The organism is Nocardia sp. NPDC051900, from assembly GCF_044452545.1.
In the GTDB taxonomy this organism is placed as follows: Bacteria; Actinomycetota; Actinomycetes; order Mycobacteriales; family Mycobacteriaceae; genus Nocardia; species Nocardia sichangensis.
In genome coordinates, this window is record NZ_JBITBU010000011.1 from 1 (window position 1) to 109782 (window position 109782).

115 protein-coding genes and 1 pseudogene (1 of these 116 only partly in view) are annotated in these 109782 nt (G+C 69.4%); 65 read left to right on the forward strand and 51 right to left on the reverse strand.

All coding sequences use genetic code 11. The features are described from left to right. Nucleotides 1–249: 249 nt before the first annotated feature. From ACIA5H_RS19925 to ACIA5H_RS19935, 3 genes are read left to right on the forward strand one after another with little or no spacing between them, the layout of a single operon-like run. Nucleotides 250–981 (forward strand): rhomboid-like protein, encoded by a 732-nt coding sequence (locus tag ACIA5H_RS19925; protein WP_379254096.1) that lies wholly within the window; start codon nucleotides 250–252, stop codon nucleotides 979–981. Between the two features lie 37 nt (nucleotides 982–1018). After that, entirely contained in the window at nucleotides 1019–1708 is a 690-nt protein-coding gene (gene nucS, locus ACIA5H_RS19930) for an endonuclease NucS (RefSeq protein ID WP_355081528.1), read from the forward strand. Nucleotides 1709–1755: 47 nt separating this feature from the next. Next, a complete protein-coding gene (locus ACIA5H_RS19935) occupies nucleotides 1756–2064 on the forward strand; it encodes an ATP/GTP-binding protein (protein ID WP_379254097.1) in 309 nt (102 codons plus the stop codon). Between the two features lie 99 nt (nucleotides 2065–2163). On the opposite strand, the gene ACIA5H_RS19940 is transcribed toward ACIA5H_RS19935, so the two are convergent. Then, on the reverse strand, nucleotides 2164–3165 hold the full coding sequence (locus tag ACIA5H_RS19940) for a hypothetical protein (RefSeq protein ID WP_355081524.1): 1002 nt from the start codon (nucleotides 3163–3165) through the stop codon (nucleotides 2164–2166). Nucleotides 3166–3251: 86 nt separating this feature from the next. Next, nucleotides 3252–3725, reverse strand: coding sequence for a methylmalonyl-CoA epimerase (gene mce / locus ACIA5H_RS19945; RefSeq protein WP_379254098.1), 474 nt, complete (start codon nucleotides 3723–3725; stop codon nucleotides 3252–3254). Between the two features lie 127 nt (nucleotides 3726–3852). On the opposite strand from mce, the gene ACIA5H_RS19950 reads away from it, so the two are divergent. The 3 genes from ACIA5H_RS19950 to ACIA5H_RS19960 all read left to right on the forward strand — a co-directional run bounded on the left by ACIA5H_RS19950 (nucleotide 3853) and on the right by ACIA5H_RS19960 (nucleotide 7011). Continuing rightward, nucleotides 3853–5031, forward strand: coding sequence for an acetyl-CoA C-acetyltransferase (locus tag ACIA5H_RS19950; RefSeq protein WP_355081520.1), 1179 nt, complete (start codon nucleotides 3853–3855; stop codon nucleotides 5029–5031). A 701-nt stretch (nucleotides 5032–5732) separates the two neighbouring features. Beyond that, the gene (locus tag ACIA5H_RS19955) at nucleotides 5733–6101 is read left to right on the forward strand and encodes a DUF3817 domain-containing protein (protein WP_355075568.1); all 369 of its coding nucleotides are present in this window, start codon (nucleotides 5733–5735) and stop codon (nucleotides 6099–6101) included. Nucleotides 6102–6162: 61 nt separating this feature from the next. After that, complete coding sequence (locus ACIA5H_RS19960) at nucleotides 6163–7011, forward strand: tetratricopeptide repeat protein (protein WP_355075969.1); 849 nt, start codon at nucleotides 6163–6165, stop codon at nucleotides 7009–7011. 282 nt (nucleotides 7012–7293) lie between these two features. Here ACIA5H_RS19960 and glgB read toward each other — a convergent pair whose 3' ends face one another. From glgB to ACIA5H_RS19980, 4 genes are all read right to left on the reverse strand, one after another. Further along, nucleotides 7294–9447: a 1,4-alpha-glucan branching protein GlgB gene (gene glgB, locus ACIA5H_RS19965; protein ID WP_397077033.1), complete on the reverse strand. Its 2154-nt coding sequence runs from the start codon at nucleotides 9445–9447 to the stop codon at nucleotides 7294–7296. After that, nucleotides 9444–11447 (reverse strand): alpha-1,4-glucan--maltose-1-phosphate maltosyltransferase, encoded by a 2004-nt coding sequence (locus tag ACIA5H_RS19970; protein ID WP_355075571.1) that lies wholly within the window; start codon nucleotides 11445–11447, stop codon nucleotides 9444–9446. Before ACIA5H_RS19970 ends, glgB begins: the two co-directional genes overlap by 4 nt. A gap of 101 nt (nucleotides 11448–11548) precedes the next feature. Next, nucleotides 11549–12190: a LysE family translocator gene (locus ACIA5H_RS19975; RefSeq protein ID WP_379254101.1), complete on the reverse strand. Its 642-nt coding sequence runs from the start codon at nucleotides 12188–12190 to the stop codon at nucleotides 11549–11551. A 139-nt stretch (nucleotides 12191–12329) separates the two neighbouring features. Continuing rightward, a complete protein-coding gene (locus ACIA5H_RS19980) occupies nucleotides 12330–12773 on the reverse strand; it encodes a hypothetical protein (RefSeq protein WP_355075574.1) in 444 nt (147 codons plus the stop codon). A gap of 262 nt (nucleotides 12774–13035) precedes the next feature. On the opposite strand from ACIA5H_RS19980, the gene glgP reads away from it, so the two are divergent. The 3 genes from glgP (at nucleotide 13036) to ACIA5H_RS19995 (ending at nucleotide 17776) form a co-directional block, all read left to right on the forward strand. Then, nucleotides 13036–15609 carry an alpha-glucan family phosphorylase gene (gene glgP, locus ACIA5H_RS19985; protein WP_397077034.1) on the forward strand — a complete coding sequence of 858 codons (2574 nt, stop codon included), beginning with the start codon at nucleotides 13036–13038 and terminating at the stop codon, nucleotides 15607–15609. A gap of 107 nt (nucleotides 15610–15716) precedes the next feature. Next, the gene (locus tag ACIA5H_RS19990; RefSeq protein WP_397077035.1) at nucleotides 15717–17078 is read left to right on the forward strand and encodes an NCS2 family permease; all 1362 of its coding nucleotides are present in this window, start codon (nucleotides 15717–15719) and stop codon (nucleotides 17076–17078) included. A 164-nt stretch (nucleotides 17079–17242) separates the two neighbouring features. After that, entirely contained in the window at nucleotides 17243–17776 is a 534-nt protein-coding gene (locus tag ACIA5H_RS19995) for a DoxX family protein (RefSeq protein ID WP_379254104.1), read from the forward strand. Between the two features lie 78 nt (nucleotides 17777–17854). Here the strand turns inward: ACIA5H_RS19995 and ACIA5H_RS20000 are convergent, their stop codons facing one another. Next, nucleotides 17855–19903 (reverse strand): ATP-dependent DNA helicase, encoded by a 2049-nt coding sequence (locus ACIA5H_RS20000; protein ID WP_397077036.1) that lies wholly within the window; start codon nucleotides 19901–19903, stop codon nucleotides 17855–17857. 57 nt (nucleotides 19904–19960) lie between these two features. After that, complete coding sequence (locus ACIA5H_RS20005) at nucleotides 19961–20527, reverse strand: isochorismatase family protein (protein ID WP_355075583.1); 567 nt, start codon at nucleotides 20525–20527, stop codon at nucleotides 19961–19963. Nucleotides 20528–20710: 183 nt separating this feature from the next. Between ACIA5H_RS20005 and ACIA5H_RS20010 the strand changes: the two genes are divergently transcribed. After that, nucleotides 20711–20902 carry a hypothetical protein gene (locus tag ACIA5H_RS20010; protein WP_356966884.1) on the forward strand — a complete coding sequence of 64 codons (192 nt, stop codon included), beginning with the start codon at nucleotides 20711–20713 and terminating at the stop codon, nucleotides 20900–20902. 2 nt (nucleotides 20903–20904) lie between these two features. On the opposite strand, the gene ACIA5H_RS20015 is transcribed toward ACIA5H_RS20010, so the two are convergent. Further along, entirely contained in the window at nucleotides 20905–22215 is a 1311-nt protein-coding gene (locus tag ACIA5H_RS20015; RefSeq protein WP_397077037.1) for a nicotinate phosphoribosyltransferase, read from the reverse strand. 123 nt (nucleotides 22216–22338) lie between these two features. Between ACIA5H_RS20015 and clpS the strand changes: the two genes are divergently transcribed. The 10 genes from clpS to rdgB all read left to right on the forward strand — a co-directional run bounded on the left by clpS (nucleotide 22339) and on the right by rdgB (nucleotide 29729). Next, nucleotides 22339–22689: an ATP-dependent Clp protease adapter ClpS gene (gene clpS / locus ACIA5H_RS20020; RefSeq protein ID WP_039796380.1), complete on the forward strand. Its 351-nt coding sequence runs from the start codon at nucleotides 22339–22341 to the stop codon at nucleotides 22687–22689. Nucleotides 22690–22711: 22 nt separating this feature from the next. After that, a complete protein-coding gene (locus ACIA5H_RS20025) occupies nucleotides 22712–23281 on the forward strand; it encodes a DUF2017 domain-containing protein (protein WP_355075589.1) in 570 nt (189 codons plus the stop codon). 61 nt (nucleotides 23282–23342) lie between these two features. Then, on the forward strand, nucleotides 23343–24407 hold the full coding sequence (locus ACIA5H_RS20030) for a P1 family peptidase (protein WP_379254107.1): 1065 nt from the start codon (nucleotides 23343–23345) through the stop codon (nucleotides 24405–24407). A gap of 111 nt (nucleotides 24408–24518) precedes the next feature. Beyond that, nucleotides 24519–24938 (forward strand): M67 family metallopeptidase, encoded by a 420-nt coding sequence (locus tag ACIA5H_RS20035; RefSeq protein ID WP_355075591.1) that lies wholly within the window; start codon nucleotides 24519–24521, stop codon nucleotides 24936–24938. Nucleotides 24939–24971: 33 nt separating this feature from the next. Continuing rightward, nucleotides 24972–25244, forward strand: coding sequence for a MoaD/ThiS family protein (locus ACIA5H_RS20040; RefSeq protein WP_379254108.1), 273 nt, complete (start codon nucleotides 24972–24974; stop codon nucleotides 25242–25244). A gap of 8 nt (nucleotides 25245–25252) precedes the next feature. Then, nucleotides 25253–26215 carry a cysteine synthase gene (locus tag ACIA5H_RS20045; RefSeq protein ID WP_355075595.1) on the forward strand — a complete coding sequence of 321 codons (963 nt, stop codon included), beginning with the start codon at nucleotides 25253–25255 and terminating at the stop codon, nucleotides 26213–26215. A gap of 65 nt (nucleotides 26216–26280) precedes the next feature. Beyond that, nucleotides 26281–26997, forward strand: a complete 717-nt coding sequence (locus ACIA5H_RS20050) for a rhomboid family intramembrane serine protease (RefSeq protein WP_379254109.1) — start codon at nucleotides 26281–26283, stop codon at nucleotides 26995–26997. A gap of 69 nt (nucleotides 26998–27066) precedes the next feature. After that, complete coding sequence (locus tag ACIA5H_RS20055) at nucleotides 27067–27831, forward strand: cyclic nucleotide-degrading phosphodiesterase (protein WP_379254110.1); 765 nt, start codon at nucleotides 27067–27069, stop codon at nucleotides 27829–27831. A gap of 516 nt (nucleotides 27832–28347) precedes the next feature. Then, nucleotides 28348–29118, forward strand: coding sequence for a ribonuclease PH (gene rph, locus ACIA5H_RS20060; RefSeq protein WP_355075601.1), 771 nt, complete (start codon nucleotides 28348–28350; stop codon nucleotides 29116–29118). Then, nucleotides 29118–29729, forward strand: coding sequence for an RdgB/HAM1 family non-canonical purine NTP pyrophosphatase (gene rdgB / locus ACIA5H_RS20065; protein WP_397077038.1), 612 nt, complete (start codon nucleotides 29118–29120; stop codon nucleotides 29727–29729). Before rph ends, rdgB begins: the two co-directional genes overlap by 1 nt. A gap of 4 nt (nucleotides 29730–29733) precedes the next feature. On the opposite strand, the gene ACIA5H_RS20070 is transcribed toward rdgB, so the two are convergent. The 4 genes from ACIA5H_RS20070 to ACIA5H_RS20085 form a co-directional block, all read right to left on the reverse strand. Further along, entirely contained in the window at nucleotides 29734–30099 is a 366-nt protein-coding gene (locus ACIA5H_RS20070) for a DUF3817 domain-containing protein (RefSeq protein ID WP_397077039.1), read from the reverse strand. After that, entirely contained in the window at nucleotides 30096–30569 is a 474-nt protein-coding gene (locus ACIA5H_RS20075; protein ID WP_379254113.1) for a transcriptional regulator, read from the reverse strand. Before ACIA5H_RS20075 ends, ACIA5H_RS20070 begins: the two co-directional genes overlap by 4 nt. 423 nt (nucleotides 30570–30992) lie before the next feature. Next, complete coding sequence (locus ACIA5H_RS20080) at nucleotides 30993–31868, reverse strand: oxidoreductase (RefSeq protein ID WP_356966897.1); 876 nt, start codon at nucleotides 31866–31868, stop codon at nucleotides 30993–30995. A gap of 114 nt (nucleotides 31869–31982) precedes the next feature. Then, the gene (locus ACIA5H_RS20085; RefSeq protein ID WP_397077040.1) at nucleotides 31983–33392 is read right to left on the reverse strand and encodes a lipase family protein; all 1410 of its coding nucleotides are present in this window, start codon (nucleotides 33390–33392) and stop codon (nucleotides 31983–31985) included. 162 nt (nucleotides 33393–33554) lie between these two features. On the opposite strand from ACIA5H_RS20085, the gene ACIA5H_RS20090 reads away from it, so the two are divergent. From ACIA5H_RS20090 to ACIA5H_RS20110, 5 genes are all read left to right on the forward strand, one after another. Then, on the forward strand, nucleotides 33555–34214 hold the full coding sequence (locus ACIA5H_RS20090) for a TetR/AcrR family transcriptional regulator (RefSeq protein WP_379254115.1): 660 nt from the start codon (nucleotides 33555–33557) through the stop codon (nucleotides 34212–34214). Between the two features lie 55 nt (nucleotides 34215–34269). Next, complete coding sequence (locus ACIA5H_RS20095) at nucleotides 34270–36303, forward strand: DHA2 family efflux MFS transporter permease subunit (protein ID WP_379254116.1); 2034 nt, start codon at nucleotides 34270–34272, stop codon at nucleotides 36301–36303. 63 nt (nucleotides 36304–36366) lie between these two features. Further along, complete coding sequence (locus ACIA5H_RS20100) at nucleotides 36367–37011, forward strand: PadR family transcriptional regulator (protein WP_397077041.1); 645 nt, start codon at nucleotides 36367–36369, stop codon at nucleotides 37009–37011. 182 nt (nucleotides 37012–37193) lie between these two features. Next, a complete protein-coding gene (locus ACIA5H_RS20105) occupies nucleotides 37194–38396 on the forward strand; it encodes an FAD-dependent oxidoreductase (protein WP_397077042.1) in 1203 nt (400 codons plus the stop codon). Between the two features lie 78 nt (nucleotides 38397–38474). Then, complete coding sequence (locus ACIA5H_RS20110; protein ID WP_355075618.1) at nucleotides 38475–39398, forward strand: LysR family transcriptional regulator; 924 nt, start codon at nucleotides 38475–38477, stop codon at nucleotides 39396–39398. A gap of 12 nt (nucleotides 39399–39410) precedes the next feature. Here ACIA5H_RS20110 and ACIA5H_RS20115 read toward each other — a convergent pair whose 3' ends face one another. Continuing rightward, nucleotides 39411–40202 carry a helix-turn-helix domain-containing protein gene (locus ACIA5H_RS20115; RefSeq protein ID WP_397077043.1) on the reverse strand — a complete coding sequence of 264 codons (792 nt, stop codon included), beginning with the start codon at nucleotides 40200–40202 and terminating at the stop codon, nucleotides 39411–39413. 86 nt (nucleotides 40203–40288) lie between these two features. Here ACIA5H_RS20115 and ACIA5H_RS20120 point away from each other — a divergent pair, with 86 nt between their 5' ends. Further along, nucleotides 40289–40732: a hypothetical protein gene (locus ACIA5H_RS20120; protein WP_356966910.1), complete on the forward strand. Its 444-nt coding sequence runs from the start codon at nucleotides 40289–40291 to the stop codon at nucleotides 40730–40732. Next, nucleotides 40732–41748 (forward strand): NAD(P)-dependent alcohol dehydrogenase, encoded by a 1017-nt coding sequence (locus ACIA5H_RS20125; RefSeq protein ID WP_397077044.1) that lies wholly within the window; start codon nucleotides 40732–40734, stop codon nucleotides 41746–41748. Before ACIA5H_RS20120 ends, ACIA5H_RS20125 begins: the two co-directional genes overlap by 1 nt. 3 nt (nucleotides 41749–41751) lie before the next feature. On the opposite strand, the gene ACIA5H_RS20130 is transcribed toward ACIA5H_RS20125, so the two are convergent. Next, the gene (locus ACIA5H_RS20130; protein WP_355075622.1) at nucleotides 41752–42474 is read right to left on the reverse strand and encodes an HNH endonuclease family protein; all 723 of its coding nucleotides are present in this window, start codon (nucleotides 42472–42474) and stop codon (nucleotides 41752–41754) included. Between the two features lie 593 nt (nucleotides 42475–43067). Here ACIA5H_RS20130 and ACIA5H_RS20135 point away from each other — a divergent pair. Together ACIA5H_RS20135 and ACIA5H_RS20140 are read left to right on the forward strand one after the other, a co-directional pair. Next, nucleotides 43068–44027 carry a haloalkane dehalogenase gene (locus tag ACIA5H_RS20135; RefSeq protein ID WP_379254120.1) on the forward strand — a complete coding sequence of 320 codons (960 nt, stop codon included), beginning with the start codon at nucleotides 43068–43070 and terminating at the stop codon, nucleotides 44025–44027. Between the two features lie 64 nt (nucleotides 44028–44091). Further along, entirely contained in the window at nucleotides 44092–44952 is an 861-nt protein-coding gene (locus tag ACIA5H_RS20140) for an RNA polymerase sigma factor (protein ID WP_397077045.1), read from the forward strand. A 17-nt stretch (nucleotides 44953–44969) separates the two neighbouring features. On the opposite strand, the gene mmuM is transcribed toward ACIA5H_RS20140, so the two are convergent. Together mmuM and ACIA5H_RS20150 are read right to left on the reverse strand one after the other, a co-directional pair. After that, the gene (gene mmuM, locus ACIA5H_RS20145; RefSeq protein WP_397077129.1) at nucleotides 44970–45896 is read right to left on the reverse strand and encodes a homocysteine S-methyltransferase; all 927 of its coding nucleotides are present in this window, start codon (nucleotides 45894–45896) and stop codon (nucleotides 44970–44972) included. A gap of 25 nt (nucleotides 45897–45921) precedes the next feature. Then, on the reverse strand, nucleotides 45922–46584 hold the full coding sequence (locus ACIA5H_RS20150; RefSeq protein ID WP_355075627.1) for a PhoU domain-containing protein: 663 nt from the start codon (nucleotides 46582–46584) through the stop codon (nucleotides 45922–45924). A 523-nt stretch (nucleotides 46585–47107) separates the two neighbouring features. Between ACIA5H_RS20150 and ACIA5H_RS20155 the strand changes: the two genes are divergently transcribed. Then, the gene (locus ACIA5H_RS20155) at nucleotides 47108–47503 is read left to right on the forward strand and encodes a nitroreductase/quinone reductase family protein (RefSeq protein WP_355075629.1); all 396 of its coding nucleotides are present in this window, start codon (nucleotides 47108–47110) and stop codon (nucleotides 47501–47503) included. A gap of 69 nt (nucleotides 47504–47572) precedes the next feature. Then, complete coding sequence (locus tag ACIA5H_RS20160) at nucleotides 47573–48664, forward strand: calcium:proton antiporter (protein ID WP_397077046.1); 1092 nt, start codon at nucleotides 47573–47575, stop codon at nucleotides 48662–48664. 121 nt (nucleotides 48665–48785) lie between these two features. Here ACIA5H_RS20160 and ACIA5H_RS20165 read toward each other — a convergent pair whose 3' ends face one another. Continuing rightward, nucleotides 48786–49166, reverse strand: coding sequence for a DUF5313 family protein (locus ACIA5H_RS20165; RefSeq protein WP_355075633.1), 381 nt, complete (start codon nucleotides 49164–49166; stop codon nucleotides 48786–48788). Beyond that, nucleotides 49163–49654: a MarR family winged helix-turn-helix transcriptional regulator gene (locus ACIA5H_RS20170; RefSeq protein ID WP_397077047.1), complete on the reverse strand. Its 492-nt coding sequence runs from the start codon at nucleotides 49652–49654 to the stop codon at nucleotides 49163–49165. Before ACIA5H_RS20170 ends, ACIA5H_RS20165 begins: the two co-directional genes overlap by 4 nt. 115 nt (nucleotides 49655–49769) lie before the next feature. Between ACIA5H_RS20170 and ACIA5H_RS20175 the strand changes: the two genes are divergently transcribed. Continuing rightward, nucleotides 49770–50771 (forward strand): DUF418 domain-containing protein, encoded by a 1002-nt coding sequence (locus ACIA5H_RS20175; RefSeq protein WP_379254124.1) that lies wholly within the window; start codon nucleotides 49770–49772, stop codon nucleotides 50769–50771. A gap of 2 nt (nucleotides 50772–50773) precedes the next feature. On the opposite strand, the gene ACIA5H_RS20180 is transcribed toward ACIA5H_RS20175, so the two are convergent. The 5 genes from ACIA5H_RS20180 to ACIA5H_RS20200 all read right to left on the reverse strand — a co-directional run bounded on the left by ACIA5H_RS20180 (nucleotide 50774) and on the right by ACIA5H_RS20200 (nucleotide 54580). Next, nucleotides 50774–51976, reverse strand: a complete 1203-nt coding sequence (locus ACIA5H_RS20180; RefSeq protein ID WP_397077048.1) for an MAB_1171c family putative transporter — start codon at nucleotides 51974–51976, stop codon at nucleotides 50774–50776. A 2-nt stretch (nucleotides 51977–51978) separates the two neighbouring features. After that, nucleotides 51979–52536 carry a hypothetical protein gene (locus ACIA5H_RS20185; RefSeq protein WP_397077049.1) on the reverse strand — a complete coding sequence of 186 codons (558 nt, stop codon included), beginning with the start codon at nucleotides 52534–52536 and terminating at the stop codon, nucleotides 51979–51981. A 3-nt stretch (nucleotides 52537–52539) separates the two neighbouring features. Next, nucleotides 52540–52929 (reverse strand): hypothetical protein, encoded by a 390-nt coding sequence (locus tag ACIA5H_RS20190; RefSeq protein ID WP_379254127.1) that lies wholly within the window; start codon nucleotides 52927–52929, stop codon nucleotides 52540–52542. A gap of 218 nt (nucleotides 52930–53147) precedes the next feature. Continuing rightward, entirely contained in the window at nucleotides 53148–54314 is a 1167-nt protein-coding gene (locus tag ACIA5H_RS20195) for a cytochrome P450 (RefSeq protein ID WP_397077050.1), read from the reverse strand. A gap of 71 nt (nucleotides 54315–54385) precedes the next feature. Next, nucleotides 54386–54580, reverse strand: a complete 195-nt coding sequence (locus tag ACIA5H_RS20200; RefSeq protein WP_067802986.1) for a heavy-metal-associated domain-containing protein — start codon at nucleotides 54578–54580, stop codon at nucleotides 54386–54388. A gap of 113 nt (nucleotides 54581–54693) precedes the next feature. On the opposite strand from ACIA5H_RS20200, the gene ACIA5H_RS20205 reads away from it, so the two are divergent. From ACIA5H_RS20205 to ACIA5H_RS20215, 3 genes are read left to right on the forward strand one after another with little or no spacing between them, the layout of a single operon-like run. Further along, the gene (locus tag ACIA5H_RS20205) at nucleotides 54694–55131 is read left to right on the forward strand and encodes a hypothetical protein (RefSeq protein ID WP_356966932.1); all 438 of its coding nucleotides are present in this window, start codon (nucleotides 54694–54696) and stop codon (nucleotides 55129–55131) included. A gap of 23 nt (nucleotides 55132–55154) precedes the next feature. Further along, nucleotides 55155–55310: a DUF6131 family protein gene (locus tag ACIA5H_RS20210; RefSeq protein WP_086006372.1), complete on the forward strand. Its 156-nt coding sequence runs from the start codon at nucleotides 55155–55157 to the stop codon at nucleotides 55308–55310. A 9-nt stretch (nucleotides 55311–55319) separates the two neighbouring features. Beyond that, the gene (locus ACIA5H_RS20215) at nucleotides 55320–55493 is read left to right on the forward strand and encodes a CsbD family protein (protein WP_355075646.1); all 174 of its coding nucleotides are present in this window, start codon (nucleotides 55320–55322) and stop codon (nucleotides 55491–55493) included. A 97-nt stretch (nucleotides 55494–55590) separates the two neighbouring features. On the opposite strand, the gene ACIA5H_RS20220 is transcribed toward ACIA5H_RS20215, so the two are convergent. The 3 genes from ACIA5H_RS20220 to ACIA5H_RS20230 form a co-directional block, all read right to left on the reverse strand. Continuing rightward, nucleotides 55591–56319 carry a VIT family protein gene (locus ACIA5H_RS20220; protein WP_355075648.1) on the reverse strand — a complete coding sequence of 243 codons (729 nt, stop codon included), beginning with the start codon at nucleotides 56317–56319 and terminating at the stop codon, nucleotides 55591–55593. A gap of 58 nt (nucleotides 56320–56377) precedes the next feature. After that, nucleotides 56378–56752, reverse strand: coding sequence for a hypothetical protein (locus ACIA5H_RS20225; protein WP_379254129.1), 375 nt, complete (start codon nucleotides 56750–56752; stop codon nucleotides 56378–56380). A gap of 62 nt (nucleotides 56753–56814) precedes the next feature. Next, nucleotides 56815–57204: a PPOX class F420-dependent oxidoreductase gene (locus tag ACIA5H_RS20230; protein WP_356966937.1), complete on the reverse strand. Its 390-nt coding sequence runs from the start codon at nucleotides 57202–57204 to the stop codon at nucleotides 56815–56817. Nucleotides 57205–57360: 156 nt separating this feature from the next. Between ACIA5H_RS20230 and ACIA5H_RS20235 the strand changes: the two genes are divergently transcribed. Further along, nucleotides 57361–58344 (forward strand): sigma-70 family RNA polymerase sigma factor, encoded by a 984-nt coding sequence (locus ACIA5H_RS20235; protein ID WP_397077051.1) that lies wholly within the window; start codon nucleotides 57361–57363, stop codon nucleotides 58342–58344. Nucleotides 58345–58409: 65 nt separating this feature from the next. Here the strand turns inward: ACIA5H_RS20235 and ACIA5H_RS20240 are convergent, their stop codons facing one another. Next, entirely contained in the window at nucleotides 58410–60356 is a 1947-nt protein-coding gene (locus tag ACIA5H_RS20240) for a UvrD-helicase domain-containing protein (protein WP_379254131.1), read from the reverse strand. Between the two features lie 136 nt (nucleotides 60357–60492). Continuing rightward, the gene (locus tag ACIA5H_RS20245) at nucleotides 60493–61566 is read right to left on the reverse strand and encodes an AraC family transcriptional regulator (protein WP_356966943.1); all 1074 of its coding nucleotides are present in this window, start codon (nucleotides 61564–61566) and stop codon (nucleotides 60493–60495) included. Nucleotides 61567–61600: 34 nt separating this feature from the next. Here ACIA5H_RS20245 and ACIA5H_RS20250 point away from each other — a divergent pair, with 34 nt between their 5' ends. Beyond that, a complete protein-coding gene (locus ACIA5H_RS20250) occupies nucleotides 61601–63106 on the forward strand; it encodes a flavin-containing monooxygenase (protein WP_379254132.1) in 1506 nt (501 codons plus the stop codon). Nucleotides 63107–63126: 20 nt separating this feature from the next. Here ACIA5H_RS20250 and ACIA5H_RS20255 read toward each other — a convergent pair whose 3' ends face one another. Continuing rightward, nucleotides 63127–63939, reverse strand: coding sequence for a DUF1460 domain-containing protein (locus tag ACIA5H_RS20255; RefSeq protein ID WP_379254133.1), 813 nt, complete (start codon nucleotides 63937–63939; stop codon nucleotides 63127–63129). Nucleotides 63940–64104: 165 nt separating this feature from the next. Here ACIA5H_RS20255 and ACIA5H_RS20260 point away from each other — a divergent pair, with 165 nt between their 5' ends. Further along, entirely contained in the window at nucleotides 64105–64482 is a 378-nt protein-coding gene (locus ACIA5H_RS20260) for a hemophore-related protein (protein ID WP_364430061.1), read from the forward strand. A 39-nt stretch (nucleotides 64483–64521) separates the two neighbouring features. Here the strand turns inward: ACIA5H_RS20260 and ACIA5H_RS20265 are convergent, their stop codons facing one another. Continuing rightward, the gene (locus tag ACIA5H_RS20265; RefSeq protein WP_397077052.1) at nucleotides 64522–65685 is read right to left on the reverse strand and encodes a sensor histidine kinase; all 1164 of its coding nucleotides are present in this window, start codon (nucleotides 65683–65685) and stop codon (nucleotides 64522–64524) included. Then, nucleotides 65682–66338, reverse strand: coding sequence for a response regulator transcription factor (locus ACIA5H_RS20270; RefSeq protein WP_379254135.1), 657 nt, complete (start codon nucleotides 66336–66338; stop codon nucleotides 65682–65684). Before ACIA5H_RS20270 ends, ACIA5H_RS20265 begins: the two co-directional genes overlap by 4 nt. Nucleotides 66339–66451: 113 nt before the next feature. On the opposite strand from ACIA5H_RS20270, the gene ACIA5H_RS20275 reads away from it, so the two are divergent. Next, nucleotides 66452–66862, forward strand: a complete 411-nt coding sequence (locus tag ACIA5H_RS20275) for a nitroreductase family deazaflavin-dependent oxidoreductase (RefSeq protein WP_397077053.1) — start codon at nucleotides 66452–66454, stop codon at nucleotides 66860–66862. Nucleotides 66863–66908: 46 nt separating this feature from the next. Here the strand turns inward: ACIA5H_RS20275 and ACIA5H_RS20280 are convergent, their stop codons facing one another. Genes ACIA5H_RS20280 through ACIA5H_RS20290 form a run of 3 tightly spaced genes read right to left on the reverse strand, consistent with a single transcriptional unit; the run spans nucleotide 66909 to nucleotide 69512 of the window. Then, entirely contained in the window at nucleotides 66909–67901 is a 993-nt protein-coding gene (locus tag ACIA5H_RS20280) for a hypothetical protein (RefSeq protein WP_397077054.1), read from the reverse strand. Beyond that, nucleotides 67888–69192 carry a hypothetical protein gene (locus ACIA5H_RS20285; RefSeq protein ID WP_397077055.1) on the reverse strand — a complete coding sequence of 435 codons (1305 nt, stop codon included), beginning with the start codon at nucleotides 69190–69192 and terminating at the stop codon, nucleotides 67888–67890. Before ACIA5H_RS20285 ends, ACIA5H_RS20280 begins: the two co-directional genes overlap by 14 nt. Further along, the gene (locus ACIA5H_RS20290) at nucleotides 69189–69512 is read right to left on the reverse strand and encodes a hypothetical protein (protein ID WP_397077056.1); all 324 of its coding nucleotides are present in this window, start codon (nucleotides 69510–69512) and stop codon (nucleotides 69189–69191) included. The genes ACIA5H_RS20285 and ACIA5H_RS20290 overlap by 4 nt, the downstream gene beginning before the upstream one ends. Nucleotides 69513–69917: 405 nt before the next feature. Between ACIA5H_RS20290 and ACIA5H_RS20295 the strand changes: the two genes are divergently transcribed. From ACIA5H_RS20295 to ACIA5H_RS20310, 4 genes are all read left to right on the forward strand, one after another. Further along, nucleotides 69918–70994: a sugar ABC transporter substrate-binding protein gene (locus tag ACIA5H_RS20295; RefSeq protein ID WP_397077057.1), complete on the forward strand. Its 1077-nt coding sequence runs from the start codon at nucleotides 69918–69920 to the stop codon at nucleotides 70992–70994. A gap of 71 nt (nucleotides 70995–71065) precedes the next feature. After that, nucleotides 71066–71839, forward strand: coding sequence for an ATP-binding cassette domain-containing protein (locus tag ACIA5H_RS20300; protein WP_356966957.1), 774 nt, complete (start codon nucleotides 71066–71068; stop codon nucleotides 71837–71839). Then, on the forward strand, nucleotides 71836–73074 hold the full coding sequence (locus ACIA5H_RS20305; protein ID WP_364430040.1) for an ABC transporter permease: 1239 nt from the start codon (nucleotides 71836–71838) through the stop codon (nucleotides 73072–73074). The genes ACIA5H_RS20300 and ACIA5H_RS20305 overlap by 4 nt, the downstream gene beginning before the upstream one ends. A 29-nt stretch (nucleotides 73075–73103) precedes the next feature. Beyond that, a complete protein-coding gene (locus ACIA5H_RS20310) occupies nucleotides 73104–74312 on the forward strand; it encodes an ROK family transcriptional regulator (RefSeq protein WP_356966961.1) in 1209 nt (402 codons plus the stop codon). A 5-nt stretch (nucleotides 74313–74317) separates the two neighbouring features. Here ACIA5H_RS20310 and ACIA5H_RS20315 read toward each other — a convergent pair whose 3' ends face one another. Beyond that, nucleotides 74318–75565, reverse strand: coding sequence for a hypothetical protein (locus tag ACIA5H_RS20315; RefSeq protein WP_379254140.1), 1248 nt, complete (start codon nucleotides 75563–75565; stop codon nucleotides 74318–74320). Between the two features lie 226 nt (nucleotides 75566–75791). Between ACIA5H_RS20315 and ACIA5H_RS20320 the strand changes: the two genes are divergently transcribed. The 7 genes from ACIA5H_RS20320 to ACIA5H_RS20350 all read left to right on the forward strand — a co-directional run bounded on the left by ACIA5H_RS20320 (nucleotide 75792) and on the right by ACIA5H_RS20350 (nucleotide 81279). After that, on the forward strand, nucleotides 75792–76478 hold the full coding sequence (locus ACIA5H_RS20320) for a crotonase/enoyl-CoA hydratase family protein (protein ID WP_397077058.1): 687 nt from the start codon (nucleotides 75792–75794) through the stop codon (nucleotides 76476–76478). 6 nt (nucleotides 76479–76484) lie between these two features. Then, nucleotides 76485–77075, forward strand: a complete 591-nt coding sequence (locus tag ACIA5H_RS20325; protein WP_397077059.1) for a TetR/AcrR family transcriptional regulator — start codon at nucleotides 76485–76487, stop codon at nucleotides 77073–77075. 287 nt (nucleotides 77076–77362) lie between these two features. Beyond that, the gene (locus tag ACIA5H_RS20330) at nucleotides 77363–78715 is read left to right on the forward strand and encodes a flavin monoamine oxidase family protein (RefSeq protein ID WP_397077060.1); all 1353 of its coding nucleotides are present in this window, start codon (nucleotides 77363–77365) and stop codon (nucleotides 78713–78715) included. Between the two features lie 59 nt (nucleotides 78716–78774). Next, a complete protein-coding gene (locus ACIA5H_RS20335) occupies nucleotides 78775–79224 on the forward strand; it encodes a universal stress protein (RefSeq protein WP_355075693.1) in 450 nt (149 codons plus the stop codon). A gap of 60 nt (nucleotides 79225–79284) precedes the next feature. Continuing rightward, complete coding sequence (locus ACIA5H_RS20340) at nucleotides 79285–79779, forward strand: CrcB family protein (RefSeq protein ID WP_355075695.1); 495 nt, start codon at nucleotides 79285–79287, stop codon at nucleotides 79777–79779. After that, nucleotides 79776–80144 (forward strand): fluoride efflux transporter CrcB, encoded by a 369-nt coding sequence (gene crcB, locus ACIA5H_RS20345; protein WP_379254143.1) that lies wholly within the window; start codon nucleotides 79776–79778, stop codon nucleotides 80142–80144. Before ACIA5H_RS20340 ends, crcB begins: the two co-directional genes overlap by 4 nt. Nucleotides 80145–80277: 133 nt before the next feature. After that, nucleotides 80278–81279, forward strand: a complete 1002-nt coding sequence (locus ACIA5H_RS20350; protein ID WP_397077061.1) for a cation diffusion facilitator family transporter — start codon at nucleotides 80278–80280, stop codon at nucleotides 81277–81279. A gap of 44 nt (nucleotides 81280–81323) precedes the next feature. On the opposite strand, the gene ACIA5H_RS20355 is transcribed toward ACIA5H_RS20350, so the two are convergent. Continuing rightward, nucleotides 81324–82742 carry an amidase gene (locus ACIA5H_RS20355; RefSeq protein ID WP_356966977.1) on the reverse strand — a complete coding sequence of 473 codons (1419 nt, stop codon included), beginning with the start codon at nucleotides 82740–82742 and terminating at the stop codon, nucleotides 81324–81326. Nucleotides 82743–83685: 943 nt separating this feature from the next. Here ACIA5H_RS20355 and ACIA5H_RS20360 point away from each other — a divergent pair. From ACIA5H_RS20360 to ACIA5H_RS20370, 3 genes and pseudogenes are all read left to right on the forward strand, one after another. Beyond that, nucleotides 83686–84081: pseudogene (locus ACIA5H_RS20360) on the forward strand (FUSC family protein); the annotation flags it as partial. A gap of 399 nt (nucleotides 84082–84480) precedes the next feature. Beyond that, nucleotides 84481–84933 carry an SRPBCC family protein gene (locus tag ACIA5H_RS20365; protein ID WP_355075977.1) on the forward strand — a complete coding sequence of 151 codons (453 nt, stop codon included), beginning with the start codon at nucleotides 84481–84483 and terminating at the stop codon, nucleotides 84931–84933. A gap of 31 nt (nucleotides 84934–84964) precedes the next feature. Beyond that, entirely contained in the window at nucleotides 84965–85618 is a 654-nt protein-coding gene (locus tag ACIA5H_RS20370; protein WP_397077062.1) for an SDR family oxidoreductase, read from the forward strand. A gap of 1 nt (nucleotide 85619) precedes the next feature. On the opposite strand, the gene ACIA5H_RS20375 is transcribed toward ACIA5H_RS20370, so the two are convergent. Continuing rightward, nucleotides 85620–86873 carry a cytochrome P450 gene (locus ACIA5H_RS20375; protein WP_397077063.1) on the reverse strand — a complete coding sequence of 418 codons (1254 nt, stop codon included), beginning with the start codon at nucleotides 86871–86873 and terminating at the stop codon, nucleotides 85620–85622. 106 nt (nucleotides 86874–86979) lie between these two features. Here ACIA5H_RS20375 and ACIA5H_RS20380 point away from each other — a divergent pair, with 106 nt between their 5' ends. Next, nucleotides 86980–87450 (forward strand): helix-turn-helix domain-containing protein, encoded by a 471-nt coding sequence (locus ACIA5H_RS20380; protein WP_356966983.1) that lies wholly within the window; start codon nucleotides 86980–86982, stop codon nucleotides 87448–87450. 244 nt (nucleotides 87451–87694) lie between these two features. On the opposite strand, the gene ACIA5H_RS20385 is transcribed toward ACIA5H_RS20380, so the two are convergent. Continuing rightward, on the reverse strand, nucleotides 87695–88918 hold the full coding sequence (locus ACIA5H_RS20385; protein WP_397077064.1) for an Ig-like domain-containing protein: 1224 nt from the start codon (nucleotides 88916–88918) through the stop codon (nucleotides 87695–87697). A 194-nt stretch (nucleotides 88919–89112) separates the two neighbouring features. Between ACIA5H_RS20385 and ACIA5H_RS20390 the strand changes: the two genes are divergently transcribed. The 4 genes from ACIA5H_RS20390 to ACIA5H_RS20405 all read left to right on the forward strand — a co-directional run bounded on the left by ACIA5H_RS20390 (nucleotide 89113) and on the right by ACIA5H_RS20405 (nucleotide 92148). Continuing rightward, the gene (locus ACIA5H_RS20390; RefSeq protein ID WP_379254147.1) at nucleotides 89113–89517 is read left to right on the forward strand and encodes a GNAT family N-acetyltransferase; all 405 of its coding nucleotides are present in this window, start codon (nucleotides 89113–89115) and stop codon (nucleotides 89515–89517) included. Between the two features lie 72 nt (nucleotides 89518–89589). Next, nucleotides 89590–89886 (forward strand): DUF6285 domain-containing protein, encoded by a 297-nt coding sequence (locus ACIA5H_RS20395; RefSeq protein WP_379254148.1) that lies wholly within the window; start codon nucleotides 89590–89592, stop codon nucleotides 89884–89886. Next, nucleotides 89883–90878: a phosphotransferase family protein gene (locus tag ACIA5H_RS20400; RefSeq protein WP_397077065.1), complete on the forward strand. Its 996-nt coding sequence runs from the start codon at nucleotides 89883–89885 to the stop codon at nucleotides 90876–90878. Before ACIA5H_RS20395 ends, ACIA5H_RS20400 begins: the two co-directional genes overlap by 4 nt. Nucleotides 90879–90885: 7 nt before the next feature. Next, the gene (locus tag ACIA5H_RS20405) at nucleotides 90886–92148 is read left to right on the forward strand and encodes an acyl-CoA dehydrogenase family protein (RefSeq protein WP_397077066.1); all 1263 of its coding nucleotides are present in this window, start codon (nucleotides 90886–90888) and stop codon (nucleotides 92146–92148) included. Between the two features lie 6 nt (nucleotides 92149–92154). On the opposite strand, the gene ACIA5H_RS20410 is transcribed toward ACIA5H_RS20405, so the two are convergent. Next, nucleotides 92155–92829 carry a class I SAM-dependent methyltransferase gene (locus tag ACIA5H_RS20410; RefSeq protein ID WP_379254151.1) on the reverse strand — a complete coding sequence of 225 codons (675 nt, stop codon included), beginning with the start codon at nucleotides 92827–92829 and terminating at the stop codon, nucleotides 92155–92157. A 114-nt stretch (nucleotides 92830–92943) separates the two neighbouring features. Here ACIA5H_RS20410 and ACIA5H_RS20415 point away from each other — a divergent pair, with 114 nt between their 5' ends. Further along, nucleotides 92944–93108, forward strand: a complete 165-nt coding sequence (locus tag ACIA5H_RS20415) for a hypothetical protein (protein WP_355075720.1) — start codon at nucleotides 92944–92946, stop codon at nucleotides 93106–93108. 48 nt (nucleotides 93109–93156) lie between these two features. Here the strand turns inward: ACIA5H_RS20415 and glpD are convergent, their stop codons facing one another. Genes glpD through ACIA5H_RS20430 form a run of 3 tightly spaced genes read right to left on the reverse strand, consistent with a single transcriptional unit; the run spans nucleotide 93157 to nucleotide 97256 of the window. Next, a complete protein-coding gene (gene glpD / locus ACIA5H_RS20420; RefSeq protein ID WP_379254152.1) occupies nucleotides 93157–94836 on the reverse strand; it encodes a glycerol-3-phosphate dehydrogenase in 1680 nt (559 codons plus the stop codon). Between the two features lie 51 nt (nucleotides 94837–94887). Then, complete coding sequence (glpK, locus tag ACIA5H_RS20425; RefSeq protein WP_397077067.1) at nucleotides 94888–96408, reverse strand: glycerol kinase GlpK; 1521 nt, start codon at nucleotides 96406–96408, stop codon at nucleotides 94888–94890. Between the two features lie 38 nt (nucleotides 96409–96446). Next, on the reverse strand, nucleotides 96447–97256 hold the full coding sequence (locus ACIA5H_RS20430; RefSeq protein ID WP_356966999.1) for an MIP/aquaporin family protein: 810 nt from the start codon (nucleotides 97254–97256) through the stop codon (nucleotides 96447–96449). Between the two features lie 257 nt (nucleotides 97257–97513). Here ACIA5H_RS20430 and ACIA5H_RS20435 point away from each other — a divergent pair, with 257 nt between their 5' ends. The 3 genes from ACIA5H_RS20435 to ACIA5H_RS20445 are packed head-to-tail and all read left to right on the forward strand — an operon-like array spanning nucleotide 97514 to nucleotide 100732. Beyond that, entirely contained in the window at nucleotides 97514–98278 is a 765-nt protein-coding gene (locus tag ACIA5H_RS20435; protein ID WP_379254154.1) for an IclR family transcriptional regulator, read from the forward strand. Nucleotides 98279–98326: 48 nt separating this feature from the next. Next, nucleotides 98327–99844, forward strand: a complete 1518-nt coding sequence (glpK, locus tag ACIA5H_RS20440) for a glycerol kinase GlpK (protein ID WP_356967001.1) — start codon at nucleotides 98327–98329, stop codon at nucleotides 99842–99844. 48 nt (nucleotides 99845–99892) lie between these two features. Continuing rightward, the gene (locus ACIA5H_RS20445) at nucleotides 99893–100732 is read left to right on the forward strand and encodes a DUF72 domain-containing protein (protein ID WP_397077068.1); all 840 of its coding nucleotides are present in this window, start codon (nucleotides 99893–99895) and stop codon (nucleotides 100730–100732) included. A 43-nt stretch (nucleotides 100733–100775) separates the two neighbouring features. Here the strand turns inward: ACIA5H_RS20445 and ACIA5H_RS20450 are convergent, their stop codons facing one another. From ACIA5H_RS20450 to ACIA5H_RS20465, 4 genes are all read right to left on the reverse strand, one after another. After that, nucleotides 100776–101324 (reverse strand): YceI family protein, encoded by a 549-nt coding sequence (locus ACIA5H_RS20450; RefSeq protein ID WP_397077069.1) that lies wholly within the window; start codon nucleotides 101322–101324, stop codon nucleotides 100776–100778. Nucleotides 101325–101394: 70 nt separating this feature from the next. Then, the gene (locus tag ACIA5H_RS20455) at nucleotides 101395–102000 is read right to left on the reverse strand and encodes an FMN reductase (protein ID WP_379254158.1); all 606 of its coding nucleotides are present in this window, start codon (nucleotides 101998–102000) and stop codon (nucleotides 101395–101397) included. Next, complete coding sequence (locus tag ACIA5H_RS20460) at nucleotides 101997–103091, reverse strand: LLM class flavin-dependent oxidoreductase (RefSeq protein ID WP_379254159.1); 1095 nt, start codon at nucleotides 103089–103091, stop codon at nucleotides 101997–101999. Before ACIA5H_RS20460 ends, ACIA5H_RS20455 begins: the two co-directional genes overlap by 4 nt. A 102-nt stretch (nucleotides 103092–103193) precedes the next feature. Beyond that, nucleotides 103194–104441 (reverse strand): alpha/beta hydrolase fold domain-containing protein, encoded by a 1248-nt coding sequence (locus tag ACIA5H_RS20465; RefSeq protein ID WP_397077070.1) that lies wholly within the window; start codon nucleotides 104439–104441, stop codon nucleotides 103194–103196. Between the two features lie 346 nt (nucleotides 104442–104787). Here ACIA5H_RS20465 and ACIA5H_RS20470 point away from each other — a divergent pair, with 346 nt between their 5' ends. Continuing rightward, nucleotides 104788–105156 carry an Rv3235 family protein gene (locus ACIA5H_RS20470; RefSeq protein WP_379254161.1) on the forward strand — a complete coding sequence of 123 codons (369 nt, stop codon included), beginning with the start codon at nucleotides 104788–104790 and terminating at the stop codon, nucleotides 105154–105156. A 9-nt stretch (nucleotides 105157–105165) separates the two neighbouring features. Here the strand turns inward: ACIA5H_RS20470 and ACIA5H_RS20475 are convergent, their stop codons facing one another. Beyond that, on the reverse strand, nucleotides 105166–105951 hold the full coding sequence (locus ACIA5H_RS20475; protein WP_356967015.1) for a class III extradiol ring-cleavage dioxygenase: 786 nt from the start codon (nucleotides 105949–105951) through the stop codon (nucleotides 105166–105168). 92 nt (nucleotides 105952–106043) lie between these two features. On the opposite strand from ACIA5H_RS20475, the gene ACIA5H_RS20480 reads away from it, so the two are divergent. Then, a complete protein-coding gene (locus tag ACIA5H_RS20480; protein ID WP_355075745.1) occupies nucleotides 106044–106493 on the forward strand; it encodes a MarR family transcriptional regulator in 450 nt (149 codons plus the stop codon). Nucleotide 106494: 1 nt separating this feature from the next. Here ACIA5H_RS20480 and ACIA5H_RS20485 read toward each other — a convergent pair whose 3' ends face one another. Together ACIA5H_RS20485 and ACIA5H_RS20490 are read right to left on the reverse strand one after the other, a co-directional pair. Next, on the reverse strand, nucleotides 106495–107397 hold the full coding sequence (locus ACIA5H_RS20485; RefSeq protein ID WP_397077071.1) for a cutinase family protein: 903 nt from the start codon (nucleotides 107395–107397) through the stop codon (nucleotides 106495–106497). Nucleotides 107398–107618: 221 nt separating this feature from the next. Beyond that, entirely contained in the window at nucleotides 107619–108218 is a 600-nt protein-coding gene (locus ACIA5H_RS20490) for a TetR/AcrR family transcriptional regulator (RefSeq protein ID WP_397077072.1), read from the reverse strand. Nucleotides 108219–108326: 108 nt separating this feature from the next. Here ACIA5H_RS20490 and ACIA5H_RS20495 point away from each other — a divergent pair, with 108 nt between their 5' ends. Further along, nucleotides 108327–109346 (forward strand): crotonase/enoyl-CoA hydratase family protein, encoded by a 1020-nt coding sequence (locus ACIA5H_RS20495; protein WP_397077073.1) that lies wholly within the window; start codon nucleotides 108327–108329, stop codon nucleotides 109344–109346. A gap of 103 nt (nucleotides 109347–109449) precedes the next feature. Here the strand turns inward: ACIA5H_RS20495 and ACIA5H_RS20500 are convergent, their stop codons facing one another. Then, a protein-coding gene (locus ACIA5H_RS20500) for an MFS transporter (protein WP_397077074.1) crosses the window boundary here: on the reverse strand, nucleotides 109450–109782 show its 3' end. It continues 2235 nt past the right edge of the window; the window shows 333 of its 2568 coding nt (coding positions 2236–2568); its start codon lies off the right edge, out of view — the gene reads right to left on this strand; it ends in the stop codon at nucleotides 109450–109452.

Consider the following 109782-nt stretch of genomic DNA (forward strand, 5'->3'; position numbering starts at 1 on the left):
CATTCCGAACCCGGAAGCTAAGCCTGCCAGCGCCGATGGTACTGCACTCGACAGGGTGTGGGAGAGTAGGACACCGCCGGAACATCCTTTCACGAAAGGCCCTCGACACCGTCGAGGGCCTTTCGTCGTTCATACGGCGAGAACGTTTCGCAGCAATTTCAGAGGGAACTACAAGCACACACAGCGCGCGGACGACGATGATGGATGGTGGAGACGGATCGCTGTCCCGCGCGAACAACGGAGGTATGTATGGTCGTCGCGACGACGCCGGGTCACCCGGCGCCGCCAGCCCCCGCCACCTCGACGCGACCGCGTTGGTGGCGGCCGAGGCTGCCCGCGACGGCTGTGTACTTGGCGGGGTTGGTCGTCGTCTCTGCGATCTTCTCCGTCCTGAGCGACTCCGCGCAGACGAGGGTGGTTCTGCACGCGAGCACGAACCTGCACAACCTGCTGGACGGCCGGATCGGGACGTTGCTGGCAAGCGCGTTCGTGATCGGCGACGTCGTCGGGTCGTGGGTGATCATCCCGCTGCTGGCCTGTCTGCTCGCTCTCGTCGAACTGCGCTTCGGCGCGTTGCGGTTGGTTCGGGTTTTCCTGGCCGGCCACATCGGCGCCACGTTGTTCGTCGCGGCGGGGCTGTGGGTGGGCGTTGAGGCCGGATGGGTGCCCACGAGCATCCGGTGGGCCGAAGACGTCGGTGTCAGCTACGGCGCCATGGCTTTGGTCGGCGCGCTGGTGGCCGCCCTGCCCTACCGGTGGCGCGCCGCCTGGTCGACGCTCTGGTTCATCGTCGCGGTCGAGGGTGTGCTCATCGAGCACACCTTCACCCAGGTCGGCCACATGGTGGCGTTGATGATCGGCACCGTGGTCGGGTTCTGCATGGTCTGGGCCAGGACGACCACCCGTCGGCGGCTGACCCGGATCGAGAGCGCCCTGCTCGCCGTCAGCGGGGTTCTCGCGGCGATTCTGCTCATGGGCTGACGACGGGGGCGTGCGGGCGTTCGCCTACAGTGCTTGGGTGCGCCTAGTGATTGCTCGCTGTCAGGTCGACTACGTAGGGCGACTCACCGCCCATCTTCCGATGGCCCGCAGGCTACTGCTGGTGAAAGCGGACGGCTCGGTACTCGTGCACTCCGACGGCGGCTCGTACAAGCCGCTGAACTGGATGAGCCCGCCCTGCTGGCTGGAGGAACGCAACGGCGACGCGCAGCTCCCGGAGGGAGCGAAGGCGCTGTGGGTCGTCGCCAACAAGGCCGGCGAGGAACTTCGCATCACCATCGAGGACATCGAGCACGACTCCTCCCACGAACTCGGCGTTGACCCGGGCTTGGTGAAAGACGGTGTGGAGGCTCATCTCCAAGAGCTGCTGGCCGAACACGTGCATACGCTCGGCACCGGCTACACGCTCATCCGCCGCGAGTACATGACCGCGATCGGCCCGGTGGACCTGCTGTGCCGGGACGCCGACGGCGGCACCGTGGCGGTGGAGATCAAACGGCGCGGTGAGATCGACGGCGTCGAACAGCTCACCCGCTACCTCGAGTTGCTGAACCGGGATCCGCTGCTGGCTCCGGTGGCGGGCGTTTTCGCCGCCCAGCAGATCAAGCCGCAGGCGCGCACGCTTGCCGAGGATCGCGGCATCCGCTGCCTCACACTCGATTACGACGCCCTGCGTGGCACGGAGAGCAACGAATTCCGCTTGTTCTGAACTCGGGGGCGTGCGGGGCGCACGCGGCCGAGTAATAGGCTTGTCGCATGCCTCGCCGGAAACCGCGTTCGGATCGCTCCGCTGATCACTCGCGGTCGGGAGGCGCGCCGATCGGCGATGTCTTCGGACGGACCGAATCAGGCCCGGACGGTGACGAGACTTATGTGGTCCGCACCATTCCGGGCACCCGCGCTGTGAAGACCTACCGCTGCCCGGGCTGTGACCACGAGATCCCGCCCGGCGTCGCGCACCTCGTCGCGTGGCCCGCTCATGGCGGAGAAGACGACCGCAGGCATTGGCATCGCGGGTGCTGGAACGGTCGCCGTACTCGGAAGATCACCCGACGCTGGTCCTGATGCCCAGCAAACCGGGTGCGGAATTAAGGAAGGCCGCCCCGGTTGGGACGGCCTTCGGTGAATTCGGTTCAGTTTTGCTGTAGTCGCCTCAGTCCGACGTCAGTTGCTGACGTCGGCGCTCTCGCGCTCTTCCGAGTCGATATCGTCGTCCTCGGTGGCGACCTCGGGGATCGCCTTCTGACGGGAACCGGTGACCGACTTGGTGTTGCCGCCGATCGACTTGCGCTGATCCGGAACGCCGTCCAGCAATTCGCTTTCCCGGTTGACCGCGGCGAGCATCGCGGGCACCGAGTCGAGCTGACCGCGGATACCGAGCAGCTGGGCGAGCACGCGGCCGCGCAGCACGCGCATCTCCTCGGCCAGCTCCTTCGCGTGCGCGATCTTGCGCTCGGAGGTCTGGGTGGCGGAGGTGATGAGGCGGTTGGCCTCGTCGGTCGCGTCCTTGATCCGCTGGGCGGCCTCGGCGCGGCTGGTGGCTTCCAGCTCTTCCATGGCGCGGGTGAGCTTGGTGCGACGCTCGGCCATGGTGGCCTCGAAGTCCTGCTGGGTGGCCTTGCGCTTCGCGTCGGCTTCCTTCGCGATGCGGTCGGCCTCGGCCTGAGCGGCCTCGATGATCTTGGCGGACTCGGTGCGTGCGTTCGCGAGGGTCTGCTCGAATTCGATTTCGAGCGCCTCGCGCTTCTCCTTGGTCTCCGCGAGCAGCGACTCGTACTTGCCACGCATCTCGGTGGCCTGCTGCTCGGCGATCGACACCATCTCGGCGGCCTCGGCCTGCGCCAGGGCACGGACCTCGGACGCCTCGTCGGAGGCGAGACGGAGCATGCGGGAGATGCGGTCGGACATGCCTTCCGCGGTGGTCGGCGGCACCGAGAGTCGGTCGACCTCCTTGCGGAGTTCGTCGATCTCGTCGCGCGCGTCTTCCAGCTGGCTCGCGAGGTTACGTGCTTGTGCCGCAGCCGCATCGCGGTCGGTGGCGGTGACTCTCAGTTCCGCGTCGAAGCGGTCGAAGTAATTACGCACCTCGTCTTGCGCATAACCCTTGCGCACAACGGTGAAGGGCAGTGCAACGAAGCGATTGCGATCGGACTCGGGTGACGACATGGCACACAAACTACAGCCTGAAGACAGCCGATGGTGACTCGACTGCGAATGTCATTCCAACGAGTTTTCCCGACCTGACGCCGATACTAGTGCGTAACATTAGCGTTCGGTTCGACCAACTCGATCAGCACACCTCCAGCATCCTTCGGGTGGATGAAATTGATGCGAGAATCGGCCGTTCCGTGCCGCGGGGCCTCGTACAGCAAACGCAGACCCTTGGCGCGCAGGTACGCGGAGACGGCCTCGATGTCGGTCACCCGGTAGGCCAGTTGCTGCAAGCCGGGCCCACTGCGGTCGATGAACTTCGCGATCGTCGACTCCGCGTTGAGCGGTGCCAGCAACTGCAGGGCAGTGGCGCGGTCGGGTGCGCCGGGCAGCGACAGCATCGCCTCGTGCACGCCCTGAGCCTCGTTGACCTCGCGATGGGTCTCGATCATGCCGAGGTTCTCCGCGTACCAGGCGACGGCGGTGTCGAGATCCGGCACCGCGATGCCGACGTGGTCCACCGCGGTCACGTAGTCCGCGGGGATGAAAGATGACTGTTCGATAACGTTGCTCACCATTCGAAAGTAGCGCGACCTGGCACGGGGCGCGTGCGACGCACCCGCTACCGTTGAGTAGAACACCTGCTCTCGCATTGCCCGGTGTGGGCGCGAGCAGGTCCGATCTACGAATGCGAGGCTCGTCGTGACCACTTCCGTGATCGTCTCCGGTGCGCGTACCCCGGTCGGCAGGCTGCTCGGAGGTCTGAAGGACTTCAGCGGTTCCGATCTGGGCGGGTTCGCGATCAAGGCGGCGCTGGAGAAGGGCGGTGTCGCGCCCGACCAGGTCGACTACGTGATCATGGGTCAGGTGCTCACCGCGGGCGCGGGCCAGATCCCGGCCCGGCAGGCGGCGGTGGCGGCGGGCATCCCGATGGACGTGCCCGCGCTGACGCTGAACAAAGTCTGCCTGTCGGGCATCAACGCGATCGCGCTGGCCGACCAGCTGATCCGGGCGGGCGAGTACGAGATCGTCGTCGCGGGTGGCCAGGAGTCGATGAGCCGGGCGCCGCACATGCTGGAGAAGAGCCGGGAGGGCTTCAAGTACGGCGACGTGACGCTGCGTGACCACATGGCCTACGACGGCCTGCACGACATCTTCACCGATCAGGCCATGGGCGCGCTGACCGAAGCGCGCAACGAGGCCGATCGGATCAGCCGGGAGGATCAGGACGCGTTCGCGGCGGCTTCGCACCAGCGTGCGGCGGCGGCGTGGAAGAACGGCGTGTTCGACGACGAGGTGGTCCCGGTCGCGGTGCCGCAGCGCAAGGGTGATCCGGTGCTGGTGACCACGGACGAGGGCATTCGCGCCGACACCACGGTGGAGTCGCTGGGTAAGTTGCGTCCGGCGTTCCGCAAGGACGGCACCATCACCGCGGGCACCGCGTCGCAGATCTCCGACGGAGCCGCGGCGGTCGTGGTGATGAGCAAGGAGAAGGCGCAGTCGCTGGGGTTGAGCTGGATCGCCGAGATCGGTGCGGCGGGTGTGGTCGCGGGTCCGGATTCGACGCTGCAGGACCAGCCCGCCAACGCGATCGCCAAAGCCTGCGCACGCGAGGGCATCTCGCCCGCCGACCTGGACCTGGTGGAGATCAACGAGGCGTTCGCCGCCGTCGGCATCGCGTCCACCCGCAAGCTGGGCATCGACCCGGAGAAGGTGAACGTCAACGGCGGCGCCATCGCCATCGGCCACCCGCTGGGCATGTCCGGTGCCCGCATCCTGCTGCACCTGGTGCTGGAGCTGAAGCGCCGCGGCGGCGGCGTCGGCGCGGCCGCGCTCTGCGGCGGCGGCGGACAGGGTGACGCGCTGATCGTTCGCGTCTGAGTCCGGCGGGGCGATGCCCCGTGCCGAATCGTGCCGATGGCCGCCCCGATGTGGGCGGCCATCGGTCGTTCTGCTGAGGGCCACCAGCCATCGCAAGGTGACAGATCGGGGCGACGAGCGGCCGCTCGGCTCGTGGCGAGCCGTAGGCAGCGGTCGCCTTGCCATCGGCGAGCAATGCGGCTACGAGCGGCAGGTCTTCGTGCAACCTGGTCACGTCGTCCGATCGCTGCCCAGGCAGCGGGGCTCCGGATCGCCGGGTCGGAACTCGGCTGGCGTAGGAGTGGTCGCGTCATCCGTGGCGCACTTCACCCGAAGCAGTCGTTTCGCTACTGGTGCCATGCGCAACTGCGATCGGAAGGTGACCGATGTTGCGATCGCACCGGCCGATCAGCGCGTTCAAGAAAGCGAGGGGCATTCGCGGCGTTCGCGCGTTCGCGCGGTCCTGGCCCTGGTCCTGGTCTCGAGTTCGCATGCCGACGCGCCCAGCGCACCGCAACCACGTCTTTCGAGCGGAGCGAGACCGAGCCTGTTCCGTTCGCGGCCCGGCTCGCGTTTGCGCGGCCGCCGCGTACGCGACGAAGGAGCAAGCGGCGGTCGCGCAAACGCGAGCCATAAGGGGCCGCGAACACGCGGCGCCGCAGGCGCCGCAATTAGACACAGCTCACTACGACAGCCTGTAGTGCATCCGGCAGAATGGGCGCATGGGCAATGTCTTCGACCTGAGCACGGTGGCCAAGCGGTTTCGTTTCATCGCGGTGCTCGAGGCGATCTCCTGGCTGCTGCTGATCATCGGCATGGTGTTCAAGCGGATTCCGGAGCCGGTGCTGTGGCCGGTCAAGGTGTTCGGCATGACGCACGGCATCGTGTTCGTGCTGTTCGTCATCACCGCGATCGTGGCGGCGCGCGAGCTGGGCTGGAACGTCAAGACCACAGTCCTCGCGCTGCTGTCGAGCATTCCGCCGTTCTGCACGGTGCTGTTCGAGGTCTGGGCGGTGCGCACGGGGCGGTTGGGTGAGCTGAGCAACGCCGGTTCGGTCGAGTCCGGGGCGCCCGCATCCGCCACGTCGTGACAAACTGGAGGTCGTGAATCGACCAGCCGCACGCCGTCCTTCGCCCGCTGTCGCCGCCGCCATGTCCGGCGCGGTCGATCTGTCCAGCCTGAAGCAGCCCGCCGGTGGCGGGGGCGCTCCGGCCGGTGGCGACTACGCGGTATCCGAGGCCGATTTCGAGACCAAGGTGCTGCGTCGTTCGATGCAGGTGCCGGTGGTGGTCGTGCTGTATTCGCAGCGCAGTCCGGGCAGCGTCGAACTGGTGCGGACGCTGGAGCGACTGGTGGCCGCCGACGGCGGCAGCTGGGACCTGGCGATCGTCGAGGCCGAGGCCAACATGCGCATCGCGCAGGCGCTGCGGGTGCAGGGCATCCCGACGGTCATCGCGATCGCGGCAGGGCAGCCGCTGGCCGATTTCGAGGGCGCCCAGCCGGAGCCGCAGGTGCGGCAGTGGCTGAACGCCGTGGTCGACGCGGTGGCGGGCAAGCTGGAGGGTGGCGGGGAGCCGCAGCCGCAGGCCGAGGACCCGCGTTTCGCGGCGGCCGAGGCGGCGCTCGAGCACGGTGACCTGGCCGGCGCCGAGGCGGCTTACCAGGCGATTCTCGACGCCGAGCCGACGAACGACGAAGCCAAGGGCGCGCTGCGTCAGCTGCGCTTCCTCGCGCGGGCCCAGGAGCTGCCGGAGTCGGCGATCGAGGATGCCGATGCCGACCCGTCGAACGTCGATGCCGCGATTCGCGCCGCCGATCTCGAATTGTTCCAGCAGCGGCCCGAAGCGGCCTTCGATCGGCTGATCGGCGTCGTCAAGCGCACTTCCGGCGACGAGCGCACCAAGGCGCGCACCCGCCTGCTCGAGCTGTTCGAGCTGTTCGATCAGGCCGAGCCGTTCGTCGTGGCCGCGCGCCGCAAGCTGGCCGCGGCGCTGTACTGAGCCGCCGCGCGGGGCGGTCCGCGAACCAGTCGGCCGCGTCACCGCCCCCGGTTGCGCCCAGGCGTCGGGTATCCGATCCGGCGCGGTGTTGTGACGGACCTCCGCTACAACCGGTCGCGATGATCATCGATCGCCGCTCATAGTGGGCGTCCGCCGAGTCTGCTCTGGATTCGCGCATCGGACTCGGGTCTCGCACCGAGGCGTCAGCTGCTCACCTGAGTCCGTGCTTCGAGGACCGGCGCACGTCGGCGTCGGGCAGGGCTCGGTTCGCCGGGCGACTCGTCAGGCGGGGCGCAGCCAGACCGCGCCGTGGGGTGCGAGCGTCACGGTGGCCGAGGCGGGCCGATCGTGCCACGGCTCGGCGCTCGCCGTCACCTCGCCCAGGTTGCCGAGGCCGGAGCCGCCGTAGTCCGCGGCGTCGCTGTTGAGGATCTCCAGCCACGAGCCCGCGTGCGGCAGGCCGATCCGGTACGCGTCGTGCGCCGACCCGGAGAAGTTGTAGACGCAGGCGACAACGGAGCCGTCGGAGCCGTAGCGCAGGAACGCCAGCACGTTGTTCGCGCGGTCGTCCGCCTCGATCCAGGCGTAGCCACCGGGTGTGGTGTCCTGGCTCCACAGGGCGGGGTGGGCGCGGTAGACGGCGTTCAGGTCACGCACCAGCGTGGTGATGCCTTGGTGCAGCGGGTTGTCCCGTTCGTGCCAGTCCAGACCGCGATCGTGTGACCACTCCCGGAACTGGCCGAAATCCTGGCCCATGAACAGCAGTTGTTTACCCGGGTGGGCCCACATGTAGGCCAGCAGCGCCCGCACGCCCGCGGCTTTGGCGAAATCGTCGCCCGGCATTCTGGTCCACAGCGTGCCTTTGCCGTGCACGACCTCGTCGTGGCTGATCGGCAGCACGTAGTTCTCGCTCCAGGCGTAGACCAGTGAGAAGGTGATCTCGTTGTGGTGCCAGGAGCGGTGCACCGGGTCGCGGCCGAGGAACCCGAGGGTGTCGTGCATCCAGCCCATGTTCCATTTCATGGTGAAGCCGAGACCGCCGACGTCGATGCCGCGGGTGACGCCGGGCCAGGTGGTGGACTCCTCGGCGATCGTCACGACCCCGGGGTGATGCCGATGCAGCGTCTCGTTGAGGTCCTGCAGGAAGTCGACGGCCTCCAGGTTCTCCCGGCCGCCGTGCACGTTGGGCTCCCACTGGCCTTCGGCGCGGGAGTAGTCCAGGTAGAGCATGGAGGCGACCGCGTCGACGCGCAGACCGTCGATGTGGAATTCCTCGACCCAGTAGCGAGCGTTGGCGATGAGGAAGTTGCGTACCTCGTGCCTGCCGAAGTCGAACACGTAAGTGCCCCAGTCGAGTTGCTCGCCCCGGCGCGGGTCGGCGTGCTCGTAGAGCGGAGTGCCGTCGAATCGGGCCAGCGCCCACTCGTCGCGCGGGAAGTGGGCGGGGACCCAGTCCAGCAGGACGCCGATGCCCGCCGCGTGCATGCGGTCGACGAACGCTCGGAAGTCGTCCGGGGAACCGAATCGCGCCGTCGGCGCGTAGTAGGAGGTGACCTGGTAGCCCCACGAGCCGCCGAACGGATGCTCGGCGATGGGGAGCAGCTCGATGTGGGTGTATCCGGTCGCCCGCACGTACTCGGCGAGCTGGTCGGCCAGTTCGCGGTAGCCGAGGCCGGGCCGCCAGGAACCGAGATGCACCTCGTAGACGCTCATCGGGGCGCGGGTGGGATCGGTGGCCGCGCGCTGCTCGAGCCAGGCGCTGTCCTGCCACACGTAATGGCTTTCGGTGACCACCGACGCCGTGGCCGGTGGTAGTTCGGTGGCGAATGCCAGCGGGTCGGCGTGATCGACGGTCCGCCCGTCGGCGCCGTGCACGCGGTATTTGTACTTGGCGCCCGGCTCGACACCCGGGATGAAGACTTCCCAGATCCCGGACGACCCCAGCGTGCGCATGGGCGCGGTGGTGCCGCTCCAGCCGTCGAAGTCCCCGATCACGGTGACGCCGCGCGCGTTCGGCGCCCATACCGCGAACGACGTGCCCGCGACGTCACCGTCGAGGGTGCTGTAGCGGCGCGGGTGCGCCCCGAGCACGTCCCACAGGCGTTCGTGGCGGCCTTCACCGATCAGGTGCAGGTCGAGTTCGCCGAGCGTGGGCAGGAATCGGTAGCCGTCGGCGCCGATGACGGTCTGGCCGCCGGGGTAGGTCGTCACGACGCGATAGTCATCGATCTCCGGGTACGGCAGCACCGCGGCGAATACGCCGTGGCCCACGGACTTCAGCACGTGGTCGTCGCCGCCGACCCGCACCGACACGGTTTCGGCGTGCGGGCGCAGCACCCGCACGGCGGTGCCGTCCGGATGGGGGTGTGCGCCGAGCACGGTGTGCGGGTCGGTATGGGTGCCCGCCGCGAGCAGCATGAGGTCGCGACGTTTCATCGCAGCGTCCTGCGGTAGGACAGCTCGGTGCGAGCCTGCTGGGACACCGGGGGCAGGGCGATGATGTGCGCCACGGCCCGCGCGGGGTCCAATCGCACGTAATTGGTTTGGGCCCAGTGGTATTCCTCGCCGCTGACCTCGTCGTACACCACCGGGTGGTCGTGCCACTCGCGGCCGATCGCGGGCAGGTCGAGCGAGAGCATGCCCCATTCGGCGCCGAAAGGATTGAGATTCACCACGACCAGCACCGCGTCGCCACTGGCGGGATCGAGCTTGGAATAGGCGATCAGCGCGTCGTTGTCCACGTGGTGGAAATGCAGGCAGCGCAGCTGTTGCAAGGCGGGGTGGGCCCGGCGGATCTCGTTGAGCCGAGTGAGCCAGGGTTCCAGCGATTCTCCGCGCGCCAGCGCCTCGGCGAACGGGCGCGGGCGCAGCTCGTATTTCTCCGAATCGAGGTACTCCTCGCTGTCCGGGCGCACCGCCTGATGCTCGAACAGCTCGAAGCCGGAGTAGACGCCCCAGGTGGGCGCGAGGGTGGCGGCCAGGACGGCGCGGATGGCGAACATGCCCGGCCCGCCGTGCTGGAGGCTCTCGTGCAGGATGTCCGGGGTGTTCACGAAGAGGTTCGGGCGGGCCTCGTCGGCCTTCGCGGCCAATTCGTTGCCGAACTCGGTCAACTCCCATTTGGCCACGCGCCAGGTGAAATACGTGTAGGACTGGCTGAATCCGCGCCGGGCGAGCCCGTAGAGCCGGGCGGGGCGGGTGAACGCCTCGGACAGGAAGATGACGTCCGGGTCGGTGCGCCACACGTTCGCGATCAGCCACTCCCAGAAGTCGGCGGGCTTGGTGTGCGGATTGTCGACGCGGAATATGTTGACGCCCAAGCCGATCCAGTGTTTGACGACGCGCAGCACTTCGGCGTAGAGCCCGTCGGGGTCGTTGTCGAAGTTGACCGGATAGATGTCCTGGTACTTCTTCGGCGGGTTCTCCGCGTAGGCGATGGTGTTGTCGGGCAAGGTGGTGAACCACTCGGGGTGCGCCTCGACCCACGGATGATCCGGCGCGCATTGCAAGGCGAGGTCGAGCGCGACCTCGAGGCCCAGTTCCCGCGCCGCCCTGACGAACTCGGCGAAATCGGCTTCGGTGCCCAATTCCGGATGCACGGCGTCGTGACCGCCGTGCCGCGAGCCGATGGCCCACGGCGAGCCGACGTCGCCGGACTCCGCCGTGAGCGCGTTGTTGCGGCCCTTGCGGTTGACCTCGCCGATCGGGTGGATCGGCGGCAGGTACACCACGTCGAAGCCCATGGCGGCGATGCGCGGAAGGTCCTTGGCCGCGGTGACGAAGGTGCCGTGAACCGGCTCGCCGGTGGCGTCGCGGCCGCCGGTCGAGCGCGGAAAGAACTCGTACCAGGAGCCGTAGAGCGCGCGGTGCCGCTCGACCAGGACGGTGTGCTGCGGCCCGCGGGTGACCAGGTCGCGCAGCGGCGTGGCGCGCAGGATCCCGGCGACCTCCTCGGTGAAGGCCGGGGCCACCCGTGCGGGGAGTTGCTCGTCACCGCGCAGCGCAGCGGCGACCGCGCGCAAGCGCTCGAACTGTTTCTTCGGGACGGCCTGCGCCGCGCGGTCGAACAGGCGAGCGCCCAGCTCGAGATCGTTGGCCAGATCGACGGCGCTCTGCCCGACGGCAAGCTTCGCCTCGATCGCCGATCGCCAGGTCGCGATCGGATCGCTCCAGCCTTCGATCCGGTAGGTCCAGGCTCCCGGCGTGTTCGGTGTGAAGGTCGCGTTGAAGACGTCGGGCTCGTAGTCCGGCGTCATGCGGACGCGGGTGGGTCGCGACGCGCCGGGGGCGCGCACGACGAGTGTGGCGGCGACGGCGTCGTGCCCCTCGCGCCAAACCACGGTGCGCACCGGGAATACCTCGCCGACCACCGCCTTGGCGGGCCGGCCGCCTGGGATGGACGGGGCAGTGTCATCGATAGCGATGCGGCCGGTCACGGACCCCAACCTACCGGCAACCGGCCTTTCGGACCGGACCAGCCGATTTTTCGTGCCCGGTTCCTGGCCTCTCACGGTGGCGGGCCAGCTGGGCATTCGCCTCAGCGTGCGTCGGCGGCGAGGCCCAGGCCGAGCGCGACCAGCACCGCGCCGAGCGCACGCTCTACCCGCTGCCGGATACCGGTGCGGCGCAGCCAGGCGCCCGCGCGGTCGGCGGCCATGACCACGCCGACGCACCACGCGGTGTCGATCACCAACTGGATCAGCGCCAGGATCACTACCGTGGGCAGCACCGGCCCCTCGGACGGAAGGAATTGGGGAAGGATTGTCAATCCGAAAATCGCCGCCTTGGGGTTGGCCGCGATCGAGATCAGCGAGGCGCGGAACGCGGCGGCGGGCGTGTGACCCGCCGGTAGCATCCTCGTCATCGCGCTGCCGAACTCCTCGCCACCACGGGCATTCCGCCACGCCTGCACGCCGAGCCAGATCAGGACCAGCGCGCCGATGACGTGCACGGCCGTGTTCATGGCGCGATTCGCGACGAGCAGGACGGACAGTCCCGCCCCACCCGCCAGCGTCCAGCCGAGTACGCCGATCTCGTTCCCGGCCACCGCCGCCAGGCCCGCGGTGCGGCCGTCCCGCACCGCGCGCTGCAAGAACAGTGCGGTCGCAGGCCCGGGCAGCGCGGCGATGAGCAGGCAGGCCGGCAGGAATTGCGGAAGAACATCGACCCAGTGCGGCATCAGCCGATGCTGTCATCCCGGTCCTGCTCGGGCTACCGATTTTCCCGCTTTGAAGAGTGAGGTGCCCGGGTGGCCATGGACGGAGCTCGTCCACTGGGTGGCCACCCGGGCGCTCAACTCGACATGCCCGAAACGTCGATCACGGCATGACCATGCACGCGAAGCCCAGGTTCATCCCGTTGCCCACCGTCATCACCGGTGAAGTCCAAGCGGGCGTGGCGCCTTGCGTCGCGGAAATGGTGTGCTGCCCGGTCGCCTCGGGGATCCAGACCGTGGTGGCCTGGCTGCCGACCACCGGTGCGGGGTTCGGTGAGAAGGTGCCCCCGGCGCTGTCGGCGAACTGAACCGATTCGGTCGAGGGATTGTTGTCCACCGTCGCCGTCACCCGGTACTGGCAGTTGGTTCCGTAGTTTCCGAAGCCGAAACTGGTGCCTTGGGCCGGGCTGGCGGTCGCCGTCGTGACCGCCGCGCCGGCGGCGGGTGCGACGAGAACGAATGCCGCCGCGAGCGCTCCGAACCCTGTGATCGCTGCTCCAGCGCGCGACCAGCGCCGATCGCGGGCGCGATTTGGGTGTGCTGTCATCCACATCTCGATCACTCCCGTACTGATTCGGTTGGTGCGGCCGGTTGGTCCGCACAGCTTGTGGGTTTGCCCCGGGTTCCGGAGTTCACAAGCGAGCGCGGGTCTCGATCGGGTAGCGGGCACGGGGGTGCCGGTGTGCGGCGCGTGGCCGTTCCGTGACGATGAAGAGCGTTATGCTGCCGGGAAACGCGCTGGTCGGAAGGTTGTTCCGGGCCGTGGTCGGGCAGGGCGCGTCCCGCGGTCGGCGTGTAGGTTCTACCCAATGAAGGCATTGCGTCGTTTCACCGTCCGTGCCCATCTGCCCGAGCGCCTGGCCGCCCTGGGGGAGCTCGCCACGAATCTGCGCTGGTCGTGGCATCCGCCGACGCAGGACCTGTTCGCCGCGCTCGATCCCCGGCGGTGGCAGGAGATGGGGCACGACCCGGTCCGGATGCTGGGCGAGGTGCCCGCGGCGCGGCTCGACGAGCTTGCCGCCGACCCCGGCTACGTCGCGCGTGTGGACTCCGCGGCGGCGGACCTGCGCGAGTACTTGGCCGCGCCGGGCTGGTTCCAGCGCCGGGCGGGCGAGGAAGGGGTGCGGGGTATCGCCTACTTCTCGATGGAGTTCGGCGTCACCGAGGTGTTGCCGAATTATTCGGGCGGCCTTGGCATTTTGGCCGGAGACCACCTGAAGGCCGCCTCCGACCTCGGCCTGCCGCTGATCGGCGTGGGATTGCTGTACCGCTCGGGCTACTTCCGGCAGTCGCTGACGACGGACGGCTGGCAAGCCGAGCACTATCCGGCGCTGGATCCGCAGGGCTTGCCGCTGCGGGCGCTCACCTCCGGCGGTTCGCCCGTGCTCATCCACGTCGCGATGCCCGACCGCAGGGTGCTGCGTGCTCGGGTGTGGATCGCGCAAGTCGGCCGGGTTCCGCTGCTGCTGCTCGACTCCGACATCGCCGAGAACGACCCGGAGTTGCGTGCGGTGACCGACCGGCTCTATGGAGGTGACCAGGAGCATCGCATCCGTCAGGAGATTCTCGCTGGCATCGGCGGTGTGCGGGCGGTGCGCGCGTACACCGCGTCCGCCGGACTGCCCGATCCCGATGTGTTCCACATGAACGAGGGCCACGCGGGTTTCCTCGGCGTGGAGCGGATCCGCGAATTCGTCGCGGCCGGGCAGGATTTCGATTCCGCGCTCGCCGCCGTTCGGGCGGGCACGGTGTTCACCACGCATACGCCGGTCCCGGCGGGCATCGACCGGTTCCCCATGCCGATGGTGCGGCGTTATTTCGGCGGTGCGCACGGGGAATCCGAATCCGCTCTGCTGCCGGGGCTTTCGGTGGACCGGATCGTGGCTCTCGGCCGGGAGGCCGATCCGTCGGTCTTCAACATGGCGCACATGGGCTTGCGCCTGGCGCAGCGCGCCAACGGCGTATCGAAGCTGCACGGCGAGGTGAGCCGGTCCATGTTCGCTTCGCTGTGGCCGGGCTTCGACCCGGCCGAGGTGCCGATCGGTTCGGTCACCAACGGTGTGCACGCCGCCACCTGGGCCGCGCGCGAGTGGGTGGACAAGGCACGCGAACACATCGGCGCGGAGCTGGTCGAGGAGGGGCGCGGCTGGGAACGGCTGCGCGACGTCGATCTCGCCGAGTTGTGGTCGACCCGCAACACCCTGCGCGGCATCCTCGTCGAGGAGGTGCGCCGCAGGCTGCGCGCGTCCTGGTTGCAGCGTGGCGCCGCGGAAGCCGAACTCGGCTGGGTGAACGGCGTTTTCGACCCCGATGTGCTGACCGTCGGGTTCGCCCGGCGAGTGCCGACCTACAAGCGCCTCACCCTGATGCTGCGCGATCCGCAGCGACTGCGCGCCCTGCTGCTGGATCCGCGGCGGCCGATGCAGCTGGTCGTCGCGGGTAAGAGTCATCCGGCCGACGACGGCGGCAAGGCGCTGATCCAGCAGGTGGTCCGCTTCGCCGACGATCCCGAGGTGCGGCACCGGATCGTCTTCCTGCCCGACTACGACATATCAATGGCTCGCTACCTGTACTGGGGCTGCGACGTCTGGCTGAACAATCCGCTGCGCCCGCTCGAGGCCTGCGGCACCTCCGGCATGAAATCCGCGCTGAACGGCGGGCTCAACCTCTCTATCCGCGACGGCTGGTGGGACGAGATGTACGACGGCGAGAACGGGTGGGCCATTCCGACCGCGGAAGGCGTCCGGGACGAGCACCGCCGCGACGATCTGGAGGCCGCCGCGCTCTACGACTTGTTCGAGCGTGCGGTGGCGCCGCGTTTCTACGAGCGCGACGCGTCCGGGATGCCGGTGCGCTGGGTCGAGATGGTTCGCCACACGTTGCAGACCTTGGGGCCGAAGGTGCTGGCTTCCCGGATGGTCCGCGACTACGCGGTGGAGTACTACGCTCCCGCCGCCGCGGCGTCGCAGCGGGCGACGGCCGACGATTTCGCGGTGGCGCGCGCCATCGCCGAGTACCGCCACCGGGTCGAGTCGGCGTGGCCCTCGGTCAAGGTGATCCAGGTGGACAGTGCGGGGCTGCCGGACACGCCGGTGATCGGGGCGCGGCTGTCGCTCACCGCGCGGGTCGAGCTCGGTGGCTTGAGCGTGCCGGACGTGGTGGTGCAGGCGGTGCTCGGCCGGGTCTCGTCGACCGACGATCTCTCCGACACCACGACGATCCCGATGAATCACGTCGGGTCCGACGCGGGCGCCGAGCTGTTCACCGTGGACACGCCGCTGCCGCTGTCCGGCGCGGTCGGGTACACCGTGCGGGTGCTGCCGCACAACGATCTGCTGGCCTCCGACGCCGAGTTCGGACTGGTCTCCGCTCCGAGCGCTTGACCCGGTGGCGCCGGTCACGGTGGCGCCGCCGTGGGTGTCGCGGGCAGTGAACCGTCGGCTACCGTGCCCTTGGCCCGCCCCGAATCGTTCCTGTACTGGAGTCACCCATGGTCACCGACGTTCTGCACCGGACCCGAGGACGCCTCGACGGATACTTCGGGGTTCGCTCGACCGGCTCGACCGTGAGGCGCGAACTCATGGCGGGGACGGTCACGTTCCTCGCCATGTCGTACGTCCTCGCGGTCAACCCCGCCGTGCTGGGCGATCAGGGCGCGCTGGGTGACAAGGGCATCCCGATGCAGGCGGTGTTCACCGCGACCGCTGTCGCCGCGGTATTCGGCACGCTGGTCATGGGGCTGTGGGCGCGATATCCGATCGCGCTCGCGCCGGGCATGGGACTCAACGCCTTCTTCGCCTACACGGTGGTGCTCGGCATGGGGATTCCCTGGCAGGTCGCGCTGTCGGGCACGTTCCTGTCCGGCGCCATCTTCTTCGTCCTGGCGGTGACGCGGATTCGCGAACGCATCCTCAACGCGATCCCGATGCAATTGAAACTCGCCGTTGGCGCCGGCATCGGACTGTTCGTCGCCTTCCTCGGCTTGAAGAACGCCGGGATCGTGGTGAACAGCGAGGCGACGCTGGTCACCCTGGGCGACTTCACCAAGGGCACCACCTTGCTCGCGCTGTTCGGGTTGCTGGTGACCGTGGTGTTCCTCGTGCGCGGCTGGCACGGCGCCGTGCTCTACGGCATCGTCCTGACCACCCTCGTCGGCATCGTCAGCGGCTTGGTCGCGCTCCCCAAGGGCTTGTTCGCCGCGCCGCATGGGCTCGAGCAGACCTTCGGTCAGGCGATCGTCCATCTGCCTGACGCGTTCACCGGCCAGATGGTCGTGGTGGTGCTGACCATGCTGTTCGTCGACTTCTTCGACGCATCCGGCACGCTGATCGGCGTCGCGCACCAGGCCGGGCTGCTGGACGCGAACGGTAAGTTGCCGCGCGCGGCGAGCGCGCTGGCGGCGGACTCGGTGGGCACCATGGCGGGTGCGGTCATCGGCACCTCGACCACCACCGCCTACGTGGAATCGACCGCGGGCGTCTCGGCGGGCGGACGGACCGGGCTGACCGCCGTCACCACGGCGGGCTGGTTCTTCGTGGCCATGTTCTGTTTTCCGATCTTCGCGGTCGTCGCGGGCTCCAGCGAGGTGACCGCGCCCGCGCTCATCGTGGTCGGCATCCTGATGGCCCGATCGCTGGGGCAGATCGACTGGAACCGCCTGGAGTACTCGGTGCCCGCGTTCATCACCATTGTGATGATGCCGCTGACGTACTCGATCGCCAACGGCCTGGCCATGGGGATGCTGCTGTACCCGGTGGTCATGGCGGCCAAGGGCCGCGTCAAGGATGTGCATCCGGCGATGTGGGCACTGATGCTGGTGTTCCTCGGCTACTTCTTCTTCCTCGCGGAATGAATTTCCGCTCGCCCGAGCGCTGAACCATCCTTCCCGCCCGACCGTGGAATAGACCGAGAGGTTGGGTAGTTGCCCCCGTTCGTGCGATAATCGGACCGCAGTCCGCTTTCTTCGCCGAAGTAACGATCATGTCCGGGAACGACAGCGCAGGGATGAGGACCACCATGACGATCAAATCCGTACTCGACAGAACCGGAACCGATTCCGAGCTGGACCGAATCGCCCCCGACATCGGCCTGCTGGTCGTGCGAGTCGTCTTCGGCGGCCTGCTCGCGGCGCACGGCGCGCAGAAGCTGTTCGGCTGGTGGGGCGGGCCCGGTCTGCAAGCCAACGCCGACGGCTTCGAGAAGATGGGCTACAACCCGGGCAAGGTATTCGGGACGCTGGCGGGGCTGAGCGAATTCACCGGCGGCCTCCTCCTGCTGCTCGGTTTGCTGACGCCGCTTGCCGGAGCGATCGTGCTGGGCACGATGATCAACGCGATCAACGCCACCTGGGCCGGTGGCCTGCTGGGCGGTTACGAAATGGGTCTGCTGTTCGCGGTGGTCGGCGCGGCGCTGCCCTTCACCGGGCCGGGTAAGTTCTCGTTGGACGCCGGGCGTCCGTGGGAGCGCCACGGATTCGTGTGGGGTGTGGGGGCGCTGATCCTCGCCGTCGTCGCGGGCGTGCTCACGTTGATCCTGAAGTGGGTCCTCTGAGCCTGCGGCGCAACGGATTCGCGGCGCTCGCGTTGCCGGCCACGCTGTTCGAGGTGGCGTGGTGGCCGTGCGCCGTTGTCACACCTTCGCCGCGGCGGCCAGCCTGCTCAGTGCTTTGACCACGACCTCAGGGTCGGCAGTCTCCCAGTACGGCGGCAGCGACGCGCGCAGGTATCCGCCATAGCGAGCGGTCGCGAGGCGGGAATCCAGGATGGCCACCACACCGCGATCGTCGACGCTGCGCAGCAGGCGGCCGGTGCCCTGCGCGAGCAGCAGAGCCGCGTGGTTGGCGGCCACGGTCATGAAGCCGTTGCCGCCGCGCATCTCCACGGCGCGTTGCCTGGCCGCCAGCAGCGGATCGTCCGGGCGGGGGAAAGGGATGCGGTCGAGGATCACCAGACTCAGCGACGGTCCAGGCACGTCGACGCCCTGCCACAGCGACAGCGTGCCGAACAGGGAGGTCTCCGGGTCGTCGGCGAACTTGCGGACCAACGCGCCCGTCGCGTCCTCGCCCTGGCACAGCACCGGTGTGCGCAACCGTTCGCGGAGTGCGTCGGTGGCCGCGCGGGCGGCGCGCATCGAGGAGAACAAGCCGAGGGTGCGTCCGCCCGCGGCCGTGATCAGTCGCTCGATTTCGTCCAGGTAGGCCGGTGCGAGCCCGTCGCGGCCCGGCGCGGGCAGGTGTTCGGCGACGTAGAGGATGCCGGACTTGGCATGGTCGAACGGTGAGCCGACATCGAGCGAACTCCAGCGCACGCTGTCGGCGTCCGACGGCGCCTGCGCGCCGTTCGCGGTGGCCGGGTCGGTGCGATTGCCCGACTGCGCGGGCAGGCCCCAGGTGACCGCGAGGCCGTCGAACGAGCCGCCGATCTGCAACGTGGCGGAGGTGAGCACGACGGTCGCGGCGCCGAAGAGCCTGCTGCGCAGCAGCCCGCCCACCGACAGCGGCGCCATCCGCAGCGACCGGCGCACGACGCCCCGGATCTCGTCGGCGGCCAGCCAGATGACGTCGCGGCGGGCGGCGGGATCGGGCTCGTCGAACGCCGTCAGCGCGCGGACCGCGCTGTCGTGCACCTCGTCGAGCGCGGCCAAGGCCATGGTGCGGGCGGCGGAACTCTCCGGGTCGCCCTGCGCGGTGGCGCTGCCAGAGGGCGCGAGCGCGGTGCGCGCGTTCCACGCGCCGTCGCGGACCAGGGCCAGTACCGGGGCCACGCCGTCGGGCAGGGTGTCCCACCGGGCGGCGGGCAGCTCGTCCAGCACGGTGTGCCAGGCCTCTGCGGCGCCCTCCAGGCGGTCGACCTCCTGCTCGTCGATGAGCTTGGCGCAACGCCGGGCCGCCGCGCTGATCGCGGCGGAGGTCAGTTCGGCGGTGGCCACGCCGGTGACCCGGTCGACCAGCTCGTGCGCCTCATCGATGACCACGACGTCGTGTTCGGGGAGCACCTGGATGCCGCTGATCGCGTCGATGGCCAGCAGCGCGTGGTTGGTCACCACCACGTCGGCCTGCGCCGACTCGGTTCTGGCGCGCTCGGCGAAGCAATCCTGGCCGAAGGAGCAACGCGACTTGCCCAGGCATTCCCGCGACGACACGCTCACCTGCCGCCAGGCCCGATCGCTCACGCCGGGAGCGAGTTCGTCGCGGTCGCCGGTGTCGGTGTCGGAGGCCCATTCGTTGAGCCGTTGCACTTCGCGACCGAGGCGCGAGATCGCGAACGCGTCGAACAACTCCGCTTCGGCGGGCTCGTCCGGTACGGCGCTGTTGATCTTGTTCAAGCACAAATAGTTGTTGCGGCCCTTCAGGATCGCGAACTTCGGCGTGCGTCCCAACGGGCCGCTGAGCGCCTCTGCCAAGCGCGGAAGGTCACGGTCGACCAGCTGACGTTGCAGCGCGATCGTGGCCGTGGAGACCACCACCGTGCGGCCGGTGCGCACGGCGTGGCGCAGGCTCGGCACCAGATACGCCAGCGACTTGCCGGTGCCCGTGCCTGCCTGCACGGCGAGGTGCTCCTTGGTATCGATCGCGTGGTCCACCGCCGCGGCCATCGTCACCTGCCCGGCGCGCTCCTTGCCGCCCAGCGCGTGTACGGCGGTAGCCAGAAGGTCGGATACGGGGGGCAGTTCGGGCACGCGAGCAGCCTACTCGGCGCCTCCGACAGGGCAGGGCGGTCGCGGAGACCGGACGGTCTATCGGGTGATGCCGCCTTCCAGGTCGACGCCGGCCCCGCGCATGCGGTCCAGTGCGAGGGCGACCGTTTCGGGTGCGACTCCCGCGGTGAGATCGAGCAGGACGCGGGTGTCGAAACCCTCGATGCGCGCGTCCAGCGCGGTGGCGCGCACGCAGTGATCGGTCGCGATGCCCACCACGTCGACGGCGTCGACGCCGCGGTCGTGCAGCCAGTCGGCCAGCCCGGTGCCGTCCTCGGTCGTGCCCTCGAACCCGGAGTAGGCCGCCGAGTACGCGCCCTTGGAGAAGACCGCATCGATGGGTTCGGTGGTCAGGGCGGGGTGGAAGTCGGCGCCCTGCGTGCCGACCCGGCAGTGCGGCGGCCAGCTGTCGATGTAGTCGGGCGCGTCGGAGAAATGCGCACCGGGATCGATGTGATGATCGCGGGTGGCCACGATCGCGCCGTAGTTCGCCGCCGCGAGGTGCTCACTGATCCGGGCCGCCACGGCGGCGCCGCCCGCCACCGCGAGCGAACCGCCCTCGCAGAAATCGTTCTGGACGTCGACGATGATCAGTGCCCGGGTCATGGCGACCTCCCGCGATGTGGCTGAACAACTGTTTCAGATTCTGCCGCTCGGTCGGACGCTCGTTCGGCCGACTCGCGGGAAATTCACATGCGCGCGATGTAAACGCGGCCTGCGCCCACGGTGATTACCGGGTGCCCCTTTCGTCGGCGGCCGGATGCGCCGCCTTCCAGCACGGAGACCCTCATGAGCCCTGCCAAACTGTTCCGCAGCGTAATCGTCGCCACCACCGTGTTCCTGGCGGTCTTCTTCCTGCTCGGCTCCCGCCCCGCGGAGCCGTCGGCATGGGTGTGGTTCGGGATCACCGGATTGGTGTTCGCGCTGCTCTTCGCCGCCGGGCTGCGGCTGGTGACCCGCGTCGACGAGCGCAGGCGCTGACCTCAGACGAAGGTGGTCACCACGGCGGGTTCACCCGCCGACAGCTTGAGGCCCTCCCACGGCAGGCTGATCAGTCCGCGCGCGACCAGGTCGCGGCTCTCGGCGAGGGTGGGCAGGTCATCGACCTGCTTGCCCTCCCGGATCAAGGGGACCAGCAGCTCACGGGATCGGAAGCCGTTGCGGGGCGGTATCGGCCCCGCCGCCGGATAGACGATCTCCTCGACGATCGTGCCGGTGTCGCGGGCCAAGCGGAGCGCCTTCTTCGTACCGCCACGAGACTGCTTGTGACTGCTGCGTTTGGCGACCGGCACCCCTTCGACTTCGACCAGCTTGTAGACCATCCCGGCCGTCGGCGCGCCGGAGCCGGTGACCAGGGCCGTTCCGACACCGTAGACGTCGACCGGCTCGGCGCGCAGCGCGGCGATGGCGTACTCGTCGAGATCGCCGGAGACCACGATGCGGGTCTTGGTGGCCCCGAGCGCGTCGAGCTGGTCGCGCACCTGCCTGGCCAGGACACCGAGATCGCCGGAGTCGATCCGCACGCCGCCCAGCTCTGTTCCCGCGACCTCGATGGCCGTCGCGACGCCCCTGGTGATGTCGAAGGTGTCCACCAGCAGCGTCGTCCCGACTCCCAGCGTCTGCACCTGGCTGCGGAACGCTTCGGCCTCGTGCGCCCCGTCGGGGCCGCTGTGCAGCAGGACGAACGCGTGCGCGCTGGTGCCCGCCCCCGGGATCCCGTAGCGGCGCACCGCCTCCAAGTTCGAGGTTGCGTCGAAACCGGCGAGATACGCGGCGCGCGCGCAGTCCGCCGCCGCCAGCTCGTGGGTGCGCCGCGAGCCCATCTCGATCATCCGGCGGCCGCCCGCGGCGCTGACCATCCGCGCCGCGGCGGCCGCGATCGCGCTGTCGTGATTGAGAATCGAGAGGACCAGCGTCTCCAGCACGACGCATTCGGCGAAACTGCCGCGCACCGAGAGGATCGGGGAGCCCGGGAAGTACAGCTCGCCCTCTGGGTAGCCGTCGATGTCGCCGGTGAACCGGTAGTCACGCAGCCAGTCCAACGTCCGCCGATCCGAGAACGAGGCGGCGACGGACAGTTCCGCATCGCCGAACCGGAACTGCCGCAGCGCGTCGAGCACCCGGCCGGTACCCCCGACGACGCCATAGCGGCGACCGTTTGGCAAACGTCTAGCGAACACCTCGAAGGTGCACTGCCGATGCGCCGAACCATCGGCGAGCGCCGCGGCGAGCATGGTCAGTTCGTACTGGTCGGTCAGCAGTGCCGTGCTGGTCACGCCGTCACGCAGGTCCACGCTGTCACTGTAGACAGAACGGTCGGCTCACGCCGTCCGGCATCGGCCCGGTGAACCGGCGAAAACCCGAATCGGGGCTGCGTGGGTGTTGTTTATCCGGTGTCGAGTCGTACCCTTGACCCTATGGCCTTGTGCAACACAGTCCGGGGTGACGTCGTTGTGGACGCCGCGAACGCGACATTGTCGGCGGCACAGGCGACACCCGAAGCGGTGGAGTACACCGAGATCCTGGAGGCGGAGGACCGCCCGTGGGTGACCGTGGTCTGGGACGATCCGGTCAATCTCATGCACTACGTCACGTATATCTTCCAGAAGCTTTTCGGCTACAGCAAAGCGAAGGCGACCGAGCTGATGCTCAAGGTCCACAACGAGGGCAAGGCGGTGGTCTCGTCCGGTTCCCGCGACAAGATGGAACACGATGTTCAGCGGCTGCACGCCGCCGGACTTTGGGCCACCATGCAGCGGGACGACTGACCAGCGCGACTACCCTGACGCCGTGCGCAAGTGGAGCAGGAAGAACTCGCTGAGCGGTCTCAAACTGCGATCCGAAATGGACGCACGTGAGGCCAACGTGCTTCGGTCCCTGGTCGGTGCGGTCTCCGGGCTGCTCACCGAGCGCGCCGGGTCGGCGCCCGACGACGACCTGGCCGCCCTCACCGGACTGCGATCCGGCAACACCGTCCCGCCGGAGGATCCGCGGCTGCGCAGACTGCTGCCGGACTTCCACCGCAACGAGCCCGGCTCGCCGGACGCCGAACGCGCCGACCTCAACAGCGCGCTGCGCGGTCTGCACGAGCCCGACATCATCGACGCCAAGCTGGCGGCGGGCTCGGTCGTGCTGGACACCGTGCCGAGCGCGGGCGGCAAGATCGTCATCACCCCTGAGCAGGCCGACGCGTGGTTGACCGCGCTCACCGACGTGCGGCTGGCGCTGGGCACGGTGCTGAACATCGATGCCGACACGCCCGACCATCTCGATCCCGACGATCCGCGCGCCCCGCACCTGGACGTGTACCACTGGCTGACCTGGATGCAGGACTCGCTGCTCCAGGCGCTGGCTCCCTGACCGGCCGCGCTGCGATGATCGGCGCGAACCGACCAGCAGTCCCGCGCCTCGAGGAGTACCGATGGTGAATGCCGAACCGGGTGAACGCAACTCGCTCACCGATGTGCCCGGAGTGCTGGTCGGTCATCATCACGTCCTCGATCCGGACGCCACGCTCGGTTCCGGATCGGCGACGGGATGCACGGTGGTGCGCGTGCCGGGCGGCGCGGTGGCGGCGGTCGACGTGCGCGGCGGCGGGCCTGGTACCCGTGAGACCGATCTGCTGGATCCGATGAACACCGTCCGGCAGATCGACGCGATCCTGCTCACCGGCGGCAGCGCCTTCGGGCTCGCCGCGGCCGACGGCGTGATGCGGTGGCTGGAGGAGAACGGCGCGGGCATCGTGATGGACCCGGCGGACCCGAGCCGGGTGGTGCCCATCGTCCCCGGCGCGGTGATCTTCGATCTTCCGGTCGGCGCGTGGGACATCCGTCCGACCGCCGAGTTCGGCTACCGGGCCGCCGCGGCGGCGGACGTCGACTTCGCTCGCGGTTCGGTCGGTGCGGGCGTCGGCGCGCGCGCCGGTTCGATCAAAGGCGGGATCGGCACGGCGAGCATCGTGCTGGGTGATGGCGTGGCCGCGGGAATCACCGTCGCGGCGCTGGTCGTGGCGAATCCGGTCGGCTCGGTGTTCGATCCCCGCACGGGGTTGCCGTGGGGGTGCGGCACCGATGGGCCCGGCTTCTTCGGTCTGCGGCAGGCGACCCCGGAGCAACTGGCGGCGGCGAACGCGCTGCCGGTGAAGGGCACCGTGCTCAACACCACGATCGGCGTCGTGGCCACGGACGCTCCGCTCGATCCGGCCGGATGCAAGCGCGTCGCGGCCACCGCGCACGACGGGCTGGCCAGGGCGATCCGTCCCGCGCACTCGCCCCTGGACGGGGACACCCTCTTCGCGCTCGCCACCGGAACGGCGGAGGAGGGCGGCGACTTGCCGTTGCCGCCCGCCTTCCCCGCCGATCTGCTTGTCCTGGACCAGATCTGCACCGCCGCCGCCGTCTGCGTCGAACGCGCCATCGTCGACGCGATCCGCTCGGCGCACCCAGTGGCGGGCATCCCGGCCTACAACGACCTGTTCGGTGTTTGAACAGGCGCTGCCGGGAACCGGGGGACCGGGCGACGTCGCCGGGGGAATAGCCGAATATCCTGGCTCGTTGTCGACTGCGATGGGTCGGCGTTGTGGAAAGGTGTGCGACTCGTGCTGGTGATCAGGGCCGACCTCGTGGAGGCGATGGTGGCGCACGCGCGCGCCGATCACCCCGATGAGGCCTGCGGTGTCATCGCGGGGCCGGAGGGCTCGGATCGTCCGGAGCGCTTCATCGCCATGGTCAACGCCGAGCGTTCGCCCACGTTCTACCGCTTCGACTCCGGCGAGCAGTTGAAGGTGTGGCGCGCGATGGACGACGCCGACGAGGCGCCGGTCGTCATCTACCACTCGCATACCGCCACCGAGGCCTATCCGAGCCGGACCGACGTGTCGTACGCCTCCGAGCCGTTCGCGCACTACGTGCTGATCTCCACCCGCGATCCCGAGCGGCACGAGCTGCGCAGCTACCGGATCGTCGACGGCGAGGTCACCGAGGAGCCGGTGCGGATCGTCGACGCGTACGAGAACTAGACCGATGCCTGTTCGCGAAACCGAGGAGTACCCATGCCGGTAACCGTCTCCATTCCGACCATCATGCGCGGCCTCACCGGAGGTGAGAAGCGCGTGCGGGCCGAGGGCGCCACGCTGTCGGCGCTGATCGACGACCTGGAGGCCAACCACCCCGGGCTCGCCGAGCGCCTGCTGAAGGACGGCAAGCTGAACCGCTACGTCAACATCTACGTCGACGACGAAGACGTGCGCTTCGCGGGCGGGCTGGCCGCCGAAGTGCCCGAGGACGCCAGCGTCACGATCCTGCCCGCCGTGGCCGGAGGCTGACCCGTCCCGTGGCGCGTTACGAATCGCTGATCGCGACTCTCGGCAATACCCCGCTGGTCGGGCTGCGCACCCTGTCCCCGCGATGGGACGGTGACGATCACGTGCGGCTGTGGGCCAAGCTGGAAGATCGCAACCCCACCGGCTCGATCAAGGACCGGCCCGCCCTGCGGATGATCGAGCAGGCCGAGGCCGACGGGCTGCTGCGGCCCGGTTGCACGATTCTCGAACCCACCAGCGGCAACACGGGCATCTCGCTGGCCATGGCGGCGAAGCTCAAGGGATACCAGCTGGTCTGCGTGATGCCCGAGAACACCTCGGTGGAGCGGCGGCAGTTGCTCACCATGTTCGGGGCCAGGATCATCGATTCCCCGGCCGCGGGCGGCTCCAATCAGGCCGTCGCGCTGGCGAAGAAGATCGCCGCGGAGAACCCCGATTGGGTGATGCTCTACCAGTACGGCAATCCGGCGAATACGGCGGCGCACTACGAGACGACCGGCCCGGAGATCTTGGCCGACCTGCCCGAGATCACCCATTTCGTAGCTGGTCTCGGCACCACGGGCACGCTGATGGGGACCGGCCGCTTCCTGCGGGAGAAGGTGCCCGGCATCGAGATCGTGGCCGCCGAACCGCGTTACGGCGAACTGGTCTACGGCCTGCGCAACATCGACGAGGGATTCATCCCCGAGTTGTACGACGAGAGCGTGCTGACCACACGTTTCTCGGTCGGCCCGTACGACGCGGTGAAACGCACCCGCGAACTGGTGCTCGAAGAGGGCATCTTCGCCGGGATCTCCACCGGCGCCATCCTGCACGCCGCGCTCGGCGTCGCCCGCAAGGCGGTCAAGGCGGGCACGCGCGCCGACATCGCGTTCGTGGTCGCCGACGGCGGATGGAAATACCTGTCGACCGGGGCCTACGACGGCACGCTCGAAGAGGCGGAAGAGCGGCTCGACGGCCAGCTCTGGGCCTGATTCCCGGCCGCGCCGGTACCCTCGGTGAGGCGGGGCCACGTCCCCGCCACGGCGAGGAGGTGGCCATGACCGGCGCGGGACTCGGGCCGTCGTTCGACCCTGATCGGCTGGCTGCGCTTCGTGGGCAGCTGGGCAAGCCCGCCGGTGTGCCCACACCGCCCGCCACCGCGGGCTTCGCCGCGATCAAGCAACTGTGGCTGCGGGCCGGCGTGCTGATCGCCGGGTTCGTGGCGGTGCTGTACGGCGTCGAAGGGGTCGACACCGCCGTCGGTGGCCGGCTCGACCACGCGGGCATCGAGCCGCGCCGCGCCGACGGGCTGACCGGCATCCTGTTCGCCCCGTTGTTGCACGGCGGCTGGCCACATCTGATCGGCAACACGCTCCCGGTGCTGGTGCTCGGCTTCCTGGTCCTGGTGACGGGCATCGGCCGCGGGCTGGCCGCGACCGCGATCATCTGGCTGGGGGCCGGGCTCGGCGTCTGGCTCACCGGGGCGACGGGGAGTACGCATATCGGCGCGTCGTCGCTGGTGTTCGGCTGGCTGACCTTCCTCATCTCCCGTGGCTGGTTCGCGCGCAACGTCGGGCAGATCGTGCTCGGTCTCGTGGTGCTGGCCCTCTACGGGTCGCTGCTGTGGGGCGTTCTGCCGGGACAGCCCGGAATCTCTTGGCAGGGGCATCTATTCGGCGCGTTGAGTGGATTGCTGGCCGGCTGGGTACTCTCTGGAGATGCACGACGAAACCGCCGCGGCGACCGAGCCGGAATCGGCGCGTCGCCGCGGTGACCGGGCGGCCCGCCGGAGATGTGGGGGGATCCTTTCTTGAGTGAGAATTCCGCGTGGCAGCATGGGGGAATGCGCCTTACCGTCCTCGGGTGCTCGGGCAGTGTGTCCGGCCCGGACTCTCCCGCGTCGGGTTACCTGCTGACCGGCCCGGACATGCGGCCGACGGTGATCGATTTCGGTCCGGGAGTGCTCGGCGCGTTGCAGCGCCATGCCGATCCCGGTGAGGTCGACATCTTCCTGACCCATCTGCACGCCGACCACTGCCTGGACCTGCCCGGTTTGCTGGTATGGCGCCGGTACCACCCGACGCCCCCGGAGGGCAAGGCGATCGTGCGCGGCCCGTCGGACACCTCGTTGCGCATCGGCAACGCCTCCGCCGAGGTCGGCGGCGAATGCGACGACTGGTCCGATGTGATCGACATGCGGCGCTGGGTCGAAGGCGAGCCCATCTCCTTCGGGCCGGGTCACACCGTCACCGCGCGCCGGATGTACCACCCCCCGGAGTCCTACGGTCTGCGGATCGTCACCGCCGCCGGACGCACTTTCGTCTACACCGGCGACACGGCACTGTGCCCCCAGGTCCACGAACTCGCGCAGGGCGCCGACATCCTGATGGCGGAAGCCTCCTGGACCCACGACCCGGCGAATCGCCCTCCCGGCATTCACCTTTCGGGCACCGAGGCCGGCCAGATCGCCGCCCGGGCAGGCGTGAAGGAACTGCTGCTCACCCACATCCCCCCGTGGACCTCCCGCGAGGACGTGATCGCCGAGGCGAAAGCAGAGTTCACCGGCCCCGTGCACGCGGTGGCTCCGGGCGAAACCTTCGATCTCTGACCGGATCCCGGGTAACGCCGGGCATGACGTGAACTTCACGAGCGGAACCGCGTCACCGGCCTTGTACACCCCGCGCGGCAGCACGCCGGTCTGCCGAATGACGCGCCGATCCCCGAGTCCGTACGTCCCCTTCGACGACCGATTCGCGGCCTGACTCGACCCGGGTGCCGACCATCCCACGCAACCGTGACAGCCTCGCCGATCCGCGTTCCCGCTCGCGGTGCGACAACGGCGGTATCCGCGTGCGGAACCACGGCGGGCACACGGACCGAATTTGCGCCGCATCCGCTCCGCCATGGGTAGCGACCGTCGTCCCCAACGCGCCCAGCTCGCCTCAACCACGGGTTTCGAGCGAAGCGAGACCGAGCATGCGCCGTTCGCGGCCCGGCTCGCGTTCGCGCGACCGTCGCGTACGCGACGAAGGAGCAAGCGGCGGTCGCGCAAACGCGAGCCATGAAGGGGCCGCGAACACGCCGCGACGAAGTCGCGGCAAATTGAACACAGTAGGCTGTGGCCGTGTCGAGACGAGCCGATGGCAGGGCGGACGATGAGCTCCGCGAGGTCCGGATCACCCGTGGTTTCACCACGCATCCAGCTGGTTCGGTGCTGGTGGAGTTCGGGCAGACGCGGGTGATGTGCACCGCGAGCGTCACCGAGGGGGTGCCGCCGTGGCGGCGTGATTCCGGGTTGGGCTGGCTCACCGCCGAGTACGCGATGTTGCCCGCCGCGACGCACACTCGCAGCGGGCGGGAATCGGTGAAGGGCCGGATCGGCGGACGGACCCAGGAGATCAGCCGTCTGATCGGCCGCTCGCTGCGCGCCTGCATCGACCTCGCCGCGATCGGGGAGAACACCATCGCCATCGACTGTGATGTGCTCCAGGCCGACGGCGGTACCAGGACGGCCGCCATCACCGGCGCCTACGTGGCGTTGGCGGATGCCGTGACCTATCTCGGCGCGGCGGGCGCGCTGGCCGACCCGCAGCCGATCTCCTGTGCGATCGCCGCGGTGAGCGTCGGCGTGGTCGACGGCCGGGTGCGGGTGGATCTGCCCTACGAGGAGGACTCGCGCGCCGAGGTCGACATGAACGTGGTCGCGACCGATACCGGAACGCTGGTGGAGATCCAGGGCACCGGCGAGGGCGCCACCTTCCCGCGCTCCACGCTGGACAAGTTGCTCGATGCCGCGCTCGCGTCCTGCGAGCAGCTGTTCGTCGTGCAGAAAGAGGCGCTGGCGCTGCCATATCCCGGTGTGCTTCCCGAGCCCGCCGAGTCGAAGAGGAAGTGATGACCCGCCGTTTGCTGGTGGCCAGCCGCAACACCAAGAAACTGAACGAACTGCGCCGCATCCTCGACGAGGCAGGCATCGCCGGGATCGAGATCGTCGGATTGAACGATGTTCCCCCGTACGACGAGGCGCCCGAGACCGGCGCGACGTTCGAGGAGAACGCGCTGGCCAAGGCGCGCGACGGCGCCGCGGCCACCGGATTGGCTTGCGTCGCCGACGATTCCGGTATCGAGGTGGACGCGTTGAACGGCATGCCGGGTGTGCTGTCGGCGCGCTGGTCGGGCAAGCACGGCGACGACGCGGCGAACAACGCGCTGCTGCTGGCACAGCTGTCGGACGTGCCGGACGAGCGGCGCGGCGGGCGGTTCGTGTCCACCTGCGCGCTGGTGGTGCCCGGCGGCGCGGAGACCGTGGTGCGCGGCGAATGGCCCGGCTCGATCGGGCGGAAGCCGGTGGGCGACGGCGGTTTCGGCTACGACCCGCTGTTCGTCCCGGAAGGCGGCGATGTCACCGCGGCCCAGTTGACGCCCGCCCAGAAGGACGCGGTGTCGCATCGCGGGCGGGCGCTGGTCCAGTTGACGCCCGCGCTGGCTGCGCTCGCCGAAGGCTGACGCCTCAGACGCCGAAGGTTTGCTTGACCTGCTTGGCGTTGACGTGTTCGACGAAGAACGACAGCAACGGGATGGTGCCCGCGAGTAGGGTGCCGACGGTGCGCAGGACCGGCCAGCGGACCTTGACCGCGAGGTCGGCGGTGACCAGCAGGTAGACGAAGTACACCCAGCCGTGCACGACCGCGATCCAGCTGGGGGTGGCCACGTCGAAGCCGTACTTGGCGATCATCTCACCGGTGAGCAGCAGCAACCAGAGGCCGGTGATCCAGGCCAGCGCCCGATAGCGCAGCAGCGCCGGACCGATCTTGGCGGCGTTCCCGGCCCGGGCCGGGGCAGCGGTGGTCTCGGTGGAATTCTCGCTGGTGGTCAACCGGCGCTCCTCTCGCGGGTGTGCAGGCCTGCCGTGCGGACCTGTTCTTCGATGTCGTCGGCGTGCAGCGCGGCGAGGTATCGGTTGTACTCGGCGAGCACGGGGTCCTCATCCCGGACGGCCTTCGGGCGCTCGGGCAGCAGTCCCGCCGGGAGTTCGGTCGGCGCGATCGGCTTCGCGGCGCGCCTGGCTGTGGGTGCATCGCGCCGCGAAGCCACGGCGGACTCGTTCTTTTCCTCTGGTGCGCCTGCCTCGCGTTCCAGCCGCACGAACCGGAAGTAGGCGAAGACGGCGAAACCCGCGAACAGGGGCCACTGCAGCGCGTAGCCGAGATTCTGTGCGGTGCCGGTCGCGGACTCGTACCGTTCCCACTGCCACCAGGCCAGTCCCAGGCAGCCCAGCGCGGCGACGATCACCAGCGCGATGAGGGCCGGGCGGTTGTGTGCCGAGCGGCGGGGTGAGGCGGACACGGCTTCTACGGTACCCGTTCTACTACGCGGGCCGTAGAACAAGGTACGCCGTCCGGCGCCTGCTGTGACCACGGTCATCGAGGCGACGACCGGTGCGGAGCGGACCGGCGCTCGGGGCGGTGTCGGATGCCGAGACGACGGCCGCATGCCGCTGCCAGATGTGGCTTCCGATGTGGCAGCGGGCAGCTACAAATCACGCAGTCGTCACGAGTGGTGCCGCTCGCCGCCATGTGGCAACGCGCATCGGGCGTCCGCTCCGGCGCGTGCCACCGAGCACGCGGCCGGACTCCGCCTGCGGTGGACTCGACGAGTCAGCCCGGGTCGACCGCAGGGGCCGCGCGCACGACGCGGACCCTTCCGGGCGCATCGACAGCCGGGCCCCCGGCGAACAGTTGCCCGCTGACTGCTCCGGTGTTGCTCCGCTCAGAACGAGTAGGTGACGCCGGTCTTGCGCTCCGACTCTGCCCACAGCCGCTGCCACAGGTCCTTGTTCTGCGACAGGCGGGTGGACGACGAGGGTTTCACCGGCCCCTGGCTGCCGAAGAGCCGGGTCGGGCCCCAGTAGGTCTCGGGATCGGCGTCCGGCATGGTGGCGGCGAACAACGTCGAGTGCGCGGCCTTGGCGGGCGAGTGCCCGATCAGGCGGATGAACGGCTTGGAGATGTGGTCGAGCGGGGTCTCGGTGTGCGCGAAGAGGTCGGTGGCCGAGACACCGGGGTGCACCGCGTAGGAGCGCTTGCGGGAGCCGGATTCACGCAGCCTGCGCTGCAGTTCACGGGCGAACATCAGATTGCACAGCTTGGCCTGCGCATAGGCGAGATTTCGCTGGTAGCGGCGCTTTTCGTAGTCGAGGTCGTCGATCCAGAGCTTCGGCGTCTGCTTGTGCGCGATGCTGGAGAGGGTGACCACCCGATCGGTGATCCGGTCCAGCAGCAGGCCGGTGAGCGCGAAGTGCCCGAGGTGATTGACGCCCCACTGGGTCTCGAAGCCGTCTTTGGTTCGCGAGAACGGGATGTTCATCAGGCCGGCGTTGTTGACCAGGACGTCGAATTCGCCGCTGTCGTCGGCGAACTTGCGCACCGAGGACAGATCGGCCAGGTCCAGTTCCGCCACGCGGACATCGCCGTCGATGCCCGCGGCGACCTCTTTCGCCTTGACCGCGTTGCGGCAGGCCATGATCACGGTCGCGCCCTTGGACGCCAGGACTTTCGTGGTGACGGCGCCCAAGCCGCCGTTCGCGCCGGTGATGACAAAGGTGCGTCCCGTCTGGTCCGGGATCTCAGCTGGTTTCCACGCCATGCGCCAACCTTACTCTGGAGTAAGTTTCCGGGGAAGATATCGGCATTGATCGTCTCAGACGCAAGAGCTCGTGTCGCGGAACGCGCCCGCGACACGAGCTGTCGGCCGGGTCGTTCAGCGGCCGCTGCCGATGGGTTGCCCGAAGGCGGCCGCGAGTACGGTGCCCACCGTGTCGCTCCACACCTGCCAGGTGGCGGGGTCCAACGTCATCGAGCCGACATCGGTGATGGTGACGCCGCCGGCCACCGGCGCGCCCGCGAAGCGGTCCTTCAGCCACAGCAGCGCGCGCGGTGCCGCGATCGGGTCCAGGGTCAGGTGCTCGCTGAAGTGGTCGCGGATGTACTCGACCCGCGCGCCCGGGTCCTGGGCATAGGTTCCGACGAGCTCGTTGACGGGTCCGACCGGGATCAACCAGTCGGCATTGGCCTGGTACATCAGCATCGGCATGTCCGGCACGGCCTTGCCGAGCTTCGTCTTGTGCAGCACGTCGGCGACAGCGGGGTCGGTGAAGGGGTTCTTCGTCAGCATCCCGAGGTTGTCGGCGAACGGGAACAGCGCGGCCTGGTAGCTCGCGCAGAGTTGTTCCTTGCCCGCGATCATGAGCTTGCCCAGGCCGTTCGCGTTTTCGTCGAGGAATTTCCGCAGCTCGGGATATTCGCGCGAGACGCCGAGCGCGCCTGCGAAGATCAGCCCGGCGGAGAGATTGCCGTTGGCCATCCGCAATGCGGCCGACAGGTCGGCGGGGATGCCGCCCTCCGCGGTGCCGACCACGTTGAGTTCGGGTGCGTAGTCGCGCTTCAGTTCGGCGGCCCAGCCGGTGGCGATCGCGCCGCCGGAGTAGCCCATCATGCCGACCCTGGTCCCGGTCCCGGACAATTGCATCGGTGCGAAGTTCTCCGCGGCGCGAATGCCGTCGAGCGTGATCCGGCCCGCCAAAGGACCTGCGGCGTAAGCCGAGTCGGGCCCCTGGTGGTCGGGGATCACCGCGGCCCAGCCTTGGGCCAGTGCGGCCTGCACCTCGAGGAACTGGGCCGCCACCAGGGCGGAGCCGGTCAAGATCGCGGGGATGGAACCCATCTGGAGTTGATACGACGGCATGCAGTAGTTGCCGGTCGAGTCTTCGGCGATCTGGTAGGAGAACAGCGGCCGGTCGGCGACGTAGCCGCGCGGCTTGATCACCGTGGCCACGGCGGGGATGGCCTCGCCGCGGGAGTTGGTGGAGCGGTAGGACAACTGCCAGGCGTCCACGTTCACCGGGAGCAGCGACAGGTTCGCCAGATTCACCTGGCGTGCGGCGATGATCTGGCCGGGGGACAAGTCGGTGTAGGTCTGCGCGGGCGGGCGATAGAACGCCGGGTCGAAGCCCGGCGGCAGCGGCGGAAGGGGGAACGGCAGTGCGGGCTGGACCATCGGATCGTCCGGCGCGGGCTCGGCGGCTGCCGAGGCGGGGAGGAAGGGCAGTCCCACCGCCACCACGGCGAGCGCCGCGAGCAGCTTCGGTGCGTGCTTGCGGGAAATGACCACGCGAGAACCTCTTCGTTCTATGAGCAACATTTGTGAGCCCCATCGGTTTCAGACTGGACCCGAGTATGCGGCGTCATGACCCGGATCACAAGTACGAATCGGGCGGCGGCCCAGGCATGCGAGGTAGTTCGTGGTCGCCGGGATTTCGCTACGGTGAGAGATATGACGGCGACAGTGGGCAGGCAATACGGCGGGCGTGCCGTCGTGGAGCGGAAAGCCGAGCGGCGTCAGCGGTTCCTCGACGCGGCCACCCGGATCTTCGCCGAGCGCGGTTACGCCGATTGCTCGCTGGCCGACGTGTGCGCCGCCGCGGGTCTGTCCAAGCGTCAGTTCTACGAGGAGTTCCAGACAAGGGAGGACGTTCTGGTCGCCGCGTACGACCGGATCCAGGACGAGGCGGCCGCGGCCGTGGTCGCGCGGATGGACGCGCTCGACCCGCGGTTCGACCTGCGCGCCGCGATGACCGCCGTGGTGACCGCTTATCTCGAGTCGATCGGCGCCGATCCCTACCGCGCCAAGGTCGCCTTCATCGAAGTGGTGGGCGTGAGCGAACGGATGGAGCGGCACCGCCGCGAACGCAGGCACGCGTGGGCTTCCGTGCTGGAAACCCACGTGGTTCCGGTGGTTGCTCCCGGTTCGCGGGTGCGCGGCACGCCGGGGTGGGGGGCGAGCGCCTTGATCGGCGCGATCAACGGGCTGGCGCACGAGTGGGTGCTCGCCGACCCGCGTCCGTCGGTGGCCGAACTCGTCGATCTGCTCGTGCCCATCGCGATGTCGCTCATCGAGCGGCCGGAGGAAGCGCCGGAGCGCGAACCCGGCTGATTCGCTGCCGTGTCGCTGGATATCCATCGACGCGGCAAAAGCCCATACTGGGCTGATGGCCGGTTCGGTTGCTGTCGCCGCGGACCCTGTTGCCCCGATGGGCAGGGCCAAGACGAACATCGTATTCGGCACCATCGTGCTCGGCATGCTCATGGCGGCGCTGGACCAGACCATCGTGTCCACCGCGCTGCCCACCATCGTCGCCGACCTCGGCGGGGCGGGGCACATGGCGTGGGTGGTCACCTCGTACCTGCTCGCCGAGGCGGTGGCGACCGCCCTCGCCGGAAAGCTCGGCGATCTGTTCGGCCGCAAGCTGGTGTTCCAGATCAGTGCGGTGATCTTCATCGTCGGCTCGATGGTCGCAGGCCTGGCGAACGGCATGCTGGTGCTGGTCCTCGCCCGCGGGATCCAGGGCTTCGGCGCGGGCGGACTGATGGTCACGTCGATGGCGCTGATCGCCGACATCATCCCGTTGCGGCAGCGGGGTAAGTACCAGGGCGCGCTGGGTGCGGTATTCGGCGTGACCACGGTGATCGGTCCGACGCTGGGCGGCCTGTTCACCGACCACGCCAGCTGGCGCTGGTGCTTCTACGTCAACGTGCCGGTCGCGGTGGTGATGATCGCGTTGGCGGCCCGCACCATCCCACGGGTGCGCGCGGCGGCCAGGCCGATCATCGATTACCTCGGCATCGGCTTGGTGGCGCTGGGCGTCTCCTGCCTGATCCTCGGCCTGGAATGGGGCGGGCAGCAGTACGCGTGGGGCTCGCCGACGATCATCGGCCTGTTCGCCGCGGCGGCTTTCCTGCTCGTCACGTTCGTCGGGGTCGAGTTGCGCGCAGCGGAACCGATGCTGCCGATGGGGTTGTTCCGCAGCCGGGTGTTCACGGTGTGCTCGATCCTCAGTTTCATCGTCGGCTTCGCCATGCTCGGCTCGATGACCTACCTGCCCGCGTATCTGCAATACGTCGACGGTGTTTCGGCCACCATGTCGGGTGTTCGCACGCTGCCGCTGGTGGTGGGCCTGTTCACCACCTCGATCCTTTCCGGGCAGGTGGTCGGCAAGACCGGCCGCTACCGGTACTTCCCGATCGCGGGCACGTTGGTCATGGCGCTCGGCCTGTACTTGATGTCGACGATGGGCCGGACCACCGGCACATTGCTGGAGTCGCTGTACATGCTGATCCTCGGCCTGGGTATCGGACTGGCGATGCAGGTGCTCACCATCGTCGTGCAGAACACCGTGCCCTACGCCCAGCTGGGTACCGCGACCTCCGGTGTCACGTTCTTCCGCACGCTCGGCAGCGCCTTCGGGACGGCCATCTTCGGCACGCTCTACAGCAACCAGATCGGCCCCAACCTCGCCGCCGCGCTGGCTCAGGTGCGCGTGGTGCCACCCGGGGTCGCGGCGGACCCGCAGGCGTTGCGCGCGTTGCCCGCCGAACAGTCGGCGCCGATCATCGATGCGTACGCGGACTCGATCGATTACGTGTTCTTCTGGGTCGTTCCGATCGTGCTGGCCGGATTCGTGGTCGCGTGGTTCCTGCCCGAGGTGCCGCTGCGTGACAGCGCGCGGGCGGGGGCGGGCGATGTGGGCGAGGGGTTCTCGGTGCCCGACTCGCCCGATCGGCTGGTGCAACTGGAACGCGCCATCGCGGGCACCATGCACCGAGCGGGGGCGGAGGATCCGATCGGCGCGCGCATCCTCGCCGACGCGGACAGCCACCTCACACGCGGTGAGGCATGGGCGCTCGGCCAGGTGTATCTGCGCGACCGGGTGCGCGGTGACGCCACGCTGGCCGGAATCGCCTGGGCGCACCGCGTGCCCCAGGAGGTGATCGAGCCGATCTACGACCAGGTCGGCGCGGAGGGCTATCTGACGCGAGAGGGTAAACGCTTGCGGCTCACCGATTCCGGTGCGGCCGAGATGGATCGGATCAAGGCGGCCTGGCGGCGCTGGCTCGACACCAGGCTCGACGACTGGAACGAGGCCGACCCGGCCGATCGCGCACTGCTGGATCAGGCGCTGACGAACATCGCCACGAAGTTGCTGGAGGACCACGCGCGCGAGCAGGAAACGGTGCCCGCCTGACCGCTCTTGCGGTCGATTACTCGTAGACGTATATTCGTAGACGAGTAAGGAGGAGGTGCCGCGATGAAGAAACGCAAGGTCGACAACCTGCTGGCGCTCGCGGTGCTGTCCGTGATCGTCGAGCGCCCGATGCACCGCTACGAAATCGCCCAGACCCTGCGTGACCGGGGCAAGGACCACGACATGGCGATCAAATGGGGTTCGCTCTACACGGTCGTGCAGAACATGGCCAAGGTCGGGTTCCTCGAGGTCGTCGGCAGTGAACGGGCGGGCGCCCGTCCCGAGCGAGTCATCTATCGGATCACCGACGAGGGTCGCGCCGAGATGGCCGATTGGACCAGGGAACTGCTGTCGACTCCGGAACCGGAACCGCATCGGTTCGTCGCGGGGCTGTCGATTCTCGCGGTGCTTCCGCCCGCCGAGGTGGTCGAACTGCTCGCCACCCGCCTCGAAGCGCTGGATCGAACCATCGAGACCGTACGTCGTGAACTCGGCGAACTCGCCGGCGCGTTGCCGCGACTGTTCATCGTCGAGTCCGAGTTCGGACTGGCGATGCTCGAAGCCGAGGCGGCGTGGACGCGCTCGCTGCGCGCGGAACTGAGCGAGGGCACCTTCCCCGGACTGGCGCAATGGCTCGAGTGGCACGAGCGCGGCGCGCTGCCGTCGGAGGTCGCCGAAATGGTGGAGAGGGGGATGGCCGAGGACTAGCCGAGAAACCGGACCCGGCGAAGGTGCGGCAACACCGCCGCCGGGCCCGATCGAACAGTCTCGAACCGCGCCCGCGAACGCGCACCCGGCTACAAGGCTGGCAACCACAGGATAACCGGGTGGGTGGCGCGTGTGTCGGTCCGGGAACCGAAACCCGTATCGCACGAATCCTGGAGACACCCATGTCCACAACACGTACCGCCCTGGTGATCGGTGGCGGCATCGCCGGCCCCGTCGTCGCGACGGCCCTGCGCAAAGCGGGCATCGACGCCCGCGTCTACGAGGCCTATCCCGGCCCTTCCTATGGCATCGGCAGCGGACTCGCGCTCGCGCCGAACGGCGTCGCCGCGCTCGACATCATCGGGGCGGGCGACCCGGTCCGCGCCATCGCGCTTCCGGTCCGCAACATGAACATGTCCGTCGGCGCGAAGGTGCTGGCCATGCCCGGCATCCCCGATATGCCGCCGCTGCAACTGGTCGATCGCAGCGAGCTGCACCAAACGCTGCACCGGCACGCGGTGGCGGCGGGCGTTCCGTTCGAGTACGACAAGCGCCTGGTCGATGTGCGCGAGGACGCGTCGGGCATCACCGCCCAGTTCGCCGACGGCAGCACAGCCACCGCCGACGTGCTGATCGGCGCGGACGGCATCCGCTCGCGGGTGCGCACGCTGATCGACCCGAAGGCGCCCGGCCCCGACTACACCGGCATGCTCGGCTTCGGCGCGACCACCGAGTGCGACGCCGACATCCCTCCGGACACCATGACCTTCGCGTTCGGCAAGCGGGCCTACTACCTGTACTGGCCGCTCGGGGACGGGCGGGTGGCATGGGGAGCGAACCTGCCGCACAAGGAGTACCTGTCGCTCACCGCGGCGCGGGCGGTGCCGAGCGCGCACTGGTTGCGGATCTTGCGCGAGACCTACGGCGACGACACTCCCGGCGGCGAGCTCGCTCGGCGCACCACCGAGGAGCAATTGGAGGTGGTCGGCGCGCTGCACATCATGCCGCCGGTGCCGCACTGGTATCGCGGGCGGATGGTGCTGGTCGGCGATGCGGTGCACGCTCCGTCCAACAGCTCCGGTCAGGGCGCGTCGCTGGCGATCGAGAGCGCCGTGCAGCTGGCCCGCTGCTTGCGTGATCTGCCTGCTCCGGAGGCGTTCGCGGTCTACGAGCGTTTGCGGCGCGAGCGGGTGGAAGGCGTCGCGGCCCGCGCGGCGAAGATCAATCACAGCAAGACGCCGGGGCCGGTGGGACGCAAGATCATGCAGTTGCTCATGCCGGTCATGGCCAAGACGGTGATGAAACCGGAGAAGACCATGGGACCGGAGCAGCGCTACCGGATCGACTGGGACGCTCCCGCCGAGCACGAGCTCGCGTCGGTCTGAGTCGGCCGGAGGTCCCTCGGGTCCGAGCGACCCGGGGGACCTCCGGTGCGGCTATCGGCGGCAGAATAGAGTTGCGTGGTGAGCGATAGGGATTCCGATGGAAATCTGGATCTGAACCAGTTGCGCACCTTCCTGGCCGTGCACCGGGCCGGTTCGATCACAGCCGGGGCGCGGCTGGTCGGCTTGTCCCAGCCGACCGTGACCGGCCAATTGCAGGCGTTGGAGAAGCGGCTCGGCGCGCGACTGTTCGACCGATTGCCGCGCGGCGTCGCGCCGACCGCGGCGGCGACCGAGCTGGCGGCGCGCATCGCCGCGCCGCTGGACGCGCTGGACACCGTGGCGGGTCCGGTCCACCGGGCCGAACCCGCGCCACAGCCCGCCGTTCGTCTCGCCGGACCCGCCGAGTTCCTCGCGGTGCACGGGCTCCCCGCGCTGGCGCCGCTGGTCGAGCGAGGGGTCCGACTGGCGGTCCACGCGGGGCTGACCGACGACTTGCTCGGCGGGCTGCGGGCCGGGCACTTCGACCTGGTGGTGTCGACGGTCCGGCCCAGAGGCCGGACGGTGGTCGCCGAACCGCTGGGTGACGAGGAGTTCGTGCTCGTCGCCGGGCCGCAGGTCGCCGCACGCGTCGACGGCGACCTGTTGCGGACCAAGGGCCCGGTCGCGTTGTCCGATGTTCCGCTGGTCAGTTACGCCCCGGATCTGCCGATCCTGCGCCGGTATTGGCGGCACGTCTTCGGCGTCCGGCTTGCCGCCGAGGCCGCGGTGGTCGTCGCCGACCTGCGCGCGGTCGCCGCGGCGGTCGCGGCGGGCGCGGGGATCAGTGTGCTGCCGCGATATCTCTGTGCCGCCGAACTGGATTCGGGATCGCTCGTCGCGCTGTTGGAACCGGAGGACCCGCCGATCAACACGGCATTCCTGGTGCGCCGCCCCGGACCCGCTGTCCGCCCGCACGTCGAGCTGGTCCGTCAGCGGCTGACCGCCGCGGCGCTGCACTGGTGAGCGCGGGCCCGCTCAGTATCGCGCCGCGCGGTCGCGCAGAATTCGCGCGGTCTGCTCGTCGCCGGGCAGGAACGCCTCCAATTGCAACTCGGCGAGCGTGACGTCCACCGCGGTGGCGAAGGAGGTGAGCGTGGTGATCAAACGCAATTCCCCTTCGGCGCAGCGCAGGCGCAGCGGCACCGCGAAACCGAGATGTTCCGGTCCCGGCTCGGCCTGGGGCAGATACGTCTCCAGCTCGGCGATCAGCTCGTCCAAGGCGGGATCGGGGCTGCGGGCCATCCGGTTGCGCAGCGCCTCGGTGACGTGCCGTCCCCATTCCGGCAGGTTGAGCACGCGGGCGGCCAAGCCGTCCGGGTGTAGCGCGAGCCGCAGCACGTTGACCGGCGGCTCCAGCAGCCACGGCGCGGCGCCCTCGGTGAGCACCTCGAAGGCCGAGTTGGCGGCGAGCAGGACGCCGTGCGGCCGGACCACCAGCGCCGGGTAGGGCAGGTGGCCGTCCAGGATCGCCCGCAACGCCTCCAGCATCGGCGCCAATTCCGCGGTATCGAGCGCCGATTCGGGGAAGACCGGCGCGTAACCCGCGGCGAGCAGCAGTCCGTTGCGCTCACGCAGTGACAGCTCCAGTGATTCGGCCAGCCGCACCACCATCGTGCGTCCGGGGCGTGAGCGGCCCTGTTCCAGGAAGCTGAGATGACGCTGCGTGGTGTCGGCGCGGATCGCGAGATCCAGCTGGCTGACCCGTCGCAGCGTGCGCCAATGCTTGAGCTGCCGGGCGAACCCGGTGGACTCGGCCGCCGTCGTCATGGCAGCAGTATCGGGCGTCGGGCGGCGGCTTCGCCATACCTTGCGGGGAATCGCACAGGCTCCGAACGACGGCAAGACTCCGTCCCATGAGCAATCAACTCGATGCACAGGAACTGTCCCGATTCGCCGATCGCTACATCGCGCTGTGGAACGAATCCGACGCGCAGGCCAGGCACAAGCTGATCCGGGAACTGTGGTCCGAGGACGGCGCCCAGGTACTGGTGGATCCGCCGCAGGAGATGCGGGAGGCGCTTGCCCGACTGTCCTTCCCGATCCCGACCGTGGAGATCCGCGGCTACGAAGCGCTGGACCGGCGCGTGGATCGCGCCTACGAGGAATTCGTCGCCCCTGGTGAGCACGTGTTCGTACCCAAGGGGCAGGCGGTTCGTCTGTCACTGAACCTGATCGGCCTGACCTGGCACATGGTGACGAAGACCGACGGGGCGGTCGTCGGCGGCGGATACGACGTCATCGCGCTCGACGACGCGGGCCGGATCCGCTGGGACCACCAGTACATCGGTGTCGCGTGATGCGGGCCGTCGCCTATCATCTCGAACCCGCGCGCGGGGCGGACGCGCTGACCGTCGCGCCGCAGGAGATGCCAGAGCCAGGGCCACGCCAAGTGGTGATCCAGATGCTGGCGGCGTCACTGAATCGTCGCGATCTGATGTTGCTGGACGGAACGTATCCGCTGCCCGCGACCCCGGGCGTCGTCCCGCTCAGCGACGGTGTCGGCGCGGTGATCGCCGTGGGCGAGGAAGTGACGCGCGCCGCGCTGGGCGACCGGGTGACCGCCTCCTACTTCGTCCGCTGGATCGACGGGCCACAGCGCCAAGCGCACGTGGTCGAGCAGTACGGCGCCACCTATCCCGGCATGCTCGCCACGTACGCGGTGCTGGAAGAGGATTCGGTGGTGCACGTGCCCGACCATCTCACCGACGTGGAGGCCGCCACGCTGACCTGCGCCGGAGTGGTGGCGTGGGCGGCGCTGACCACGCCGCTGCCGGTGCTGCCCGGCGAGACCGTCTTGACCGTCGGCAGTGGATCGGTGGGCCTTTTCGGTGTGCAGCACGCGAAAATGCTTGGCGCTTATGTCATCTCGGTGACTTCGAGCGCGCGAAAGGCCGAGCGGCTGCGCGCGCTGGGAGCCGACGAGGTGATCGATCGGAGCCGGACGCCGGACTGGGAGCTGGCCGTGCTGGACCGCACCGGAGGCGACGGTGTGGAACACATCCTCGACGCGGTGGGCATGCCGACCCTGGCGAAATCCGTGCGGTCGGGCGGATACAACGCGCGGATCACGATGATCGGCGCGTTGCCCGCCACCGACGCGCCCGTAGGCAACCCGTTCGGGACGTCGTATCTGTCGATTCGCCGCATCGCGGTGGGCAGCCGGACGCAGTTCGAGGCGATGAACCGAGCGATCACCGCCCACGGGATGCGTCCCGTCATCGACCGCGTGTTCGCGTTCGAGGAAGCCGAAGCGGCCTACCGGTATTTCCGCACCGGAGACCCCTTCGGGAAGGTGGTGATCGAGTTCCCCTAGGACTCAGGGGCAGGCGGTGAGAATCCGCGTCATGGCGTCCTTTTCGGCCGCGGTGACCCAGAGTTGGTAGGCCGTCTTCACCTGGATCTGCCTGGTCACGTAGGCGCAGTGGTAACCCTTGTTCGGCGGCAGCCAATCGGCCGCGTCGGAGTCGCTCTTGGACTGGTTGGTCGGACCGTCCACGGCCTGCAGGTTCAGCGGGTCGTTGGCCAGGTCGCGGCGGCGTTCGGCGGAAAGCTTCTGTGCGCCTTTCTGCCACGCGTCCGAGAGCGCGACGACATGGTCGATCTGCACGTCGTCGGAGGACTTCGTGCCGCGCTTGAAGTCGATGGTCTTTCCGGTGTAGAAGTCGGCGAGCGTTCCGGTCGCGACGATGCACTTGCCCGACTTGAACGTCACGTCGGTCATGTCGCGCTGGAGGATGTCGTTGCGGGTGTCGCAGCCGTTGTTGCCGCCGGGCACCGAGACGTTGTCGGACCAGGGCGGCCCGAATTCGTCACGGCTGTATCCGGTCTTGGGCGCACGGTCGGCCACGCGCAGCGCGTTCAACAGCGCGAGCGCGTCGCGCGAGGGAATCGGGGCGGGCGCGTCGGCGCAGGCCCGTCCGCCGGAACCGCAGCCCGACGCGGTCGACTGGCCGGGCGGAACGGTTGTGCAGGAGACCAGTCCGATGGAAGTCGCCACCATGATGCCGATCAGAGCCAGCCGTTGCACTGTGGACTTCATCGAACTTCCTAACGCCGAATCCACTTGAAACTGTAACCGGCGAAAAGGTATCCAGTGACCGGCTTCGCGCAACCGATCGGCGCGTATGAGATTCGGCACAGCTGGCCGGTAACGGGCCGTGCGCCAGAGCTGCCGAGCCGGAGAACGGGGCCGCCCCCGAATCGCCGTGCCGGCGCCGATTCGGGGGCGGTGATCACGAGGAGGCCGGTGGAGCCGCGCGGTTGTGCGGATGGTTGTCCACTCCGAAGCCCGCACTGGGACGACACCACGGGGCTGATGAGGGGGAGGTCCCGAGGTGTCGAGCCGCGCCTGCTCCGGACTCACTCGTGATGATCAGGGGTGATCGATGTCCGGCGGGCGCCGGTGACCCGGGAAGCCGCTCTCCGGTTGCAGCACGCATCCGCTCCGTCTCGATCACGCTTTGTTCTACGTATCAAGACAGTAGATAGATGCCGCGCGAATTGGCAAGTTCGTTCGCACGGTTCGAAAAGTTTCTCAGCCGATCTTCAGTTTCGGCCACACATCTACTGCATGAGTACGGATGTATCCGAGAGTTGCCGCCCTCGCGACGACCGGTTCGACGGGCTGTGACGATGCTCACTTCACATCCGGTCACAGGCGGTGTGATTCCTGTGTCCAAACGGGTGCAGGCGAAAAGCCGGACCCGAAAGGACCACATCATGCCCACCGTCGACGTCATCGACTCGTTCATCAACTACCGCGATACCGGTGCGGGAGAGATCCCCGTCGTGTTCCTGCACGGCAATCCGACCTCCTCGCATCTGTGGCGCAACGTCATTCCGCACGTGGGCGACCGGACCCGGGTGCTGGCGCCGGACCTGATCGGCATGGGGGAGTCGGGCAAGCCGGACAGCGCCTACCGTTTCACCGATCACGCCGCCTACCTCGACGCCTGGTTCGACGCGCTCGGGCTGGACCGAGTGGTGCTGGTCGGACACGACTGGGGCGGCGCGCTGGGCATGGACTGGGCCGCGCGGCATCCCGGCCGCGTGCGCGGGATCGCGCTGATCGAAACGTTCCTGCGGCCGATGCGCTTCGACGAGCTGCCTCCGCTCGGCGCCGAGCTGTTCCGGAAGTTCCGCTCCGCGGAAGGGGAGCGGATGATCCTGGAGGAGAACATCTTCATCGAGTTCAACCTGCCGAAGGGCGTCGCCGACCTGTCGCCCGAGGACCACGACGTGTACCGGGCGCCGTATCCGACCCCGGCCTCGCGCAAGCCGCTGCTGGTGTGGCCGCGGGAGTTCCCGCTGGACGGCGAGCCCGCCGACGTGGTCGCCCTGGTGCGGAACTACGACGATTGGGCGGCCGCTACGCCCGAGGTGCCCAAGTTGCTGATGGCGTTGGAGAACGGCGTCGGGCTGGGATCGGCGGAGGCGATCGACTGGGCCGCGAGCACCTTCGCGAGCGCCGAGGTCGTCGCGATCCCTCCGGCGGGCCACCACGCGCCGGAGGATCGGCCGGACGAGATCGGCCGGGCGGTCGCGCAGTGGCTCGATCGGCACGCCTTGGTCGGTGCCGCCGCTCGCGCGTGATCTCGGCCGCGCTGTGACCCGGCAGTGCTTGCGCCGACCGCGGCGCGGGCCGAATGATGGCCGGATGAGCACGGAGCACGAGCGGGTGGCGGCGGACGAGAAGGCCATGGTCGCCCGCGCGGTCGCGGGCGACCGGGACGCCGTCGCCGAGGTGGTGCGCCTGTTGCAGGACCCGCTGTACCGGCTGGCGCTGCGCATGGTCTGGCGGCCCGCGGAGGCCGAGGACGCGACGCAGGAGATCATGGTGCGCGTCCTCGATCATCTGCACACCTGGCGCGGCGAGGCGAAGCTGCTCACCTGGGCCTACCGCATCGGCGTCAACCATCTGCTGAATCTGCGGCGGCAGACCCCGCAGGAGGCCGCGGAACTGAGCTTGGACGCCTACCGGGACGGGCTGGCCGACGGTCTGTCGGAGGCGGACTATCGCGGACCGGAAGCGGTGCTTCTAACTGCCGAGGTGCGGCTCACCTGTAGTCAAGGCATGTTGCAATGCCTGGCCCGGGACGAACGGATCGCGTTCGTGCTCGGCGACGTGTTCGAGCTGAACTCCACCGAGGCCGCCTGGATCCTCGACATCACTCCCGCCGCCTATCGAAAGCGGCTGGAGCGCGCCAAGAAACGGCTCGGGAACTTCCTGAACTCGACCTGTGGCCTGGTCGACCCGGCGGCGTTCTGCCGCTGCTCACGCCGCGTGGACAAAGCTCTGGCGCTGGGACGGGTCGACCGGAGCCGTCCGGTGTACGCGCGCCATCCGGTCAGCGCGGGCGGGCGCACCGCCGCCGAGGCCGAACGGCAGATGATCGGGCTGCACGACGCGGCGTCGGTGCTGCGCGCGCATCCCGACTACGCCGCGCCGCAGGCGAAGATGGACGCGATCGCGGGGCTGCTCGGTTCGGGGCGTTTCCCCATGCTCGAGGAGACGTGAACCCGCCGCGTCGGAGATCAGCCCGGTGCTTCCGCGTCGGGTGAACCGGTGCCGGGCGGGGTTCGTCGTAGTTCCGTTGCCAGGCGTGTGATCTGCGCGGGGCCGACCCGGCAGCAGCCACCGATGATCCGTGCGCCTCGGGCGAACCAGTCCCTGGCTTGCCCTGCGGTGAACCGGGTGGGGCCGGTCCAACGGCGGCGCGCCGCATCCCAGTCCTCACCGCTGTTCGGGTAGGCGACCACGGGCTTGCCGGTTCCCGCGGCGAGTTCGACCGCGGCGGCGACATCGGCGGGCGCGCAGCAGTTCACGCCGATCGCGACGATCGAGTCCGAGCCCGCGGCCACCGCGAAGGCGTCGGTGAGCGGTTGCCCGGCTCTGGTGCGCGGGCCGTCGACGGTGTAGCTCAGCCATGCGGGCACGCCGAGGTCGTTCACCAGGTCGACCAGCGCTTCGGCTTCGTCGACGTCGGGAACGGTCTCCAGGGCCAGCAGGTCGGCGCCCGCCTCCGCGAGCACCTCCATGCGCGGTCGGTGCCAGGCCCGCAGTTCGGCCACGGTGCGCCCGTAGCGGCCACGGTATTCCGATCCGTCCGCCAGCGCGGCGCCGTAGGGGCCGACCGAGGCGGCGACCCAGCGCCGCCGATCAGCGGCCTCGGCGTCGCACGCCGCGCGGGCCAGCGCCACGCCGCGTCGCCACAGCTCCACCGTCTGCGCCCTGGTCAGCCCGCGCGCGGCGAAGCCGTCGAAAGAAGCCTGGTAGGTGGCGGTGGTCGCGATGTCGGCGCCCGCCCGGAAATAGGCTTCGTGCACGGACCGGATCGCGGCGGGATCGTCCACGAGCAGACGGGCCGACCACAACGCGTCGGAAAGGTCGTGGCCGCGCGCCTCCAGCTCGGTGGCCAGTCCACCGTCCGAGATCAGTGCCCCCGCCGCAGGGTCGAACAGCACGGCTCCACTGTAGGACGCGGATTCACTCGTCGTCGGTGGGCTGGGCGGTCGGGGGTACCCCGGTGTCGAGGAAACGGATGAGCCGCTCGATGCGCGCGGTGTGGTCGGCACAGCGCTCCAAGTGGTGTCCCAGCAGCGCGTTGTCGATCGCGACTTCGGTGGACGGCTGGGACGCGGGGTCGCGCAGCGCGGAATGCAGTTGCCGGTGCAGCGTTTCCATCGAATGGTCCGCGGGCGTCTCCTCCTCCGGCAGCGGATGCCGACCGGCGACCGCTCGCCCGGCCAAAGCCGTACGCTCGGCCGCCAGCTTGCCCATCGCGGCGAGGATGTCCAGGATGGGCTGCTCGGCAGCGTGTCCGGGGTGACTCTGGTACACCTTGTCGGCGACCCGGCTGGCGAGCCAGCCGATGCGGGACAGCTCACCGGCGATCTGGATCGCGGTCACCACGTGCCGCAGGTCGCGGGCCACCGGAGCCTGTAGCGCCAGTAACACCACGGTGCGCGCCTCGCATGCGCCGTACATCTTCTGCAACTGCTCGTCGAGCGCGAAGACCTCGTAGGTCGCGGTGAGGTCGGCGTCGACGAGCGCGTCGGTGACACGCTCGACGGCGTCGTGGGCCAGCGTGCACATCAGCGTCAGATCATTGGTCAACGCGATGAGCTCGGCAGTGAACTGGGTGCGCACCGCCAAATTCTCACCTATCGACCGGGGCGGGGTCGATTCCTTGTCGGATGTTCTTCGGTAACGACATCGCCTCGACATGCCGTCGCGGACGCGAACGCTGGACCACGCGCGATCGCTTCGCCAGCAGGACGACGGGAAAACACAGTTCAGGCAGTGCTTTTCGCGGCCGGAACACGCTATGGCGGATCGGACGCAGCGGCGCGCGCGACGGCGGGCGGCACTCGCGCACGCATGTCGGCCGGGGCAGCGGAGGAGATGCATTGCCCGATCGGAGATCTATGGCGCGCATCACATTGAGCTGTTGCGGCGCATGGCGACTCGCGTGGTTGCTCGCCGCGTGCCCTGTTCGGCTCCGTGCGGCGGCGTGGACGGTCGATACTGCGCGACGCGATGGGCGGGCGTTTGCGTCCCGGTTCCTGTGGCTGCCGCGGTCCGCCGCGTGCGGGTCCGTGCCCTGGTCAACGCCCGAATCGCACACGCGGCGAAGCCAGCCGACGGGTGCGCCCGGTGTTACGGTCGCGGCATGCCGAACTTGCGCGATATCCAGCATCGTGTGGTGACGACGTTCCAGCGCCGACTGGGCAATCCGATCCTCAGTACGCTGCCCGGGCAGACTCTTTTGGAGACCACCGGCCGGGTGAGCGGTCAGCCGCGGATCACTCCGATCGGCGGACGAAAGATCGGCCGGGAATTCTGGCTGGTCTCCGAGTTCGGCGAGCGATCCCAGTATGTGCGGAACATCAAGGCGGACAATCGAGTCCGGCTGCGGCTGCACGGCCGCTGGCACGCGGGCACCGCCCACCTGCTGCCCGACGACGACCCGCGTGCCCGGTTGGCGGCCCTGCCGCGCGCCAACAGCGCGGCCGTCCGGTTGGTCGGCACCGACCTGCTCACGCTGCGCATCGATCTGGACGACTGAGCCCGCGGCAGGGTGGGGGCGTTGGTCGCCTGATCTGGATGCGGGCGATTTGCTGGGACCATGGTGGGCATGATCCGTCTGTTCATCGCCCGTTGGACCGTGCTCGTACCATCGCTCGCCGTTGTCGCCCTCGCGGTCACCTGGGGCCGAAGTCTGCCCGGTGTCGCGGTGACAGTTGTGGTGGTGGCGTTGATCGGGGCGGTGCTCTCGGCGGTTCATCACGCGGAGGTGGTGGCGCGCCGGGTCGGTGAGCCGTTCGGCTCGCTGGTGCTGGCCGTCGCGGTGACCGTGATCGAAGTCGCGCTCATTCTCACGCTGATGACCCAGGGCGGTGACAAGACCGCGACCTTGGCTCGCGACACGGTCTTCGCCGCGGCGATGATCACCTGCAACGGCATCTTCGGGCTCTGCCTGCTGGTGGGGGCGTTGCGCAGGCGCGTGGCGGTGTTCAACGCCGAAGGCACCGGTGCGGCGCTGGCCACCGTCGCGACGCTGGCCACGCTCAGCCTCGTGTTGCCGACCTTCACCACGAGCAAACCCGGCCCGGAGTTCTCGCCCGCGCAGCTGGCCTTCGCCGCGGTGGCCTCGCTCGCGCTGTACGGCTTGTTCGTGATGGTGCAGACCGTGCGCCATCCGGACGACTTCCTGCCGGTGGAGGCGGACGGCGTCGTCGCCGAGGACGACGAGCGCGTCGAGCCGCCCACCGTGCGCGACGCCGTCACCAGCCTTGGTCTGCTGCTGGTCGCCCTGGTCTGCGTGGTGGGGTTGGCGAAGGTGGTCTCGCCCGCCGTGGAATCGGCGGTCCAGTCGGCTGGTCTGCCGCAATCGGCGGTCGGCGTGGTGATCGCGTTGCTGGTGCTGCTGCCCGAGACGATCGCCGCGGTGCGGGCCGCGCGCCGCGACCAGGTGCAGATCGGTCTCAATCTGGCGCTGGGTTCGGCCATGGCGAGCATCGGCCTCACCATTCCGGCGATCGCCGTGGCCAGCATCTGGCTGGAGGGCCCCTTGGTGCTCGGCTTGGGGGCGACGCAGATGGTGCTGCTGGCGCTGACCGTCGTGGTCGGTGGGTTGACGATCGTTCCGGGGCGGGCGACGCTGCTGCAGGGCGGCGTCCACCTGGCGGTGTTCGCCGCCTTCGTCGGCCTCGCCGCCAGCCCTTAGCGGACGGCTCGGACGAGCGCCTCGACGCGGGCAGCGCCGAATTGGTCCGGCGCCAGCGGTGCGAACACGGGAGGACGCCGGACAGGCGACACCCCGCCTTCGGTGGCCGCGAGCCGCGCGCTCAGTGTGGGTGCTGAGCCGCGTACCTGGCTCGTTCCAGCGCTCGGCGCTGCGCGCGCTGCGGATTCTCCAGATCCGCGGGCAAGCCGTGCTTCGCGAGCCGATGCGCGCGGTTCATCGGCATGAAAGCGATCGTGTAGAACAGGGCAAGCAGCAGCGCCAGCAGGACCATCGCGCCGCGCAGCCACAGCTCGCCGGGGAAGAGCAGGAACACCGCGAACAGCGGTGTGAACGGCACCATTCCGCGCAGCACGTGCCGGGTGGCGGCGAACCTGCCGGTCAGGTCGTCGCGCACCCACTCACGCATCGAATCGGGCAGGCGGCGGCCGAAGGCGTAGCCGATCCACTGGATCGGACCTGGCCGTCGTTGCTGTCGGGTCATGACCGGGCTCCTGGGTTCGGGGACGGGGCGTGGGGCTCGGCGAGCACCGACCGGCGGGCCGCCTCGTTCACCCGGGTGAGGACATCGCGCAACTGCTCGAGGTCGGCCAGGGTCACGCCGAGGCGTTGGACGACGGCGGGCGGTATCCGCTCGGCCTTCGCGCGCAGTTCGGCTCCGGCCGGGGTCAGGTTCACCACGAGGTTGCGCTCGTCTCTGCTGTCGCGTTCGCGACTGATCAGCCCGGCGGCTTCGAGGCGTTTGAGCAGCGGGGACAGTGTGGGGGAGTCGAGCTGGATGGCCTCGGCGATCGCTTTCACCGACATCGGCGCCTCGCCCCAGAGCGCCAGCATCACCAGATACTGCGGGTGGGTGAGCCCGAGCGGTTCGAGCAGCGGACGGTAGACGGCCAGCACCGCGCGATTGGCCACGGCCAGCGCGAAGCACACCTGCCGGTCCAGGCGCAGCGGATCCTCGATCTCGGTCTCCATCGGTCCTCCTTGTCTTCCCCTAATTAGCGCATGAATAGTTAGTGCGTTAATCAATGTGGGCGACATCTCGCCGCGAGATACCGGCTTCGGGGCCGTCGCTGGATACCGTGAATCCATGCACCACGACGCGGGTCCGCTACGCATCGAGGAACTCGACGCGGTTCGTGGCTTCGCGCTGTGCGGCATGCTGGTGGTGAACATCTGGCGGATCACCGACATCGCGGCGACGGACGAATCGGGCGTGGTGCTCCCGATCCGGCACACGCTGTCGGTGGTGTTCGAGGGACGGTTCTTCCCGATCTTCTCGTTCCTGTTCGGAATCGGCTTCGCACTGCTGCTGGACAGTGCCGAGGAACGGAGCGAGCGCCCGCGACTGGTCCTGATCCGCCGCTTGCTCGCGCTCGGGGTGATCGGCCTGGTCCATCAGCATTTCCAACCGGGTGAGGCGCTGCTGCCGTACGCGCTGGCCGGGCTGGCGATCCTGCTGCCCGCCTCGGCGCTGCCGAACTGGGCGGTGCTGCTGGCGGGACTGGTAGGGACCTTCGGCGTGGCGCTGGCCCTCGGCGGCGGGCTGGCCCTGGCGCCGGGGTTGTTCCTGCTCGGCCTGGCCACCGCGCGCGCCGGGATCGTGGACACACTCGATGAGCGGGGCTGGCAGATCGCCGCGGTCTTCGCCCTCGCCCTGCCCGCCGCGATAGTGGCGGGCAGGTGGGAATACCGCACACCGTATCTGGAGCTGTGGTCCACTCCCGCCGTGGCTGTCGCTGGTCTACTGGGCGCGCTGGCCTATGTCACCGGGCTGCTGCTGTTGCTGCGCATCGAGCCGGGCCAAGTACTGGCGGAGGTGTTGCGGCCGCTGGGTCGCCTGGCTTTGACCAACTATGTCGGCGCCACCGCGCTGATCCTGCTCGCGGCACCCCGTCTCGGCCTGTCCGGCTCCGGCAGCTACGCGGCGGTGCTCGGGTTGGCGGTCGGGATCATCGCGGTGCAGGCGGTGTGCAGTGCCGTGTGGTTGCGGTTGTTCGAGTACGGCCCGCTGGAATGGGTGTGGCGCTGCGTCACCTGGTGGACGGTGGTGCCGATCCGGCGGACGCGCGTGCCGAGCCGCCCGTACTGAGTTCAGCGCGGGGCCGCCGGATCGCCGGTGTTCTCCAGCTCGGCCAGGGTCGCCGAAACCAATGGCCCCGTCTCGAATTGGACGGCGACCTCGACCAGCCAGGCCGACTCGGCGGCCAGCGTGGGTCGACTCGGTTCACGGAACGACTGGTCGTCGCCGGTGGGCGGCAGACCGAGCCGGTGCGCCCGTAGCGCCGCGGCGATGCGGGCGGCCTCGATCGCGGCGGCTCTGCTGCGATCCGGGATCGCCAGTTCGGTCGCCAAGCGCTCGGCGATCGCCTCCGCTTCGGCGGAGAGATGCGGTCGCAACCGCAACAGCCAGTCCCGTATCTCGATCACCCTGCGGTACACCCGATCTCGGGCCGCCGTGCCGCGCCGGTCCGGCGGATGCGCCAGTTCCGGGTCCACCTCGCGCAGGGCCAGCCACAACGGGCGCAGCCGCGGCAGCGCCCGCAGCCGGGCGGTGGTGTGCAGCAGCCACGGCGCCAACGAGGGGCACAGGTAGCCGACCAGCATGACGGTGGCGCCCAGGCTCGCGAACGCGGGCGCGATATCGGTGTTGAGGCGGCGCAGATCGATACCGGACCACGCCGCGCCGATCGCGATCACCTTGCCCACGCTGTAGCCGAGCGCGACGGCGCTGCCGAGCGCGAGCAGCCGCAGGCCGCGGCGCAACCAGATTCGATCGACCTCGCCCATCCACCGGCGGCACAACACGATGATGCGGATCAGCGCCGCCGAGTAGACGGTGAGGTAGACGCCGAGGAACGCCACCGCCAGCGGGACTTTCGCGTAGTGGTCGTCGAAGTCGGTGGGATGACTCTCGTCGTGCACCGGCGCCGCCGCGAACAGCGCCGCCAGCACGACGGGCACGAGCATCGGCAGGACGAGCACGCGCCGTGCCGCGCTCGCGTCCGGTTCCCGCTCCGCCACCATGAACCCGGTCCAGACCACCTGGGCGAGCACCGCGCCCGCGATGGCCCCGTACACCACCAGAGACGCCAGGTTGGGCACGCGGGAGACGTCATCGATCCAGGTATAGGTGCGCGGCACAGCCGCTTCGAACCCGATGCCCGCCGCGAGGACGGCGAACGCGACCGCCCAGCGCGCGGGATTGCCCGGGTTGCGCAGGGCCAGACCGGCTCGCCACAGGAACGCCGCGAAGGCGAAGACGCCCACGCCGCCGTACACCAGCGCGAACCACATGCTCAGCCCTGCCCCGGCCCCAGCGCGTCCAGCAGTCGGCGCGCGGCGACCGGCGCGGAATCGGGCAGGACCCACTCCTCCCGTGCCGTCCACTGCGTGATGTGGTGCCTCATCAGCATATTCGCGAGGTGTTCGGCCTCGCGTTCCTGCGGCTGCGCGTAGCTGGTGCGCCCGAGCATGCGCCGCACGACCGCGGGGTCGATGTTCGGCGCGAGCAGCCGCACGGCTTCCGCGCCGCGCACGTCGACGGTGCGGTGGCCGGCGAGCAGATGGCCGAGTTCGTGACAGACGATGTGATCCTGATGCATCTTGGAGGTGTTGCGCTGATAGGCGATGAAATCGATCGCATCGGTGACCAGCAGGCCGCCGGTCAGGCCGGTGACCGGGAAGCTCTCCGGGCGCAGCCGCAGGGGACGGGCGCGCCGCTCGGCGACGGCCTCGGCCAGCTCGCCGACGGTGAACCGGCCGGGCAGTCCCATGGCGCGCAGCTCCCGGCGCAGCCAGCGACGATCCAGCACCGGCTGGTCACCTCCGTCCTTGCTCCAAGCCGCGATCCGCATCGCTCACCCGTTGTGCTCGTTCTCGATGCGCCGCAGGATGTCCAGCATCGCCAGCACCGATTCAGCGCGGACCGTACCCTGTTGCAGCCCGTCGCGCAGCACCAGTTCGAGTACCTCGTGTTCGGCATTTCCCTTGAGCGCGTTGATCAATGCCAATTCGCTGCCGCGCGATGCCGCCAGTCGCGGGTCGGTGAACGGATCCAGGCTGTCGAGCCCGAAGTAGCCGCGCAACACCTCCAGCGTCTCGTAGGACGGGTTCACCGCCTGCCCGGTGCGCAGCTTCCAGAGGTAGTTGGCGGACAGGCGCGTTCCGGTGGTGCGGTGGATGTCTTCGGCGAGCGCCCGGTGGGTGATCTCCTGCGGTCGCCCGTCTTTGCCTGCGGGCGGGTGCATTCCGTTGATGAGTGTGTTGAGAGCCCGTGTAAACGGGTGTAAGCCGTCCCCCATATCAGCGTGTCTCCTGTGGTTGACAGGGTCTGTGGCGTAGATCATACTCGTCCCTGCTCCGTCAGCACATGCCGGTGTGGTCGCCCCCGAAGGGGCGTCGACCACGAGAGGCCCGGCATCTCAGAGCGGTAGCAGGTGGGGCGATCATCGTCGCTCGCCCCATCTCATCGGAGCCGCACCGGTAGCGCCAGTGGTCCGCGATGGCGGAAACCGGAGCGCCAGGCGATCTCTCGTTCGTCCACCGCGAGCGCCGCATCCGGCCATCGGGTGAGGACGTGCTCGAGAGCGGCCGCGGTGACGGTGCGTACCAGCGCGTTCCCCAAGCAGGCGTGCATGCCGTAGCCGAGCGCGAGCTGATCCGCGCGGTCCCTGGTGAGGTCCGGTTCCGCTGGACGCGCGAAGATTTCGGGATCGTGGTTGGCCGATGCCAGACACAGCAGTACCGTCTGACCCGCGGCGATCGTCGTGTCGCCGATGACCAGGTCGGTGGTGGCGAAGCGCGGTCCGGCCAGCACCTGCGGGGAGAGGTGCCGCAGCAGCTCGTCCACGGCTGATTGCTTGTCGCCCAAGCCGTACCACGTCTGCCGCAGGCCGGGACTGCCGAGCAAGGTGAGCACCGACCCGGCGATCAGATCGGCGAGCACTTCGTACCAGACGAACAGCAGATAGAACAGCAGTCCGGTCAGCTCAGCATCGGTCGGCGACCCGCAGGCCTGGTATGCGCCTACCCAGCGCCCCAGCGCGGTGTCGGAGCGCGGTGCCCGCGCGGTGGCGTCCGCGATGATCGCGAGCATGGTGGCCAGGGTGTCGCGGGCGCGCGGTGGCGCGGCCGACGGCAGTAGCGTCGAATGCGCCCAACCGCGAAGGCGTTCGGCAGTGTGGTCGTCGAGGCCGAGTAGTTCGCCGAGCACGGCGGCGGGAAGCGGCACGGCAAGACGTTCGACGAGATCGACGGTCTCGCCCGAATCACCCTCGTGCAGTAGCGAATCCACCAAGCGGGGCGCGCGGTCGGTCCACTCGGCCAGTCGGCGTGGCGACAACTCGGAGGTCACCAGACTGCGCAGGCGTGCGTGGTCGGCCGGGGCGGCGCTGAGCATAGCGTCCAGTGGTGGCGGCACCGAGAAGCCCCGGTAGTCGTCTCCCTGGGCATACCGGAGCCGGGTGGACAGCCGCTCATCCAGCAGCCCGGCCCGTACGTCGCGGTATCGGGTTACCAGCCAGGCCGGTGGCCCATCTGGCGTGCGTACGCGGTGAACGCCCCCTTCGATGCGAAGCCGCTCGAGCGTGGGCCACGGGTTGCGGGCGAAGTCGGAGTCGAACACATCCGTCACTCGGCCATCATCCCGCACCGGGTCCTGAGGACGGTGGCTGCCGAGGGCTGCCGGTGCGCGCGGCGCGCCGATCAGGAGGCGGCGGCTCCGGTCTGCCGGATCGCGTCGAGGACTTCACCGTAGGTCAGCGTGGTCGAGTTCACGAGCGCGCGCTCCGAGGCCACGTCGATGTCGACGGAATCGATACCGTTGACGCCGCGCAGTGACGATTCGATCGCGGACGCGGACTCCCGGGTAACGTTGTGCAGAGTAACCGTGTACGTCATGTAATTCGCATTGACCGATCGCGCTCGCTCAAACTTTCCTTTTCGTCCCGTTTGATCGTGGAGACCCCGGGAATAGCCGAGTTGTCAAACGACTCGACGCAACAGGGATTGCCATGATCATCATCATCGGGCTCATCGCCTTGATCGCGGCCGTGATTATCGGAGTTGCCGCGGTAGTGGGCAACACCGGCCCCGCTCAGCAACTGACGAGCGATTTCGCGGTATTCGACTATCACTTCCACGGTTCCACCGGAGCACTGTTCGGTTACGGAGTAACGCTCGGTGCGATCGGGGCGTTCGGACTGGCCCTCGTCCTGTCCGGCGCCTGGCGGGTCACCCGCCGCGGCGTGGCCGCGCGTCGTGAACTCGCACAGTCCCGCCGCGAGATGGCGGCGGTGCGGCGCGATCTGGCCGCAGGCACTACCGCGCCGGTGGAACGCACTTCGCAGGAGCCGGCTTGGCGGCGGTGGTTGCGCACAGGCGGTTCGGGTACTGCCCGCACCGATCGCGGCGCCACGGTATCGACCTCGAAACCCGTGACCGCGAAATAATTGAGAAGAAAAGGAATACGACAATGATCATTCTCGGCCTCATCCTCCTGGTCTTGGGTTGGCTGCTCGGAATCGGGCTGCTCACCACGGCGGGCATCATCGTGCTGATCATCGGGCTCGTGCTGCTGGTGGCCGGTTCGGTGGGCCGTCCGGTGGGTGGCCGCCGCTGGTACTACTAGGGATTCCGCATGAAGTTCGAAGATCGCCTCGCGCATCAAGTGCAAGCGACCAGGGGCAGCGTGAAGAAATTCGTCGGCCGTGCGACCGGCAACTCCCGGCTGGAGGCCGAGGGGCGGCGGGAGCAGGCCCGCGGCAATCTGAAACGCGCCGCGGACAAGGTGCGGGACGCGTTCAAGCGCTGACCGCGCACCGCTCGACCGGTGCCGGGCGAAGGCCGATGGCCTCCGCCCGGCATTGTCGTGTTCTCGCGAAGGAAACGCCCGAATTCGCGCGTGCGCGTCAGACTCCGGCGATTCCGGCCAGTTGCCCGATGCCGTAGGTGACGGCCATCGCCAGCGCGCCGCCGAGCACCACCCGGACTACCGCCCGGCCACGGGCACTTCCCCCCAACCGGGCGCTGACCGACCCGGTGAGCGCGAGCGCGGCGAGCACGGCCGCGAACGTCACCGGAATACGCGCGTCGACCGGCGGCAGCAGGATGGCCAGCAACGGCAGCAGCGCGCCGAGGGTGAAGGCCACCGCCGAGGAGAACGCCGCCAGCCAGGGGTTGGTCAGCTCGGCGGGATTGAGGCCCAGTTCGGCCTCCGCGTGCGCGGTGAAGGCGTCGTGCGCGGTGAGTTCCTCGGCGACCTTGCGCGCCGTTTCGGGCGTCAGCCCTTTTGCCTGGTAGATCCCGGTGAGCTCGATCAGCTCGTAGTCCGGCTCGTCGCGCAGCTCCCTGCGCTCTTTCGCCAGCAGAGCCCGCTCGGAATCGCGCTGAGTGCTGACCGAGACGTATTCGCCCACCGCCATGGAGATCGCGCCAGCCGTCAGACCCGCGATGCCCGCGGTGAACAAGGCCGGTGTATCGGTGGTGGCCGCCGCGACGCCGACGACCAGACCCGCGGTGGACACGATGCCGTCGTTCGCGCCGAGCACACCGGCGCGCAGCCAGTTGAGTTTGGACGCGAAGCCGTTGCCGTGCGGTTCGTGCGGATGTGCGCCGGAGGCGTCGGTCGTGCGATCCATGAAACGCACCCTAATCACCACCGTGCGACGCGGGCGGGAATCGCGACAGCTCGAACCGCTAAGCGCGGGGTTGGCGGGGGACCGCCAACGGATGCGGCGGCATCGTGCGGTGGATGATCTGGAGAATCAGCAGGAACAGCACCGAGAGTCCGGCGGTGGTGAAATCCCCGACCAGAACCGCCAGTACGGCGAACGCGCCGAACACCGGAAACTCCAGCACCGCGCACCAGCGCAGGATCCGCAGCCGCCTGGCGTTGGCGGCCAGCCGTTGCACACCGTCGTCGATGATGGTCAGCGCCGTCTCGTAGCGCACCATGCCGTCGCCGACCTGGACGAACATGTGCACGGCCTGGTCGCGGCTGAGCTCGCCGAGCCAAGCCCGGTCGATCAGCCGCTTGCCCTCCTCGGCGACCTCCTTGATAACCGCGTCCATGCGGCCCCCTTCCCAGTCGTCCGGAGAGTCTAGCGGCCGAATCGCGCCTTCCCAGTGACGATTCAAGCGGGCGGGAAGACGTAGACGCGCTCCGGCACCATCCGCACGATCACCCGCCGCGCCTCCGGTTCCGGCGGCGGCGTCGCGCCGCCCATGTACTTGGCGTACATCGCGGTGAGCAGGGTCTTGTCCGGGTCGTCGGTGAGCTCCACCCGGCCGCGCACCTCCGCGTAGCGGCCGTCGGCGCGGCTGAGCACCAGCAGGCTCACCCGCGGATCGCGCCGCATGTTGCGGGTCTTCAGGCGTCCTTCGATCGTGCTGAACAGCAGGGTGTCGCCGTCGTGGTCGACGAAGATCACCGAGGACTGCGGGCGGCCGTCCGCGTTCGCGGTGGCCAGTACGGCGGCGTGCGGGCCGTCGATCAGGGTGCGCACGATGTCGTCGAGTTGCATCGGAAGTCTCCTCGGTCGGTGCGGAATCACGGTGATTCCCGTAATGCGGACTTCCGCCGCGATCGGAAGGAATCGCCGAGAGCGATTCTTTTTCGGGTCCCGTCCGGTCCATATCTGCGACGGCTCACGCTTCGTGAACCGGGAAAGGACCCGCGGATGACCTCGACCAGTGCTGCGCTACCGGACGCCGAATTCACTCGCCGTACTCAGCCGTATCGCCGGGAACTGCTCGCGCACTGCTATCGCATGCTCGGCTCGATCCACGACGCCGAAGACGTGGTGCAGGAGACCTATTTGCGGGCTTGGCGTTCGTTCGGCGCCTTCGAGGGCCGCTCCTCGGTGCGGACCTGGCTCTACCGGATCGCCACGAACGCGTGCCTGACCGCGCTCGAGCACCACGGTCGGCGCGTGCTGCCGTCCGGTCTCGGCGCTGCGGGCACGGACCCACTGGCGCGGCCCGTGGCCGCGGCGGGCGTCCGGTGGCTCGAGCCGCTGCCGGACACCCTGGTGACGCCGGAGTCGGCGGACCCGGCGGGCGTCGCGGTGGCTCGCGACAGCCTGCGCCTGGCGCTGATCGCGTGCCTGCAACACCTGAACGGCAGGCAGCGTGCGGTGCTGTTGCTGCGCGACGTGCTCGGTATGCCCGCGGCCGAAGTCGCCGGAGTGCTCGATACCAGCACCGCGGCGGTGAAGAGCACATTGCAGCGCGCGCGAGCCCGGTTGACGGAGGTATCGGCGGCGGCCGAGCAGGCGGTGCCGCCGAGCGAGCCGGGGCAGCGCGCGCTGCTCGAGGAGTATCTGACGGCCTTCCGGCGCGCCGACCCGGCCGCCATCGAACGCCTGCTGCACCGGGACGCCGTGCTGGAGATGCCGCCGTCGGCCACCTGGTTCTCGGGTAAGCGGACGTGCGTCGCCTACCTGGCCGAGCACGTCCTCGGCGCTCCCGGCGCGTGGTTGCTGTTCCCGGCCGCGGCGAACGGGCAGCTCGCCGCGGTCGCCTTTCACCGGCAATCGGATTGCGTCTACCGCGCTTTCGGCGTCGCGGTGCTCACCACGACCACGGACTCGATCATCCGGATCACCGCGTTCGGCGACCCGGATCTGGTCACCGCGTTCGGATTCGCCCCGGTCCTCGGGTGAACGAAGGTCGCGATACTCGCACGTGCGCGGTACTTCTTGCCGCGAGTCGGATCGGTCGTGGAGCGCTACCCGCCGCGCTGGATCTCCGGCCGGTCGTCTCGAATGCCGATCCAGGCGTAATCCCGCGCCCTGGTGATCGCGACGAGCTTCTGCCGTTCGGCGAGTTCGGCTCGTTCGCGTCCCGCGCCGGTGCGTGAGTCCGCGCCCGCGGGCCAGGTCGGATGGAAGACCGCCGCGAAATCGAGTCCCTTGGCGCGATGCACCGTGCCGACCTTGACCGCCGCCCGCGGTGTTCCGTCGTAGTCCTCCAGGGGCAGTGTCGCGATGCCGACGGCCTCCAGCGCCCCGGCGAGCCGCCCGGCCTCGTGCCGCGTCCGGGTGAGTACTGCGATATCCGACAACGGCTTTCCGCATCCGCGAATACCGTCGACCAGCGCGGCCTCCAGGTACTGATCCGGTCCGCGCCAGATCCGCACCACGCCGTCGGGCAGGGTGACGTCGGCATCGCGCAGCGGCACGCCGGGCGCGTCGTCGAAATCGCCGAGTTCGTTCACCGCATCGATCCCCGCGGCGTTCTCCCAGACGCGGCGGCGGTTGCGGTAGTTCACCCGCAGGATCTCGCCACGGCCGCGCAGATCGATGCCCGCCTCGGCCATGCGCCAGCCTCCGGCGTACACCTGCTGCTGGCCGTCGCCGAGCAGCAGCAGCGGACTCGACCCGTTGCCGCCCGCGATGGCGTGGGCCAGCCGCAGCCCGGCCAGCGTGATGTCCTGCACCTCGTCGACGACGACCGCGTCATAGGGTTCCGGGAGCGGTTCGTTGCGGATCTCGGCCAGCGCGATGGCGATGACGTCGCTGTAGTCGGAGATGCCCCGCTCGCGCATCTCGCTGACGTACGGCACGTACAGCTTGTGCCACACGTCGGCGCGCCGGTCGTCGCCGAGACGAACAGCGTTGCGCCCGTATCGGTCCGCGCGCTGGTAGACGTCCAGGTCGTCGATCTCACGCCCTTTGATCACCCGGTCGATCTCCTCCCGCCAATAGCTCGCGTGCGGCTCGATGTCCTCGAAGTCGGCCCTCGCCCGTTCCCAGACGCGGCCGAACACGCGGTCGGCTCCGTGCGGGTCGAGTTTCGGCGCGGCGATCCGCTGTGCGAGGAAATCCAGGGCCCAGGCGTGCAGACCGGCGAACTGGACGCGGCTCTCGGTTCCCGGGGCGAGCCTGCGGAAGTAGGTCTCCTGACAGTTCGCGAGCGTCTTCACGAACGTCGTGTACAGCTGACGGCCGGTGGATCGCCGCGCCTGCCTGGCCATTCGGTGCAGCGCCACGACGGTCTTCCCGGTGCCCGCAGGGCCGGTCAGCCGGGCGGGGCCGGTGTAGTTGCGCGCGACCAGGATCTCCTGTTCGGGATCCAGGAAGGTCATCCAGTGCTGGAACGGCCTCTGCAACGCCGTATTCCGCTGCGGCGTGAGCACCTCCGACCGATCGAGCAGAGCGGGATCCGGTGCGCCCTGCGCCGCTTCCTCGAACTCCAGCAAGTCGTATTCGCGGGCCGACTGGTGGGCGACGGTGTTCGCGATGGCCTGTACCCGGGTGGGTCGCAAGTGCCGCTGCCGTGCGCGGATCACCCGATCGAGCTCGCCCGGCCCGGCCACGGCGAACCGGCCGTCCACGCGCACCCCGATTCCGGCGGGTACGAGCAGGACGAGCTGCACGTCATGGGGGACCAGCTTCTCGCGCCCGAACTGCAATCGACCGAATCGCGCCTCGACGTCGCGGTGGATCTCGTCGAGTTCGGCCGGGACGCCCTCGGCGAAGCGCAACGCGAAAAGTCCTGTCCCGCAGAACAGCAATGCATGGGCGTGCGTGGCGGGCAGGTCCACGGGGTCGCGATGGACGAGCAGGTATCGGCCCGGTTCGGCCAGCGCCTCGGCGAGAAATGTGCGCTGGTGCGATGTCAGGCCGGGAATGCGGGTCAGCGTGTCCGTGACACGCGAAAGCCAGGCGTTCATGGAGTCCCCCTTCCGGTGCACACCTACCCCGTCTTCGACGGTAAAGACACCGCGTCGAGGAGGGAATGCGCCGAGGGCTTTCCGGGACAACCGTTATCGAAACGGGCGGATCGGACACCGGACCGTTGTCGGCCTGTCACCCGAAAGTGTTGTGCTGCTGTGTTCTTCCGTCGGATTCCACGCGGCGCAGGGTGGTCGGCGTTGTGCCCCACCATCTTCGGGCGCATCGGGTGAAGGTCGCTTGTTCCGACAGCCCGATCAGCGAGGCGACCTGACTCATCGGCATATCCGTCGTGGTCAGATAGCGCCGGGCCGCGTCCCGGCGGACCTCGTCCAGGATCGCGGCGAACGAGGTGTGTTCGGCGGCGAGGCGTCGTTGCAAGGTGCGCGGGTGCACGGTGAGCAGCCGTGCCACCGCGCCTATCTCGGGCGCGGATGTACCCAGGAGCTGCTGGACGGCGGCGCGCACCTGCGGGGCGAGCGCCGCCGCCGCGTCGCCGGACTGCTCCGCGAGGAAGGCCATCGCCAGCCGGTGCAGGTTCTCGTCACCGCCGGTGAGCGGCCTGCCCGCCAGGCTGCGCGGCATACGTAGCGCCGCGAAGGGCCGCTCGACCCGCACCGGGGCGCTGAAGAATTCCTCGTAACCGGCGAGCGCGGCCTCGGGCCGATAGGGCAGCTCGACCGAGCGCAACCCGTATCGGTCGCCCACCAAGCGCTGAATGGTGCGATGCACGAACGCCAAGCCCAGGTCGGTGCCCTGGACGGGGGTGGGAAGTCCCGGCCGCACGCTGTAGCGCAGCGCGATCACGCCGCGATCCCCGTAGGGGTCCGGTTCCAGCGTCAGGCTCAGCGACCGCGCGTGCAGGAACAGGTACCGTGCCGTGCACTCGAGCACGTCGGCCAGCGACGGGGAATTCCGGATGGCCAGCGCCAGCGGGCCGAGCATGTCCAGATCCTGCCGCTGGGAGATCCGCAGACCCAGATCGGGGCAGCGCAGCTGATGCGCGGCCAGTTCCAGGACGGCCGCGACGCGCTCGTCCGGCACGAGCAGATCGTCGGCGTCCAAGGCGGCCACCGGCAGACCGCACGCCGTGGCCAGCGCCTCCGCGTCGCCACCGAGTTCGGCCACGGTCGCGCGGAAACCGCGCAGCCCTGCGGATCGAATCACCGACATGTCGTCGAGGATCAAATAGTTGTCGCGCAAAGTCAAGATAGCGACCCCGTGGGGCTCGCACACTGGACACATGACGCAGACCGACACAGCACCGGAACACCTCGATGTCGTGATCGTCGGCGCGGGACTATCCGGTATCGGCGCTGCCTACCGCTTGCAGACCGAGTGCAGTGGCAAGACCTACGCCATCCTCGAGGCCCGCGACACGCTGGGCGGCACCTGGGACCTGTTCCGCTACCCGGGCATCCGCTCGGACTCCGACATGTTCACCCTCGGCTACCCGTTCAAGCCGTGGCGGGACGCCAAGTCGATCGCGGACGGTCCGTCGATCCTGCGCTACATCACCGACACCGCGACCGAGAACGGCATCGACCGGCACATCCGCTTCCGCACCAAGGTCCTCGCGGCCGATTGGGACAGCGGCGCCGCGCGCTGGACGCTGACGCTCGAGCAGCGCGACGCGACCGGCTCCACCGAGACGCGCACGCTGACCTGCGGCTTCCTCTACGCCTGCGCCGGGTACTACAACTACGACCAGCCGCACGCACCGGAATTCCCCGGCATCGCGTCGTTCGCGGGCGAGGTGGTGCACCCGCAGTTCTGGCCCGAGGACTTCGACTATCGCGGCAAGCGCGTCGTCGTGATCGGCAGCGGCGCGACCGCGGTCACCCTGGTCCCGGCGATGGCGGAGCAGGCGGAGCTGGTGACGATGCTGCAACGCTCGCCGACCTGGATCAGCGCCGTCCCGGGGCGGGACAAAGTGGCCGACAAGATCCGCGAGCTGCTGCCGCCGCGGCCCGCGCATCGGCTGATCCGAACCAAGAACATCCTGTTCGGCATCGGCTTCTACCAGTACTGCCGTCGCAGGCCGGAGGCGGCGCGCAAGCTGCTCACCGGCCTCACCACGCGCATCCTGAAGGACGAACAGGCCGTCGCCGAGCACTTCACGCCCAGCTACAACCCCTGGGACCAGCGTCTGTGCGCGGTCCCGGACGCGGACTTCTTCAAAGCCATGAAGAAAGGCAAGGCCGAGGTCGTCACCGATCACATCGACAGCTTCGTGCCGGAGGGCATCCGGCTGAAGTCCGGCCGGGTGCTGGATGCGGACGTCGTGATCACCGCGACCGGGCTGCGACTGCTCGCCTTCGGCGGCATCGCGCCCAGTGTCGACGGCGTGCGGGTCGACTTGTCCGAGCAGTTCGTCTGGCAGGGAGCCATGCTCACCGGCGTCCCCAACTTCGCCGTGTGCATCGGGTACACCAACGCGTCGTGGACGTTGCGCGCCGACCTCACCTCCCGGCTGGTCTGCAAGGTGCTCAACCACATGGACCGCAAGGGTTACGCCTCCGTGGTGCCAGAGCCACGGGGCACGCTCGAGGAGCACCCGCTGCTTGATCTGGCCTCCGGTTACGTCCAGCGCTCCATCGGCGACTTTCCCCGGCAAGGCGGCCGTCATCCGTGGAAGGTGCGCCAGAACTACCTGCTCGACTCGGCGACCACGCTGCGCACCGACTTGGACAAGACGCTCACCGCGACGCCGAAATCGGCCGTCCGGCGGCCGGTGCCCGTCGCCTGACCCGTAACGGAGGAGTGGGGTCAGCGCGCCCGGAGTACGACGATGCCCGGTGTCGACCGCACGTACTCCGCGAAGGGCGAGTCCACCACCTTGTCATTGCCCGCGAGCGAGGACGCGTTGCGGAAGACCGGACCGGCGTCGGTCATGACGAAGATGCCGACGTGGGTGACGTCCAGGCCCGGTTGGTCGGCATAGGCGCCGATGTAGTCGCCGGTGCGCAGCCCGCTCACGACGTCCTGGCCGACCGCGGCGCTGGGAATGTAGGTGATCGCGCGATCGACCACGGGCAGCCCCGGAAGATAGGTGCCGCCGTCGGCTTTCGCGTTGAGGTGTTCGGTGACGGTCACCGCAGCGGTGCTCAACGTCGCCGTGATGTCGGTGGCCGCGACGTCGGTGACGTTCGACCAGTCGGTGAAGAAGTGCTTGCGCTGCTGGAAGTCCACGTGGCCGCCCGCGTAGCGCGTGCGGATCAGGTTCGTCGTGAACTGCTCGCGGTCGGTGGAGCGGGTGAGCGCCTCGACGTAATCGAGGAAGGTGAAGCAGTCCACCCGGCGCAAGTCGATGACCAGCTGTTCGGGCTGGGTCGCCGATCCGACGAGCATGTTCGCGCCGTAGGGCGTGCCGAGGAACCGGCGCGACAGCAGCTCGATCAGTTCCGCCTTGCTCGCCGACGCGGGCGCCTGAGCGCGCAGCGACAGCAATTCGTCGAGCTTTCTCGCGGTGACGTCGTCGAGGCGCACGGCCTCCGGAGCGCCGAGTGCCACGGTCGGTGTGGACACCGCGGCGCAGACAAGGGCCACGAGGACGAGCAGTACACGAGCGATGGTGCGCAAGACGCCTCCAGCGGAGTGGGCCGGCCGATCCGTACACGACAGCGACACCAACGGTAGGTGATGAGGGTCGGCAAGACCTAGCGCCGTCCAAACACCCCTTCTGGTGGACTGAACGCCGGGTCACGAGGTGGTGGCCCCACGTCCCCACCGAAAGGGTTATCCGACATGACGAGAATCGTTCGAGCCACCTTCGCTCTGGGCGGTCTGCTCGCCGCGGGCGCGCTGCTGGTTCCGGCGACCGCCTCCGCGCAGCCGCAGCCGGGCGGACTGCTGGAGACGACGTGCAGCTTCGCCCAGATCGATGCCGCCGTCCATGCCCAGTTCCCCGACGCCGCCGCCCGGCTCGACGCGCACCCGGACCGGAAGGCGAAACTCCAGGAGCTCCTGAGTCTCCCGGTCGAGCAGCGCAAGCAGCGCGCCAAGGAATTCCTGGACAAGCACCCGGAGGCCAAGGCCAGGTTCGAGGAGCGCCGCAACTCGCCGGAGGCGCAGCAGCACCGCGAGAAGCTGCGCGTCATCGCCGACACCTGCCACAACTACTGAGCACGCTGCGGGCGAGGTGTCGGACTCGCCCGCACCTCGCTACGCCCGCGCGCGGGGGAGGTCGACGGTGACCGCCAGACCGCCCTCCGGGCGGGCCGTCGCGTGAACGACGCCGCCGTGGGCCTGTGCGACCGAGCGCACGATCGACAAGCCGAGCCCGGCGCCGCGGGTATCGGAATCGGCCGAGCGTTCGGCGGTGGCGAGTCTGCGGAACGGTTCGAAGAGACTGTCGACTTCGAACGCGGGCACCGGGGGACCGCTGTTCGCCACGGCGAGCACCGCGCGCTCGCCTGCCGTTCTGGTCCGGATGCTCACCCAGCCGTTCTCGGGCAGGTTGTAGCGCACCGCGTTGTCGAGCAGATTGTGGACGAGGCGTTCCAGCAAGAGCGGATCTCCCTGCACGGGCGCGGTTTCGAGATCGGCGGTGATCTCGGCCCCTGGCCGTTCGGCTCTGGTCCCGACCGCGTCGGCGGCGAGGTCGGCGAGGTCGGCGCGGCGGTGTTCGGTCAGCCGCTGTTCGCTGGTGGCCAGCACCAGGAGGCCGTCGATGAGCCGTTCGTGACGGCGGTTGACCTCGAGGAGCGTGGCGCCGAGCCTGCGGGTGGACTCGGGAACCTCGGGGTCTTCCAACGCCACCTCGATCAGGGTCCGGTTGATGGTCAGCGGTGTGCGCAGTTCGTGGGAGGCGTTCGCCACGAATCGGCGCTGTCCGTCGAAGGCCCGGTCCAGGCGCTCCAGCATCGCGTCGAAGGTGTCGGCCAGATCCTTGATCTCGTCCTGCGGACCGTCGAGGGCGATGCGCTCGTGCAGGCTGGTGTCGGCCACGCGCCGCGCGGTCGCGGTGATCCGCTGCAAGGGATGCAGGGCACGTCCGGCCAGCAACCAGCCGAATCCACCCGCGGCGATCCCCACCGCACCCAAAGAAACCAGCGACCACACCAGCATGGCGCGCAAAGTATCCCGCCGATTCCGCTGGGCTTGCTCGCCGAGCGCCTTGAACAGTTCCGCGGACACCGGAGCACGGTTGCGCTCCGCCCGCTCGAGGAGATACTCCCGCACCACTTGCTGCGCACCGCCGCCGGGCCGTCGCTCCAGCGACTGATTCAGGTAGAAGTACATCAACGCGATCAGTACCGCGCCGGCCAGGAAGAACGCCGTCGCGTACAGCAGCGTGAGCCGCAGCCGGATCGTGCGCCCGCTCATCGGATCCGGTATCCGACGCCGGGCTCGGTCTCGATCAGCCGCGGGTCGCCCAGCTTCCGCCGCACGTTCATGATCGTGTACCGCACCACGCCGGTGAACGGGTCGATGTGCTCGTCCCATGCCTTCTCCAGCAGCTGCTCGGCCGAGACGACGCCGCCGTCCGCGCGCAGCAGTTCGGCCAGCACCGCGAATTCTTTGCGCGACAGGGTGAGCGGTTCACCGTTCCTGGTGACGGCGAACCGGTGCTGGTCGAGCCGGATGCCGGACCGCTCCAGCACCGGGGGAGCGGCGCTGCGTGCCCGCCGCCCGAGCGCCTGGATCCGGGCGACCAGTTCGGCAAAGGCGAACGGCTTGGTCAGATAGTCGTCGGCGCCAAGCCCCAGACCGGCTACCCGCTCCGCCACCGCGCTCGCGGCCGTCAGCATCAGAATCCGGGCCGAGCCGCCGGACTCGACCAGCGTGCCGCACACCTCGTCGCCGGAGACGCCGGGCAGATCCCGGTCGAGTACCACCACGTCGTAGTCGTGCACGCCGGTACGTTCCAGCGCCGCGGCGCCGTCGTACACCACGTCGACCGCCATGGCATGCCTGCGCAACCCGTCGGCGATCGCGTCGGCCAGCAATCTCTCGTCCTCGACAACAAGTACCCGCACCCCGCCATCGTGCCCTCTACCGCTGTTGGGTGGACGTTAGTCCGGCCCCGGCGGGCAGATCTGGGTAGGCTCGCGGACGAACCGGCGCACCCGACTCCCAGGAGAGACAAGCCATGGCAGGCGACTGGAACACCCAGATCATCGAGGAATTTCGCGCCAACCAGGGCAAGGTCGGCGGCCCCTTCGCCGGTCGCGAATTGCTGTTGCTGACCAGCACCGGCGCGAAGTCGGGTCGCCCGCGCACCAATCCGCTCGCGTTCGTTCGCGACGGCGACGACATCGTGGTGATCGCCTCCAAAGCGGGCGCTCCGACCAATCCCGACTGGTTCCACAACGTCCGGGCGAACCCGGAGGTCACGCTCGAGATCGGCACCGAGACCCTGGCGGCGACCGCGACTCCGGTCACCGAAGGCGCGGAGCGCGACCGTCTCTACGCCGCCATGGTCGAGGTGATGCCCGGCTTCGCCGACTACCAGGAGAAGACCGACCGGGTGATTCCCGTCGTCAAGCTGACGCCGCACTGAGTGGAACTGGGGCGGTGCCGTTCCCGGTCGTGGCCGAACCGAAGCGTCAGCCTGCCGTGATTCCGGTGATCAGCGTTTGATCCGTGCCGGTACGGGTCGTGATGAACTGCGTGAAGGTGTTCGCCTCCTCGCCGGGGAACTGCTGCGTCAAGCGGACCTCCCACCGTGCCTGGCCGTCGGCGCCGTCCCCGGCCCGGGAAATCTGCACGCAGTATCGGGTGCCCGCAGGCACCTGGTTGATGCCGCGCTGGATCTGGTCGGCGGGCGATACCGCCGCGTCGGGGGCGACCACCGCGCGAGCCCGGTACCCGGATCGTTCGGCGTAGTAGGCGTACTCGAAGGCGAAGATGGCGTCGGGGCCGTTGCCGGTGCCGCCCGGATCGGTGCCGGAGACGACGTCGGCGGTGCGTTTCTGCTCGCATCCCGGCGTGGCGATGGCCCACGGCGGCCTGACCCGTGAGGTGGACGTCGAGGTGGTCGGCGCGGGTCCGGCCGCGCGCGGCGGTGATGTCGCCGCCGCTGTGCGCGAATTCGCCTCGGAGCCATAGATCATGGCCAGGCCGATCGAGACGGTGGCGATCACGATGGCGAGCACGATCAAGACCGTCAGCGAGCGGTTGCCGCGTTGCTGTTCGGTGCGCCGCGGGTGGCGCACCGGGGTGCCGGGATGAATGCCGGATCGGTTGACGATGACGGGCGCCGTGACGTGGCCGTCCTCGGGCTCGGCCTGCACCGGCTCGGTGGGTGCGCCGCGCTGCTGCGGGGCAACGGGTTGCGGCGGTCGCACAGCGGCGGGCGCGGGTTCGAGCCATTGCTCCCACTCGCCGAGGCGCGGCCGGGTGTCTTGCCGCTCCGGCGGGCGCGGTGGCTCCTGCGCCTCGTACTGCGGCTCACGACGACGAACCTGCTTGCGCCGGCCGGGTGAACGACGTCGTTTGGACGGCTTGCCTGCCGGAATGCGCAGCATCGGCAGACCCGTGTCGAACGGATTGGCCTGGCTCGCGCCCTGACTGGGATGCTCCCGGTCAGGGGGCGTCATCGTCGAATTCGCCCAGCACCGGTACGACCGCTGTCACGGCGGACGGGATGGTCACGCCGAGTTGTCCGTCGCGCGGCTTGTGCTCCTGGTCTTCGCCGCCCGGCGGCGGAGCGGGCGGTACCACCATGCCGCCGGTCGGGCCGGGATTAGCGGGATGGTCCGGGCTGCTCGCGGGCGCGGGTGGCGCGGAGTCGACGGCGGGCGGCGCGACCGCGGGCGCGGGCCTGCTCTCCGGCTTCGGCGCATCCGCTCGCGCGGCGGGCGACGAATTGCCGGGCGGGATCGGCGAACCCGGGCCGCTGGTCGACGACTTGTGCTCCGGCGATCCGCCGAAGTCGAACAACTTCGAGGAATTCTTCGAGTCGTCGCCGGTCGTGCCGGAGTTGGTGGTGGAGCCCGGGTTGATCAGTTCCGGGATCGCCTTGTCCGCGGCCGCGGCGACGGTGTCGATGCCGTGGATGCCGACCTCGGCGATCTTGTCGATGATGTGTGTGCCGATGTCGACGCCCGCGTTGATGGCCGTGGTGCCGAGGTCCACCCCCGCGGAGATGAGCTGCTGCTGCAATTGCAGTTGCGCGACCATGGCCGGGTCCATGGGCTGTGTGGTGGCGGGTGTCGTGGTGCCGGGCACGACTTGCCCGGTGCTACCGGGATAGACGGCTTGCCCCTGGCTGACACCGGACGGCGTGGTGACCGTGAGCGGTCCCATCTCGTCGAGTTTCCTGGTGTGGTCGTCCATTTCGGTGCGCGCGGCCGTCACGGTGGTGAGCGCGTCGCGCAGCGCCTGGGTGGCGCGGGTGATGACGGCGTCGGTCTCCGGTGCGGAGGTCGCGTTGTCCAGGATCTCCCGCGCGTCGCGCCGGAAGTCGGCGATGATCTGGTCGACGCGCCGCGCCGCGCGCCCGGAGGTGGCGTGCGCGTCGGCGAGAACGGACAGGTAGGCGGGACCTCGGTCGGAGATGTCGCCGATCTGGGTCTGCGTGGTGCGCATCGCGGGCACCGCGCTGTCGGCGGCCTGGGAGGTCCAGGTCGATTCCAGCGCGTGCAGCCCTTCGCGGTGCGGGCCTTCGGTGTCGGCCGCCTGGGCGGAGGCGGCCGAGAGCGCCCCGGTCGCGGCCGCGCTCGGCACGCCGACACCGGTGCCGAGTGCGGAGCGCAGCGTCAGCAGTGGCTTGACCAGCGCGGCGACGATCGGCGGATCGACGCCGGGTTCGGTGCTCACCGGCCTGGTGGTCTCGGCGGCGGGCTGGGTGGTGTGGGCGCGTTTGCGCAGTCCCATCAGGCTTCTCATGCCGGTGCCTCTCCGGACCGCGTGATCGCGCTCGCCGTCGCGGCGTCGACATCCTGCGCGTTCTCGCTGTAACCGCGCAGCACCCGGCCGTATGCGCTGACCAGCTGTCCGGCCGTCGACAACGCTTCGGCGTGTTCGGACACGGCCGCGGAGAAGCGCGCCGCGAATTCCGCGCCGATGACGCCGAGATCGGCGGCCAGCCGTTCCGGATCCACCGCGCCGGAGGCGACCGTGGCCGCCGACGCCAATTGTTCGGACACCGCGTCCGCGATCGCGGTGTAGGCGGCCACCGCCGCCGGGTCGAGCCTGAGCGTATCCACTGTTCCCCTCCCGGATCCCAGTCTGTCGCTACCGCGCCATGATTCACCGCCAAGGGTACTGTGCCGAAGCCCCGCCATGCGCCTGTTCCTCGGTGGTCGGTTTCGCGCACGGGCCACTCTTTCGCGTGTCGGATACTCCGCGCGGCGCGGGCGCCATCGCGAAGCGTCCGCGGGCGCGTCCTGGCGCGGCGGCCGACATCCCTGTTCATGAGCCCTCCTGCGCCCCTTGCCGATCCGGCCGCGGTGGCGTCCACCTGAGCGAACGCGTGCGTGTCGAGATTGTTATTCGGAACAACAAATTAGCTGTTGTGCGCTGCGTCACAGTCCAATATGTTGCTGTGAACAACATTTGATCCACTCCGACCGGCCGGGGCATCGTCCCGGCCGGTGATGAAAGGCCCACTTATGCGTAAGGGCATCTTCAGCGCCGCCGCGCTGTCGTTCGCGCTCCTGGCCGCCACGCTCACCGCGTGCGGCGACTCCGGGGACTCCGGCGGCAAAACCCAGATCGGCGTGATCCTTCCGGACAGCAAGACCTCCGCCCGCTGGGAGACGGCGGACCGCAAGTACCTGCAACAGGCGTTCGAAGCCGCTGGCGTCAAGGCCGATATCCAGAACGCCCAGGGCGACAAGAACGCCTTCCAGACCATCGCCGACCAGATGATCACCAACGGCGTCTCGGTACTGGTGATGACCAACCTGGACAGCGGCACCGGCAAAGCGGTGATCCAGAAGGCGAAGTCGCAGGGCGTCACCGTGATCGACTACGACCGGCTCACCTTGGGCGGCGGCGCGCAGTATTACGTCTCCTTCGACAATGTGAAGGTCGGCAGGCTGCTCGGTGAGGGAGTCGCGCAGTGCCTGACCGATCGCAACGCGGTGCGCCCGGTGGTCGCGTACCTGAACGGCGGACCGACCGACAACAACGCCGCCCTGCTGAAGACCGGCTACGACGGTGTGCTGAAGCCACGATTCGACGCGGGCCAGTACGTCAAGGGCCCCGACCAGGCTGTCCCCGAGTGGGACAACACGACAGCGGGCACCATCTTCGAGCAGATGCTCACCGGCAGGCCGGATATCGGAGGCGTCGTCGCGGCCAACGACGGATTGGCCAACGCCGCGATCGCGGTGCTGAAGAAGCAGAAGCTCAACGGTCAGGTGCCGGTCAGCGGGCAGGACGCCACGGTGCAGGGACTGCAGAATGTGCTGGCGGGCGACCAGTGCATGACCGTCTACAAGGCGATCCAGAAAGAGGCCGAAGCGACCGCGAAACTGGCGGTGGGCCTGGTGAAGGGGGAACCCGGCACGACCAACGGCACCGTGCGCGATCCGGAGTCGAACGCCGACGTGCCGTCGGTGCTGCTGGAACCGAAGGCCATCTACCCGCGCAACGTCAAGGACGTGGTGGCCGACGGCTATGTCACCAAGACCGAGCTGTGCACCGGCGAGTTCGCGAAACTCTGCGCGGACAACGGGATCTGATATCGCACGCCCCTTCCGCGGTTCGATGAGGGGATTGCGGAAGGGGCTCCATCCTTCGGAGGAGCCACCCCATGTCCGAACTGCCGGTCATCGAATTACGCGGATTAGAGAAAAGTTTCGGTCCGGTCCACGTCCTGCACGAGGTCACCTTCAGCGCCTTCCCCGGCGAAGTGACCGCACTTGTCGGCGACAACGGCGCGGGCAAGTCCACGCTGGTCAAATGCATCGGCGGCACCCATCCGATCGATGCGGGCGAGTTCCTCTTCGATGGCGCGCCGGTGCAGGTGCACAGCCCGCGCGACGCGGCGGCGCTGGGCATCGAGATCGTCTACCAGGACCTCGCGCTCTGCGACAACCTCGACATCGTCCAGAACATGTTCCTCGGCCGGGAGCGCAAGCGCGGTCTCGTGCTCGACGAGTACGCGATGGAGGAACTGGCCGAGAAGACGTTGGCGAGCCTGTCGGTGCGCACCGTCAAGTCGGTCCGGCAGCAGGTCGCCAGCCTGTCCGGCGGCCAGCGCCAGACGGTGGCCATCGCGAAAGCCGTGCTGTGGAACAGCAAAGTGGTGATCCTGGACGAGCCGACGGCCGCGCTGGGCGTCGCGCAGACCCAGCAGGTGCTCGAACTGGTCCGCAAGCTCGCCGACCAGGGCCTGGCGGTGGTGCTGATCTCGCACAACATGAACGACGTCTTCGCGGTGTCCGACCGGATCGCCGCACTCTATCTCGGCCGGATGGCCGCCCAGGTACGAACCTCCGACGTGACGCACGCGCAGGTCGTCGAATTGATCACGGCAGGCCGTAGCGGCGCGCTCGGCCTCGAGGCGAGCGGAGCGACCCGATGACCGCGGTGACCACCGAGCGGCGACCGGTGGCGGCGCCGGTGACCGACCTGATGAGCGACTACGTCGGCCGCGTGCGCGGCGGCGACATGGGGGCGTTGCCCTCGGTGATCGCGCTCGTCGTCCTGTCGGCCGTCTTCTGGGCGGCGCGCCCGGTCTTCATGTCCGAGGCCAATTTCGCCAATCTGTTCACCCAGGGCGCGGCGATCGCGGTGATCGCGATGGGATTGATCTTCGTGCTGCTGCTGGGGGAGATCGACCTGTCGGCCGGGTTCACCAGCGGGGTCTGCGCCGCCGTGCTCGCGGTGCTGCTCACCGACGAAGGGTGGCCGTGGTATTCGGCGGTGCTGGTCTCGTTGCTCACCGGGATGGTGATCGGACTGGTGATCGGCACGGTCGTGGTGAAGATCGGGATCCCGTCGTTCGTGGTGACGCTGGCGGCATTCCTCGCGTTGCAGGGCGTGGCGCTGAAGATCATGGACAACGGCCGCAACATCTCCATCCGCGACGAGACGATCGTCGCCATCGCGAACAAGAACGTGCCGCCCTTGCTCGGCTGGGCGCTGTACGCGGCACTGGTCACGGGTTTCGCCCTCGTGCAATACCGGAAGTGGCGGGCGCGCACGAAACTCGGGCTCACCGGCACGACGGCGCGTGTGGTCGTGGTGCGAGTCGTGCTGCTGGCGCTCGTGGCCGGCGCGGCGGTGCTGGTGCTCAACGGCGAGCGCAGCCGCAATCCCGCGGTGCACTCGCTGACGGGGATGCCCATCGTGGTGCCGATGATCGCCGCGCTGTTGCTGCTGTGGACGTTCGTGCTGGACCGCACCGCGTTCGGGCGGCACGTCTACGCCGTCGGCGGCAACGCGGAGGCCGCCCGGCGCGCGGGCATCGCGGTGGATCGAGTGAAGATCACCGCCTTCGTGCTGTGTTCGACGATGGCGGCGGTGGGCGGACTGATCGCTGCCTCGCGCGCCAACTCCGTCGACCCGAATACCGGCGGCAGCGACGTGCTGCTCACCGCGGTCGGCGCGGCGGTGATCGGCGGCACCAGTCTCTTCGGCGGCCGCGGGCGGATGCTGGACGCGGTGCTCGGCGCCGCGGTGGTCGCCGTGATCAACAACGGCATGGGGCTGATGGGCTACAGCGCGGGCACGAAATTCGTTGTGACAGGATTTGTGCTGCTCTTGGCGGCCGGAGTGGACGCCCTCTCCCGTAAGCGTGCGCTCCCGCGGCGATGAATCCCAGCCCTGTGACGAAAGCCCGGTGAATGCGAGCAGCACCTTCGCCCGATGAGATCCGCACGCGCAACCTCGCCGCGCTGCTGCGGCACGTCCACCGTGACGGGGCGGTGTCGCGTGCCGCGCTCGCCGAGCGAATGGGATTGAATCGCAGCACGATTCTCGCGCTCACCACGGATCTGGCGGCGGCGGGCCTGGTCAGCGAGGAATTGCCGGGCCAGACCGGACGGGCGGGCAGGCCGTCGCTGGTGGTGCGTCCGCAGGCCGAGCGGGTCTACGTCGTCGCGCTGGACGTCGGCGCGGACCGGCTCGCCGCCGCACGCGTCGGACTGGGCGGGTCGGTGCTCGAGCGCACCGCGACCGCCCGTCCCGGCGGCGCGTTCGACCCGGACGACGTGATCGCCGCGCTCGCGGCGATGGCGCGGGAGATGATCGCGGCGGCCGCTCCGGACGCTCGGTGCGTCGGCGTCGGGGTCGCGTTCTGCGGCATGGTCCGCGAGGCGGACGGCGTCGTGCGGTACGGGCCGAATCTCGGCTGGGTGGACGTCGCGTTCGGCGCCGAGCTGACGCGGGAACTCGCACTCGGCCTCCGCGTCGCGGTCGGCAACAACGCCAACCTCGGCGCGCTGGCCGAACGCGAACGCGGTGTGGGCGAAGGCTTGGCGAACCTGATCTACCTGCACGGTGATGTCGGCATCGGCGGCGGCATCATCATGAATGGCGAATTGCTCGGCGGGGAAGGCGGTTACGGCGGGGAAGTCGGGCACATGATCGTGAATCCCGGTGGGCGGCCGTGCGCCTGCGGTTCCCGCGGCTGCCTCGAGGCCGAAGCGGGTGAACTCGGGTTGATCGCCGCGGCGGGACGGACCGATCCGGCGGGACAGGCGGCGGTCGACGCGATCGTCGAGTCCGCCGCCCGTGGCGACGCGGTGGCCCGCGACGCGCTGCACCAGGTCGGTGAATGGCTCGGCTACGGCGTCGCCAATCTGGTGAACATCTTCAATCCGTCGATGGTGGTGTTCGGTGGCGTGCTGCGGGAGATCTATCTGGCCTCGGCGGCCCAGGTGCGCAGCCGCGTCGCGGTGAACGGCCTGCAAGCCGTCCGCGAGCGGGTCAGGTTGCGCACCAGCGCGCTGGCGGGCGACGCGACCTTGATCGGAGCCGCGGAACTGGCCTTCACCGACGTGCTCACCGATCCGTTGCAGACCTTGTCCCGCAAGCAGGCCGCGCGCGCTTGACGGGTTCAGGCGGCGCCCGCCGCGCTGAACTCCGACAGGTGGGCGGTGAGCAGTCGTACCCGCACCCGCTGTTCCTCGGTGGTTTCCTCGGGGTGGTGGATCTCTATGCTCAGCCGGTCGTCGAAGGTGCTGATGATGATGGTGCCGCTCGGCTGCTGGAGCCGGTGCCCGGTCTTGTCGGGCTTGCCGAGCATGATCGAGCGGAAGTCGGTGATCCGCAACTCGTCCGGCACCCTAGGCCTGCGCACTCGTCCCCAATTGGTGGCCAGCACGATTCCCGGTGCGCGCGGCGGGGGACCGGCGGCGATCTCGGGTATGTGCAGTGGGGTCTGCTGCACGATGCCGGTGTCCAGGCCGGCGCGCAGCGTGTCGCTGATGCCGCGGGCCAGTTCGACCAGTGTCGTGCCGGTCCGCGGCGCGGGGATGAAATTCGCGAAGCCGAGCACGTTGGTGCCTTCGGTCATCCCGATCGGCGGGGACACCCGGGTACGCAGGTCGACCGAGTAGGTGTAGGCCAGCTCGGTCAGCGGCAATCCGCGCAGCTCGGCCTCGGTGAGCAGGATCGCGGCCGAGGCGAGACCGTTGATCGTGGTGTGCTCCCGGTGCCCGAGTTCGATCAGCGCGGTGGTCTGCTGCCGGGTCAGTCTGCAGCGCGCGGTGCGCGGGACGAGGTAATCGGGATCGTCCGGGCCGGAGTAGCTCCGAGCGACGCCCACCGGGCGGTGCGGCATGACCGGTGTGTCGATCTTCCGCACGCCGCGCTCGCGCAGCAGGTCCTCCACCGACCGCGGGAAGCCGTGCGGCGGCAGTTCGGCGGATCGCCTCTCGGTGCGGTCGGTGTAGCACGACCACAGCTCGCCGAACACGGCCAGCGAATGATAGGCATCCGCGACGCTGTGGTGGGTCACCAACGTGATTCCGGCGGTATCGCCGTCCCGCACCACGCACAGCGAGGAGAGCGCTCTGCGCTGGTCCAGCCTGGCTCCGGTGAGCAACCGCTCGGGATCGCCCGCGGCGACCGTCAGCTCCGGTGTGGCGCCGTGGGATTCGAGCAGCAGGTGGCCGCCGCGGCCGTCCGGCTCGAGGTGGGCGCCGAGGATGGGACGGGAGCGAACCACGGCTTCGAACGCCGCCGACAGCGCGGCGAGATCCAACCGACCCGCGACCCGAATCGAGTAGCCGACGAGTACTTCGCTGTTGGCGAAGATCGCCTCGCTCGGCGCCAGCGGGCGGATGACGGTTGCTGCGGTCATGTCGCTTCCTTCACCTGAGCCTGTCCAGAGGCTAGCCCGAAGCCCGGACGCGCCAGGCTTTTTCGGCAGCATCGTGTGTTTCCTGTATCGGGCGGCCGTTGGCCGCTGTTTCGCGTCGTTGTCACAACGACACCTTGTTCGGGTCCGGTCGTCCGACCCCGCAGCTCGCGGTTAGCCAGCGGCCCCTAGAGTGATACTCTAGAGTCCTGCTCTAGAGGAGGCTGCCATGACCGAACTCGTCACCTACCGGCTGGACGGCGGCGTCGCCACGATCACGCTGGACGACGGCAAGGCGAATGTGATGTCCGAGAACATGCTCGGCGCCATCGCCGCCGCCCTGGACCGGGCCGAGGCGGACCGGGCGGTCGTCCTGTTGACCGGCCGCGCGCGCGTTTTCTCCGCTGGCTACGACCTGGCGACGTTCTCCCGATCCGCCGACGACATCCGCCGCACCTTGCGTGCCGGCGGCAACCTGGTGCACCGGCTGCTCGGCTTCCCGTATCCCGTCGTGGCGGCATGCCCTGGGCATGCCATCGCCCAAGGCGCGTTCACGCTGCTGGCCACGGACGTACGGTTCGGCGTATCGGGGGATTTCAAGCTGGGTCTCAACGAGGTCGCGATCGGGCTGACCATTCCGCACTACGGTGTGGAGCTGGCGCGGCACCGGCTCACCGCGCCTGGCTTCGACCGGGCGGCGAACACCGGGATCCTGGTCTCGCCCGAAGAAGCCAGAGAACTGGGCTTTCTCGACGTGCTCACCACCGATGCCGACGACCTGCGCACGCGCGCGACGGCCGAAGCGCACCAGTTGACCGGAATCGACTTCGCGGCGCACACGGGTACGAAGCTGCGTGTGCGCGCTCAGGTGCTCGCCGCGGTCCGTTCCGGCATCGATGCCGAGTTCGGCGGGTAGCTCGCCGTGCGCACCCGCGAGCGCATTCTGGCCGAAGCCACGGAACAGCTCCTGGCCAAGGGGTATGCGTCGTTCACGGTGGCCGGTGTGCGGGATCGGCTCGGTTTGTCCAGCGGCAGCATGTTCCACGCGTTCGGTTCGAAAGCCGAATTGGCCGCCGCGGTCTATGTCTCCGGGATGCTCGACTACCAGCGGACGATGCTGGCGTGCCTCGATGCGCCGGATGTCGGCGCCGAGCAAGCGATCCGCGCGATGCTCGCGGCTCATCTCGGCTGGGTGGAAGACCATCGCGACCTGGCCCGGTTCCTGTTCGCCACCTTGCCGGACGAGGTAACCGGCTTCGCGGAACCAGAACTCGCCCAGCACAATCGGGTCTTCTTCGATGCGCTGGCACGCCGGTATCGAGAGCTGCTCGGAACCGCGGAACCGGGTGGCGGCGGCTATCCGATGGCCCATGCGATCTGTGCCGGACCGGCGCAGGAGTACTGCAGGCAATGGGTGCGCGGACGTGTCACGGCGCGACCGCGCACGCTGACGGCGATCTTTCAAGAGGCCGCCATCGCCGCCATCGCCGCCCTCGCCACGCTGACTCGCTAGGCGGCGGCCGCCGTAGGCCAACCGGCGCAGCGGGTTCGGGTGGCGATGCGGCGAACACCGCGATTGCCACGGCTTCGGCCGAGTGGCGCGTCCCGCCTCGGCGAGCCCGAGATGTGCAGCCGTCGATGACACCGAACCGCCGGTCGGTCTCGCGTGCAGTCGGACCGCGCCGGGCGGCGGGGAGTCGGGAGCATCGGGGCCCGTCGATGCGCCGCGAATCGGTTGCGGAACGGCGACGGGTGATCAACAGTGGTTGTCGAGTTTCGGTGCTGCGACGGGAGGCCACCATGGACCGTACGGACGTCGTTGTCGTCGGTGCGGGATATGCCGGGCTGTGCGCGGCGCGGGCGTTGCGAGCGGTAGGCCGGGATGTCGTCGTCCTGGAGGCGAGCGATCGCGTCGGCGGTCGCACCCGGACCGCGCGGGTCGGCGCCGGATGGGCCGTCGACCTCGGCGGCCAGTGGATCTCGGGCGCGCACACGCGATTCGCCGCGCTGGCCGAAGAGTACGGGGCCGCGACGTACCCACCGCCGGAAGGAGTCGACCTGCTGGTCGAGGGCGTGGTCCGGCGGCGCTTCACCGGAGCCCGCCCACCGCTTCCGACGTTCGTCCTCGTCGTGCTCGCCCAGGCGATGTGGCGGCTGGAACGGATGGCCGCACGGGTGGATCTCACGCGGCCATGGGCCGCGCCGGGCGCCGATCGGCTGGACGCGATGACGGCGGCCACCTGGTTGCGCCGGAATCTGCCGGAGCGGCGGGCGCGGAACCTGGCCGAGGTGATGATCGGCGAGGAGTTGTGCGTTGACGTCGGCAGCATCTCGATGCTCGGTCTGCTCACCACGATCCGTTCGGCGGGCGGCGTCGAGGCCGGAGTCGCCGCCGAGACGGTGAACCGCCTGTTCGTCGACGGCGCCGACGGGCCCGCGCTGGCCGTCGCCGCCGAACTGGGGGACGCGGTGCGTCTCGGTGTGCCGGTGACGCGTATCCGCAGGCGAGCGGATGGCGTTGTGGTGAGTGCCGGCTCCGGTGACGTGCACGCCGAGCACGTGATCGTGGCGGTGCCGCCCACCCTCGCCGGACGTATCGCCTACGATCCGCCGCTGCCCGCCGCGCGCGACCAATTGACCCAGCGCATGCCGATGGGCTCGGTGCTGAAAGCGTTCGCGGTCTACGAGCGGCCGTTCTGGCGGGACGACCTGCTCACCGGCCAATCGCTGAACCTGCACGATCCGGTGCCGGTCACCTTCGACGCGACCCGGCCCGGCGGTCCGGGCGTACTCGGCGCGCTGGTGCCCGGCCGGGCCGCTCAGTGGCTCGCCGCCCTGCCCCCGGCCGAGCGTCGCGCCATGATCATCGGTTCGCTCGTCCGAGCCTTCGGGCACGCCGCCCGCGAGCCGATCGAGTGGCACGAGAAGGTATGGGCGGACGATCCGTACACGCGCGGCGGCTACGGGGCCTTCTTCCCCCCGGGCGTCCTGACCACCGCGGGCTCCGCGCTGCGCGACCCGGTCGGTGCGATCCACTGGGCCGGAAGCGAAACCGCGACGGAGTGGTCGGGCTACATCGAGGGAGCGATCCGCTCGGGCGAGCGCGCGGCCGCCGAAGTGCTCGCGTCCGATCGCTCCACGGCCACGGCGTGATTGCCGTGGTGTTGCTGGAATGCTGGCTCCTGACCCAGCCGAGGGCTCACAATGGAGAGGTGTTCCAGCGGATCGTGGTGGGCTACGACGATTCACCCGGCGCCAGGGCCGCCTTGACGATGGCGCTCGAGTTGGCGACGGTGCACCACGCCACGCTCACGGTCGTCGCGGTCGAGGAGTACCTGCCGCACTACGGACCGGTGGTCGGCGAGATCGAGGACGAACGCTCGATCGGCGAGGTCACCTGCCGCCGCTGGCTCACCACGGCGGCCGAGACCGCCGAACAGCACGGCATAGCGGTGCGGGCCGAGGTGCGGGCGGGTCAGGCCGCGCGCGAACTGGCCACGGCCGCCGCCGATCACGATGCCGACCTGCTGGTGCTGGGGCGCACCGGGCACTCGGGCATCTGGGGACGGTTCATGGGCAGCACCGCGGAGAAGGCCGCCCGGCACGTCGGTTGCTCGGTTCTCGTCGCGCACGACGGCGACGCAGGGGCCGAGCGCCGGTGAGCGCGGCGGCAGTGGTGCCCGGCGGTGGCGCCGCCGCGGACGGTCGGGTAGAAGATCTGCGTGGCGGGTGAACTGACCGAGGAACCGACCGGCATCGCCGATCGCGCGGCCGGCCGCGCTCGCCGGTGGGAATTCTGGCGTACCCACGGCCCGGTATCGGTCGTCGTCGCCTTCGGCGGGGCGCTCGGCGCGCTCGCCCGCTACGGCCTGGCGCAGGGGTTGCCCGCTCGCCCCGGGCACTTTCCGCTGGCCACCTTCATCACGAATGTCGCGGGCTGTTTCGCGATCGGAGTGCTCATGGTCGCGGTAACCGAGATCTGGGCTGCTCATCGGTTGCTGCGTCCCTTTCTCGGAGTGGGTGTGCTGGGCGGGTTCACCACCTTCTCCACCTATGTCAACGAGATCCGCGCCCTACTGCGGCCCGGCACGATCGTCGTCGCGGCCGGTTACCTCGCGGGCACGCTGATCTGCGCCCTGTCGGCGACCCTCGCCGCCATGTGGCTCACCAGGGCGGGATACGAACGTCTGCGACGCGCGCGAAAGGCGGCTCGATGACGGTGTTGCTGGTCCTGGTGGGCGGCGCGATCGGCGCACCGCTGCGGTATCTCATCGATCGCGTGGTGCAGGATCGCCGCGACAGCCTGTTCCCGTGGGGCACCTTCGTGGTCAACCTGATCGGGTGTCTCGTCCTCGGCGCCCTCAGCGGAGCGGGATCGGCGCTGTCCTCGCCGCTTTTCCTGCTGCTCGGCACCGGGTTCTGCGGAGCGCTGACCACGTACAGCACGTTCAGCTACGAAACCGTGCGACTGGCCGAGCGGGCCGCGTATTTCTACGCGGCGATGAACGTGGTCGTCAGTGTCTCCGCGGGGTTGATCGCCACTGTGTCGACTTATGCGTTGGTGCACGCCCTGTTCGGGTGAGGCGTTCCGTCGATTACCTCTGCGACGTGATCCAGCTCACTAGGCTGCTCTGTCGCCCGCCGCTGGTGGTGGGTTAAGCTGACGGAACAGATGCAGATATGCGCATACATCAGATGTGGGAAGGGCTGGGTCGATGGGACACGAACACGGTCACGCGCACGGGCACGCGCTCTCCGGTCAGGCCGATCGCCGGTGGCTGACCATCGCGCTCGCCCTCATCGTCGGCTTCATGTCGGTCGAGGTCGTGATCGGTCTGCTGGCCAACTCGCTGGCCCTGCTGTCCGACGCGGCGCACATGCTCACCGACGCCGCGTCCATTGTCCTCGCGCTCGTCGCGATCCGGCTCGCGGCGCGTCCGGCGAACGGCAAGTACACCTATGGCTACAAACGCGCCGAGATCCTCTCGGCGCAGGCCAACGGCGTCACGCTGCTCGTGCTGGCGGGCTGGCTCACCTACGAGGCCGTGCGCCGCCTGCTGGAGCCGCCCGAGGTGACCGGCGGGCTCGTGCTGGCGACCGCGCTGGCCGGTGTGGTGGTCAACATCGCGGCCACCTGGGCGATCGGCAAGGCCAACCGCGCCAGCCTCAACGTGGAAGGCGCCTTCCAGCATGTGCTCAACGACCTGTACGGGTTCATCGCCACCGCCGTGGCCGGCCTCGTCGTGCTGACCACCGGCTTCGCCAGGGCGGACGCTATCGCCACGCTCATCGTCGTCGCCCTGATGGTCAAGGCGGGGCTCGGGCTGGTACGCGAATCCGGCCGGATCTTCCTGGAGGCCGCTCCCGCGGGCGTCGATCCGGACGCGTTGGGGCGCGGGCTGGTGGGCATCGATGGCGTCGACGAGGTGCACGATCTGCACGTCTGGCAGATCACCTCCGGTGACATCGCGCTGTCGGCGCATGTGCTGGTCCGGCCGGGCGCCGACTGCCACGGCCTGCGCCAGCGGATCGAGCACCTGCTCGACCACGACTACGGCATCACCCACACCACGTTGCAGGTCGACCACTCCCATGCCGTCGCCTCCTCGCCCGCGGTGGACGCGCAGCGCCTGCTGCCGGTGCTGGAGGACCACTGCGACGACGCCCACGGCCCGGTGCACCGCGACCGTCCGTCGTCCGCGGCGAATGTCGTCTGACCCACCGACCGCCACGCGCACGGACGACGCGAACATCGGATGGCTCAGCGATCCAGGCGGGGGAACGGTCGTTCGGCCTCGATCAGGTAGGCCAGCTCCAGCAGGGTGCGCTCGTTGCCGCGGGTGGCGGCGAACTGTACGCCGATCGGCAGTCCCGCGTCGGTCAGGCCCGCCGGAACCGTGATCGCCGGCGTTCCCGTGATGTTGTTGATCGGCGTGAAGCAGACGTAGGCGCGCAACCGCTCGATGAGTTCGTCGAAAGGCACGGTCGGGCTGAGATAGCCGAGCTCCGGCGTGGTGTGACCGAGCGTGGGGAGCAGCACCGCGTCGTAGGGTCCGAGCGCCCGCTCGTAGGTGGCCGCCGCCGCGCGGAGCCGGTAGAGCGTGAGCGGGGCGTGCAGTGCCCGGCGCAGGAACAAGGCGCGCAGGCCCACGGTCAGGTCGTCCACGCGGCGCGCGTCGAACCGGCGGTCGAGGAACCGGCCCGTCGTGGTGATCGCGGCCGCGAGCAGGCCCCAATAGTGCAGGAAGGCGCTCTCGATCGCGGCGTCGAACGGCAGCGGCACCGGCTCGACCGAATGGCCGGCTGATTCGAGTGTGCGCGCGACATTTTCGACGGCCGCCCGGGTGGGCCCGGCGGCCAGCGGCCCCGCGAGATTGTCGAGCACCAGCGCTACCCGCATGCGCCGGGTCGGGGGACCGTCGACGCGGCCGATCGGCCGGAGCGCGGGATTGCGCCAATACTGTTCGGCCGCAGCGGCGTACGCGGCCGTATCGCGCACCGTCCTGGTCAGCACACCTTCGCTGACGATGTCGACCGGCAGCGTGCGGGCCAGCCCGGACACCACGTGCCGCCCCCGCGTCGGCTTCAAGCCGACCAGGCCCGCGCACGCCGCCGGAATACGGATCGAACCGCCGCCGTCGTTGCCGTGCGCGATCGGGACGACACCCGCCGCCACCAGCGCGGCCGCACCGCCCGACGAGCCGCCCACGGAATGGCCGGTGTGCCACGGGTTGCGCGTTGGCGCGAGATGCGGGGTCTCGCTGCTGGCGTTGAAGCCGAATTCGGGCATGGCGCTCTTGCCGAGCACGGTGAGGCCGGTGCTGAGGAACTGCCGGGTGTAGCCGCTGTGCGCGCGGGCCGGCCGCGCGCGGAACGCGGCCGTGCCCTGATTGGTCGGCATGCCCGCGACGTCCGTGTTGTCCTTGACGAAACTGGGCACGCCGTAGAAGGCGCCGGTCCGCTCGGCGGGCAGCAGCGGCTCCGCGTAGCTCCGGTAGGCGACGGCCGCCAGCTGTTCCACCCGCTCGGCGCGCGCCACCGCGGCGGCGGCGAGTTCGCGCGGCGACACCGCACCGTCGCGTACCAGCGTGGCCAGAGCGACGGCGTCGTGATCACCGAGTGCGTCGTCGGCGAAGGCGTGGACGCGCGAGGGTAGCGGAAGATGAGCGTCGGCGGTCATGACCCGAATCTAATGTGTCCAGCAGGTAGATCGTCCAGAACAGAAAGGACAACAGGTGGCCGCGACATACCCGGATCCGGTGCCACCGAAGGGCCGAGTCGGCTCGCTGTTGTTCGCTTTGCCGCCCGCGGGCCGGCGGTGGAGCGTGGCGTTGCGTGCCGCGCTCGCGTTCGCCGCTCCCGCCACGATCATCACCGGTCTCGGCCATCCGGATGCGGCGGTGTTCGTCATGTTCGGCGCCTTCGCCGTGCTCTACGGCGAGGGGCGGCCGTTCCGGGTGCGCGGCCGGGTGGTCCTCGCCGCGGGCTCGGCGCTGCTGGCCGCCTGCGGTGTCGGCGCGGTGGTCGGCAGTCTGCTGGACACCGGGTTCGGGTCATCGCTGCTCATGGTCGTCGTGGTGTCGGCGATCGCGGTCGTGGCCGTGTTCGTCATCGACGCGCTGCGGCTCGGTCCGCCCGGTGCGCTGTTCTTCGCGCTCGTCTGCGCGGGCGCGATGAGAGCCGCCGAGGTCGGGACCTCAGTATTGACGCTGTTGTTCTGCACGGCCTGCGGTGTCGTCGCGTCGATTATCGTCTCGATGGCCGGGGTGCTGCGAGATCGCCGCAAGCCCGAACGGGTGGCGGTCGGCGCTGCGGTCCGGGCGGTCGACGCCTATGTCGCGGCGCGGGAGGCGGGAACGCCCGCTATCGACCTGCGCCACCGGGCGGGAGCCGCGATGGCGGACGCGTGGGCCGCGGTCTACGACGCGGGCCTGCCCTCGGACCCAGGGGAAGCCGAGCTGCTGGCGACCTTGCAGGAGGCGCGGCGCAACCTCGCCGGGCACGCCCCCGACGACGACACCGACGATCTGCTGGTCGATCCGTTGGTCTCGTTCGCCCGCCCGGGCATCGGTTTCCGGCTGGAGCGTTCCCTGTCGTTCTCCTCGCACGCGGCGATCAGCGCGATGCGCGTCGCCGTGGGCTGCCTTGGCGCGGGTGCGCTGAGCGCGCTGCTCGGTCTGGAGCGGCCGCACTGGGCGGTGCTCAGCGCCCTGATCGTTCTGCAGACCGGACCGGATCGAGTGCGCGGACAGGTGCGGGCCATCCACAGGTTCGTCGGCACCATCGCGGGCCTCGGTCTGTTCGCGCTCATCTACCAGCTGGGGCCGACCGGTTACGCGCTGATCGCGCTGGTCGCCGCGCTGCAGTTCTGCATCGAACTGTTCGTGCCGCGCAATTACGCGCTGGCCGTCGTCTTCATCACGCCGGTCGCCCTGATCGCGGGTGGAGTCGCCACGACGGGCTGGCCGATCGGACCCGTGATCCGTGATCGGTTGTGGGAGACACTGCTCGGTGTCGCCGTCGCCGTGCTCGCGCTGCACGGCGTCGCGCCCCACGGGCACCGGCGCACCTTTCGCCGGCTGGAAAACCGGGTGCGCACCACCGCGCGCGCCCTGCTCGACCGGCTGCGCCGTAAGCCGATGGACGCCGAAGCGTGGGTGCTGGTCCAGCATCTGCAATTCGAGTTGGTCGGCGTGGTGCGCAGCGGCATCGACTCGGCGACCGACGACCCGGAGTGGACCCGCGAATACTGGCCGGAGCACACGGCACTGGCGCACTTCGGTCATGACCTGCTCGCCGCCTGCTGGGTACTGCGGCCGGGCCAGCGGCTGGCGGACGTGGACGGCTGGGCGGTCCGCTTGGCCGCGGCTCGGTCGGAGCCGGGAGCGGCGTCCGGACCGCCTGCTAGCGTTCGGCGCATGCACGACAGCGTCACGGTCCGGATGGCCGCCCCGGCCGACAAGATCTGGGAACTGGTCAGCGACATCGAGAACACCGGGCGATTCAGTCCGGAGACGTTCGCCGCCGAGTGGCTCGGCGGCGCGACAGGGCCCGCGGTCGGCGTGAAGTTCCGCGGCCATGTCAACCGCAACGGCTGGGGACTGAAATACGCGACGGTGTGCCGCATCGTCGCCTGCGAGCCGGGTCGCGAGTTCGCCTTCACCGTGCTTGGACCACAGGGCATGCCGATCAACACGTGGCGCTATGTTTTCCGGCCGGTGGACGGCGGCACCGAGGTCACCGAGTCGTTTCAGCTGCACAGCAATCCGGTGCTGCGGCTGTATTGGTTGCTGGCCGGGTGGGCGCGCGGCAAGACGAACGTCGAGGGAATGCGCGAGACCCTCAACCGGATCAAGGCCGTCGTCGAATGATCGGGACGCGCGAGACCCGAGGCGGGAAAGCATGACCGGCCCCGTACTCCTCGTGCTCGGCGCCGGTCCCGGCGTCGGGCTGTCGGTCGCCCGCCTGTTCGCCGCCGACGGCTTCACCGCCGTGCTGGCCTGCCGGTTGTCCGAAGAGGCCGAGCCTCTGGCCGAACAGTTGCGCGAGCAGGGGTTCGAGGCGGAGGGCGTCGGCGTGGATCTGCGCGATCCCGCCGACGTGGCCCGAGTCGTCGCGGGGGTCGGCGAGCGGCACGGCCGCATCGACGTGCTGCACTTCAATCCCAGCGTCTTCCGCGAGGCCGATCCGTTGCGGCTGTCGGTCGCCGAGTTGCTCGAGGACCTCACCGTGGGCGCCGGGGCGCTGCTGCCCGCCGTGCAAGCGGCGCGTCCCTTCCTGTCCGAGGGTGCCCGCGTGCTGGTCACCGGCAGCGCGGCAGCGGACAAGCCCTGGCATCGGGCCGCTTCGCTCGGTGTCCAGAAGGCGGCGGTGCGCAACCTGGTGACCAGCGTGGACGCCACCCTCGCGCCCGAGGGCATCCGAGCGGTCGCGGTGCAGATCAACGGCGTTTTCGGCGAGGGAGCGTTCACCCGGGACCGGGTCGCCGGGGCGCTGTACGCGGCGGCCACCCGCCCCGCCGAGGGATGGACGCCGCACGTCTCCTACGACGGCTGACCTACCTGAGCCGGATCGCCGCGAACTCGATGGGCAAGTGCGCGGGCCCGCGCAGATTGACGTGCTCCCGATACGGTGGCGGGTCGACCGTCAGCCTCGGTGACTCGACTCGTTGCGCGAACCGGGTCAACGCCACCCGCGCCTCCAAGCGGGCCAGGGGAGCGCCGACGCAGAAGTGAGCCCCGAGGCCGAAGGCCAGATGGCGGTTCTCGCGCGCCGGGTCGAATCCGTCGGGGTCGCCGAACATCGCGGGGTCGCGGTGCGCGGCGGCGATCAGCAGCACCACCAGATCGCCGCGCTGAATGTCCGCGCCTCCGATGGTCAGATCGTCGGCGGCGATGCGCGGGATCAACTGGACCGGCGGGTCGAAGCGCAGCGTCTCCTCGACGACGCCGGCCGCGCGGTCCGGTTCCGCGCGGAGGGCGGCGAGTTCGTCCGGCCTGCGCAGCAGGGCGAGGGTCGCGTTGGCGATCAGGTTGACCGTCGTCTCGTGCCCGGCGACCAGCAGCAGCGCGCAGGTCGAGATCAGTTCCGCATGGGTGAGCACGTCTCCGGCGTCTTCGGCGGCGATGAGTTCGGACAGCAGATCGGGGCCGGGAGTGTGGCGGCGGCGGTCGGTGAGTTCTTCGAAGTAGGCGTACAACTCGGTCCCGGCGCGCTGGATCTCCGCCGGGTCGGCGCGGAATTGGGCGGCCGCGCGAGAAGTCGGGTCGAGCGTGCGGGACAGCAGGGCGGACCAGGCGCTGAGCTTGGCTTCGTCCGCCAGCGGGACGCCGAGTAGTTCGCAGATCACGGTCACCGGCAGGGGATAGGCGAAGTGATCGACGGCGTCGAAGCCTCCCGCGCGGGCGCGCTGGTCGAGCAGGTCGTCGACGATCTCGATGATCCGAGGCTCCAGTTGCCGGACGACGCGTGGGGTGAACGCCTTGGACACCAGGCGGCGCAGGCGAGTGTGATCGGGCGGATCCAGGAACAAGAACGAGGGTTTCGCTTGGGCCGCACCGTCTTCCCGCGTGCCGTCGTGGATCGGCATCGAGCCCAGCTGCAACCGGGCCAGCGACCGGTCGACGCTCGCGCGTGGATCGCGCAGCACGGCGGCGCAGTCGGCGTAGCGGGTGAGCACGACGACCGGAGCCGTGCCGATCCGGAACGCACCGGAGTCACGCAGCCGCGCGAAGACGGGGTACGGGTCCGGCCGCACGGCGGGGTCGAGCAGGCGCACGTAGTCGTCGGTCGGGTGGTTCGTGGTCGTCATCGACACTCCCAGCTGTCCGGCCCGGAGCGGGCACCGGTCTTGTTCGGTATTATTCCGATACCGTCGGTAGGAAAGCAATACCGATGCGGGATGCGAAAATGTCGCCATGACACTGCGGCGCCCGGTCGACGATTCGGTCACCCGCGTCGTCGAACTACTCGGCGACCGGTGGACCATCCTGCTCATCGCCGAGGCGTTCTTCGGGGTGCACCGCTTCAGCGATTTCGCGCGCAATATCGGCATCACCAACCGCAACCTGCTCACCAGCCGCCTGCGCATGCTGATCGACGCGGGCATCTTCACCCGCACCGACCACGGCGGCGGCCGGGTCGACTATCACCTCACCGCAGCGGGCCGCGAACTGTATCCGATCGTCACCGCGATGATGGTGTGGGGCGACAACCACCTGACCGGGCCGGAGGGCAGGCCGATCGTCCTGGAACATCGCACCTGCGGACACGAGACCTCGCCCATGCTGGTCTGCGACCACTGCCGCGAACCGATCGATCCGCGCGATGTGGAACCCAAGGCCGGGCCCGGCTTCCACCAGCCACCCGGGGCCGAACAAGCAGGTTGAGGGATGTGTGAACCCGGACTGGCCCGCGCTCAATCCAGCTGGTTGACGAACGCCTCGGCCAAGTACAGCGGTAGGAGTAGGTAGTACAGCAGCATCGCCATCGAGCCGGCTCCGATCGTCAACGCGGGTCCCACGCGGTGCCGTCGCGGGAACGTCGCGCAGGGATGGGAGACCGGGTGGTCTCGCGAGTGCAGGAATGTAGTGCAGCTTCCCACCATCGGCAACACCGGGCAGCGTGTCGGCTCTAGTGGAGCGCGCTGCCCTGCACCCACTGCTCCCAGGGCACACCCCAGTCACCGTTCTGCCAGGCCTCCAGCGGGGCTCCGCCCGTGTTGCGGATCTCCACCACGTCACCGGGGACGGCGAAATTGAAGAACCACTGGGCGTTCTCGCCGCTGAGGTTGAGGCAGCCGTGCGAGACGTCGGTGTTGCCCTGGGCCCAGACGGTGGAGTCGAGCTGGTGCAAATAGATGCCGTCGGTGCTGATCCGGGTGGCCCAGCCGATGGCCTCCTTGTAGCCGAGCCGGGAGTTGATCGGCAGGCCGTAGGTGGAGGAGTCCATGATCACCGGATTGGCCTTGTCCATCACCGTGTAGATCCCGGGCTGGGTCCAGAACGTGATCGTCTTGCCTCCGACGACCTCGCTGCCGCCCCTGCCCATCGAGGTCGGCATGGTGCGGATCAGCCTGCCGTTCTCGAAGACCTGGACCTGTTTGGTGTTGTCATCGGCGATCGAGACGTGCGCCGCGCCGATGGTGAACGTGGTCTTGGTGTCCTCTTGGCCGTAGAGCCCGCGGCCGAGTTCCTGGCCGTAGACGTTCGCCGCCACGCTGACCTTGGTGCCCGGCGAGTAGTACTCCCTCGGACGCCAGTGCGCGTTGCGGTCGTCCAGCCAGTACCAGGAGCCCTCCACCGGCGGATCGGTGGTGACCGCGAGGCGCTTCTCCGCCGCGGCGTGGTCGGGAATGTTCTCGTCGAAGTGCGCCACCACCACGGTGCCCACGCCGAACGTGCCGCCGTCGGACAGTGGCGTGCCGCCCGTGGTGGTCAGTGACACCTTCGTCTGGTTGTTGGGGGTCAGCGTGGAGAAGGTCGAGGTGGTCGGGCCGGTTCTGCCGGTGATGCTCAAACCCTCCGCGGTCACGGTGTAGGTGCGGCCGTAGCCGAGCGGCTCGGTGGGTTTCCACGCCGTCTTGTCCGGCGTCATGATCCCGTCGACCGTCTTGCCCTGCTCGTTGGTCATGGTGACCCGGGTCAGCTGGCCGTCGGCGGTGCTCACCTGCACCGGCGCCAGCGGATCGACATTGCCCGCGCCCGAGGAGGGCGTGATCGTGATCGGCGCGGGCGCTGGGCCCGCCGCACCCGGTGTCTTCCCCGGCCCCGACGAGGACGAGCACGCCGCCACGAGCACCGCCATGATCAGGGCGAACCCCGCGACGATTCCGGATCGGACGCGACTGGTCGCCATGAAATCTCCTGTATCCGCCCAGCGCAACGAATGGCGCACCCGCGCCTGTCTATCCCCCTCGCAGTTTACCGACCCGTTTCGCGCGCGAACCCGTGCGGAGCGGGCCCACGGCAGACTCCCAGCCACTACACAGGAAGGGCCTCGGCGGAAAACCGCTGGCTCCCGGGCGGTCGACCTTTCTACCGTCGCGGGGTATGGAGATCGACTACCGATGGCGAGGCGCTCTGAGCGACAGCGAACTGGCCGACTTGACGCGATCGCACGGCGGCGACGCGGACCCGGGATGGTGGGACCGCGCGGCGCGGCACAGCCTCGGCTGGGTCACCGCCCGGACCGGCGCTGACGCGCTCGCCGGTTTCGTCAACGTGGCGTGGGACGGCGGCGACCACGCGTTCCTGCTCGACCCGAAAGTGCGGTCCGAATGGCAGCACCGAGGCATCGGCACCGAACTCGTCGCCAGGGCCGCGCACGGCGCCGGGGCGGCGGGCTGCACCTGGTTGCACGTCGATTTCGAGGATCGCCTCGCGCCGTTCTACTTCGATGCCTGCGGTTTCCGCGCCACGACAGCCGGACTTCTGCGACTGCGCGGCCACGGCTGACGGCCGAAAGTACCGATCGGGACCGCGCCGGTGCGTGCCATGCTGAGGGCCGGAGTCGACCGAGGGGAACGAATGCAGAATCGCCCATCGGCAGCGGAGTTGCTGGACTCGCTCGCCGAGCTGCTCGAGGAGACGCTGCTACCCGCCCTGCCCGCGGGGTTGCAGCACAAGGCGCGGGTGGGGGCCAACCTCGCCAGGATCGTGCGCAGGGAGATCGAATCGGGCCCCGGAGCCGCCGAGCGGGAGCGCGAGCTGCTCGCCGCGGTGGCCGAGGGCGATGACGAGCGACTCTGGGCGGCCCTGGTCTCCGTCGTGCGGGCGGATCTGGCGATCGCCAAGCCGGGCTACGACGCGTGGGCGGCCGAGTGAGCGCCGATCCGGCGCGCGGCTTGGCCGAATTCCTCGGGTCGGGAACCCGCGAGGTGACGGTGTCGAACCTCGAATACCTCTTCGCGGGCGCCCGCCGCCGCAACGTCGCCTTCGAGGCCGATCTGGGCGGCGGGACGCGTCGCCTGGTCGCGACCATCGTGCCGAGCTCGATCGAGCTGGTTCCGGTGGACGTGGAGGCCGCCGTCCGGGAACTGGCGCGCACGCACGGTGTTCCGGCGCCGCCCGTGGTGGCGATCTGCACCGACGCCGCCTATGTCGGGGGCCCGTTCGTGATCTCCGAGCGCGTCGATGGAGAAACCGTGCCGCGCAAGGTGTTACGGCTGGTCGAGGCGTCGGATATCGGCGAACGGGTCGCCGAGCAATTGGGCGAGGCCATGGGGCGTCTGCACGCGATCGACCCGGCGGACGCGCCCGCACGGCTGCCCGTCGCGGCGGCCGATCCCGAGCGCCAGCTGATCGAGGCCGACGAGCAGGTGCGCGCACTCCTGCCGGACCGCCCGGTGTTCGCCCTCGCGCTGCGCTGGCTGGAACGCCACTGCCCGCCCGCGCCGCCACGCACCGCGCTGCTGCACACCGACCTGCGCAACGGCAACATCGTCGTCGGTCCCGACGGCCTGCGCGCCGTGCTCGACTGGGAAGGCGCGCAGCGTCAGGGTGATCCGATGCGCGACGTGGCTTGGCCCGCGCTGCGCATGTGGCGCTTCCGCGCGGACGACCGCGAATTCGGCGGCCTGGCGGGCCGCGAGGCGTTCGTGCGCGGCTACCACCGCGGTGGCGGGAGCTTCGACGAAGACCGGTTCCGCTGGTGGAAGGTGCTGTGCACGCTCGGCTGGGGCGTCGGACTGGCCGGGCAGGCCGCGGCCCATCTGGACGGCAGTGTGCGCGACATCGTGATGGCGGCCAGCGGACGCCGCGTGTCGGAAATCGAATGGGACCTGCTGATGCAGATCCGACCCACTGCGAAAGGCTGAATGCCCGATGGATTTCGAGCTACCTGCGGAACTGGTCGATTACCTCGCCGAACTCGACGCGTTCATCGATCGGGAGATCACCCCGCTCGAGCAGGCCGACGACAACATCCGCTTCTTCGACCACCGCCGTGAGGACGCCCGCACCGACTGGGAGCGCGGCGGCCTGCCGAATGGGGAGTGGGAGGAACTGCTGGCCGAGGTCCGCAGGCGCGCCGACGCCGCCGGTCACCTGCGCTACGCGTTCCCAGCGCACTACGGCGGGCGGGACGGCACGAACCTCGGCATGGCGGTGATCCGCGAGCACCTGGCCCGGCGTGGCCTCGGATTGCACTGCGATCTGCAGAACGAGCACGCCATCGTGGCCAACAATGTCGGCCTGTTGCTCATGCTCGAGTACGGCACGCCCGAGCAGCAGGCGGAGTGGGTGGACGGACTGGCCTCGGGAACGAAGTTCTTCGCCTTCGGCATCACCGAGCCCGAGCACGGCTCGGACGCGACGCACATGGAGACCTCGGCGGTCCGCGACGGCGACGACTGGGTGATCACCGGGCGCAAGACTTGGAACACCGGTGTGCACATCGCCGACGCCGACTTGATCTTCGCGCGCACCTCGGGCGGCCCCGGCGACGCGACGGGCATCACGGCGTTCCTGGTGCCCACCGACGCACCCGGGTTCGTCGTCGAGGAGTACCTCTGGACCTTCAACATGCCCACCGACCACGCCCGGGTCGCGCTGGACGGCGTCCGGGTCCCGGGCTCCGCCGTCTTCGGCGGCGAGGGACGCGGCTTGGCGGTGGTCCAGCACTTCTTCAACGAGAACCGCATCCGCCAGGCCGCGTCCAGTCTGGGCGCGGCGCAGTACTGCATCGACCAGTCGGTGGCCTACGCCAAACAGCGCAAGCCCTTCGGCAAGCCGCTGGCCACCAACCAGGCGATCCAGTTCCCCTTGGTGGAACTGCACACCCAGTGCGAGATGTTGCGCGCCCTCATTCACAAGACCGCGTGGTCGATGGACACCTACGGCACGTTCGCCGTATCCGAGCAGGTCTCGATGTGCAACTACTGGGCCAACCGGTTGTGCTGCGAGGCCGCCGACCGCGCGATGCAGGTGCACGGCGGCCTCGGCTACTCCCGGCACAAGCCGTTCGAGCACATCTACCGCCACCACCGGCGCTACCGGATCACCGAGGGCGCCGAGGAGATCCAGATGCGCCGCGTCGCGGGCTACCTGTTCGGCTTCATGGGCAGCAAAGCGCCGAAGGGCGTGTGAGCCGGGTCAGAGGCGGCGGATCCGGGCCAGCCACGCGGCGGCGTCGACCTGGCCGGACTCGGAGATCTCCAGGTCCGTCGCTTCTTGCGCGACCAAATCGGTGACCCGTCCGCGGTACTGGGTCGCTCGTAGGTCCTCCACCGACCAGCCGTCGCGGAACGACTCCCGGATCAACGTGTCGCTGATCCGCGGCCCGAACCCCGGCTCGACATCCGAGAGCGCGAGAACGTAGAGCGTTCCGCCCGGCTTGCAGACGGCGTGCAGGCTGCGGACGTACGCGGCGCGCGCCTCGTCCTCGGTCCCGAAGACGTGGAACAGCGCGCTGTCGACGACGGTGTCGAACGCGGGCGCGGAGCCGGGCGGGTCACCGGAGAAGTCCGGCCGGTCGCCGAGGGCCAGCGCGTCGGCCACCTCGAACACGGCCGACGGCACACCCTGTTCGGCCGCGTTGGCGCGCGCGTACGCCACCGCGCTCGGCGACATGTCGACGCCCCGCACGTCGTATCCGAGGCGGGTCAGCAGGATCGTGTGCTCACCCGCGCCGGAGCCCGGGTCGAGCACGCGTCCGGTGATGCCGCCGTCCTGCTCGAGCGCGACGATTGCCGGTTGCGGCTCGCCGATCACCCAGGGTGCGGTGTCGTTGTCATAGACGGTGTTCCAGAAATCAGCTGGACGAGTCATGCCACCATGCTTCATCCTCAACCGCCGTTGAGGTCAACCCGACGCGGCCGGGATTGTGCGAGGTCCGGACCACGTACGCTGCGTCGACGCGATGGTCGCGGGTACGCGCCGGGTATGAGCACACCGAATATCGATCCCGAAACGGCGGAGTCGATGCAGCAGGACGCGGATTTCGCCGAGGAGCACACCAAACCGACGCACGCCGACGAGCACCCGGCCGGTGAGCAGCTCGAGACCGATGAGTCGACCCCGCGCGGCCACGGCGGAATGGATCGGTGAGCACGGCGTGGCACGGTTCCACGCGGAAACCGTGCCACGCGCCCGCGCTCAAGCGATGGCGACCATCCGGGCCGCGTTGGCGGATTCGTCGTCGGCTGCCTGATTGGCGGCCAGTTCGGCGCGCACCCGCTCGCGGTACCGGGTGATCTCCCGCTCGGTCGCGGCGGCGTCCCAGCCGAGGTGCCCGCCGATCAGCCAGGCCACCTCGGGCGCGGCGGCCAGACCGCGGTCGGCGGCCTCGATGGAGACGCGGGTGCGGCGGGTGAGCACGTCGTCCAGGTGCAGAGCGCCTTCGTGCGTCACCGCGTACACCGCCTCCGCACCGAGGTACTCCGGCGCGCCGGTGATTGGACGGCCCAGGTCCGGTTCGCGGGCGATCAGGTCGAACAGGTCGGTGATCGCCGAGCCGTAGCGGCCGAGCAGGCGCTCGACCGTCGCCCGCGGCAGGCCCGCGCGTTGCGCCAGGCTGTCGAGGTCGGCCGCGAGTTCCTGGTAACCCACCGCGCCGAGGATCGGCAGGTGCTCGGTCACCGACGGCGCGACCGCGCGGCCCAGTCCCGCCACCGCCGCGTCCACGACGTCGGCGGCCATCACCCGGTAGGTGGTGTACTTGCCGCCCGCGATCACGAACAGACCGGGAGCCGGTTCGGCGACCGCGTGCTCCCGCGAGAGCGTCGCGGTGTCGGCCGACGCGCCGGACAGCAGCGGGCGCAGCCCCGCGTACGTGCCGACGATGTCGTCGCGGGTGAGCGGCTCGCGCAGCACCTGGTTGACGTGGTCGAGCAGGTATTGCACGTCGGCGTCGCTGGCGGCCGGATGGTCCTTGCTCAGCGACCAGTCCGTGTCGGTGGTGCCGATGATCCAGTGGCCGTGCCACGGGATGACGAAAAGCACGCTCTTCTCGGTGCGCATGATCAGGCCGGTGTCCAGATGCAGGCGATGACGCGGCACCAGGATGTGCACGCCTTTCGACATGCGGACGTGGAACGGGAACTCGACGCCGGTCATCCGGTTCATCTCGTCGGTCCACACGCCGGTGGCGCTGATCACCCGGCGCGCGCGCACCGTGTGCACCCGGCCGGTTTCCAGGTCGGTGACCTCCGCGCCGACGACGCGCTCACCGTCGCGCAGCAGCGCCGTCACCTTGGTGCGGGTGAGCACGGTCGCGCCGTGCTGGGCGGCGGTGCGCGCGATCATCATCGTGTGCCTGGCGTCGTCGACCTGCGCGTCGAAGTACCGGATCGCTCCGGTCAGCGCGTCCTCGCGCAGCGCGGGCGCCAGCTCCAGCGCGCGGGTGTGCGACAGGTGCCGATGCATCGGCAAGGCGCGAGCACCGCCGATCGTGTCGTACAGGGCGACGCCCGCGCCGATGTAGGCGCGTTCCCAGACGCGATGGCGTAGCGGCAGCAAAAACGACACCGGCCGCACCAGGTGCGGGGCCAGCCGGCGCAACAGCAGGCCGCGTTCCTTCAGCGCCTCCCGCACCAGCCAGAAGTCCAGCTGCTCCAAGTAGCGCAGCCCGCCGTGGATGAGCTTGCTGGAGCGGCTCGAGGTGCCTGCCGCGAAGTCCCTGGCCTCCACCAGGGTCACGGTGAGGCCGCGGGCGGCGGCGTCGAGGGCGGCGCCCGCGCCGACCACGCCGCCGCCGATGACGAGTACATCGATCTCGGTGTCGCCGAGTGCGTTCACCGCGCGGGCGCGGTACTGGGCGTCCAATCGTGCGGACACAGCGGTATCTCTCCTTGTTTCGGGGTTATTCGGGTAGGACGGCGTCGCCCCTCATTCGTCGACGTCGATCCAGTCGAGGGTGCGGGCGACGGCCTTCTTCCAGCGCGCGTAGCCACGCTCGCGCTGTTCCTCCGACCAGGTCGGATGCCAGCGCTTGGCTTCGTTCCAGTTCTGTTCCAGCTCGTCGGTGTCGTTCCAGAAGCCGACCGCGAGCCCCGCCGCGTAGGCCGCGCCGAGCGCGGTGGTCTCGGCGACCACCGGACGCGACACCGGCACACCGAGGAAGTCGGCCTGCAGCTGCATGCACAGCTCGTTTGCGGTGACGCCGCCGTCCACCCGCAGCACGTCCAGCCGCACTCCGGAGTCGGCCTGCATCGCCTCGACCACGTCGCGGGTCTGGTAGCAGATCGATTCCAGCGTCGCCCGCGCGAGATGGGCGTTGGTGCTGTAGCGGGACAGACCGACGATCGCGCCGCGCGCGTCCGAGCGCCAGTACGGCGCGAACAGTCCGGAGAACGCGGGCACGAAATACACCCCGCCGTTGTCCTCGGCCTGCCGGGCGAGCGATTCGCTCTGCGCCGCGCCGGAGATGATGCCCAGCTGGTCGCGCAGCCACTGCACCGCCGAGCCGGTCACCGCGATGGAACCTTCCAGCGCGTACACCGGCTTCTCCCCGCCCAACTGGTAGGCCACCGTGGTCAGCAGGCCGTGCTGTGAGCGCACGATCTCGGTTCCGGTGTTGAGCAGCAGAAAGTTGCCGGTGCCGTAGGTGTTCTTCGCCTCGCCGGGACGGAAGCAGACCTGTCCGACGGTGGCGGCCTGCTGATCGCCGAGCACGCCCGCCAGCGGCACCACGCCGCCGAACGGTCCGTCGGCGCGGGTGGCGCCGAACAGTTCCGGGTTGGCCGAGGGAGCGATCCGGGGCAGCATCGCGCGCGGCACCCCGAACAGGGACAGCAGTTCGTCGTCCCAGTCCAGAGTCTCCAGATTCATCAGCATGGTGCGGCTGGCGTTGGTCGGGTCGGTGACGTGCACGCCGCCGTCGACGCCGCCGGTCAGCTGCCACAGCAGCCAGGTGTCGGTGGTGCCGAACAGCGCGTCGCCGCGTTCGGCGTCCTCCGCCACCCCGGGGACGTTGTCCAGGATCCAGCGCAGCTTGCCGCCGGAGAAGTAGGTGGCGGGCGGCAGGCCCGCCTTGCGCCGGATGATGTCGCCGTGCCCGGCTCGTTCCAGTTCGGCGGCGATCCGGTCGGTGCGGGTGTCCTGCCAGACGATCGCGTTGCAGTACGGCCGCCCGGTCTTGCGGTTCCACACCACCGTGGTCTCGCGCTGGTTGGTGACGCCGACCGCGGCCAGGTCGCTCGCGACCAGATCGGCCTTGGTCAAGGTGGTCTGGATGACCGCGCGGGTGCGCTCCCAGATCTCGGTCGGATTGTGCTCCACCCAGCCCGGGCGCGGCAGGATCTGCTCGTGCTCGAGCTGGTGGCGGGCGACCTCGTTGCCACCGTGATCGAACACCATGAAGCGGGTGCTCGTGGTGCCCTGGTCGATGGCGCCGACGTACTGGCTCATCGCGGTCCTTTCGGGAAATTACTGGGAAAGAGCGGGATTCAGAACAGGAACTGCGCGGCGAGTCCGGCCAGCGCGCCGCCGAGCAGCGGGCCGAGCACCGGCACCCAGGCGTAACCCCAGTCGGAGTCCTTGCCGTGCGGTGCGGCGTCGGGCGATTCGGCCGGAGCGGGCGCACCCGCGCCCACGGGGACCAGGACCGCGTCGGCGGGGGCGGGCTTGCTCACCGGCAGCAGCGCGTGCGCGATGCGCGGACCGAGATCGCGAGCGGGGTTGATGGCGTATCCGGTCGGCCCGCCCAGGGAGGCGCCGATGCCGACGACCAGGAGCGCGGCGGCGGCCGGGCCGAGCCCGCTCGGGGTGTGGCCGAAGGTGAGGATCACCAGGACGAGGATGAAGGTGCCGATCACTTCGGTGACGAAGTTCCAGCGCAGGGCGCGAATCGCGGGGCCGGTGGCGAACACCGCGAGCTTCTTCTCCTCGTCGGTCTCGGCGTCGAAGTGGCGCTTGTAGGCGACGTAGGCCACGGTCGCGCCGAGGAACGCGCCGGCGAATTGGCCGCTCAGGTACGCGAGTGTCGTCGAGCCGGAGATCGCGATGCCGGGGGCGAACTCGTCGGCCCCGCTGAACAGGATGCCGACGGTGACCGCGGGGTTGAGATGGCCGCCGGTCTTGTAGGCGACGTAGACGCCCGCCAGGACCGCGAACCCCCATCCCATGTTGATCAACAGCCAGCCGCCGTCCAATCCCTTGGACTTCGCCAGCAGTACGTTCGCGACCACACCGACCCCGAGCAGCACCAGCACGCCTGTGCCGAGTGCTTCACTGAGGAAGATCGAGCCGAAGTTCATCGTTGAGCCTCCGTTTCGCCCCGCAGGTCGCGGGCGCGACCGTGCGTGAAACGGAAACTACGGCGGGATGCGGAACCCGGATACAGCTGCCGTTCGACAATGTCGAACGCCTCGACTGGTTGCCGGAAGGCGGCGACGCTACCGTCCGACGCGCGAGGAGGATGTATGGCGCAGCTCACACTGGGTTTCAATGATGTTGCTCAGGTATCACCAGCCGTTCGACATTGTCGAATCACGACACGGGTAGGTTCCCCGATATGCCAGGTGCGATCCAATCGATCGAGCGGGCGGCGGCCGTTCTGCGGCTGCTGGCCCGCGGCTCAGGGCGGCTCGGCGTCGGCGACATCGCGGGCGCGCTCGACCTGCCCAAGCCGACCGCGCACGGCATCCTCCGCACGCTGCAAGGCGTCGGCTTCGTCGAACAGGATCCGGCCACCGGCAAGTACCAACTCGGCGCGGCGCTGCTGCACCTGGGCACCAGCTATCTCGACGCGAACGAGTTGCGCTCCCGCGCGATCAACTGGGCCGACGCGCTGGCGGCGCGCACCGGCGAATCGGTGCGGATCGGCGCGCCGATGGACGGCGCGGTGGTCGTGGTGCATCACGTGTTCCGGCCGGACAATACCCAGCAGGCGCTCGAACTCGGCGAACTGCTGCCGCCGCACGCCACCGCGCTGGGCAAGGTCCTGCTCGCCTACGACGCCGAGCTGGCCGCCACGACGCGCCGCGCCGAGCTGGCCCCGCTCACACACCGCACCCTGGTCGACCGCACCGCGCTCGCCAGGGCGCTGGGCGGCGTCCGGCAGGCCGGATGGGCGGGCGACACCGAGGAATTCCGGACGGGCGAGGCGGGTATCGCGGCGCCGATCCGGGCGCCCGGTGGCCTCGTGGTCGGCGCCATCGGCATCACCGGCGCGGTGGACCGGCTCTGTGACGCCCAGTTGCGGCACCGGCCCGCGCTGGTCGGTCAGGTGCTCGACGCCGCACGGGCGGTGTCGCGCGATCTCGGTACGAGTCACTGACTTTCGTCCCCGCGGTGACCGTCCGATGTCGATCAGGAGCAGCCGAGCATGAAGCAGCGTTACGTGCTGGCCATCGACCAGGGCACCACCTCCACGCGGTGCATCCTGTTCGACCAGCGTGCCCGGCTCGTCGGCGTCGCGCAGCGCCCGCACCGGCAGCACTATCCGCGGCCGGGCTGGGCGGAGCAGGACGCGCTGGAGATCTGGCGCAATGTCGAGCGGATCGTGCCGCAGGCCCTGCGGGATTCCGGTGTGACGGCCGACCGGATCGCCGCGCTGGGCATCGCCAACCAGCGCGAGACCACCGTGGTGTGGGACCGCCGCACCGGCACGCCGATCGGACGCGCCATCGTCTGGCAGGACGTGCGCACCGAGGAACTGGTCCGCGAGCTCGGGGACAAGCCGGGCGCCGACCGGATCCGCGAGCTGTGCGGCCTGCCACTGGCCAGCTACTTCGCCGCGCCGCGGCTGCGCTGGATGCTGGACTCGGTGCCAGGTCTGCGCGAGCGCGCGGAACGGGGCGAGGTGCTGTTCGGCACCATGGAGACCTGGCTGATCTGGAACCTCACCGGAGGCCCCGACGGCGGGCTGCATTGCACCGACGTCACCAACGCCAGCCGCACCCTTCTGATGAACCTGCGCACCCTCGCCTGGGACGACGAACTGCTGGAGTTCTTCGGCATCCCCGCCCGCATGCTGCCGCGCATCCAGCCCTCGATCGCGTCCTACGGCAACACGCGCCGGGTCGTGCCCGGCATCCCGATCGCCGCCGCCCTCGGCGACCAGCATGCCGCGTTGTTCGGCCAAACCTGTTTCGCGCGTGGGGAGACCAAGTGCACCTACGGAACCGGCGGCTTCCTCATGATGAACACCGGACGCGACCTGGTGCGTTCCGAGCACGGTCTGCTCACCACGATCGGCTACCAGATCGGCCCCGAGCCGGTCTACGCGCTGGAGGGGCCGATCGCGGTCACGGGATCGCTCGTGCAATGGGTGCGCGACAACATCGGACTGGTCACCAGTGCGCCGGAGATCGAAACCCTCGCGCGCACCGTCGAAGACAACGGCGGCTGCTACGTCGTGCCCGCGTTCTCCGGGCTGTACGCGCCGCATTGGCGCAGCGACGCGCGCGGTCTCATCGCCGGGCTGACCTCCTACATCACCAAGGGCCACATCGCGCGCGCCGTGCTGGAGGCGACCGCTTGGCAGACCCGGGACGTGGTGGAGGCGATGAACGCCGACTCCGGCCTGCAAGCCGCGGCACTGCGCGTGGACGGCGGGATGACCTCGAACAACCTGCTCATGCAGATCGTGTCCGATGTGCTGGATGTTCCGGTGCTGCGTCCGTTCGTCGCCGAGACGGTCTCACTGGGCGCGGCGTACGCCGCGGGCCTCGCCGTGGGGTATTGGCCCGACCTCGAGGGATTGCGCAACAATTGGCGCCTTGCCGCCCAATGGGTTCCGCGCATGGACGCGGAGCTGCGGGAGGACGAGTACGAGAACTGGAAACGCGCGGTCGAGTTGACCTTCGGCTGGGTGCGGTCGAAGAAGCGGGCGCGGCGGTGAGTCCGGGGCCCGGCGCTCGTGTCGGGAGCGTGGGTTAGCGTCGAGAGCATGCGGCTTCACGTGGGATGTGCGATGTGGACGCACGCGGCCTGGCAGGAACGTCAGCTCTCCCCGGGGGAGCGGTTGCGCTGGTACGCCACGTGGTGCAACGCGGTCGAAGGCAATACGACGTTCTACGCAACGCCGTCGCTGCGCACAGTCGAATCATGGGCGGCGCAATGCGATCCCGCGTTCCGCTTCGTGCTCAAGTTGCCCAGGTCGATCACCCACGAACGCAGGCTGACCGGCGTCGAGCAGGAGCTGCGGTCCTTCCGCACCGCGATGGAGCCGCTCGGCGAACGCGTCCACGCCCTGTGGATCCAGCTGCCGGGTTCGTTCGGACCCACCGATCTCGGTGTGCTGGCTGGTTTCCTGCGTGACTTCCCGCGCTCGTACCGGGCCGCCGTCGAGGTGCGTCACCCGGCGTTCTTCGAGGACGAGCAGGCGGCGCGCAGGCTGGAATACGTGCTGTCCAGGGTCGGCGCCGAATGGGTGCCGTTCGACACCACCGTGCTTTTCGACGGTCCGCCCGTCAGCGCGGCGGAACAGGAAGCGGCCGCGAAGAAGCCGCGCGTGCGGCGCAGGATGCGCGCGCTGACCGAATACCCGATCGTGCGCTATCACGGCCGCGACGACGTCCAGCGCACCGTCGACGGCTGGCGGCCGTGGGTCGGCACGGTCGCCGAATGGCTGCGTGAAGGCCGTTCGCCCACCGTGTTCCTGCACACGCCGGACAATGCGGGCTCGCTGGAGCTGGCCCGCCGTTTCCACGACGCGGTCAGGGCCCGGCTGCCCGAGCTCGAGCCGTTGCCCGAGCCCGCCGCCGCCGAGCCCATGACGCTGTTCTGACGGAAAACGCCTCCCGCGGCATCGAGCCGCGGGACCGCGCGGCTCAGGCCTGCAGGCCGACCTCGACCTCCAGGGTGAGCGTGATCTTGTCGCCGATCACCGCGCCGCCGTCGGGCAGCGGCATGTCGATGGTGATGCCGAAGTCGCGGCGGTTGATCACGGTCTTGGCTTCGAAGCCCGCGACCGGCCCCTGGCCCATGCCGGGGTTGACGCCGAGGAACTCCACCTCGAGCGATACCGGCTTGGTGACGCCGCGAATGGTGAATTCGCCGTCCACCACGAAATCGTCGCCGTTCACCCGGAAACCGGTGGACTTGAACGTGGCCACCGGGAACTGCTCGGCCTGGAAGAAGTCCGCGGTGCGCAGGTGGGCGTCGCGCTGTTCGTTGTCGGTGGTGACCGAGTCGACCCGGATCTCGGCCTCGGCCGAGGCGCTGCCGTCCTCGCCGATCACCAGCTTGCCGGAGAAGTCGGTGAAGCGGCCGCGCACCTTGCTGACCATCAGGTGGCGCACCGAGAAGCCGAGCGTGGAGTGGGCGGGGTCGATGGCCCAGGTGCCCGCGGTGAGAGCGTTGGTGGTTCCGGTCGACATGGCGTTCTCCTTGATAGTTGAGATTTGAACTAGTTGGCTGTGAATTGGGGTGGGATCGGTCGGGGGAAGATCAGTGAGTGCCGAGCAGCTGTGCGAACGGTACCGGGTCGTCGTACGGATCGGCGGCACGCGCTCGCGGCGTGTTGGTCAGCGCGGCGGCGAATTCCGCTGCGGCGCGGTCGATCCGAGAGCTCAACCCCTCGGTCGCCGCGGACGCCCAGTCTTCCGACGCCGCGTACACCGCGGTGGGCGCGACCACCGCGTGCAGGTAGCTGAACATCGGTCGCAGCGCGTGTTCCAACGCGAGGGAGTGGCGCGCCGAGCCGCCGGTCGCGCCGAGCAGCACCGGCATCCCTGCCAGCGCGTCCGGTTCCAGTACGTCGAAGAACGTCTTGAACAGGCCGCTGTAGGAGGCGTTGAAGATCGGCGTGACGGCGATCAGGCCGTCGGCGCCTGCCACGGTGTCGAGCGTCGCGCGCAACCCGGTCGGCGCGAATCCGGTCAGCAGGTTGTCGGCCAGATCCCGCGCGTGCTCGCGCACCTCGACCACGTCGACGGTCGCGTCCGCGCCGGACGCGGACAGCGCCGCCGCGGTGGCCGCGGTGAGCCGGTCGGCGAGCAGCCGGGTCGACGAGGGCTGCGACAGGCCCGCGGAGACGACGGCGATGCGGGTCATCGGGTCGCCTCAACGGCAGCGTCGCGGGCGGCGACCAGGCTCGCGTGCGTCGGGGCGTCCGGCACGTGCGCCGGGCGCAGGGCCGCGAACTCTTTGCGCAGCACCGGCACCACTTCCTCGCCGAGCAGGTCCAGCTGCTCGAGCACGGTCTTCAGCGGAAGGCCCGCGTGGTCCATCAGGAACAGTTGGCGCTGGTAGTCGCCGAACGTTTCGCGGAAGGTGAGCGTCTTGTCGATGACCTGCTGCGGGCTGCCCACGGTGAGCGGGGTCTGCTCGGTGAATTCCTCCAGCGACGGGCCGTGTCCGTACACCGGCGCGTTGTCGAAGTAGGGGCGGAACTCGCGCACCGCGTCCTGGGAGTTCTTGCGCATGAACACCTGTCCGCCCAGGCCGACGATCGCCTGGTCGGCGGAGCCGTGGCCGTAGTGCTCGTACCGCTGCCGGTACAGCCGGATCAGTCGCTGGAAGTGCTCCTTCGGCCAGAAGATGTTGTTGGCGAAGAAGCCGTCGCCGTAGTAGGCCGCCTGCTCGGCGATCTCGGGGCTGCGGATCGAGCCGTGCCAGACGAACGGCGGAACGTCGTCCAGCGGGCGCGGTGTGGAGGTGAACGACTGCAACGGCGTCCGGAATTTGCCTTCCCAGTCGACCACGTCTTCGCGCCAGAGCCGATGCAGCAGGTGGTAGTTCTCGATGGCCAGCGGGATGCCGTCGCGGATGTCCTTGCCGAACCACGGGTAGACCGGGCCGGTGTTGCCGCGGCCGAGCATGAGGTCGACGCGCCCCTCGGCCAAGTGCTGCAACATCGCGAAGTCCTCGGCGATCTTCACCGGATCGTTCGTGGTGATCAGGGTCGTCGCGGTGGAGAGCTGGAGCCGCTCGGTCCGCGCCGCGATGTAGCCGAGCATCGTCGTCGGCGACGACGGCACGAACGGCCGGTTGTGGTGCTCGCCGGTGGCGAACACGTCCAGACCGACCTCCTCGGCCTTGCGCGCGATCGTCACCATGGCGGTGATGCGTTCGTGCTCACTCGGCGTCCGGCCGGTCGTGGGGTCGGTCGTCACATCACCGACCGTGAAGATTCCGAACTGCACGACGCCTCCTTCGTTCTCAGTCTGACTCAATTTGGTGGATATGGCAACCAAAGGAACCGGGTGGGGTGCCCGAGTATTCCCCGCGCGGCGGTGTGACGCCGGTTACGGCAGGTATTCCGCCAGCCAGGTCCTGGTGAGTTCGCGGGTGACCCGCGCGCCCGTGTCGAGTTCGGTGGTGCCGAAGGCGTGTTCCACGTAGGGCAGCTCGACGTAGCGCTGCGGGACGCCCGCGGTCTCGAGCGCGGCGGCGTAGGCCGCGGTGTGCTCGGCGCGCACCAGGTGATCGCTGGACCCCTGGATCAACAGGGTGGGTGGGGAGGCTGCGCTGACGTGCGGAGCGGAGCTCGTCGCGGTGTAGCGCTCGGGATACTGCTCGGGCGTACCGCCGAGATACTGCCGGGCCGCGTCGACGCCGAGCGCGGTCTCGGTGCCGGAAGCGGTGAGATCGACCGCCGGGTACAGCGCGACCGCGGCGCGCACCTCGGGCAGCTCCTCCGCGCTGCCACAGCTGGGCCGCAAGGCGTTCGCGTTGATCTTGTTCGCGACGTTGACGGCCAGATTGCCGCCCGCGGACTCACCGAACGTGGCGATCCGCCGCAGGTCCCAGTTGTACCGCTGCGCGTTCGCGGCGGCCCAGGTCAGCGCGCAGGCGACGTCGGCGTCCGCGGTGTCCCAGCGGTGCTCGGTCGCGCCGGAGAGGCGGTAGTCGACGTCGAGGACGGCGTATCCGTTGTCGGCCAGCCAGGTCGTGTAGGCGTCGGTGCCGCGGCTGCCCGCGACGAACGCGCCGCCGTGGATGCTCACCACCAGTGGGGCCGGGGCCGGTCCCGGGGCGGGCAGATACAGATCCGCCTGGATCGGCTGCCCGTCGACGGTCGCGTAGGTGACGGTCTCGTCCGGCGCGTCACCGACGGTGCTGAACGGGACGGCCGGGGCGAACGGAACCCAGACGCCCGCCGCGTCGTGCGCCGCGAACACCAGCGTCGCGCTCGTGACGACGGACAGCACCAGGCCGACGACGGCCACGCCGGTCACCGCGGCCGCCGGGCGCCGTCCCCGGTCGCCGGAGCGAAGCGCGGTGAGCGCGAGCCCGGTCGCGGCCACCGCCAGCACCATGTTCCACGAGCCGAGCGCGTCACGGACCGAGCCGAGCAAGAGCACCGCCGACTGCACGATCGCGTTGCCCAGCAGCGGCATCATCCAGGAAACCGGCAGGATCGCGATCAATTGGCCGAGCGCGAGATACGCGGCGAGGACTCCGGCGGATACCAGCAGCGCGAGGCGGGCCAGGCGACGCGGGGTCGCGGATTCTCCGGGCACGGTCACATCCGCTCCTGGCTCGTCTGTCATCCAAGGTCTCCGTTTCCGGGTCGGGGCTGCCCTCCAACCTAGGTCGGTCTTCGTGCGTGCCGGATGCGGGTGCTGGTGAGTCGGGGCGGAATCGGGTAGCCGACTACGCGCGTTTTCCCGTGTCTCGTCCGCAGAATCGGTCGCCACAGGGTTTCGACATCGGGGTTTCGAAGGGATTTGCATGGCTGGTTATCACGATTGGTTGGCGCCTGCTCCGAATCCGGAGCCGCCCTTGGACAGCCGCGGGCACGCCGAAGTTCGCGATCCTGCGCCCGCTCGGGTGCTACCGTGCCGCACGCGGCCGCGCGCCGTGTCCGGCCGGTCGAGTGCCGGGATCCGTAGCGCGGTGCGGCGCAGTCATGCGTCCGCCGCGCAGGCGGGGGACGAAACCCGCTCGGCGGCACGCCGGTTCGCCGAGTCGGCGGTGCGCATCGTCCTCGAGGTACTCGACCGTAGGAGACCCGTACCGCAACTGGCCGCCGTCGCCGACGCCACGGTCGTCGCCGCGGTGCGCACATTGCTCGACGCCGGTCTGGTGCCCGGTCACGCACTCGGCGTCGCGATGCCGATTCGGGTGAGCGTGGCGCTGGTGGATGCCAGGACCGCCGAGGTCTTCGCCGCATATGCCCGCGGCGGTCGACGTTTCGCCGTGGCGGCGAGGATCGTCCGGACGCGCTCGGCGGGCTGGCGGCTGACGGCGCTGCGCATCCGATGACGTGGTGCGTCAGCCGAGCTGGACGGATCGGCGCGCCATGCCGAACCAGTAGCCGTCGATGACGGTGCGCAGCGCGCCGAGGTCGTCTTCGCCCGCGCCGAGTGCGACGAACAGCGGTGCGAAGTGCTCGGCGCGGGGGTGGGCCAGGCGCGCGGCGGGAGCTTTCCGCTCGAAATCGAGCAGTGCGTCCAGGTCGTGTGCGGCCAGCGCGTCGCGGCCCCACTCGTCGAATTCGGCGGTGAAGGAGTGCACGTGTTCGTCGTCGGCCGTCAGGGCACGCAGGTTGTGGGTGAAGAAACCGCTGCCGACGATCAGCACGCCGTCGTCGCGCAGGGGCGCCAGCTTCCGTCCGATGTCCAGCAGCGCCCCAGGGTCCAGCGTCGGCATGGACAGTTGCAACACCGGGACGTCGGCGTCCGGGTACATCTCCTTCAGCGGCACGTAGGCGCCGTGGTCGAGCCCGCGCTCCGGGACGTCGGCCACGGCGACGCCGGGTCCGCGCAACAGGTTTCGCACCTTCTCGGCCAGCTCCGGCGCGCCCGGCGCGGGATAGCGCACCTGGTAGTACCGCTCGGGGAAGCCCCAGAAGTCGTAGACCAGCGGCACCGTCTCGGTGGCGCCGAGCGCGATCGGCGCGGCCTCCCAGTGCGCGGAGACGATCAGGATCGCCCGGGGGCGCGGCAATGCGCCCGACCACGCCGCCAGCTCGGTGGGCCAGCTCGCGTGATCGGCCAGTGGCGGAGCGCCGTGGGAGAGATAGAGCACCGGCATTCTTCCGGTGTTCACGCTGGTCATGGCGCTCCTCCTCGCTCGGCCGCAGGTAGTTCAAATTCGAACTCAACTCTAGCTGATTGTTCAAATTTGAACAATACGGTTAGGGTGGAGCTGTGGAGACCAGGTGGCTGAACGCGCGCGAGATGCAGGTGTGGCACAGCTTCCTCGCGGCGGGCGCGCTGGTGGGCCGTGAGGTGGAACGGCAGCTCAAGCGGGAAGGGCTGTCGCACACACAGTACGAGGTGCTGGTGCGGCTCGCGGACGCGCCGGAGGGCCGCCTGCGGATGACCGAACTCGCGGACGCGCTCTACACCTCCAAAAGCGGGCTGACCTACCAGGTGACGCAATTGGAGAAGGCCGGACTGCTGGTGCGCGAGGCCTGCCCGACCGACGTGCGCGGGGTCATCGCCGTGCTCACCGGCGCGGGCCGGGAACGGCTGGCGCAGATCGCGCCGGACCATGTCGCGACCGTCCGCCGCGTCCTCGTCGACGTGCTCAGCGCCGCTCAGCAGAGCGCCGTCGCGGAGGGCCTGGGCGAGGTCGCGCGGCGGCTCGCGCCCTGACTCAGGCCAGCGACGCCAGCCAGTCGTGCATCCACGACAGCGCGGTCGCGCCGCCGCCGACGCGGTAGCTGCCGTAGGCGGTGTGCGCCTCGGAGCGGTAGAACTGGTCCAGCAACCGGGCCCGTTCCTGGTTCGCCGACTCCGACAACTGGCTCTGCAGCAACGGGATTCCGCCGTTGGACATCAGATCGCCGACGATGGCGCCCATTTCCATCTGGTAGCGCCAGAGATTGGCCGGGTCGGGATGGGAGGTCTGGGCCAGGAAGCCGGCGAACCGGGTCACGAAATCGTCCGACGCCGTGGTGCAGTACAGATCGCCGACCGCGCAGATGGTGCGGGTCTGCGGGCTGACGAAGCCGAAGCCGCCGATGCGGGGACCGCCCGCGCCCGCGCCGCCCACCGGCGGACCGACCAGCGCGTCGGTGGGGGAGCGGCGCGGATCGGAGATGAGTCCGACCGCCGCGATCCGGTACGGCGGCACGACGCCGATCCCGGTGCCGATCTCGGCGGCCAGATCGCCCGCGGCGTCCGCGCCCTGGCTGTAGCCGAGCAATGCGATCTTGGTCGCGCCGCACGCCCTGGCCATCGCTCCGATCATGCCGCGCGCGTTGTCGACGGCCTCGCGTTTGGACGCGCCGTAAACCTCGGTCTCCCAAGGGAAGGCGGTCGCGGCGTAGCTGACGTAGTCGACCCGCACCGAGGACGGCAGGCCGTTGGTGACTCCGGCCAGCATCCCGGGGCCGGGGCGCTCGCCATCGGTGGTGGTTTCCCAGGTGCCCGGGATGGCCACCACGTACATGCTCGGGCACTCGGGCTCGGCGACGGCGGGCCCGCTGCCCGGCCCTACGCACGACAGCGCCATCGCCGTGAAACCGATGGCCGCCGAGATCCACTTCGATCGCATGGCGTTTGCTCCTGGTAGTACAGGCGCCGCAGGCGCTCCCCGGCAGGAAAGGCCTTCGCCGGGCGCCGCGCGGTGGTCGAACCCGGCCCCGTCGAAGGCTGCATTGAGACTCGGTGGTCTCAAAGTGCAGCCAGGATAGCGAGAATGTGTGAGACGGCACAATCCGGAGCGCAAGTGACGCGTATCACAGCGAGTTCGGTCGCCTCGACGCTCTCTGATTGCTAAATGCCCGGTGCGAGCAGAACTGCGATGGCCTGTGCCCATCGGTCGATGGTTGCCGTGGCGGCGCGCTCCGAAGTGCGCAGCGGACGGGACATCGCGGTGCCGCGCAGGATCGCGATGGTGAGATCGCGGACGGCCGGATAGCCGGGGTGGGCGACGAGGCTCGGGCCGAACAGCGCGTCCACCACGCGCCGCAAGTCGCGCCCGGCTTCTCGTTCGGCCACGCGCAACGCCTCGGCAAGCGCCGGATCGGTCCGCGCGGCCGTCCACAGTTCGAACTCGGCTTGCGCCGCCGGTCGCGCCATCGATTCGTAGAGGGCGGTCAAGGCGCGCAGCACGGGATCGGCTCCGTCGCCGAGTCCGGCCGCGATCTCTCGGACCGCCGCTTCGTTGCGCGCGACCAGATGGCCGACCAGGTCGGTGATCAACGCGCCGAGGGTCGGGAAGTGATGCAGCAGCGCTCCGCGGCTGACCTGCGCGGCACGCTGAACGGAGAGGGTGGACAGTGCCCGGTAGCCCTGTTCGGCCAGCAGGTCGGCGGCGGTGTCGAGGATGCGGGCGCGGGTCGCCCGTTTCCGCTCCTCGCGTAGTCCGGCCATTCCGGCTCCCTCCGTCGGCGCGACATTTTCACAGTCAATGTTGACTGTCAATCGGCGTTTGCGCCAGACTGCGGAGACGGGTTCGGGACCAGCGTCGAAGGGAAAGCGATGACCGACAGTGACATCAGGGCCGATGGCGACTCGGGCGCGTGGTATCGCGGGTGGACCGAGCAGCCGGACTCACCGTGGGCCGGACGCCCGGGCCCGGACGACGCAGGCGAGTACCGGACGCTGACTTACGAGCGGGACGGCCGCATCGCGCGCATCACCTTCAACCGGCCGGAGAAGGGCAACGCGATCACGCCCGACACACCGAACGACCTGGCGCACGCGGTGGAACGCGCGGATCTGGACCCGCGGGTGCACGTGATCCTGTTGTCCGGGCGCGGCAAGGGATTCTGCGGCGGATACGACCTGAGCATGTTCGCCGAGCAGAGTTTCGCGGTGGCAGGCGGTCCCGGCGACGCGGCGGGGACGGTCGTCGACCCGGTGGTGCAGGGCCGCAATCACGATCCGGCGCGGACCTGGGACCCGATGATCGACTACGCGATGATGAGTCGGTTCAACCGCGGTTTCGCCAGCCTGATGCACGCGAACAAGCCGACCGTGGCCAAACTGCACGGCTTCGCCGTGGCGGGCGGCAGCGACATCGCCCTGTTCGCTGATCAGATCATCTGCGCCGACGACACCAAGATCGGCTACCCGCCCACCCGGGTCTGGGGTGTCCCGGCGGCGGGCATGTGGGCGCATCGCCTCGGCGACCAGCGCGCCAAGCGTCTGCTGTTCACCGGCGACTGCCTTACGGGCAGGCAAGCGGTCGAATGGGGCCTGGCGATCGAATCCTGGCCGGCCGACGAACTCGACGCGCGCACCGAGGAATTCGTCGCGCGGATCGCGCGCATGCCGATCAACCAACTGATGATGGCCAAACTGGCGCTGAACTCGGCGCTGTACGCCCAGGGTGTGGCGAACTCCGGCATGATCGGCACCGTCTTCGACGGGATCTCCCGGCACACCACGGAGGGTTACGCCTTCCAAACCCGCGCTGCCACCGCCGGTTTCCGCACGGCGGTCCGGGAACGCGACGAACCGTTCGGCGACCACAAACGCGACCGGCCGGAGGGATGATTCGCTTCTGAGCCGAGTGAGAATCAGCCGAATCCACCGGCGCGAACGGCGAGGGGCGGTGGTCCGGTGACCACCGCCCCTCCTCCGTACGCCGGAAAATCCGTCAGCGGACGGGCGGGACCTTCCCGGTCGCCTCGTCCTCGAGGTCGTAGCCCAGCCGCACGTCGTGGGCGACCTCGCCGCCGCTCACCGTGATCCGGCTGGTCACCGCGGGATAGCCCCGGGCGACGACCGTGTAGTCGCCTTCGGCGAGATCCGCGACGACATAGCGGCCGTTCTCGTCGGTGCGCGTCGTCGCGGTCAGCACGCCCGCCGCGTCGAGCACGCTGATCTGCACGTCCGCGACCGCCCGGCCGCCGTCCGCCCACGCCGACCCGGCCAGCACCGCCATCGGCGTGAGAACGATGTCGTGGTGCAGCAATCCGCTGTCCGGCAC

Bases quoted from the DNA above. Each gene is read 5' to 3' on its own strand.
- ACIA5H_RS19925 (WP_379254096.1), top strand. From the start codon at position 250: ATGGTCGTCGCGACGACGCCGGGTCACCCGGCGCCGCCAGCCCCCGCC.
- ACIA5H_RS19935 (WP_379254097.1), top strand. From the start codon at position 1,756: ATGCCTCGCCGGAAACCGCGTTCGGATCGCTCCGCTGATCACTCGCGG.
- ACIA5H_RS19940 (WP_355081524.1), bottom strand. From the start codon at position 3,165: ATGTCGTCACCCGAGTCCGATCGCAATCGCTTCGTTGCACTGCCCTTC.
- ACIA5H_RS19955 (WP_355075568.1), top strand. From the start codon at position 5,733: ATGGGCAATGTCTTCGACCTGAGCACGGTGGCCAAGCGGTTTCGTTTC.
- ACIA5H_RS19960 (WP_355075969.1), top strand. From the start codon at position 6,163: ATGTCCGGCGCGGTCGATCTGTCCAGCCTGAAGCAGCCCGCCGGTGGC.
- glgB (WP_397077033.1), bottom strand. From the start codon at position 9,447: ATGAAACGTCGCGACCTCATGCTGCTCGCGGCGGGCACCCATACCGAC.
- ACIA5H_RS19975 (WP_379254101.1), bottom strand. From the start codon at position 12,190: ATGCCGCACTGGGTCGATGTTCTTCCGCAATTCCTGCCGGCCTGCCTG.
- ACIA5H_RS19980 (WP_355075574.1), bottom strand. From the start codon at position 12,773: ATGACAGCACACCCAAATCGCGCCCGCGATCGGCGCTGGTCGCGCGCT.
- glgP (WP_397077034.1), top strand. From the start codon at position 13,036: ATGAAGGCATTGCGTCGTTTCACCGTCCGTGCCCATCTGCCCGAGCGC.
- ACIA5H_RS19990 (WP_397077035.1), top strand. From the start codon at position 15,717: ATGGTCACCGACGTTCTGCACCGGACCCGAGGACGCCTCGACGGATAC.
- ACIA5H_RS19995 (WP_379254104.1), top strand. From the start codon at position 17,243: ATGACGATCAAATCCGTACTCGACAGAACCGGAACCGATTCCGAGCTG.
- ACIA5H_RS20005 (WP_355075583.1), bottom strand. From the start codon at position 20,527: ATGACCCGGGCACTGATCATCGTCGACGTCCAGAACGATTTCTGCGAG.
- ACIA5H_RS20010 (WP_356966884.1), top strand. From the start codon at position 20,711: ATGAGCCCTGCCAAACTGTTCCGCAGCGTAATCGTCGCCACCACCGTG.
- clpS (WP_039796380.1), top strand. From the start codon at position 22,339: ATGGCCTTGTGCAACACAGTCCGGGGTGACGTCGTTGTGGACGCCGCG.
- ACIA5H_RS20030 (WP_379254107.1), top strand. From the start codon at position 23,343: ATGGTGAATGCCGAACCGGGTGAACGCAACTCGCTCACCGATGTGCCC.
- ACIA5H_RS20040 (WP_379254108.1), top strand. From the start codon at position 24,972: ATGCCGGTAACCGTCTCCATTCCGACCATCATGCGCGGCCTCACCGGA.
- ACIA5H_RS20050 (WP_379254109.1), top strand. From the start codon at position 26,281: ATGACCGGCGCGGGACTCGGGCCGTCGTTCGACCCTGATCGGCTGGCT.
- ACIA5H_RS20055 (WP_379254110.1), top strand. From the start codon at position 27,067: ATGCGCCTTACCGTCCTCGGGTGCTCGGGCAGTGTGTCCGGCCCGGAC.
- rdgB (WP_397077038.1), top strand. From the start codon at position 29,118: ATGACCCGCCGTTTGCTGGTGGCCAGCCGCAACACCAAGAAACTGAAC.
- ACIA5H_RS20080 (WP_356966897.1), bottom strand. From the start codon at position 31,868: ATGGCGTGGAAACCAGCTGAGATCCCGGACCAGACGGGACGCACCTTT.
- ACIA5H_RS20090 (WP_379254115.1), top strand. From the start codon at position 33,555: ATGACGGCGACAGTGGGCAGGCAATACGGCGGGCGTGCCGTCGTGGAG.
- ACIA5H_RS20095 (WP_379254116.1), top strand. From the start codon at position 34,270: ATGGCCGGTTCGGTTGCTGTCGCCGCGGACCCTGTTGCCCCGATGGGC.
- ACIA5H_RS20100 (WP_397077041.1), top strand. From the start codon at position 36,367: ATGAAGAAACGCAAGGTCGACAACCTGCTGGCGCTCGCGGTGCTGTCC.
- ACIA5H_RS20105 (WP_397077042.1), top strand. From the start codon at position 37,194: ATGTCCACAACACGTACCGCCCTGGTGATCGGTGGCGGCATCGCCGGC.
- ACIA5H_RS20115 (WP_397077043.1), bottom strand. From the start codon at position 40,202: ATGACGACGGCGGCCGAGTCCACCGGGTTCGCCCGGCAGCTCAAGCAT.
- ACIA5H_RS20120 (WP_356966910.1), top strand. From the start codon at position 40,289: ATGAGCAATCAACTCGATGCACAGGAACTGTCCCGATTCGCCGATCGC.
- ACIA5H_RS20125 (WP_397077044.1), top strand. From the start codon at position 40,732: ATGCGGGCCGTCGCCTATCATCTCGAACCCGCGCGCGGGGCGGACGCG.
- ACIA5H_RS20130 (WP_355075622.1), bottom strand. From the start codon at position 42,474: ATGAAGTCCACAGTGCAACGGCTGGCTCTGATCGGCATCATGGTGGCG.
- ACIA5H_RS20135 (WP_379254120.1), top strand. From the start codon at position 43,068: ATGCTCACTTCACATCCGGTCACAGGCGGTGTGATTCCTGTGTCCAAA.
- ACIA5H_RS20140 (WP_397077045.1), top strand. From the start codon at position 44,092: ATGAGCACGGAGCACGAGCGGGTGGCGGCGGACGAGAAGGCCATGGTC.
- ACIA5H_RS20155 (WP_355075629.1), top strand. From the start codon at position 47,108: ATGCCGAACTTGCGCGATATCCAGCATCGTGTGGTGACGACGTTCCAG.
- ACIA5H_RS20160 (WP_397077046.1), top strand. From the start codon at position 47,573: ATGATCCGTCTGTTCATCGCCCGTTGGACCGTGCTCGTACCATCGCTC.
- ACIA5H_RS20165 (WP_355075633.1), bottom strand. From the start codon at position 49,166: ATGACCCGACAGCAACGACGGCCAGGTCCGATCCAGTGGATCGGCTAC.
- ACIA5H_RS20170 (WP_397077047.1), bottom strand. From the start codon at position 49,654: ATGGAGACCGAGATCGAGGATCCGCTGCGCCTGGACCGGCAGGTGTGC.
- ACIA5H_RS20175 (WP_379254124.1), top strand. From the start codon at position 49,770: ATGCACCACGACGCGGGTCCGCTACGCATCGAGGAACTCGACGCGGTT.
- ACIA5H_RS20180 (WP_397077048.1), bottom strand. From the start codon at position 51,976: ATGTGGTTCGCGCTGGTGTACGGCGGCGTGGGCGTCTTCGCCTTCGCG.
- ACIA5H_RS20185 (WP_397077049.1), bottom strand. From the start codon at position 52,536: ATGCGGATCGCGGCTTGGAGCAAGGACGGAGGTGACCAGCCGGTGCTG.
- ACIA5H_RS20190 (WP_379254127.1), bottom strand. From the start codon at position 52,929: ATGCACCCGCCCGCAGGCAAAGACGGGCGACCGCAGGAGATCACCCAC.
- ACIA5H_RS20200 (WP_067802986.1), bottom strand. From the start codon at position 54,580: ATGACGTACACGGTTACTCTGCACAACGTTACCCGGGAGTCCGCGTCC.
- ACIA5H_RS20205 (WP_356966932.1), top strand. From the start codon at position 54,694: ATGATCATCATCATCGGGCTCATCGCCTTGATCGCGGCCGTGATTATC.
- ACIA5H_RS20210 (WP_086006372.1), top strand. From the start codon at position 55,155: ATGATCATTCTCGGCCTCATCCTCCTGGTCTTGGGTTGGCTGCTCGGA.
- ACIA5H_RS20215 (WP_355075646.1), top strand. From the start codon at position 55,320: ATGAAGTTCGAAGATCGCCTCGCGCATCAAGTGCAAGCGACCAGGGGC.
- ACIA5H_RS20220 (WP_355075648.1), bottom strand. From the start codon at position 56,319: ATGGATCGCACGACCGACGCCTCCGGCGCACATCCGCACGAACCGCAC.
- ACIA5H_RS20225 (WP_379254129.1), bottom strand. From the start codon at position 56,752: ATGGACGCGGTTATCAAGGAGGTCGCCGAGGAGGGCAAGCGGCTGATC.
- ACIA5H_RS20230 (WP_356966937.1), bottom strand. From the start codon at position 57,204: ATGCAACTCGACGACATCGTGCGCACCCTGATCGACGGCCCGCACGCC.
- ACIA5H_RS20235 (WP_397077051.1), top strand. From the start codon at position 57,361: ATGACCTCGACCAGTGCTGCGCTACCGGACGCCGAATTCACTCGCCGT.
- ACIA5H_RS20240 (WP_379254131.1), bottom strand. From the start codon at position 60,356: ATGAACGCCTGGCTTTCGCGTGTCACGGACACGCTGACCCGCATTCCC.
- ACIA5H_RS20250 (WP_379254132.1), top strand. From the start codon at position 61,601: ATGACGCAGACCGACACAGCACCGGAACACCTCGATGTCGTGATCGTC.
- ACIA5H_RS20260 (WP_364430061.1), top strand. From the start codon at position 64,105: ATGACGAGAATCGTTCGAGCCACCTTCGCTCTGGGCGGTCTGCTCGCC.
- ACIA5H_RS20265 (WP_397077052.1), bottom strand. From the start codon at position 65,685: ATGAGCGGGCGCACGATCCGGCTGCGGCTCACGCTGCTGTACGCGACG.
- ACIA5H_RS20275 (WP_397077053.1), top strand. From the start codon at position 66,452: ATGGCAGGCGACTGGAACACCCAGATCATCGAGGAATTTCGCGCCAAC.
- ACIA5H_RS20280 (WP_397077054.1), bottom strand. From the start codon at position 67,901: ATGACGCCCCCTGACCGGGAGCATCCCAGTCAGGGCGCGAGCCAGGCC.
- ACIA5H_RS20285 (WP_397077055.1), bottom strand. From the start codon at position 69,192: ATGAGAAGCCTGATGGGACTGCGCAAACGCGCCCACACCACCCAGCCC.
- ACIA5H_RS20295 (WP_397077057.1), top strand. From the start codon at position 69,918: ATGCGTAAGGGCATCTTCAGCGCCGCCGCGCTGTCGTTCGCGCTCCTG.
- ACIA5H_RS20300 (WP_356966957.1), top strand. From the start codon at position 71,066: ATGTCCGAACTGCCGGTCATCGAATTACGCGGATTAGAGAAAAGTTTC.
- ACIA5H_RS20305 (WP_364430040.1), top strand. From the start codon at position 71,836: ATGACCGCGGTGACCACCGAGCGGCGACCGGTGGCGGCGCCGGTGACC.
- ACIA5H_RS20310 (WP_356966961.1), top strand. From the start codon at position 73,104: ATGCGAGCAGCACCTTCGCCCGATGAGATCCGCACGCGCAACCTCGCC.
- ACIA5H_RS20315 (WP_379254140.1), bottom strand. From the start codon at position 75,565: ATGACCGCAGCAACCGTCATCCGCCCGCTGGCGCCGAGCGAGGCGATC.
- ACIA5H_RS20320 (WP_397077058.1), top strand. From the start codon at position 75,792: ATGACCGAACTCGTCACCTACCGGCTGGACGGCGGCGTCGCCACGATC.
- ACIA5H_RS20330 (WP_397077060.1), top strand. From the start codon at position 77,363: ATGGACCGTACGGACGTCGTTGTCGTCGGTGCGGGATATGCCGGGCTG.
- crcB (WP_379254143.1), top strand. From the start codon at position 79,776: ATGACGGTGTTGCTGGTCCTGGTGGGCGGCGCGATCGGCGCACCGCTG.
- ACIA5H_RS20350 (WP_397077061.1), top strand. From the start codon at position 80,278: ATGGGACACGAACACGGTCACGCGCACGGGCACGCGCTCTCCGGTCAG.
- ACIA5H_RS20355 (WP_356966977.1), bottom strand. From the start codon at position 82,742: ATGACCGCCGACGCTCATCTTCCGCTACCCTCGCGCGTCCACGCCTTC.
- ACIA5H_RS20365 (WP_355075977.1), top strand. From the start codon at position 84,481: ATGCACGACAGCGTCACGGTCCGGATGGCCGCCCCGGCCGACAAGATC.
- ACIA5H_RS20370 (WP_397077062.1), top strand. From the start codon at position 84,965: ATGACCGGCCCCGTACTCCTCGTGCTCGGCGCCGGTCCCGGCGTCGGG.
- ACIA5H_RS20375 (WP_397077063.1), bottom strand. From the start codon at position 86,873: ATGACGACCACGAACCACCCGACCGACGACTACGTGCGCCTGCTCGAC.
- ACIA5H_RS20380 (WP_356966983.1), top strand. From the start codon at position 86,980: ATGACACTGCGGCGCCCGGTCGACGATTCGGTCACCCGCGTCGTCGAA.
- ACIA5H_RS20385 (WP_397077064.1), bottom strand. From the start codon at position 88,918: ATGGCGACCAGTCGCGTCCGATCCGGAATCGTCGCGGGGTTCGCCCTG.
- ACIA5H_RS20390 (WP_379254147.1), top strand. From the start codon at position 89,113: ATGGAGATCGACTACCGATGGCGAGGCGCTCTGAGCGACAGCGAACTG.
- ACIA5H_RS20395 (WP_379254148.1), top strand. From the start codon at position 89,590: ATGCAGAATCGCCCATCGGCAGCGGAGTTGCTGGACTCGCTCGCCGAG.
- ACIA5H_RS20405 (WP_397077066.1), top strand. From the start codon at position 90,886: ATGGATTTCGAGCTACCTGCGGAACTGGTCGATTACCTCGCCGAACTC.
- ACIA5H_RS20410 (WP_379254151.1), bottom strand. From the start codon at position 92,829: ATGACTCGTCCAGCTGATTTCTGGAACACCGTCTATGACAACGACACC.
- ACIA5H_RS20415 (WP_355075720.1), top strand. From the start codon at position 92,944: ATGAGCACACCGAATATCGATCCCGAAACGGCGGAGTCGATGCAGCAG.
- glpK (WP_397077067.1), bottom strand. From the start codon at position 96,408: ATGAGCCAGTACGTCGGCGCCATCGACCAGGGCACCACGAGCACCCGC.
- ACIA5H_RS20430 (WP_356966999.1), bottom strand. From the start codon at position 97,256: ATGAACTTCGGCTCGATCTTCCTCAGTGAAGCACTCGGCACAGGCGTG.
- ACIA5H_RS20435 (WP_379254154.1), top strand. From the start codon at position 97,514: ATGCCAGGTGCGATCCAATCGATCGAGCGGGCGGCGGCCGTTCTGCGG.
- glpK (WP_356967001.1), top strand. From the start codon at position 98,327: ATGAAGCAGCGTTACGTGCTGGCCATCGACCAGGGCACCACCTCCACG.
- ACIA5H_RS20445 (WP_397077068.1), top strand. From the start codon at position 99,893: ATGCGGCTTCACGTGGGATGTGCGATGTGGACGCACGCGGCCTGGCAG.
- ACIA5H_RS20450 (WP_397077069.1), bottom strand. From the start codon at position 101,324: ATGTCGACCGGAACCACCAACGCTCTCACCGCGGGCACCTGGGCCATC.
- ACIA5H_RS20455 (WP_379254158.1), bottom strand. From the start codon at position 102,000: ATGACCCGCATCGCCGTCGTCTCCGCGGGCCTGTCGCAGCCCTCGTCG.
- ACIA5H_RS20465 (WP_397077070.1), bottom strand. From the start codon at position 104,441: ATGACAGACGAGCCAGGAGCGGATGTGACCGTGCCCGGAGAATCCGCG.
- ACIA5H_RS20475 (WP_356967015.1), bottom strand. From the start codon at position 105,951: ATGACCAGCGTGAACACCGGAAGAATGCCGGTGCTCTATCTCTCCCAC.
- ACIA5H_RS20485 (WP_397077071.1), bottom strand. From the start codon at position 107,397: ATGCGATCGAAGTGGATCTCGGCGGCCATCGGTTTCACGGCGATGGCG.
- ACIA5H_RS20490 (WP_397077072.1), bottom strand. From the start codon at position 108,218: ATGGCCGGACTACGCGAGGAGCGGAAACGGGCGACCCGCGCCCGCATC.
- ACIA5H_RS20495 (WP_397077073.1), top strand. From the start codon at position 108,327: ATGACCGACAGTGACATCAGGGCCGATGGCGACTCGGGCGCGTGGTAT.